Below are 115,343 nucleotides of genomic sequence, written 5' to 3'. Positions count from 1 at the left end.
TGACACCGTTCCACATCGTTTGCCCCTTCTCTCAAAACGCCGCGCCGAGCCGATGGCTCAGACGCGCCGAATATTACAAAAACCTTTCGGCATCGATTAGATAGAGGCGGATCGGGGAAATTCAATAGCTGCGGTGAACATCCACATTTCCGCTGAAATATAGGAGCAGAAGCCGCAGCCGATATCTGCCATCGCGGCTTCGAACGTTCGGCTCACGATTGCCCACCCTCGCGCACGGACTCCCGTGCGCAAGCCCCTACTAACGGTGGGCGGTTGCGAGGCGGATGCCCAGCCCGATAAAGGCGCTCCCGACCACCCGGTCAATCCAGCGGCGCAGCGAGGGTTTTTGGCCAATGCGACGCGTGACCGTGCCGGCGATCCACGCAACGAGGCTGTTCCAGATCGTGCTCATCAGCACAAACACGCCGCCCAGTACCAGGAAAGCGAGCGTCTTGTGGGCACTCCCGACACTGACAAACTGCGGGAAGAAAGATACGAAAAACAGCACCACCTTGGGATTGAGCACGTTGGTCCAGAAGCCCTGTACGAATAGCGCACGCAGTGGCCGCGGCGTCAGAGGACCGGTCGCCGGCAACGTTTTTTCCTGCGCGGCGCGCTTGATCAGCAACATCGCGCCAAGATAGATCAGATAAATCGCGCCCACCAGCTTGACTACCGTGAAGGCGGTCGCCGAAGCGGCCAGCAGGGCGGTCAAGCCAAACGCGCAGGCCAGCGAATGCACGCAGCAGCCGGCGGAAATGCCCAACGCCGAAACCAGACCCGCGCCGCGCCCCTGGGCGAGACTGCGGCCGACGATATATGCGGTGTCAGGCCCCGGCGTTGCGTTGAGCAACATCACGGCAACGAGGAAAAACCAGAATTGGGTAATACCGAACATCGACGGATCCTCAGCGCGCTGAGCCGCGCAATGGGTGAAATTTTTGCCGCGGCGCGCCAGTCAGAAGCCCGCGCCGGGCTTTGTCGATTCTAACGTGCCGGGCTGGATCGCGTCATCAGCATGACGCCGGGCCCTCGATTTTTTTGCTCCGGTTTTTGCTTGAGTTCGAGCCCTGCATTCGCAGTCTTTACGACCACGCGTTAGCTTGCCACCTCGAAGTAATGCCCGGCACTCAGTGCGAAACCAGCGACAAATTCTCGCGTAGTGAGCCGCTTTCCACCCGGTTTCTGCCATTGCGTGATACGCAGGGCGCCCTCACCGCATGCCACCGTCACACCTTCGGGCAACACTTCAACCACGGTCCCCGGCGGCACCGAAGGCGTGATCGCCAGCGGCTGCGCGAACCAGATTTTCAACGTCATGCCGGCCAAACTCGCCGAAGCCCCCGGAAAGGGATCGAACGCACGGATGCGTCGCGCCAGCACGTCGGCAGGCAAACGCCAATCGATATGCGCTTCGTCTTTGCTGATTTTTTCCGCGTAGGTCAGGCCTTCCGCAGGTTGCGGCGTCGCCGGCAAACTGCCCTGTTCAGCCAGACGCTGCAAGCTTCCCACCGCCAACTCGGCACCGGCGGCGGCCAATTTGTCGAGCAAGCTGGCGGAGGTTTCCTCGGCGGCTATCGGCACCACCACGCGGCTGATCATCGGCCCCGTGTCCAGGCCCGCCTCCATCTGCATCAGTGTGATGCCGGTTTCGCTGTCACCAGCTTCAATGGCCCGCTGTATCGGCGCCGCACCGCGCCAGCGCGGCAACAGCGATGCATGGATATTGATGCAGCCGTGCGGTGCAATGTCCAACACTTCCTGCGGCAACAGCAAGCCGTAAGCCGCCACCACCATCACGTCGTGCGGGGTTGCCTGCAACAGTTCGATCGCCTCGGCCGCCTGCTCCGGATACTTGCCGGCTCGGCGCAACGACGGCGGCTGCGCCACGAGCAAACCCTGATCGAGCGCGAATCGCTTCACCGGGCTAGGTGTGAGCTTCATGCCGCGGCCTGCAGGCCGATCCGGTTGCGTCAGCACCAGCGGCACCGTGAATCCGGCGGCGTGGATCGCGGCCAGCGCGTGCGCGGCGAACTGGGGCGTTCCGGCAAAAATGACACGCAAGGAATTCGACATGAGCAAGAGCACCCGCAGAGCTAATTGATTGAGCCCGATGGCTCGGGGTGGTGCGCGCAAACCGAGGTGGCCGCGCGCGGCGAGAAGCCGTTACATCGCCGTGGCGAGTTTTTTCATCTTGGTCTTGATACGCGTCTGCTTGAGCGGCGATAAGTATTCCACGAACACCTTGCCCAACAGATGATCCATCTCGTGCTGGATGCATACGGCGAGCAGCCCATCGGCGTCGAACTCGACCTTCTCGCCTTTTTCGTTCAAAGCCCGCACGCGTATGCGCTCGGCACGCTCGACGTTGTCGTAAATACCGGGAACCGATAGGCACCCCTCTTCCGAAAGCTCGCGTGCCTCGCTGGCCCAGACGATCTCTGGATTGATCAGCGCCATCAGTTCGTCATGCGTTTCGGAAATGTCGATCACGATGACGCACTCGTGTACATCGACTTGCGTGGCAGCCAAGCCTATACCCGGCGCTGCGTACATGGTTTCGCCCATATCCCGCACCAACTGGCGAATTCGTTCGTCGACCTGTGTCACCGGCTGCGCGACCTTATACAGGCGGCGATCGGGGTAGGTCAGTATGTTTAGTAATGCCATGGCAATCTTGGACCTTGATTTACGTTACCGAGTCACAGTTTTACGTGACCTTGCTGTGTCGGCTTGCTGTGCTTGCCGTGCTGGCTCGCTGTGCCAGCTCTGCGCACCGGCTTTTCTGCCGGCGCACGGCATGGGCGATTCGTCAGGCTTATCCGAACGGCATGGCCCTACCCGAACGGCTGACTGGCGGCCCGATGGCGCGCGATACACAATTCAACCGACATGCTTGCTGCGTCGGTTGCGGGCAGTACCGCCCCTGGCTGCACCCGGTAACCGCGACGATGTCTGCGGCGGTAGCCACTACTATCGCCGCGACTACCCAGGTGGCGTTCGGGATTTTGCACCGGACTCGTGCGCAAGACTCATGCGCCAAACCTATGCGCCGTTGCCAGCGACCGTTCGGAACCCGTCGTGCAAGGCGTGTAACCGAAATGAAATTTTAGCATAAGGGGCTTATTCGGCGAGGCTGCCTGCCCATGCGGCGCGCCCGTGCCCCCAATTTTCAAGGCCGCTTTATCTATGCATACCTTGCCGCTCGCGCACCCCGAATTGACCGCGTGGCTAAGACTGACCGCGACACAACACGTATCGCGCCGTGCGGCACGCGCGTGGCTGGCGGCCTTCGGTCTGCCTCAGCAGATTTTGGCCGCCGGCCATGCCGCGCTGGCAGAGGTAGCGGGGGCTGCCGCTGCGACGGCGTTGCTGAAGCAGCCCGGGTCAGAATTAGCCAAACAGCATGCGATGGTGCTCGACTGGCTTGCCCAGCCGGGCAATCAGGTGGTAACGCTAGCTGACCCCGCTTACCCGCGCACATTGCTCGAGGGGGGCGACCCACCGCTGCTGCTCTATGCAAAGGGCCGGCTCGATCTGCTGCACGCGCCCGCGCTGGCTATCGTAGGCAGTCGTCACGCGAGCCCGCAGGGGCTGGCCACCGCACGGGCATTCGCCAGCGAACTCGGGGCGGCGGGGCTGACGATCATTTCCGGCCTCGCGCTCGGTATCGACGCCGCGGCTCACGAGGGCGCGCTCGACACGTCCGGTGGCACGGTGGCCGTGATCGGCACGGGTGCCGATCTGGTTTACCCTGCACGCCATCATGCATTGGCCCAGCGGCTCGCGCAGCACGGTACGTTGATCTCGGAATGGCCGTTGGGCACGCCCGCGCGCAAAGCGCATTTCCCACAGCGCAACCGTTTGATCGCCGGCCTCGCACGCGGTGTATTCGTGGTCGAAGCCGCATCGCAATCCGGTTCGCTCATCACCGCGCGCTTGGCGGGCGAGATGGGCCGCGACGTATACGCGATGCCCGGGTCGATCCACTCGGCGTTGACCAAAGGGTGCCACCGGCTAATTAAAGATGGGGCAAAACTGGTCGAATCGGTCGCCGATATTCTTGAGGAGTTGGGGCCGCCCGTGCCAGTGTGCCAAAAAACCACCGCCCCTGCGGTTTTCAGCGGCGATGCCCTGGCGGCGCTGAGCGCTCTCGGCCACGACCGCGCAGCACCCGATTTGCTCGCCAAGCGCACCGGCTTGAGCGCATCGCGCCTGCAAGCGGCCCTGCTGGAGCTGGAATTAGGCGGCGCCATTGCACCTTTGCCATGCGGGCGAGTCGAACCGTTCGCAGGTGGAGTGCCGTGACATAAAGCGCTACCCTAGCACCAACAATTCGCCGCTATAACCACGCTCTCTAATTAGGAAGCGTGAGCCCGATAAAAGATTCGTGTTACATTCCCGCCGAATACAGCCGTCGATGCGATGCCTTTGCGAGACGGCCGCCGCAAGGATTTTTTGTGTATGCCCGCGCTTAATTTAGATACCGACGCAGCCGTTATTGCCACGCACTTGAGCCGACCCGATATGGCGTTGGTGGCCTGTCTGTGCGCGCAGTGGTGTGGTACTTGCCGCGATTACCAGATCGCATTCGATCAATTGGCCGATGTCCATCCCGAGAGTTGTTTTGTCTGGATCGATATCGAGACTCATGCCGACCAACTGGACGAATTCGATTTTGATGTCGAGAATTTTCCGACTATCTTGATCGAGGATCCCACGGCCCGGCGATTTTTTGGTACGGTTTTGCCGCAGGCGCGAATTGTCGAAAGAATGCTTAGCGACCTGACGATGTTGCCGGCCGCTCATGGCGCTCCACTGCTGCGCAAACAGCTGGCAGGCGTTGCCACTACTCCGGCTCAAGGGTAAGTCCGCGTTTTGCGAACTTACATATAGTTGAATAACCGCATTAAACCCAGGTCATCACCAGATCAACTCTCATGTCCAAAGCCCTGATCATCGCCGAAAAGCCATCCGTCGCGAATGACATCGTGCGCTCGCTCGGCGGCTTCACCAAGCATGACGAGTATTTCGAAAACGACGACTACATCGTCTCGTCGGCAGTGGGCCACCTGCTGGAAATCGCGGCGCCCGAAGAATACGACGTCAAGCGCGGCAAATGGAGCTTCGCCCATCTGCCTGTGATCCCGCCGCACTTCGACTTGAATCCGATCGCCAAGACCGAAACGCGGCTGCGGGTGCTGACGCGGCTGATCAAGCGCAAGGATGTCACGCAACTGATCAACGCCTGCGACGCCGGGCGCGAAGGCGAACTGATTTTTCGCTACATCGCGCAACATGCCAAGGCCAAGCAGCCGGTGCAGCGCCTGTGGCTGCAATCGATGACGCCGGCGGCTATTCGCGACGGCTTCGCCAAGCTGCGCAGCGACGAAGACATGCAACCGCTGGCCGATGCCGCGCGCTGCCGCTCCGAAGCCGATTGGCTGGTGGGCATCAACGGCACGCGCGCGATGACCGCGTTCAACAGCAAGGGCGGGGGCTTTTTCCTGACGACCGTCGGCCGCGTGCAAACGCCGACGTTGTCGATCGTGGTCGAGCGCGAAGAAAAAATTCGCCGCTTCGTGCCACGCGACTACTGGGAAGTGAAAGCCGATTTCGTTTGCGCCGCGGGATTCTACGAAGGCCGCTGGTACGATCCGGCATTCAAGAAAACCGACGTCGATGCCGAGCAACGCGATTCACGCCTGTGGAGCGTTGCCGCCGCCGAATCGGTGGTGGCTGCATGCCGCGGCAAGCCCGGCAACGTCACCGAAGAATCCAAGCCATCGTCGCAACTCTCGCCGCTACTGTTCGATTTGACCAGCCTGCAGCGCGAAGCGAACGGCCGCTTTGGCTTCTCCGCGAAAAACACGCTGGGCCTGGCTCAAGCGCTATATGAACGGCACAAGGTACTCACTTATCCGCGTACCGATTCGCGCGCTTTGCCGGAAGATTATCTCGATGCAGTGCGCGGTACGCTCGAGATGCTCAAGGAAAGCGACAACTACCTGCCGCACGCGAAGCAGGTTCTCGACAAGGGCTGGGTCAAGCCGAACAAACGCATCTTCGACAACTCGAAGATCAGCGATCACTTCGCTATCATCCCCACCCTGCAAGCGCCGAAGAACCTCTCGGAGCCCGAACAGAAACTGTATGACCTGGTGGTCAAGCGCTTCCTCGCCGTATTTTTCCCCGCGGCCGAATATCAGTTGACGACGCGCGTGACCGAGGTGGTCGGCCATCGCTTCAAGACCGAGGGCAAGGTTCTCGTCAATCCGGGCTGGCTGCAAGTGTATGGCCGCGAAGCCCAGGGCGAGGATGCCAACCTCGTGCCGGTCGACAAGAACGAAAAGGTCAAGACCGAAAGCATCGCAGCACACGGCCTCACGACCAAACCGCCCGCGCGCTACAACGAAGCGACGCTGCTGTCGGCGATGGAAGGCGCCGGCAAGCTGGTCGAAGACGAAGATTTGCGCGAAGCGATGGCCGGCAAAGGTTTGGGCACGCCAGCGACGCGCGCCGCCATCATCGAAGGGCTGCTCGCAGAGAAATACCTGCTGCGCGAAGGCCGCGAGATGATTCCGACTGCCAAGGCGTTTCAATTGATGACGCTGCTGCGCGGGTTGCGCGTGGAAGAACTGACCGCGCCCGAGCTGACGGGCGGTTGGGAACATAAGCTCGCCCAGATGGAGCGCGGCAATTTGGCGCGCGCTGACTTCATGCGCGAAATCGCGCAGATGACACAGACCATCGTCAAGCGCGCCAAGGAATACGATTCGGACACCATCCCCGGCGACTATGCGACGCTTGCCACGCCATGCCCGAATTGCGGCGGCCAGGTGAAGGAAAATTACCGCCGCTTTGCGTGCACGAAGTGCGACTTTTCTATCACCAAAATTCCGGGCAGCCGGCAATTTGAAATTCCGGAAGCCGAGGAGCTGCTTTCGCAGAAAACCATCGGCCCGCTGTCGGGGTTCCGCAGCAAGATGGGCCGGCCGTTCTCGGCCATTCTCAAACTGAGCTTCGATGACGAGATCAAGAATTACAAGCTCGAATTCGACTTCGGCCAGGATCAGAACGACGAAAACGGCGAGCCGCCCGATTTCTCCGATCAGGAATCGGTCGGGGCGTGTCCGAAATGCGGCGGCCGCGTGTATGAACACGGCATGAGCTATCTCTGCGAAAACTCCGTTGCCAACCCGAAGACCTGCGACTTCCGCTCCGGCAAGGTGATCTTGCAGCAGGAAATGACCCGCGAACAGATGAGCAAGCTGCTGACCGGAGGCCGCACCGATCTGCTGACCGGCTTCAAGTCGTCGCGCACCGGACGCAATTTCAAGGCGTTCCTGGTCAAGCAGCCCGATGGCAAGATCGGCTTCGAATTCGAGAAGAAAGAGCCGTCGGCTAAGTCGATCGCGGCGGCGGCGGCGAAGGCAGCCAAAGCAGGTGCCAAGGGTGAAGAAGGCGATGACGACGACGACGGCAACCAAGCGGCCGTAGCACGCTCAAGCGCCCGAGCACCGGCTAAGAAAGCGGCGCCTGTTGCCAAAGCAGCAGCCAAAAAAGCGCCCAAGCCAGCAGCCAAGAAAGTGGCGGCGAAAAAAGTCGCTGCCAAGAAGGTTGCCGCTAAGAAAACGGCGTCCGCCTGATCAATCGCGGCTGCTCAGCAGTCAAAAAAAATGCCCCGTTCACAAGACGGGGCATTTTATTTTTACCTTGGTGCGGGTTTCATCGCCTATCTCGCACCAAGTGGCAGACGCGCCTTACCGCTCGCCACTACGCGGGCGTCGCGGCCGCCCTGCGCAACCCCGTCACCGGCTTCTTGCCGGAGCGTACGGGCCCACTGACCAGCGACGACGGCATCGCGTCGAGCGCATCGACTGACAGTGCTCGCGGCGACTCATCCAACCCGTCGAAGGGCACCGGATACTCGAACGCGGCTGCTGCGGCCGCGGCAGCCGAAGCCGCAGCACGGTCACGAGGCGTAGCCAAATTGGCTTCTTCCACGGGTGCCGCGGCGACCGACGCACGCGTGCCATCCTTGAGCCATTGTTCACCCAGCATGCCGTTCGGAGTCTTGCTGAAATGCTCAACCAAGTGATCGATAAAAGTACGCACCTTGGCCGGCAAGTGACGGCGGCTCGGATAGGCGATGTTCACCTCGACCGGCGGCAACTGGAAATCCGGCAATAGGCGCACCAGCTTGCCGCGGGCCATGTCGCGCCCGATCAAATAACTCGGCAGTATCGAAATACCCGCGCCGTGCAGCGTCATTTGTCGCAGCATTTCGGTATTGTTGGCACGCATCAGGTTATGCAGGCGCACGCGCACCTCTCCTTGCGGACCGGCGAAAACGCGCTCGTCACCCCAGAACTCCGCCGGCAGGCTTAGGTGCGGGTGTTCCAGGAGCTGCTCGGGCACGAGCGGCGTGCCATGCTCCTCGAGGTAATCGGGGGTTGCGCACACCACCATGCAGCCCGTGGTCAGACGGCGCGACACGATGCTCGCGCTGCGCACGAAACGCGCAATCACGATGCCGACGTCGAAACCCTCTTCAACCAGATCCACCTCACGGTCAACCAGACTGACATCGGGCACCACCAGCGGATACTTCTTCATGTAGTCGTTGATCACGGGCGCCAAGTTATGCAACCCGAACACCACCGGCGCGGCGATGCGCAAGGTTCCCACGGGATCGTGGGTGCGCTCCAGCACCATCTGCTCGACATCCTCGAGCTCGTCGATAATGACGCGCACCTTCTCCAGGTACACCTGGCCCGATTCGGTCAGCGACAAACTGCGCGTTGTGCGGTTCATCAGCCGCGTACCCAGCCTGCTTTCGAGATCGGCGACATGGCGGGTGACTACGGCATTGGATATATCCAGTTGCGTTGCAGCCTTGGCGAAACTACCTAAATCGGCCACTTTGACGAACACGCGCATCGACTGTAAATGATCCATCTGGGAACTCCTCAAAACGTAGCGTCTTCTTTGCTAAGCTCAAATGCTGCAAAGAAGCAATAGTGAGATTCTCCTACGTTCAGCAAATTCCTGCTCGATGCGGCCCGATCCACGCCCTTTAGCCAACTATGGCCGATTTTATATTTCTGCTCATTACGTGGGCATCGAAAACCAATCAAAAATGCTGCTATGCGGCGTTTTTTCTGCAGATTATTGCCAAAAACAGAGCAAAAACCACTTTGTGAGTTAGTCCAATGTCAAGTCGACAAAAAAAACATGCCACCGCGATGGGTGGCATGTTTGCGTCTGGCATTCCCCTGAAATATTCTTGTAATCAAGGAGTTATAAAAATTTACACTTTCAGGCGCGCCTCCAGCCTGGATTTGACGTCGATCAGGGCCGTTGGCATACGATTTTTCAATTTTTCGAATAATTCTTCATGCAGCGTCAATTCGTCACGCCACGCGCTGTTATCGACGCTGATCACCTGGTCGAACTGCTGCTCGGTGAAATCGCTACCGGTCCAGTCGACGTCGGCATAGTGCGGCGACACGCCCGTCACGTGCTCTGAGCCACCCGCCCGGCCTTCGATACGGCCCAACATCCAGGCCAGCACGCGCATGTTGTCGCCGAAGCCGGGCCACACGAATTTGCCGTCGGCGCCTTTGCGGAACCAGTTAACGCAGAAGATCTTGGGCAGCACCGCGCCCGATTTTTGCAGCTTTTCACCCAATTTGAGCCAATGGTTGAAGTAATCGCTCATGTTGTAGCCGCAAAACGGCAGCATCGCGAATGGATCGCGCCGCACCACCCCCTGCTGCCCGGCGGCGGCGGCCGTGGTTTCGGAGCCCATCGTGGCCGCCATATAAACCCCTTCGACCCAATCGCGCGCCTCGGTCACCAGCGGCACGGTGGTCGAGCGGCGGCCGCCAAAAATAAACGCGTCGATCGGCACGCCGGCAGGGTTCTGCCAATCGGGGTCGATCGAAGGGCATTGAGCGGCCGGCGCGGTAAAGCGAGCGTTCGGATGCGCGGCCTTGGCGCCGGTTTCCCGGGCGATCTCCGGGGTCCAGTCATGCCCCTGCCAATCCTTCAGGTGAGCAGGCGGCGTATCGGTCATGCCCTCCCACCAGACATCGCCATCGTCGGTCAATGCCACGTTGGTGAAAATGACGTTCTCCTTCAACGAAGCCATCGCATTGAGGTTGGTCTTGTCGCTGGTACCCGGTGCGACACCGAAATAGCCGGCTTCGGGGTTGATCGCATACAGGCGACCGTCCTTGCCCGGCTTGATCCAGGCGATATCGTCGCCGATCGTGCTGACCTTCCAGCCCTGCATGCCTTGCGGCGGAATCAGCATGGCGAAGTTGGTCTTGCCGCAGGCCGACGGGAACGCCGCCGCCACGTGATACTTCTTGCCCTCGGGCGAGGTCACGCCCAGGATCAGCATGTGCTCTGCGAGCCAGCCTTCATCGCGTCCCATGTTGGAGGCGATACGCAGCGCAAAGCATTTCTTGCCTAGCAGCGCATTGCCGCCATAGCCGGAACCAAAACTCCAGATCTCGCGGGTTTCCGGGAAATGCACGATGTACTTGGTATCGTTGCATGGCCAACGAACGTCCTTCTGGCCGTCGGGCAATGGCGCACCCACCGAATGCACGCATGGCACGAACGGGCCATCTTCACCGAGCACGTCGTACACCGCGCGACCCATACGGGTCATGATGCGCATATTGGTAACCACATAAGGGCTATCGCTCAACTCGACACCGATGTGCGCAATCGGCGAGCCCAGCGGCCCCATCGAAAACGGCACTACGTAGAGTGTGCGGCCCTGCATTGAGCCTTCGAACAAACCGTTGAGCGTTTCACGCATCTGGTCCGGGGCGACCCAGTGGTTGGTCGGTCCGGCATCCTCGCGTTGCGCGGAGCAGATAAAGGTGCGGTCCTCCACCCGCGCCACATCGGACGGATCCGAACACGCCAAATAGGAATTAGGCCGCTTCGCAGGATTGAGCTTGATCAGCATGCCGGCCTTAACCATCTGTTCTGACAAGCGATCGTATTCCTCTTGCGAACCATCGCACCACTCCACCCGCGCTGGCCGGGTAAGCGTCACGATTCGAGCCACCCATTCGATCAAGCCTTTGTGCTTGACGTAGTCCGGGACATTGAGCTTGGCAAAACCCGTGATGTCAGATTGATTCACAATAGTCTCCACTTCAAGGAAAAAAATCTGTGCCGTCGCGGCACCCTTGCGAACTTGCCTGCTATTGCAGTTCGTCTTATGAATGCACACGATTGAAAAAAGCGTAAGACGACTGAACGCTTGAGGTCTTACAATCACTAAAGGATTTAGGATATCACTCAGACACCTGCGCGCCATTGTGCGGCGCAATACAAAGGCGACACCCAGCACACTATGAAAATAGCCGTTCTTGACGATTATCAAGACTTCGTACGCAAGTTGGATTGTTTCCCGATGCTCGCCGAGCACGAAGTCAAAGTCTTCAACAACTCCGTGCGTGGCATAGGTCAACTCGCCACCCGGCTTGCCGAAGTTGAAGCCCTGGTGCTGATCCGCGAACGCACCCGCATCACCGCCCAGTTGCTCGACAAGCTGCCGCGATTGAAACTCATCAGTCAGACCGGCAAGGCCGGCAGCCACATCGACATGGAGGCCTGCACCGCACGCGGCATTACGGTGCTGGAGGGGTCGGGCTCGCCGGTAGCGCCCGCTGAACTCACGTGGGCGATGATCATGGCGGCGCAGCGACGCATCCCGCAATACGTAGCACACCTCAAGCAAGGCGCTTGGCAGCAATCGGGTTTGAAAACCTCCGCCATGCCGCCCAACTTTGGGATGGGCGTGGTGTTGCGCGGGCAGACGCTGGGCATTTGGGGCTACGGTAAGATCGGTCGTCTCATTGCGGGCTACGGTCGCGCGTTCGGCATGAAGGTGCTGGTTTGGGGTCGCGAGATGTCGCGCGAGAGTGCGATCAAGGATGGCTTCGAAGTTGCCGAAAGCAAAGCCGCGCTTTTTGAACAGAGCGATGTGCTCACGCTGCACCTTCGCCTGCACGATGACACGCGCGCCGCCGTGCAGCTTGAGGACCTGCGCATGATGAAACCTAGCGCGCTACTGGTTAACACTAGTCGCGCGGAACTGGTCGCAGAGCACGCGCTGTTTACGGCGCTGAACGAGGGACGACCAGGCATGGTCGCCGTCGATGTGTTCGAGAGCGAACCGATCTTGCAAGGCCACGGTCTGCTGCGGCTGGAAAATGCGATTTGCACCCCACACATCGGTTATGTGGAGCGAGAAAGCTACGAGCTGTACTTCGGCACCGCGTTCCGCAACATCCTGGATTTTCTGGCGGGCAATACGGCAAGCGTGGCAAATTCAGCGGCTGCAGCGAAACGTTAGGCATCGGTTTTTAGGAACCGGTCCGCGCTTCAAACCGATTCGCGCTTCAATTTCGTAGGTCAGTGCATCAGTGCGTCAGTACGTCAGTACGTCGATGCGTGCGTCAATACGACGGCATATCAGCGCGTTCATTCTTGTCTCAGCAAATGTGGCAACGCTTCGACGAAACGCTTGCCATCTTCTATGCCGAGATCGTAGGCATGCTGCATCTGCCCCGGGCGCGTGTAGTCCCAACTTGAAATCGGCACCTTGCGCGACGGCTGCACGTAGACGCGTCGCTGCCCGGCGTGGTGCAGCACGAAACGCTGCGGTCGCGGATAAAGCCGCGTCACCATCACCAGCACGTCGCCGGGCGTCGTATCGAGCGCACCGACGGGGACGTTATCCACCATCCCGCCATCGAGTACCGGGCGTCCGTCACGGCGCAATACAGGCGTAAAAGGCGGAGTACACGAAGATTGCAAGATCAGGTCTGCCAATTGCTCCGGGGTCGCGCAATCGCCCGCTTTCATGAATTCCGAACGAAAACCCAATGCGCGTCCCAACGTCGGATGCAAGGTCTTGCGCCAATGTTTTTCGATGTTGTAAGCAATCAAGCCTGCCGCAACCGCGCTTCGAGCGCCCAACCAGCGCGGCACATGTGACACGCCGATTCGGATCTCAGGTGTTTTGCGGCGATCGGCCAGATCGGCGAAGCGCTCGCTGAAGATGTCGAGCAAAGCCTGGCGATAGATGCCGTAGTGAGGCAGGATCGGCTTGCGGCGCAGCAGATTGCCCCAATAGACATTGCGAACGTTGCCGCGCAGCGCTTCGCGGTAGTACTCCATGACCCATAGTGGCTCGCGGGTATAGAGCATGCAGGCCGTGGCCGCACCGGCCGAGATGCCGGTAATCACCTGCGGCTTGATCGCAAGCTCGGCCGCGGCGATTTGCCAGAACCCCGCTTGCCACCAACAGCGGTTGCCGCCACCGGCGAATACCACTTGGTCAAACATTGGCGGGGGACTCTTTGAGCAACGCGTACGTGGTGGTCGCGTGAGCCGCTAGTTTGCCCGCTGAATCGAACAATTCGACTTCGCCGAAGACCAGGTTCTGTCCGAGGCGCAGCACGCGCGCCGTGATTCGCATGTCGCCGGCTCGAACCGCTCGCAGAAAACTGGTGTTCAGCGATACCGTGGTCATGGGATGGAAACCGCCCAGCGCAGCGGAAATCGCGACGACCATGGCCGTATCGGCCGCAGCCATGAAAACTTGGCCGCAGATCACGCCACCGGCGTGGCGCAAGTGCTCGGAAAACGGCAGAGTCAGCGTGGCCTGGGTGCCGTGGACGTCGCCGGCGACGAGGCCCAGTTGTTTGACCCAAGGGGCCAGAACCTGGTCGAGCAGTCGATTGACGGCGAGTTCGTCCATGGAGATCCTATTGGGGGGCAAGCTGCTGCGAGGGGAGATGGAGATGCATTCCGTAGATGATACGGGGGCCGGCGGAACATGCCAAAGAGGCGATTAGAGGGCCCGGTCGAGGCAGGAATCAAGCCCTCGGGGGGCTGGCGAAAAGTGGAAATTTGCTGTTATAATCGCGCTCTTCGTGTGGGGGCGTTAGCTCAGCTGGTAGAGCAGCGGACTCTTAATCCGTAGGTCGACAGTTCGAATCTGTCACGCCCCACCAAAGAATTCCCTTAAGAATCAAGAGATCGCGCCGCTTCTTCAAGCGGCGTTTTTTCTTTCTGATCAACTCTCCTTCGCGCATGCCCGTGGCAACCACCACGATCGCCACGTCCCGCATCCACGGTAACGCACTGATACGTTCCCGCCTGTAGCAGATTCGCCGAGCGCATCCCCTCCCCGCGCATCTGTCCGGACAGTCCGTAGAAGATCACGATCCCCGCGACCACGCCGACGAAGCAATCGACCACGGGGCCCAGCCAGAAGAGGAAGCTGAATGCGAGTGCGGCCCAGCTTCAGAGCCGGACGCCACTGCGCCGTGGCCCTTTTGACCGGGGCAAACCCCATTGACAGTCGCAATCCCGTCATGCAATCATACAAACATAATGGTCCACTCGCGAGTTCTCATAGGAAAACGGAATGTCATCATCGCCTCACGCTGGCAGTCGCCAAGCCAACGTTAGCACCGCCGTAGAAAGTCAAGTGCACAGTACCGAAGCCATGTTCGATGTCCTCCCGGGAGGCCACGTCCCCGCCAAGGACTCGATCCTGATGGGGCTCCAGAACATCTTCGTGATGACCGGCATCTTTGTGTTTCCAGGCATTATGGGGAAGTCGTTCGGCCTTCCGATCGGAATGGTGGCGGACCTCTACGGTGCCACGTTCATCGGCTGCGGCCTGACGACGATTCTAATCGCAGGTTTCTTCGGCCGTGCGCCACTCGTGGTTGGCCCTTATGCCGGCGTCTTTGCCGCATTGATGTCATTCGGCCATATGCCTGGCAGCAGTCTCGGTGCCGGCTTCGGATCGCTCTGCGTCGCCTCGCTGATTTGGTGTGCGCTGTCGGTTCCGATACGCGGGAAGAGTGCGATCGCACTGCTCGCCCGCATAGTGCGCACCCCTGAGATCGCCGGCGTGATTGTGATGCTCGTGATGATGCAGATCGCCGATCTCGCTTTCCCGCACTGGCTCGGCAAATCCACCGACCCGACCTTCCCGCTGATCAACCTGGGTGCCGGGCTGGTGACGGCGGTAGTACTGATGGTACTGGCAATCTCAAAAATTCGCATCCTGCGCCGCCTTGCGCTTCTGATCGCGCTGATCGCAGGCGCGGTGACCTTCGAATGCTTCCACGCGATCGATTTCGGGATGGTGGCCAAGGCGCCCTGGGTGGTGCTGCCCCACTTCTTCGCCTTTGGCTTTTCGGTAAACCCCCAATATGTGCTGGTATTCTTCCTCGTCATCGTCGCGATCAACATCCAGACGATGACGCTGATGAGTGTCGTCGGCGAATGGACAGGCGAAGCCATGCCCACCGCGCGCCTTTCTTGGGGTGTGTTTGCGATGATGCTGGGCTCAGCGCTCGGGAGTTGCATCGGCGCGTTCAGCAACGTGCCCTACCCGGCCAATGTGGCACTGCTGCGATCGACGCGCGTCGCCTCACGGCAGGTGACGATGGCGACCGGCATTATCCTGGTCGTCATGGGCTTTTTCAACAAGCTTGACTACCTCTTCGTCGTACTGCCGGTGCCGATCCTGGCGGCCGCTGCGACCGTGCTGTTCGGTATGGTCTTCGTCCACGGCGTCGAGATGCTGGCCGAGGTCGAGTGGACCGAGCGGCGGCTCGCGATCACGGGCTTCTCGCTGATGCTCGGCTTCGGCAGTCTGTTCATCGACCCCGAGGTGTTCAAAGCCCTCCCGCTCGTCGTGAGCCTGTTGCTCAAGCAGCCGGTCATTGTCGGCGTCGCCTCGCTCATGATCTTTTCGGCGCTGTTGCCCGGACGGACCCGCGCGGTCCCATCCCCCCTCCCGTCCCCACGTCAGAGCTGAGACGTCGACTGCTATCTGGACCTGCGCTGGGCGGAGCATGTGCCCGCGCAATACCTTTTCCGGCGCCTCGGCGCCAATCCTGTTTCAAACTATGGGCCGCCATTCGGCCAAGGAGAGTGTGATGGACAATCTTTCGCCCGCCGCAACTGCCGCCGGTGATCCGCTGGGCGCCCCGCGCGACTTGCAGGAGCATATCGCCCGACTGGAAGCCAAGGGTCTGCTCACGCGCATCGACCGGCCGATCAACAAGGATACGGAGCTGCACCCGTTAGCGCGCTGGCAGTTCCAAGGCGGGCTAGACGAAGATCAGCGCCGCGCTTTCCTGTTCACCAACGTGGTCGACGGCGAAGGCCATACCTATGACATCCCGGTGCTGATCGGCGGCCTCGCCGCCTCGCCGGAGATCTACGCCACCGGCCTCGGCCTACCGGTCGAGCAGATCGGCAAGGTCTGGATGGAGGCGATTGCCAAGCCCATCCCGCCGGTGATGGTGGAGAAGGCGCCCTGTCAGGAGGTGGTGATCACCGGCGACGCGCTCAAGCACAAGGGCTTGTCCATCCTGCCGGTGCCGGTCTCCACGCCTGGCTTCGACGCGGCGCCCTATCTCACCGCGACGCTCTGCGTGACCCGGGATCCCGAGAGCGGCGTGCAGAACATGGGCACCTACCGCGCCGCCTTGAAGGCGGAGGACCGACTGGGCGTGCGCATGGCGAGTCGCCTGTCAGGGGCCGGCGGCTATCTCCACTGGGAGAAATATCGCGCCAAGGGCCAGCAAATGCCCTGCGCCATCGTGCTGGGCTGCGCGCCGGCCGTGCTGTTCACCGGGCCGCAGAAGCTCCAGATCGACCAGGACGAGATGGAGGTAGCAGGCGGCCTGATGCGCGCGGCAGTCGACGTGGTGCGCTGCAAGACCATCGATCTCCTCGTCCCTGCCGACGCCGAGATCGTGATTGAAGGCCTGATCGACACGGATGCACTGGAGCCCGAAGGCCCGTTCGGCGAGAGCCACGGCCATATCGCGCTCGAAGACTACAACATGTCGATGCACGTCACCGCGATCACGATGAAGAAGAAGCCTGTCTTCGTTTCGATCATCAGCCAGGTGACGCCCAGCGAAAGCTCTGTGATGAAGAAGGTGGCCTATGAGCCGCTGTTCCTCGAGCATCTGCAGAAGACGATGGGTGTACGCGGCGTCAAGCGGGTGGTGATGCATGAGCCGCTGACCAACCTGCGCAAGGTGATCTTCGTCCAGTTTGCACGCGGCACGCCACAGGCAGAAGTCTGGCGCGGCATGCAGGGGGTCGCGACGCTCCAGGCGCAGTGCGGCAAGATGGTCGTCGCCGTCTCCGAGGATATTGACCCGGAAAATGCCGATGCCGTCTTCTGGTCGCTGGCCTATCGCTCCGACTTCACGCATGACGTGCATGTGACGCCCTATCGCACCAGCGGGCATGGCCCGAAGTCCGGCCGTGCGCCACTCGAAAGTACGCTGCTGATCGACGCGACGCTCAAGCACGATATGCCGCCGCTGGCTCTGCCGACGGAGAAATACATGACCGCCGCGCGCAAGATCTGGGAAGAGTTGCAACTTCCCCACCTTACTCCGCGGTCGCCATGGCACGGCTATCATCTGGGCGACTGGGACAAGCGCTGGGATGAGTATGCAGAGGCGGCCACCTCTGGCGGTTGGCGCGAGACCGGCGAGCGCACCTTCGCTAACCGGCGCGGCGGCGTGAAGCCTGAAACGCCAGTGCGTGAAGCCTCGGGCGGCCATGACTGAGTAACCGTCTTCGCAGACAAGTTCGATGAAGCGTATCGTCCCAAGGCGTATTGGTCCTGACCATGGCATTAAGCATGGTCAGGCGCTTGCACATGCAGGCAACTAGCGCGACCTTGGGCAGGTTGCCAGCCTACACCGGCGCCACGACCGAGGTCGGGTAAAGAAGCGTGTCCGACACGCAGGTCTTTCTTGCGAACAATAATCTCTCGCCATCCAGAACGACGCGGTCGACATAGCGACCCGACATCACGATTTCCGTGCCCCGGTCAAGCATGGTCTGGACGACCAAGAAATTCGCCCCGATCTCATAGCCCCCCTCTACGACCTCGCGAACCGCGATGCCCGTCACGAAGTGCCGTAGCGATCGCGGTTGGGCAATGGTCGTTTCGACGGTCGTAAATGCACGGTCTTCGATCATCCCCTTTCCGTCGCAATAGATGATCGCGATGGGCAGGTTGCGGTCGTAGTTTTCCTTCGGCACGAGCCGGTAAACCGCATCGTCGGTAAAGAACGAGGCCCAGTCGCTGTAACGGCCTTCGTCGAGCGCGGCACTATAGGCGTCGTACAGGTCCATGATGCCAAAGCGCGTTTCGACGGAAATTGCCGGTGCGGCCAGATGAGCAAATGTGTTCATAGTCCCATGACCTTGCGATAGTGTTGATACAGGCCGCGAACGGCCACTTCGGTAATCGTGTGATCGTGGTCCTCGACGGTACGGCCTGCCATTTCGGCGATGCCCGCCCGCTCGTTGTAAGGCGTCGTGCCCTCTTGCGACATCACCATCACCTCGCTGTCGTCGACTGAAACAAAGCCTGCCGGGCCCATCAGGTTCGCCTGGCGAATCCGGTGCGCACGCATTTCCGGCGTGTCATCCGCGTAGCCGAAGAATGTCCAGTGCAGGTCATGTTGTCCCGGGCCATGCGGCACGATATGGCGCATCGCCAGCGTGTTCGACTGTTGCTGAAGAATCAGGTTGGGCCAAACGGTGCTCATGACCGCCGTCACATCGCCGGGAAACTCGCGAATCAGGTCCAGCACCCGCGTGTCCTTGAGCTTCATATCGCCGCGCAGGGTCTGGCTCATTTCGCGTGCGGCTTCAGCTTCCAGTACGCCCGCGCGTCGGTTGACCATTGCGCAATGCCGTCCGGTGTCGTCCATTTCGATCGCCGATTTCGCATCCATGCGGAACAGACCGAAGGTGACGAAGAACACATGCAGCAGGCTAGCGTGGTACGGGTCCTTGAGATTTTCGAACATCAGCTTCCAGTTGCCATCGATCCGTTGCCGCATATAGCCGAGCAATTCGAGCCGGCGGCCATCGAAGACACGGTCGAAATACTGGAGCATGTTAGGGCCCATGTAGTCCTCGAACGATTCGACGCTGGCGTCGAACGATGCGAAGACCGCCCCGTTGCGGATCGTGACGACAAGCGGGCGGGCGCGATGTTCGGTGACGTCGAAGTCTTTCGGCATGCCACCCTTGCCCTTGTAGCCACGCTTGAAAGGCAGCCCCGTGACGTTGCCCTTCAGGTCATAGCTCCAGTGGTGGTAAGGGCAGGTAAAAGACTTGGTGTTGCCAGAATCGCTCTGGCAGAACGCGACGCCACGATGCGCGCAACTGTTGGCGAAAGCATTGACGCTGCCGTCGGTGTCGCGCACGACGACGATCGGCATATCGCCGACAAAGCTGCGCTTGTAGTCGCCAGCGTTCGGGATCTCGCACTCGAGTGCCACGTACGACCAGTTCGGCCCCAGAAAGATTCGCTCCTTCTCGAGACGATAGACTTCCGGGTCGCTATAGACCCAGAATGGAATGCGCGAGTTTCCTTCCTCGGGCCAGGTGCGTTCGACGTTAGCCGGTGTGGCGCAAGGCGACGCGGGTCGGTCGACCTGTTTTATTTCAATCTGCATGCTTTATCTCCATTAATTTAGGATCACTTATTTATTACTACTTCGATATACGGCGAAACGGGATATCGATTGTCGAACGGGCGGTATCCGGACGTTCGACCGGCTTTCAGAGCGGGGCGCCGCGTGCGTCGATCGTCACGTCAAATCAGGTGGCAACCAGACTTTTCAATGGACGGGCAAGGTCGCCGAGCGCGCCGCAATCAACGATCTGCCGCGCATCCATGATCTGCCTGACGATACGACGCTCACGCCCCGCATTCATCAACACTGCGCCGTGTAGCCGGCCGCGGCGCACGAAGAACGCACACCACGACGGTGCAGCGGCATCGCCCCGCATCACGACCGCATCGTCCGGCTCGCAACCACCGAGGACCTGGATGTTCTGATCGTATTGATCGGTCCAGAACCAAGGGGCCGCGTCAGCGGTTACAGGTACACCGAGAATCGTGCGCGCCGCGGTCTGCGCCTGCAATTCCGCGTTTTCCCATGATTCGAGGCGAACGCCCATCAGAGACCACCGTTCACGCTGGCGAGCGACATCCCCGACCGCGTAAATTCCGTCTACCGAGGACCGTGTATGAGCATCGACCAGCACACCATCCGCGCATTCGACACCCGCCGCTCTCGCGAGCGCGTCGTTGGCGAGCGCCCCGACAGCGACCACGACGGTGTCTGCGGGTATCGTTGTGCCATCTTCAAGCATGATGGCGCTGACCGATCCCTGGCCTTCAATTGCCTTGATACGCGCATTCGTCTGGATATCGACGCCATGCGAACGGTGTAGCTTGGCGAGGCTCTCACCGAGAAATCCGCCGAGAATCCGGCCGAGCAGCACTGCTGCGCTCTCGACGACCGTCACCGCACATCCCCGCTTGACGGCTGCCGCGGCGATCTCCAGGCCCAGAAAACCGCCGCCGAGAACCACGATCCTCGCGTTCGGCGTCAGGCGCGCGCAGAGTCGTGTACTGTCCTGCGCCGTGCGCAGCGTCAGCACACCGTCTAGCTCCGCACCAGGGATATCGAGCCGTCGCGCCCGCACGCCCGTCGCCAGCACGAGTTGGTCATAGGCGAGCCGCGACGAATCTGCGAGCACGATCTGCTGCGAGGCCGGCTCGATCGCGCTGACGCGTGTGTCGACGCGCACATCGATGTCGTGTTCCGCGTAGTACTCCGATGGAAAAATGACGGTACCCGAAAGGGGTGCCCCGGCAAGGATATCCTTGGATAAAGGTGGCCGCTCGTAGGGCAGTTCGACTTCGTCGCCGATCAGTAAGATCTCGTCCGTACTTCCCTGCTTGCGAAGCGCCGCTGCCGTCCGGGCCCCGCTCTGGCCAGCACCGATGATAATGACTCGCTGTTTCATGCGCCGCACCTCCCGGGCCGATGAGGGTTCATGCCATGGATTGAATTCATGAGGCGTCAATCCATGTCCACGAGGACGTCGTCGCCTTCCACACGCACAGCGAAAGTCTTGACATTGGTATCGACCGGGCCCGAGACCGCGTTACCCGTGCGCACGTCGAATACGCCCTGGTGCAGGGGGCACTCGATCGTGCCGTCTTCAAGATATCCGTCCGACAGGCACGCATGCGCATGAGTGCAGATATCGTGGGTCGCGAAGAATTCGCCGTCGAGGTTGTACAGTGCCAGCGGAACGTTGTCGACCCGACAGGCTTTCACTGCGCCCGGTTCTACGTCGGTAACCCGGGCCATTGCTTTCCATGCCATCGTGTTGCTTCTCCAGATATTTTTGTGGAATGCACACGGCCTTCCGAAAACGCTCGACTGAGGTCAACGAGCCTGATGCAGATCGATGAAATTGTGTACTTGGTGGATAGGCGTGTGTCACTATTTCATTGAGCGAGCGTTCGCGATCGGCGAATTCATCGCGATAGCAATGATCTTGCATGGAACCGAGTAAGCGCTAAAGCGCCAACCCGAGTCGACAGGAAGCGGAGGCCTAGATGCGTTTCGATTTGACAGATCTACGATTGTTTGCGGCAGTGGCTGCCTGCGGCAACCTCACCAAGGCGGCGGAGAGTCTGCCGATCGCGGTTGCCGCGGCGAGTTCACGAATCAAGAGCCTCGAGGAGTCGGTAGACGCGCGACTATTCGTGCGCCGCAGCCGCGGTGTCGAACTCACGCCCGCGGGCGAAGTGTTTTTGACCAGGACGATCGCGATCCTGCGCGAGACAGCCAGGTTGCGGCAAGACTTGTCCCAGTTCGGCGAGGGGACGCGTGGGAACATTCGCCTGTTCGCCAACACCAACGCAATCCACGAATATCTGCCCTCGCTGCTGCCACACTTCCTGGTCGAACACCCGAAGATCAACGTGGAAATCGAGGAGCATACGAGCCCCGAAACCGTGCGGGCGGTCGACGAAGGTCTCGCCGACCTGGGGATCATCGTCGGGCTAGTGAACACGCGTAGCCTCGAGGTCGTGCCGTTTCGCGAAGACAGGCTCGTCGTGATCGTACCCAACGATCATCCACTGGCGCGCGCGAAAGCAGTGCGCTTCTATCAGGTCCTCGAATGGAATTACATCGGGCTTAACGAACGGTCATCCCATCAGCAATACGTTTCGAAGACCGCCCTGCTGCTTGGGCAAACCATCCAGTTTCGCATCCAGGTCGAGAGCTTCGAGGCCGTGTGCCATATGGTGGCAGCAGGTGTAGGCGTGTCGCTGGTGCCCGAATCCACGACCCGCCGGCTCAGTGGCGCGCTGGCGTTTTCGATCGTATCGCTCGACGAGGATTGGTCCAGGCGGAAGTTGCAACTCGTCTGCCGGTCTTCGCAAAGGCTGGCACCCCACGTCAGAAAACTTTTCGACGCACTGGAGCCGGTGCGCAACCCAGCGTAAAACGGTGTGTCAGAAGTGCATGCTCACGCATGCGGTATCACTCAACTTGCATGGAAATCCTCTTGAGAGCCATGGCTGAAAGAGTTGTAGGATTGTATAATCACTTACAGTACGCGCACCTGGTGATGCGCTGCCAATGTGAATGTATGACGAGAAATGGCCGACGAATGCCTGCCATCTAGATAATGAACAACGAAGGAAGGAATGGATACGAACCGACGAGTTGTCCGTCCGGCTGCGACGTTGCGTCAACAGGTAATTGAAGGGCTGCGCCTGTCCATCAGTGATCTGACGTTCAAGCCGGGCGACCGGCTGATCGAACGCGAACTGTGCGAAATGCTGGGCGTGAGCCGGACATTGGTCCGCGAGGCATTAAGTCAGTTAGTGGCCGAAGGTCTTGTGCAGATCATTCCGCACAAGGGGCCCATCGTCGCGGTCATCACCAAGGACGAAGCGAAGGGACTGTATGAAGTGCGCGCGGCGCTGGAAGCGCTGGCCGGGCGGCAATTCACTGAGCGCGCGACGCCCGATCAGCGGGCGGCGCTCGTCCAGGGGCTGAAGGAGCTTGCGGCGATCAAGGACATGAAGGCGGAGGACGTGACCCTGCTGTTCCTGAGGCAGAAGGCGCAGTTCTACGATGTGATACTCGACGGGGCAGGTAATCCAGTGCTCACGGAGATGCTGCGGCTCATCCATACGCGAGTAATGATGCTGCGTGCGACTACGCTGTCTCACACCGGGCGGCTCGAACAGAGCTACGCCGAAATTTCGGCGATCGTCGACGCGGTCATGCGCAATGATGCGACCGAAGCCGGGAACGCGTGCAAACGCCATGTCGAGCAGGCCGAGAAACTCGCGGTCGATGTGCTCGCGGATATTCACTGACGGCGGATCTCGCTGACGTGTCGGGCGGCGCCTGCCTGCAGGCGCCGCGGCATCGATGAATGGCGGCAGTTCGAGGCGCCCTGACTGCTTCGACCGCTGCCGCCCTGCGGTGCCCTCGATCAGACCACATCAAGAGGCCGCTTCACCCTGAAGCTGGCCGGCATTCCGTCCGCAACTATTGGGCGCGCCCCGTCGGCATTCCTGTCCGCCCACTGCATCCGCCGATTACGCAATCCCTTCGCCTATCACGTAAGCCTCTGCCTATCACCCAGCCAGATATCATACGTATTGCAATATCATTGTATTACGGAATATACTCTCGGCAACGGACGTTACCGTGCCGACATGTGCCAATGGAAATAGGCGTTTGATCGGAAGAAAAAGATCGGCAAGGAGACGGCAGCATGAGCAACTCGCAATACATACGCGCGGTGGCAACAATAACGGCGGGGACACCCGGTTTCCGTCTGTCGCGCTGCCAGTGGCTCACGCCTATTTCGGCCTTCAACGACGATAAGTGACATTCAATCAGGGCTGACCCGGCTTCGGTCGGGTACGCCTATTTAAAGATGCGATGTTCGTAGTGCAGGGGGTGATCTACCGGAATCAGTTCAAACCCGGGCTTGACAGTTTCTTTTTCATCGCTTGCAAATTTAGTAATCCATACCAAAACGATTCCGATTGAAGACAACGAAGCAATACGGAGGGGACGTGAAGAATAAGGTAAATAAAGATTTCCCGGCAACGGTCCACAAGTTCTCCATGAGCACGCTGTCCGTGCTGGCGGTACTGGGCCTTTGCACGGGTGCGGCGCATGCGCAAAGTTCCGTGACGCTGTACGGCTCGCTGGACGGCGGTTTGCGGAATTTGGTGAATGGCACCAAAGCCGGCGGTGCGGCGCTGACGATGGCGTCGAACGGGGTTTTCGAATCGAATCGATGGGGTTTGCAAGGCGTTGAAGACCTGGGCGACGGTCTGAAGGCGGTGTTCAACCTGGAATCGGGTTATGTCCTTTCCACGGGGGCTAACAACAACACCACCAACATCGAGTTCCAGCGGCGGGCGACGGTCGGTCTGGCAGGCGCATGGGGCCGGGTCGACGTAGGCCATCAATTCACGCTGCAGCATTACCTGATCGATGACTTCGAGCCGTTCAACTTCAAGTACCTGAGCATTACCGAAGCGACGGCGCTGACCGACGGCAATACCGGCCGGGACGACAACGATATCTACTACACGGGCAATTTCGGTCCGATGATATTGCGCGCGGAACTTGCGCTGGGCGGCAATGCCGGCAGTGTCAACGACGGTTCGACCCGTGCAGTGGGGTTCAACTATCGGACGCCGACGTTGAAATTCGGTGTCGGTTACACGCACAAGGCAAATCAGCTTGTTACGGGTACGGGTCCTTTTTATGGTGACGACCAATACACTGCGGGCGGCACTTATACACTGGGGCCCGTGACCGTGCTGGGCGGTTGGGTGAACAACATTCAGACCGCGCCGAACTCCTTCAGCTCGGTGAGAAACCAATACCTGTGGGGCGGCGCCCGCTATCAGGTCAATCCGTTCACCCAGATCGTAGCCGCCTATTACGACAACGCGAATGTGACTTCGGGGGTCAGCGGCAGGAAGGACGTCGCCATCCTCAGTGTGACTTACGCCCTCTCGAAGCAAACCACTTTGTATACGGACGTCGACTATACGAAGTTCAAGGGCGGTGAGATCACCAACGTGGTGCTGAACCCATCCACCCGTCCCAGCCAGACTGGCGTGTCTGTCGGTATCAATCACTTCTTCTAAACCTCGGGGCCCCGCGCCGCATGTCCGCGGCGCGCGCGTAATCCGAAACGTTTTGACACAAAAGGTGAAAGCGGTGGATAGAAAGAAAACGCAAATGGGCGGTCCCAGCCGGCGAGGCTTCATCAAAGGCGCATTGGCCGCGGGCGCGGCCGGCGTAGCCGGGGCCACTAGCGCCGCCACTATCGTCGGCGCATCGGCCGAGGACAAACCGGCCGCCGCGGCACCGATTGAGCCGTCGTCGAGAACGATCGCCGCCGAAACCATGGGCACGCTTGCCGATGAAGTTCCGAAAGGGCACGTACGCAATCCGGGTTCGGACTTCATGGTCGATGTGATGCGCAGCGCGGGCATCGAGTATGTGTCGATGATGACCTCCTCGGCACTGCGCGGCCTGCAGGAATCGATCATCAATTATGGCGGCAACAAGGCGCCGGAAATGATCGTCTGCTGCCACGAGGAAGGGGCGGTAGGGATGGCGCATGGCTACGCCAAGATGGCGGGCAAGCCGATGGCGAGCATGGTTCACGGCGTGGTCGGCCTGCAGCATGCGTCGATGGCGATTTACAACGCCTGGTGCGACCGCGTGCCGGTGATCGTGCTGGCGGGTAATACGGCGGATGCGGCGAAGCGTTTGCCTGGGGTCGACTGGATCCACACCGCCGTCGATGAAGGCTCGATTGTGCGCGACTTCGTCAAATGGGACGACGCCCCCGCATCGCTGCAGCACTATGCGGAAAGCTTCATGCGCGCCCGAATGGTGGCGACGACTGCGCCGCGCGAGCCGGTGCTGATCGTCACCGATGGCGAGCTGCAGGAGAACCCGATCGAAACAGCGCAGCAGCTGCGCATCCCCAAACTGGTCGACGTCGCGCCCCCTGTAGGGGACGCGACCGCGCTGGCGCTGGCGGCCAAATGGCTGGTAGCCGCGCAGAATCCTGTCATCGTGGTCGACCGCGCTGTGCATTCACAGGACGGCGTGTTGCAACTGACGCAGCTCGCCGAGTCGTTGAACGCACCGGTCATCGATCTGTACGGCCGGATGAATTTCCCCACGACCCATTACTTGAATCACACAGCGCGGCGCAGGGCCCTGATCGACGAGGCGGACGTCATCCTTGCGCTCGAAGTGGGCGACCTGTGGGGCCTGACGAATACGGTCTCCGATACGCCCGGGCGCGCGGCGAAACGGCTGATCCAGCCGGACGCCAAGGTGATCAGCATCAGCGACGCCTATATGTATTCCAAGTCGAGCTATGGCGACGTACAGCGCTATCTCGCGGCTGACCTGCCGATCGGCGGGGACGCACAGGCGACGGTACCCCCACTGATCGAAGCGATTCGCCGCGCGGGACAACCGAGCGGTTTCGACGCGCGCAAGCAGGCCATGCAGGCGGCGCACCTGAAGATGCGCGAGACTGCGCGAAACGCCGCCGCTGTGGGATGGGACGCCACGCCGATCAGCACCGCGCGGCTGTGCCAGGAAATCTGGGCACGGATCCGGCACGAGAAGTGGTCGCTGGTTTCGCAGCCGCAATTTGAAAGCTATTGGCCTCAACGGCTCTGGGATTTCACCGAGTACGAGCAGTTCATGGGCGGCTCGGGGGGTTACGGCATCGGCTATGGCTTTCCGGCCGCGGCCGGTGCGGCGCTCGCGTGCAAAGGCACCGGGCGCATTGCGGTCAATATCCAACCGGACGGCGATCTGCTGATGGTGCCCTCGATGTTATGGACCCTGGCGCATCACCAGATTCCGCTACTGACGATCATGCATAACAACCGCGCGTGGCATCAGGAAACCATGCACATCCAGCGGATGGCGACGCGGCGCGATCGCAACCCTGAGAGCTGGCGCTTGGGGACACTGATCGAGAAGCCTTACGTCGATTTCGCTACCGTCGCGAAGGGCATGGGCGTTTGGGCGGAAGGGCCGGTCACCGATCCCTCCGCGCTAGGTCCGGCAATCGACCGCGCACTGGCTGTCGTCAAGAGCGGCCATCCGGCGCTGATCGATGTCGTCACGCAACCGCGTTAGGGGAACCGCTTTGAACGTTTTCAAGAGGACTGTTTCGCTGGCGCTCGCACTTACCGCGTCGTGCGCCCTGCTGACGCCGGCGCTTGCGCAAACGTCCGACACCATTCAGCGCGGCCACGAGCATTTCCTGAAAGATGGCTGCTACCTGTGCCACGGCACGGTCGGGCAAGGCGGAGTGGGGCCGGCCATTGCGGTCAATCTGTATCCCTACCAGGCGTTTGCCTATTATGTGCGCACGCCCTCCGGAGCAATGCCGCCGTTCTCAGAAAAGATCCTGAGCGACGCGGATCTAAGCGACATCCATGCGTATCTGGATTCGCTGCCGAAGCCGCCGGCGGCAGATAGCATCAAGCTGCTGCCGAAGCCGGAAAAGTAAAGCCCGAACCGGGCATCGTATGAGCGACTGCGAATCGATGCTTACCGACTCAACGCTTGATCAGCGAACGCGACGGCCGGTCACCGGGTCGGACAGGAATACGGATTCTGAAGTGCTGTGCGTGATCAGCAAGACGGTCTTCTCCGACTCCAGCTCGCGCGGACAATCCAGTGCTTATTCGCCGGCTTGGACTGACCTGATGAGATTGTTCCGCAGCGTCACGATCGCCTTCTGCACTTTCGTGAACTCGTCCGGCGCGAGGCCAGTCGCCCCGGCGAGATCCCTGTTAAAGGCTTTTTCGCGCAGCTTTCGACCGTTCTCCGTGAGACTAACCCGCACTTGGCGCTCGTCTTCGGGATCGCGCTGCCTTTCCAGATAACCCATCGCTTCGAGTTTCTTCAGCATCGGCGTGAGCGTGTTGGATTCGAGAAACAGCTTCTCGCCCAGACCGCCGACGGTCTGGTTGTCTTCCTCCCACAACGCAATGATCGCGACGTATTGCGTATAAGTGAGCCCAAGCTCCTCGAGGATAGGCTTGTATGCCTTGCCGAACGCCAGGTTCGCGGAATAGACCGCAAAGCACAGGTAGCCTGTGAGCATCCGGTTTGCGGGTGTCGTTTGATCCGTGGATTTCATCTGCATCCTCTTTCGCTAAAGACTGCTGTTTCACAAGGAAAGGCGTATATCGCGATGTTACGAATGCTGCGCTACCGCGGCTTGGGCCACCGCGGCATTCGAGTCAGGCCGGCATGCGATACAGGGCGCCGATTTTGTTGCCATCTGGATCGCGCAGATAGGCGAGATACAGGCTGCCGGACGGGACCTCGCGCACTCCGGGCGGGGCCTCGACCGATAGACCGCCATGGGCGACCCCGGCGGCATGCCAGTGATCAACTTGGCCGCTCGACTGGCAGGTAAAGCCGACCGTTCCGCCATTGGCATGGGTAGCCGGCTGGCCATCGAGCGGCTGGGTGATGATGAAAAGCCCCGTGTCGGCGCGATAGACATAACGCCGGCGCCGATCGTTGTCGTCGCTGAGACCTTCGGCATAGCCGAGTGCGCCCAGCACGGCATCGTAGAAACGCTTTGCTTTTTTCAGGTCGTTGGTACCGAGCACTACATGACTGAACATTGCTTCTTCCTTCCTTAGTAAATAAACCATGACCCGCTCGATGCCGTGACCGTCGCGCATGAGGAACAGAGATGCGCGACGACCCAGCATCACACCGTGACGATGTTCGTGCTGATCTCGATGTTGCCGCGCACAGACTTCGAGTACGGGCAGATCTGATGGGCCAGGTGCGCGATTTTCTCGACAACTTCCGTTGGCAGACCCGGCACGCGGACGTTGAACTGAGCGCCGAGGAACCACGCGGGGCCGGTCTGCCCAATGTTTACCTGGATGTCCACGGAAAAGTCAGGCGGCAGCGTGACCTTCTTCAGCTCGGCCGCCTTCCCGAATACTGTGGTGTAACAGGCCGACCAAGCACCCGCGAACAACTGCTCGGCTGTCGGGTGCGGTTCGGTAGCGGTGAACTCGATGCTTTCAACGCCGGGCGCTGTCAGCTTGAGGTCGAACACGCCAAACTCCCCGCTCTGAAGAGAGGGGTCGCGATTGACCGTGGCGTGGGAGTTGCCTGAGGCGAGTACTTTTTCGATCTTTTCCATGATGGATTCCTTCGTAAATAAAAGTGTTAAGCGGCTTTAAATTGCAGACGACGTGATCGCACGCGTTGCGTGATGGGCGTAGATGCAGCGATATCAATCGGATAAGATCTCATCGCATACGTGTTAATTGGGTCTGGATGACAATCTTGCGTTGACCTATCACACGGTGACGACGTTCAGGCCGACCTCGATGTTGCCGTGCACAGCCTTCGAGTACGGGCAGATTTCATGGGCCAAGTGCGCGATTGCCTCGACCACTTCCGTTGCCAGACCGGGCGCGCGGATGGTGAACTGGGCGCCGAGGCAGTGCCCGGCACCGACCGACCCAATGCTGACCTGGATGTCTACGGAATAGTCGAGCGGCAGTGTGACCTTCTTCATCGAGGCCGCGATCTCGAACGCGCTGATGTAACAGGCCGACCACGCGCCCGAAAACAACTGCTCGGCTCTCGGGTGCAGTCCGGTGCCGATGAACTCGCGGCTGTCACCGCCGGGTGCTGACAGCTCGAGGTCGAGGGCGCCGTACTCACCGCGCGGGACATTGGGGTCGTGATTGACCGTGGCGTGGCTGTTGCCTGAGAAGAGGACTTGTTCGATCTTGGTCATGCTGGATTCCTTCGATGTCTGAATAAGAGCCTCAACTATATAACTATGAAAATCATACTGTCAAGCGCGTCGTAGATTTATTTACGACTGCGCGACGCGAACGCAAGGTCGCGTGCACCTCGCACCTGCGCTACAAGGTGATAGGGTGCTACAATAAATATGATTATCATATTTAAAAGGCATTTTGATTCCGAGGGAGGTTCGAATGGCCGCATTGCCCGATGTGAATGACACGCTGTGCCCGGTCGCACGTTCTCAGGCTGTGATGGGTGACCGCTGGGCTGTCCTGCTCGTGCGAGAACTGTTCATGGGCAATCGACGGTTCGATAGCCTGTTGGCGCAGTCACAGGCGACACCGCAGATGCTCTCGACTCGCCTCAAACGGCTTGAAGCGGACGGCATGATTCAGCGCAACCGCTACATGGATAAGCCGCCCCGCTACGAGTACGAACTCACGGAGATGGGGCGCGCGTTCTACCCTGTCATTCTGGCGCTGCGGGAATGGGGTGAGACGTGGTGCAAGTCACCGGACGAGGACGTTGCGGTGCGCTATATCCATCTCACCTGTGGCCACGATACCGGGATCGGTACCGTCTGCGAGGCTTGTGGTGAACCATTGAGACGCGAAGAGCTGAAGCCCGAATTGAGCCGCTCCTACGCGCAGGAGCGCGCTGCGCGCCAGGACGCAGCGAAGGCTCTGAAGTCGGCCTGAGGCAGGTTTTCCGCCCCCTCTGAAGCAGGTTTTCCGCCCCCTTATTCATCCGGCTCGGCGCCATAGAATTGCGTCACCAATTCTTCGACCAAATAGCGCTGATGCGGCGCGAGCGACTGGATCTTTTCCGCGAGCGTCAGCGTTTCAGTCGAAACCGGGTACTGATGCTGCTTCTGTCTGGCCTCTTTTTCGGCCTTTTCAATGACATGAGTCGGCGCTGGCCCATAGTGCAACCAGTGCGCGCTGACATTTAGCCATGTGGCAAGCGTATCGATCTTGTCGCTGGTAGGAATGGATCGTCCGGACAACCACTTGTGAGCGGTCTGAGGCGACACTGGGGCACCAAGGCGGTGCCGCAAGTTGAAGCGCAACGCCAATTCCGTAGCGCCCTTCACGGGGTCAGCGTTACGATTGAGTGCGAAGCGCAGGCGCTTGGCGAAAGCCGCTTTTTCGAGATCTGTAGGCATGCGCCGATTTTGCAGTGCGTGTTACATGGGGCCAGCAACCGAAAAAGATATTTATATCTCGCTTGGTTTACTTATTAGTCCATCCAAGTTAAGATCGATTTCGAACATGCAGTGCACCGCGACTTCCTGATAGCAGTAAATTGCTGTGGCTTCTCAGAAATGGGAGCGCCACCGGCGAAGTTCTCGGGATTCGAAAAACAACCATACAAGTTAAACCTCGACAACAGTCAGGTCGGTCACGGAGCAAGAAGAATCTCGATTTCTATCTCAAATATATAGGATAACGAACAAAAAAAGAATCTAATTAGATCTAGAGTGCTAATGCTTCAACTGCGGCCAGAAGCATACCGGCCTGCGACCAGCCGTAGCAGCACAAGCACCCGTATCATCGATGCATTACAATCCACGCTGCCAGGGGCTCCCTTCTGGCAGCGTTTTTTTTCTTAATTGCATGCCCCATGTGGGCGATGTCCTCCGTGATCGCAGACCGAGACCCGATTGCCGCTATTGCCACTGCTCCCGGCCGGGGCGGTATCGGCGTAGTGCGCGTTTCATTCGGCGCCGCGCCGGTCGCCGCGCTGCTCGATGTGATCCAGTCTCTATGCGGACAAGCGCTGGCGCCACGCCAAGCCGTCTACACCGCGTTTCTCGATGCGCGTGGCGAAACACTCGATCGTGGCATTGCACTCTATTTTCCGGGACCGAATTCCTACACCGGTGAGCATGTGCTCGAACTTCAGGGGCATGGCGGCCCGGTAGTGATGCAATTGCTGCTGCAAAGCTGCTTGGAAGCCGGCCGCGGCTTGGGTGTCCGGCTCGCGGAGCCCGGTGAATTTACGCGCCGCGCTTTCTTGAATGACAAGCTGGATCTGGCGCAAGCCGAAGCCGTCGCCGATCTGATCGAAGCCAGCACTGAAGCCGCAGCGCGCTCGGCCGGTCGTTCGCTGGACGGTGCTTTTTCGCGCGCGATCCACGCGCTGGTGGAAGCGCTCGTTACGTTGCGCATGCTCGTCGAGGCCACGCTCGACTTTCCCGAGGAGGAAATCGACTTCCTCGAAGCCGCCGACGCACGGGGCAAGTTGGCATCCATACGTGCCGATCTCGCCCGGGTGCAAAGCGATGCGCGCCACGGCGCATTGCTGCGCGAAGGCCTTTCGGTCGTTCTGGCCGGGCAGCCCAACGTCGGCAAATCGTCGCTGCTCAACGCGCTAGCCGGCGCGGAGCTGGCAATCGTGACGCCGATTGCAGGCACTACGCGTGACAAGGTCGCGCAGACCATCCAGATCGAAGGCATCCCGCTGCACATCATCGATACGGCCGGGCTGCGTGATACCGAAGACGAAGTCGAGCGGCTCGGCATCGCGCGCACGTGGCAGGAAATCGAGCGGGCCGATGTGATTTTGCATTTGCTCGACGCGCGTATCGGCCAGACTACCGGCGACCCGGAAATAGCGGCTAGGTTCGCCGCCGGCGTGCCCGTGGTGCGAGTGTTGAACAAAACGGATTTGCTAGGCGCTGAGCCGGCCATCCATCATGCGGCCGATGGCGCTTCGGAGGTCAGACTTTCAGCGAAGCTCGGCTCCGGGATCGACTTGCTGCGTGAAGAGTTACTCAGATTGGCGGGATGGCAGACGGGAACGGAGAGTCTCTATCTGGCACGTGAGCGCCATTTGATTGCGTTGCGCGCGGCGAGTGAACATCTCGCCACGGCCGCCGCATTAGCGCAGCAGAACGCACAGGCACTGGATTTATTCGCCGAAGAGTTGCGACTCGCGCAAACGCAGCTCAATACGATTACAGGGGAATTCAGTTCCGACGATTTGTTGGGCGTGATTTTTAGTCGGTTCTGTATCGGAAAATAGCGAGTCGCTTAGCAACGGCCACAAGCAGCCCATAAACCGCCATCAGCATGGCCCGCTCAGTTGTCATCTGTCTGTAGGGTAGCTCGTGTAACATCGCCCACTCCACCCGCTAACAGGACACACCATGAAACACGCCTTGCTCGCTCTCGTAACCGTCGCCGTAACCTTCGGCATGATCGCATCGGCTTCCGCCGACGAACACCATCGCGTCTGCCACAAAGTCAAAGTCCACGGACATTGGCAAAATCGCTGCAAGTAAGCTGCTTTCGCGAGATGTGCCCCGGCTTAAGGTCGCACGCTCGGCCGCGGGTTCATGGAGCGTGTTCACGCAGCGGGTTCAAGCCACACGTCTAAACCGCGTGGTAACGCCCCGTTGCTGGCGCGCCCGGGTGTGTTCTACGGCGCCGACCGCCGTGTGACGTCGCCAGCAACGAATACGCACCCGCATTATCGGCGCATGATTGCACGCCTTCATGCGGACTTTCCCTCCTTGACGATAAAGCCGCTTTCAGTTTTGACAGCGGCGTAACGCTTGTCTGTACGCCAACGCAATGAACATGCGTTGTTTGTCGTCAAGCAGTGCTAGCGCACCCGCCCGAGTCCAATGCAAAGCAAGCGAACCTGAACGCGACCAGCCGACCGAAGGACGAATAAGCTCACTCCTCGAAGCTGAGCTTTTTAGGCACCTCGTATTGGGTTCCATCGTATTGAAGCGTGAAATCCGCGCGCACCGCCGGCACGTCCCGGCTCACACATTGCCCCCCGCTCATCTTTGCATCACTGCTGCCGCTTTTTTGACTCACGCGCAGCACGGCGTAGCCATTGGCCTGATTGGGATCGATCGAAATGACCCGATTGACGGTAGAAAAGGTTCCGGCGCAATTCCCGTCCCAATCGCCGGTTTCGACGCGCGTTTCCAGGTTGCTCAGCACGCGCTTGAGCGTATGCCCTTGCATGACGTACAGATCAAGCACCGAGTTGCCAAACGGATTCACGCGTGACGAACCTTGATGATCGATGCGTACGCCAAACGCGCGCGTATCGGGCGCCAGCTGATAGCGCGCGGTATCGAGGCCGACGCTTTCTATCGTGACCGCATCTTCGTTTAGCGCGGCGGTTCGATACAAATGCGCGAGTACTTCTCCGGTATCGCTTTTGGCGACCAGCACGTCGACATCGTAAGTCGCCGCATCCGGATCAGTGGCTTTCTGCTTGAACGCGAGCACGGCCAGCGTCAGTGTAGGGTCGGCCGACCACACCTTGCAGGCGGAATCGGCGGCGGTGATTGCGCGCCCCGGGTGCAAGGCCTGCGCCCACGTGGACAGGCGGTCCTCACAGCCGGCATGAGCCAATATCGGAATAGACAATAGCGCCGCAGCCCAAAATTTGAACATGAGATCCTTTGTTGATTAAGATGGCCCAATGAGGTGATCCAACAGCGCAGCGCCAGTCGCGAGCGGTTTGTGTCGACTAGCGCCGATAGGCGATCAGGTCGTCCATTACGGGCACCGCAGCCAACAGCAGCAGGATCGCCGCCAACGGTATCGTCGAAACGAAGCCGACATGTTTGAAGCCGAGCGCACCGACCACGCCGCCCACGAAGAACATAGCAAACAGCGACGCAAGCAATTTCAGCTTCGGCTTATCGACCTTGACCGACGCTGCACCCGACGCAGGAAGCACGGCGTTCCAGTACAACATCTTGCCCAGCTCGATGCCGATATCGGTAACGAGACCGGTGACATGGGTCGTGCGAATTTCTGCCTTCGAGATTTTGGTGATCATGGCGTTCTGAAGGCCCATCACGAAGCACAGCAGTATCACTGTCGCCGGGACGTACAGCAGCCGATGATTCTCCAGATTCGAGCCCAGCAGGCCGAAACATAGCAGAAGCCCAGCCTCCAATACAAGAGGGACCGCGTATTCGCTTTGGGCATTTCGCCGACGCCCCCAATTGATCAGAATGGCCGAGGTGGCCGCACCGGCGACGAATGCTACGAGCGAGCTGAGCGCCGACATCAGCAGTCCGATTTCGCCCAAGGCGAGATTGTCGGCCATCGATGAAACGATGCCGGACATATGCGATGTGTATTGTCCGACGGCAAGAAAGCCGCCGGCATTCGCCGCACCTGCGACAAAGGCCAGCGAGCACCCCAGGCGTTTATTGGCCCGAGTGGTGCGCTGCGGGCTGGTGAAGCCGCGGAGATAGTTAATAGGCATGGGCTAGCCAAAAACGGGCCGGCGTTGCGGAGATCCGGACAACGCACCGGGAATTGTCGCATCAAATACGTCGAAATTCGCGGTAATTGCGCTGACGGCTAACTATCCTAACTCTTCGTCGCTGGTTTTTTCGGCGCAGGCTTTTTCGTTGGCGCGGGCCGTTTGTCTTTGATGGAGTTTGTGCGGGGGTTTGCGTCCGGGCTGTCGTGCGGATCGCCGATCTCGTCGCCGATGTACTCCGTCTGCTCCGGTGGAAACTCGAGCGAACACGATTCCACATCGCCATGCGACAAGCACGCGATAAAGTCACTTGCCGTCATCTCGTCCTCGAACGTCAACCGCTCGTTGTTGACGTCGACCACGTTGGGGCCACTACGCCGGATGGTCATACACTTGCTCCGTGAAGAAGGACCACGATATGGGCGCACCAGTTCATGGGCCTATTCCACCAAACGCAGCGGCCCATCCCACGGGAGAAACTGGAAATTCAATTGAGCTTCCGGCTGATCAAGTTCCTTTGCACTGTATAAGCTCGTAGCGCTAGCCAGTGCCTGCGCAATCGCAATCCTGCATAGGGTTTCGTCGCTGATACCCGAGTCCAATGGCGCATCGTCAACGCGAAAGGACATCTGCCGCGCGTTCTCGCGCTGTCCGGTGACCACCGTGACGCGCTTGAGCCCTTCGAATTCGGCGGTGCCCACCTGCGCATCCCGAGCGCTGCCGTCGTGGGTAAGATCGGCTTCGAAATCGAACATCATGATGCACCCCTTTTATTTTTCATGATGCTTGGGCTTCTCGTGCGGTGCCGGCGCGGCTTTGCGCACGACGCTGTCGCCAGAAACCGACAGCGGGTCGCTGGCCGGAAACGACTCGTCCAAACCTTCGTCCAACCTGTCTTCGAGACGCTCCTCCGCTGACGTCGGCGTTTTCTTGGGCGTTTGCATAGATTTCTCCGCAGTAATGGACGGCGACCCCGTGCTAATGGGTTTCCATCCGGGTCGGCGCGCGGTGCCGTCGTGCTCGCGTCGCGGCTCGCCTGCGGTTCAACACCAAACCACAGAGTGCGGCTCCCACTATGAATATGACAACGGTGACCAACATCGGTTCGGCATCAAAGCGCATGGCGGCGCCACACGTGACAAAACCGAATAGACAGGCAATCACGATATTTTTTTGCATATCTCCCCCACCCAGCGCAGTCAAAGGTCGTGGTCGTAGCGATCTTCCTCGCTCACGTATTAGACACTAGCAAATCTGACAGCAGTAAGTCGGACATCAGCAAATAGGATTCCCGCCATAATTCAGCGAACTGCGGCGCGGGCGCAGGATCTCTGCATATTATTTGTGCAATTCGGGTTGTGCAGCTCGGCCCGTGCAAGCTATCGAATCAGATCGAAGTGGTAGGTAACCAGCGCCGTGCCGGCAGTCGCATCGCCGCCCATGCTGGGGTGGTACGGCGTGCACGATGCGGCACGGGCCGAATCCAGTGCGGCCTGATCCAGCAGCGGATAACCGGAAGATTGGACGAGATACAAGCTTTTCGCTGAACCGGTTTCTGAAACACCGATGCGCACCTTGACGGTCCCGTGCGCGCCTTGCGCTTTTGCCGCCTCGGAATACACCACTCTTGGGGTCGAGCATTCCAGTTGAGGGGCTGAGGCACAGCCGGCGAGGGCCGCGACGGCGGTCAGCGAGGTGAGGATCTTGGCGTTCAAGGGTTCTTTCCTGTAAAGGGATGGTGGGTGCCGAACCGCACGCAATGGCAACTGGCTCGGCGTTGCTGCCAGCCGCCATTCGACCGCGTTCCAAGCCGCAAATTCCCCGGCTTTCCCGGCAAATGCCTACGCCCCCTTCAACTAGCGGGATTATCGTCGTCCGGTTGAGTCGGAGTGCCTTCGTCGGCCCCGCCGATAATGGTGATCTGGAAAATGGGCGTGGCCGCCAGCGAGCTCAAAGCCGGGTCTTCGGGAATATCTTTTAGTAAAGGCATGATCACCGAGCCGCCGATCACCGCGCGCCGACTATCGTCCGCGGGCCGCAAGCCCCAGATATCCTGGTACACCACAGCTACGGCATGCCCGCCGCGAGAGGTATTGCCAAGGTACAGCATGACGTGGCCGCCGATATAAATGAGCGTGCGATACGGTTGACCGTGGCTGACCAGGTAATCGAGGCGCTGTGCGGGCGTGTCGGACGAGAGATCGACCATGCGACCGGCACTCATCTGAGTCGACGAGTGCCGTGGCAACCACACGCCAAAGGTGGCGAAGATGCTTTGAAGTTCGGATGAACAGTCGTTGTAGAAACCGGTATTGCCCCAGCCATATGGGCGCCCGATCAAGGTCTTGATCAGCATGGCCAGATGGCGCGGCGTGGCGCTCAGCGGCACCCGTGCGATCTGCTCACGGCCAAGTTGCGCGGTGCGAATTTCGGCTCGGCCGTTCGCATTGCTGGCTGGAACCAAAATGGTACGGGTCGAGGTGCCTGATGTGGCCACAAGCGTGGGCACAAGCGCAGACATAGCCACCGGCCCAGACGCGGACTCAGAGGCAGAGACAGACTCGGACTCAGAAGCAGGCGCAGCCGCGAGCACAGGCAGCAGCGTGCCGGCCGGCGCATCGAAGCGAAATGCGCCTTGGTCATCGCGGACCGGCGCCGAAGCCACGGTCACCGCGCCCAGGGCCTGCCGCGCGGCCGCTCGCCAGGTGGCGACGAAGGCCTCGTCCACCAGGCCTACCCCCGTGCTACGGACCCAGCCTTGCACATCGGGCGTTTGCACGTAGCGCCAGCCTCCGTCGGCGCTGCTGCCCAGCACGTAAAGCGGCGTGCCTGGCCGCACGGCCGAGATCTGGAGGTTGTCGAACGGGTACCCTTCTCCGGCCAGGCGGCGGTCATAAAACGAGGGGTCCAGCGTCGGGAGCTCTCGCACCAATAGGTTGTCAGTTGCAATCGCACGATCTGCCGGCCGATACAGCGCATCGTGTTCGAATTGCGCCACGTTCATGTTGCTCGCAATGGCCGCGATCCAGGCCGATGTGTGCGGCAGGAAGTTCTGGCCAAAACCGATATGCCTGCCGGTCTTGTCCTCGTTGTCGTACGAGGCTATGCGGCGTCGCTGTAAAGCAGCAATATCGCCGCCATTCTGGCGATACACGCGCGCCTGCACGAACGAGCGATTCCACGGCGACGGATCGCTCTCGCCAACCCCGAAATAACGCGCGTACAACGCTTCGAAATGCGCGTGCTGTTCGGCAGGCGACAGGAACGGTTGGTCATAACTCGCGCTGCCGGGATCTATCCAATGGTCGACGGTCTGATCGTACGCCGCCATCGGGAAAATGCCGACCGGGTCGACAGCGGCGCGCGGCGTCGGGGCGCTAACGCAGCCGGTGAGCGCGATGCACAGCGCCGCCGCGGCCGGAATCGACATCCAAGTACTCACGCGCCGGCGCGATGCCGCTTTATCGGAAATCACAGATCGAGGTGATGCAGCAGGGCGAAAATCGACAGTGGGCATGGGCTGAGCCGCGAGTAGGCAAGCCTGGATAATACGACGCGACACCGGGTCTACGCATGTCGACCGACTGGATCGGCTAAACTTCTCGCTTGCAATGAGGAACAGTATGAAAAATATAGCTGTGTTTTTGCTCGCGGCGCTGGCCGCTACGTCAGCCTTCGCAGCAACCCCTGACGGGGGGGATTGGGTGCCCGTAGGCAAGAGCGAGTCGGAAACCGTGTACCTGCAACGCACGGCCGCGACGATCTACGCCAATGGCGAGCGTCACGCTCTCGTGAAGTCTGAGTTCGTCAGCCCTCGCGAAGTCAGCGGTAATTTTTTCAAGACCATGATGGCCCAAGTGGTGTTTGATTGCGACCGCAATCAGTCAAAGATCACACAGACCGATTTTCTCGATGCCGATGGCAAGGTCGTGTACTCCGACCCCCAGCCAGATGCTACGTTTGCGCCTATCGCCGCAGATTCCGAAACTGCGTTTATCCAGGGTTTCGTCTGTATTCATAAAAAACCCGGTCCGGCCAAGTAGATGATCAATGTCGCGCGTACGCCGGTTCGGGTACGCCGATTGCTGGTATTGCTCTGCCAAATCGCTTTCGCGATCGCACTTAAAGCAACTACTCAGGAGATCATCATGCGTAATCTCAGACTTTCGGCCATTGTGGCTGCGGCAGCGCTGCTCGTCTCGGGCGCCGCGTTCGCCCAAAACACACCGGGCAACCCCGGCCCCGGCTCGCCGGTTCCCAACGATCAAACCAATTACCCGAATAAGGCCGGGACGCCCAACTCTGCAATGAAGAAGTCAGCGATGAATACTTCGACGGGCGTCAATACGACCACCAACAACGTATCGGGAAATTCGGCACACGAAGTTTCCAAACCCAAAACTCAAGGTCCGGAAACGTCGCAAGGGCCCCATTAACCCCGAGACGCGAGTTTTAAATCGATGCTTAGCACAGCCCTTTTGCATCGACATTCCGCGCGCAAAACGCGCTGCCGCAATCTGGCTCCGACGCCGCGGCAGCGCATCTGCACCGTTCCGTACGTTAGCGCACACTGGATGCCCTTCGTAATTGGGACGATTTTCTTAACTTTCGCCCCTTCGGAGCGAAATCCTTTCGTTCACGTCCCCTTGTAAAAAGGTGCGCCCTTTTAAAAGGCACGGCCATCTGTTTTATATCTCCGTAATCCCGTGTAAAAAAAAGTAAGAAAATTGTAATCGGCACCCCGGAAAGAACCGGTTAAAGTCCCACCATGCCCGGACCCAATCAGGCAGTTGAGCTCACCGGGCTCCCGTTCGTGGAACCGCCACTTAAAAATGATATTGGGCAAGGTGCGACATGAATCTGGAAGAATTTGAGCAGGCGCTTAAAGAGCTCGACTGGACGCACGACGACTTTTGTCGCATGGCAGAAGTGAACAAAAACTTGCTAGGCCGTTGGAAGAAAGGCACGGTAGCGATTCCCGAGTGGGTTCGCGGATTTCTGACGACAGCTCGTGATATTAAAAATCTCTCCGGCGTGATCGACGCCAACAATAGTGGTCGCCAAAGCGTGCGCTGAGTGAATCGGTCAGTTGCCCCAATTTCTCAGTGGCTCAGTTGCTCAGGCGACCCGATACCTTTATCCGGTTATTTGCGTTTAAACAAATTTAGAAATCTCGTGCCGTCAGATGAACCGCGCGGGAGCCATTGGTCGCGAGTTGTTCGCGCGTCGCCGCGTGAATTCGCTCACGTCCGCTTTCGAATGCCTGCTTGATCTCGGTGCTCGCCTCGGAGGCTGCGCCAAAATGCTCGATCAGCGCCTGGAATGTGATATCGCTCAAGAAGCGTCGGCCATCGACGATCACCGGAAAACTAATGATATTGACGACCTTCGCGCCCTCCAGCGAACTTGCGATATCGGGCGGTACTTTGGGGAACTCGATTTTCATGGTGACGGTTGAATCCTTATACGATGAATCACAGAACGCCCTGCGCGAATCAAACGATGAGTTTGGAGCGGTCGACGAGCGGCCTGGAGTAGGGACGGCGGCGCGAGTAGATGACGCGCTTACATATTGATCGCGTGGACGCACGGGAGTTCCGGGATAAAACCGGCCTAGCGAGGCTTTTCTCAAAAATAAACGGGCCGTGCGCCACGGGTGCCCGCACCGTTAGCGGTGTGCGCGAACTTTGCAAATACGCTGAGGAAACCGCGGGGAGGGCACAGGCGAAGACAGCCGCTCAATCGGGTAAAGAGGTTTTATCCGACTAGCAGCGTGGTGTTGGTGAAGTCTTATTCAAACAGCCTTGACGAGCAGTGTTTCCCACTCATTTGGGTTGGACGGCAGCGTTTGACGATCGCCCGATGGGGTGAATCCGAGCCGCTGGTAAAACTGCATGGCGTTGACGTTTGCGTCCGTCACCCAGGCGTAGACCAGCGTCGAATCGTGTTCGATCAACCAGCGGGTAGCTGCGCTGACCAGTAGTTCGCCACCGCGTAGATGGCGCACCGCCGGTGCGACCCATAGCGCGCGAAGGAAGCTTCGGTGCTCAGGCGCGTCTTCGAAATAAGCACCCACCAGTCCGGCAGGCTGCCCTTCGGTGTAGAGCACGAAGCCGGCGCGTTGATCGGATTGCGCTAGTTGCTGCACCAAAGCGTCGAGCGTTTCCTCGTCTTCGGCGAGCGCTTCCGAAAGCGTCGTGCCAAAAGCGTAAGGCGCTTCGCGTAAAGCGGCGATACGCAACTCGCGATACAGCGCAGCTTGCTCCCCTGCGAGTCGGCGAACCGTAAGCGATGTGTTCATATCTGGCCCGACGTGAAAGTTGGACGATGTGACTTAGCGTAGCGATTATGAATCGCTCGCGAACACGCGACAGGACTCCAGTTCAAGCGTAATTACCCCACGCGTAATATCACATGTCGAATATCAAGATCCAAACGGATTTTTTCAGCTTATGCGTGCCCAAAAAATGGAAACTTGATATTTGTGAAAGGTGAAAAAATTACCGTAAAAAAACGACAAACCCGGAATATGAACGTGCTTATTGTGCCGCTAGTGTATGCCAGTCGCAACTGTATGCTAAGCCGCATCTCGCCACCGTATCAACTTAACGTCAGTAGCAGCGCCTTCCTTGACGTGCCGCCCGCCATGCGGCAAGTCAGGGTGCCTGGGTGCCAGGGTGCATTCGGCAGATAATCGACTTTGACCAGATTGCCTAACGACGCGCCTACAATACCGAATATGCGTCGCCTGGCATCAGTGGCAGTACCCATAGCGGCAGAGCGGCAGAGCGGCAGAGCGGCAGAGCGGCAGAGCGGCCAGGATAGGGGACACTACTCTGAACAGCATCGGTCATGGCCTGTCTCCCCGATTTTTTTTAGTCGGCGTAGTACGCGCCTCGCGCATGTCTGCTACAAGTTGGGTGCGTGTTTGAGGTTCCGTATCAGCGAGCTGATTGTAAGATATCTGAATGATTCGTCAATGTATTGCAGGTTTGCGCTCGGGTGTTCCGGGTTGCCCTACCATCGCCTAGCTCAGAGCCACTCGGAACAATTTCGATTTTTGGATTCTTTTATTAGCGCCCCGATGACTTTTGCTGTTGAACCCACCGCTTCGGCGCACTCAAATGCGCGCATCGTCGCCGCTTTCGATTTCGACGGCACCATCACTACCTGCGATAGTCTGCAGCGCTTTTTATCCGGCGCGCTGGGTTGGCCGCGTTTCGCGCTGGGCGCGCTGTGCGCGCTGCCCTGGTTGGCGGCCTGTGCGCTGCATCTGACCGATCGCCATCATGCCAAAGAACGTCTGCTGCGCGCGACGCTCGGTGGCCGTCCGGCCGCGCAAGTCGAACAGTGGGCGGCCGATTTTGTCGAGCATGACCTGGCGCAATGGCTGCGCCCCGAGATGTTGGCCCGGCTTGCCTGGCATCAGGCGCAAGGGCATCAGACCGTGTTGGTGAGCGCTTCGCCGTCGCTGTACCTGCGGTTGTGGGCGAACAAAATGGGTTTTGCCACGGCCCTGTGCACTGAGCTTGAAGTCAGCGCGGGCCGTTACACCGGTCGACTAGCCTCGCGCAATTGCTGGGGACCGGAAAAAGTGCGACGCCTCGAGGCATGGTGGCAGGAAGACGCACCCACCCTGCTCTACGCCTACGGCGATAGTCGAGGCGACACCGAAATGCTGGCGCGCGCCAATGTGCGCTGCTATCGCGGCGTCGAGCAGTCACCTAACCTGCCCGATCACCTGAACCCGAGTCACCGCCCCGTCGCATGAAAACACCCTTCGTCCTTAACCTCGACACGCGCAAAGCCTTGTTATTTGCGCTCGCGGCCGAGCGTCTCTCCACCTTCTACGAACATGGTCAGTGGATGACCGACGCACAGGGCGCAACGCTGGCCGCTTTGTGGTTGTCCCGCTCGAAGGTGCAACTGGCGCTTGCCGAGCGCCGCCTGCTTTCCAGTCTGAGCGACCAGTTTGCCCGCGAACTCGCGGCCACTTTGTCGCGTGAAGCGGGCTTATATACCGCCCATGAAATGATGGAAGCGCTCGATCCCAACCATCAATCCGGACTGGCGCTCGACCTGCTGGATGAATGCGAACGCCTGCTGCGCGAAAACGGCCTGGACGAAAACACACCCACAGCGCCTTAGCATTTCGCGTGACATCGCCGGCTTCTGCCCGCGCGATGATTACACTCAGCGTAATAGATAATTGCAAATTTCGTACTAATGGTACGAGGCAGGTTCCAGTATTTTGCCCAATCCCCTTTGGATCAAGGCGTTTGGGCGAGTCGCGCTTGAATTGTTGCTGAAATTGAAATTATCAGTTTAAGCAAGCGCCGTTAATTGGGGCGGAACAAGGGTATACACTGATTCTTGTCGACACACTAACCGGCAAGTCCGGTGCAAGCGTCCCCCATCAACGATATTGGAGAAATACCATGAAAAACAAACTCTTCGCAGCTCTGTTGGTCTCGGCCGCAGTTGTCGCTTCGGCTCCCGCTTTCGCCGGTAACGCAAATGTCGGCGATGACGTCTCGACATGGGCGGGAGTCAGCACCAAGACTCGCGCTGAAGTTCGTCAAGAACTGATTCAAGCGCAGCAACAAGGTTTCATCCAAGCGAACGACGACACCTATTACCCGTCGGTCGCAACTACCGGCCCGTCGAAATCGCGCGCCGAAGTGAAGCGCGAATTGGCCGCAACGCCTAACCGTCAACTCGCCGCCGGCGAAAACGAAAACACGATGTACCCGACGCGTGCCGACGTGGCAACGTCGTACAGCGCACCCGCAGTTGCATTGTCGCAAGGCAACGGTCAAGCGGCGGCTAACAACGAATAAGCGGTTCTCGTTGGCCGGGCACCGCTCGGCGCAATGCGGTGAAGTAATGAAAAGCCTATGACGATTTATGTCATGGGCTTTTTTGTTTGCCTGGCGCGACGTGGTTGGTGGCGTGGTGAGCGGGCCGGTTGGGTGAGACGATTGAATCGCGCGGTTGAATGATGCGGCAGTGCTCAGGCAGGCCGAAATCGCGGGCTGAAATACATTTAGCCTTAAAATAGGCGATTGGGCGCGCAGCCGATTGCTTCCAAATCGGGGCACTGAAGAAACCGCGCGTTGTCAGGGGAGGGCTAGCCATGGAGCACCATATCGTCAGCGAATCGCGCTCGCCGCGCGAGGTCGACATTGCACATGCGAGCGGTCTGCTCGCGAGCTTAGGCAACGCCGCCTTGCGTCCGTTTGCTGCCCAAGTGCTGCGCACAGCGCGAGCCTTCTTGCCGATCGAGCAATGCACGCTGTTTGCCTATGAATTCGGCAATCGCCCTCGCACCGTAGCGGCCGCCGATCAACGCGATGGTCGCGAACTGGACCGGATCGCCAGCCTTTACGCCCGTCTTTATTACGCTCAGGATGGTAATCAGGCCGTGCTGTTCGGGCCGCAAAGCCGCGCGAGACGTTCGGACGCCATCGTTTTGCATCGCCAGCAGCGCGATGAAGTTGCCAGCAATGCCTATCGCGCTACCTGTTATGACCGCCCTGGCGTGCAAGATCGAGTCGCGCTGTTATTGCACGTTGATGATGACGTCAGCCTGTCGCTGAATCTTTATCGCAGCATGGCGCACGGCCGCTTTAGCGCGAATGAACTGGAAATTCTCGAAACGCTCGCGCCGCTGCTCGGTGCGGCGGCACGTCAACACTACACGTTGCTTAGCCGCGCCGAGACGTTACCCGAGCAAATGCTCAGGCGGCTCGCGAGCCTGTGCCCGGCGCTAACCAAACGCGAGACCGATGTCGTGCGTGGTGTGCTCAGCGGTGCAAGCGCGACAGCAATCGGCGAGCGCATGGGCATCGCCGTCTCAAGCGTGGTGACTTATCAAAAGCGTGCCTATCGACGTTTGGGCATCGGCAGCCAGCGCGAACTGTTTGCGCTTGCGGCGGGCAGCGCGCACTAAGCTGAGTAGCAGCCGCGCCGTCAGTCGCTTGCCTCGTTGTTTGCCTGGACGCCTGCCTTATTGCCCGCCTAATCGCTCGATCAGGCACCTATCCCGCACGACCGCCCCCAGGCGACGTTTGTCCCCAAAATGAGGACAAGCAGCGACGCAACAGCCGCTAAGATGTGCTCACACGCTCCGCTCAGACGGGTCGAAATTCGCGCCGCCATCGCGTCAGGAGACATATGCATCAGCCCACCGCCACCGCGCACTCTTCGCTGTACTACGACTACCAGGTGCATCCGTATGCGCCGCCACCCGAGAAGCAAGGCTCGCGCACGCGTCACCGCGTCGTGATCGTCGGCGCCGGTCCGATCGGTCTGGCGACGGCGCTCGACTTGGCGCGCTATGGCATTGCCAGTGTCGTGCTCGAGTCCGAATTGCAAGTGGTCGAAGGGAGCCGCGCCATCGTATTTACACGCCGTTCGATGGAAATTCTGCAGCAGGTCGGTGTCGCCGCCGCGGTAACGGCAAAAGGCTTGCCCTGGCGCTACGGCAATTCGTTCTACCGCGGCGAGCGCGTGTTTCGCATGGAAGCGCCACACCCGCAAGACGATCGTTTCGGGCCGCTGATCAACCTGCAGCAACAATACCTGGAAGGCTTTTGCGTCGCGCAGATCGAGCGCGAACCGTTGATCGACTTGCGCTGGGGCAACCACGTCACCGACATTGTTCATAACGACGGTGACCACGCAACGCTCAGCGTCGACACGCCCGATGGCGGCTACGAGATCGACAGCGAATGGGTGATTGCCACCGACGGCGCCCGCTCCGGCCTGCGACAGAAGCTCGGCCTGAAGATGCAGGGCGACGCCTACGAAGGCCGCTTTGTGATCGCCGACATCCGCATCAAACTCGACCTGCCTACCGAGCGGCTGGCATTTTTCGACCCCGTCTGGAACCCGGGCAACACAGTGCTGATGCATCGCGAGCCCGACGACATGTGGCGCATCGACTATCAACTGCCGCCCGGCGAAGCGCCCGAGCAAGCGCTGCAGCTCGACTCGCTGACGGCGCGCATCAATGCTCAACTGGAAATGATCGGTGCGGGCGGCACGCCGTGGGAGCTCGATTGGTACTCGGTGTATTCGGCACGTGCGATGACCTTGTCCGATTATGTGTGCAAGCGGGTAATCTTCGCGGGAGACGCGGCCCACATGCTGCCGATCTTCGGCGTGCGCGGCGCCAATACCGGCTTGCAGGACGGCCACAATCTCGCGTGGAAGCTGGCCTTCGTGTTGCGCGGCTGGGGCTCGCCGCGCCTGCTCGATACCTACAGCGAAGAACGCGTGGCGGCCGCGCGAGAGATCGTGGGCGAGGCGGGCAAGAGCACGCGCTTCATGACGCCGCCTACACGCGGCTTCCGCTTGCTGCGCGACGCCACGCTCTCGTTGTCGCTGCAACATGAATTCGTCCGGCCGCTGTTTCACTGGCGCACCTCGCGACCGCACGAATATGTGTCCTCCAGCCTGAATTATTCGAGCGCTGCGGGGCCGCACGGCGCGCCGGGTTCGCTCGACGGTGTGCTGAACGGCGCACCCATACCCAACGTGTGCCTGGGTCCGGATGACTATCTGTTCGATCATCTGGGCGCATCGTTCTACCTTTTCTACTACACCGCCGAGCCCGAACTACCGGAAGCGCTGCGTGACGCGGTCACGGAGATTCAACAGCGCGGATTTCCTTTCGAGGTAGTGGCGATCGTTCCGGCCGGGCGTCGTGCAGCACCACCCGTGCTCGGTGCTGCGCAGACATTCAGCGACGAGGGTGGCCGCTTCGCCGCGCTTTATGGTTTTGCACCAGAGGGTGCGCAGGCTTATCTCGTGCGTCCGGATCAACATACCAGCGCCCATTGGCGTGCCGATAGTCGGCAAGATAATCAGAAAATAAGCGCCACGAGCCTCAAGGCCGCGTTGCATAGCGCGCTGGGCCTAGCGAACGGAGCATGATCAACATGAGCGAAACTTCTTTAGCCGATCTCGAACAAATCTATGACGCGCTGGCACAGGCGATCGATCGCGCAGGGCCCGCAAAATCGGAGCTGCTGCTGGTCAAATTCGCGTTGCTGTTGGGCCAGGCCATGAATGATCGTGCCGGCTTCGAGCGCCTGCTCGAAGCCGCCTTGCAGGATTTGTGAACCCTATCTGCCGCTTTTTATCTGGCGTTTTCCCCCTAGAACTGCGCGACAGGCCCAAAATACGCCTGCGGGCGTCCTGTCCGGTTGCCTTAATGCCGTCTTAGCCACATTGTGAGTGCCATGTTTGCCTGTCTTCAATCCCATCCCGTGCCTTGCGCGCGAACCGTCGACCCTGCTGTTCTCGCTGGAGCCGCACGATGACCGAGCTGCCGATGCTGCATTGGGACGAAGCCGATCAACCCCGCTCGGCGCTCTGGCGCTCCGAGAGCGGCCTGCCGCCGCCCAAGCGCGTCATGGTGGTCGACGATAGGCTCACCGCCGATTCCGCATTTCGGCTCGCCAGTGAAGGCACCGCATTGTTGTGGCGCGGCGATTTCCAGAATGCACGCCAACTCTTGGAGGCGCTCGCGCGTCGCATCGAGCGCCGGCCGCGCAAGGAGCCGGCAACCTTGCTGGACGCCTTCAACCAGCATCGCCAGGCGCAATCGCAGCGGGCTCGCACGCTGGCGATGGTGTTGCTGCCGCTCGATGCCGAATACAAGATTGCACTGCGACGCGCGCCCGACGTGCACGAGGCCTGCTTGGAAGCGTACGGCGCGCCCCAAACCGAATCGGTGGTGTCGCTGCGTGAGGTGCTTGGGCTCGTGGGCGCCCACGAGTGGCGCAAGAAAGGCGTCGAGATCGACGTGCTCGGTGAGCGCATCCATCCCCACTACGGCGTGTTCTCCCCGGTTCGCGGCGAATACCTGAAGCTGGTCGCCGATGCGGTGTTGCCTGCGCGCACGCTCGCGTTCGATATCGGCACGGGCACGGGCGTGCTTGCGGCACTGCTGGCCAAACGCGGCGTGGCCCGCGTGGTCGCCACCGATCTGGATGCGCGGGCGCTGGCCTGCGCTCGCGAGAACCTGACGCGGCTGGGCTACGGCGCACAAGTCGAGGTGCTCGAAGCCGATCTGTTTCCTGCCGGCCGCGCCCCGCTCGTGGTGTGCAACCCTCCGTGGGTGCCCGCACGACCCAGCTCGTCGTTGGAACAGGCGATATTCGACCCCGAAAGCCGGATGCTGCGTGGCTTTCTGAATGGCTTGAAGGATCACCTCGAACCACGCGGCGAAGGCTGGTTGATCCTGTCGGATTTTGCCGAGCATCTCGGTTTGCGCAGCCGTGAACAACTGCTGACGCTGATAGAGACAGCGGGGTTGAAAGTGCTCGGGCGCACCGACATCAAACCGCATCATCCGCGCGCGGCCGACAAGAGCGATCCACTGCATGCCGCGCGTGCTGCGGAAGTGACGTCGCTGTGGCGGCTAGCGGTGCGTTAGGCCCAGATAAGCCAACGCTCCCTGCCCGGCCAAGCGTCCGCTGGCCAGGCAGGCCGTGAGCAGATAGCCGCCGGTCGGCGCCTCCCAGTCCAGCATCTCGCCCGCGCAAAACACGCCGGGCATCCTCGTCAGCATCAAACTGTCGTCGAGCGCCTCCAGTGCCACGCCGCCCGCCGTGCTGATCGCCTCAGCGATCGGCCGCGGCCGCAGCAAACGCAGCGGTAACGCTTTGAGCGCGTGTGCAACGCGTGCCGTGTCTGTAAAAGCATCCTTGCTCAGGCATTCGTGCAGCAGCCCCGCCTTCACCCCGGTGATACCCACTCGGCTTTGCAAATGGCTACTCAGCGAACGAGCGCCACGCGGACGTGTGACCTCGGCCAGCACGCGCTCGAGCGGCAAAGCGGGCAGCAAATCGAGCATGACGTTGGCTTCGCCTTGCGCGAGCCACTGCTCGCGGATCGGCGCCGACAAAGCGTAGACCAGACTACCTTCGATGCCGGTTTCGGTGATCAAGCATTCGCCGGCACGGGAGATCTCGCGTCCGTCGGCGTCTCTCAGCGAGAGCGCCACCGACTTCAGCGGCTGTCCGGCAAACCGGTCCTTGAAGTGCGCGCTCCATGTCGTATCGAAGCCGCAATTGGCGGGCAATAGCGGTTGAACAGGCACGCCTTGTTGCACGAACGTCGTCACCCAGGCGGCGTCAGATCCCAGACGCGGCCAGCTCGCGCCGCCCAACGCGATGACCACAGTGTCGGCCGCGATCAGCTTCTCGCCTTCCGGCGTAGCAAACCTTAACCGAGACATGTTGGCGGCAGCGGTCGCACCTTTCGCGCCGTCGCGGTTCGAAGCCGCAAGCGCACCCTGCGCTGCGCCACCGGTCGAAGTCAAAGTCGCAGTCGCGCCGTCAGCCACATCGCCCAACGCATCCCCAGACACGCCATCGCCCCATCCCAGCCAGCGATGCCGCATGTGAAATTGCACCCCGCTCGCACGCAGTCTATGCAGCCAAGCACGCAATAGCGGAGCCGCCTTCATGTCGGTGGGAAACACTCGCCCGGAGCTGCCGACGAACGTGTCGATGCCCAACTCGTACACCCAAGCGCGCAGCGCGTCCGGACCGAACGCCTCCAGCCACGGCGCGACCCGTTCACGACGCGCGCCATACCGACTGAGAAAAAGCTCCGCCCGCTCGGAATGCGTGAGGTTCATCCCGCCTTTGCCGGCCAGCAAGAACTTGCGGCCGACCGAAGGCATCGCGTCGTACAAGTCGACGCGCAGCCCGTGGCCAGCCAGCGCTTCGGCGGCCATCAGCCCGGCGGGGCCGCCGCCGATCACGGCGACTGAGAGGGAAGTGGAACCCGGCATGCAAGACGCTTCTTAAAAGAGAAAAGAACCCGTGGAACAGCAGAGGAAAGAACCGGTGAATGCCGAGAGTTTACTGGGTTGCGGCCGCGCACGGCGGCTTAAAACGCGCGGCCGTGCTTTAGATTCCTGTATTTATGCAAACCTGCCACTCGCAGCAACGATAAAATCGGCGTTCCTGTTCACGTTCACGTTACGAGACTCGACACGACCATGCTGACAAGAAAGACAACGCTGCAGAATCTGGCCTCGCTGGCCTTGCCGGCTCTGACCGCGCTGAGCGTCCTTGGGACTAGCGGCGCCGCCCACGCACAGGTGACATTGCTCAACGTTTCCTACGACGTCACCCGCGAGCTATACAAAGATATCGACACTGCCTTTATCGCCAGCTACAAACAAAAAACCGGCGAAACCGTGGCCGTCAGGCAATCGCACGGCGGCTCCAGCCCGCAGGCGCTAGCGGTAACGCAAGGCCTGCCGGCCGACGTCGTGACGATGAACCAAGCCAGCGATATCGACTTGCTGCACGAACGCGGCGATCTGGTGCCGGCCGACTGGCGCACGCGCCTCCCCTATAACAGCAGCCCCTACACCACCACGATGGTGTTCCTGGTACGCAAAGGCAACCCGAAACACATCAAGGATTGGGATGACCTGATCAAGCCGGGCGTCGCCGTCGTGATCCCCAATCCGAAAACATCCGGCAACGGCCGCTACAGTTATCTGGCCGCCTGGGGCTGGCGCCTGCAGCATGGCGGCAACGATGCGCAAGCCAAGGATTTCGTCACCAAGCTTTTCCATAACGTGCCGGTGCTCGATACCGGTGGCCGAGGCGCCACCACCACCTTCACGCAGCGCGAGATCGGCGATGTGCTGGTGACGTTCGAAGACGAAGTCGCCCTGATCGATCGCGAAGTCGGTGCCGGGAAATTCGAAGCGGTCTATCCGACCTCCAGCCTGTTGGCCGAACCGCCCGTGGCGCTTGTCGATAAAGTGGTGGACAAGCGCGGCACGCGCAAGGAAGCGCAGGCCTATCTGGACTTCTTGTTCGCACCGGAAGGCCAGGAAATCATCGCCAAGCATTATTTGCGTCCGCGCGATCCGGCCGTGCTCAAGCGCTATGCCGCGCAGTTCACGCCGATCAAGACGTTTACGGTCGAGCAGGTGTTCGGTAGTTGGGACAAAGCCCAAGCGATTCACTTCAACGATGGCGGCACCTTCGACCAGATCATCGTCGATGCAAAGCGCGACGGCAGCTAATTAGCCAGTTTCGCATCCGACGCTCGTTCCTCATTTCAATCCGAGGCGCTTCGCGAGCCGATTCAGGTTGGCGCGGTCCAAGCCCAGTTCGCGCGCCACGGAAGCCCAATTGTGGCGATGTCGCGCGAGCGTCTGCCCAATCAAATCGCGTTCGAACGCCGTGACGGCACTACGATAATCTTCCCCGGGCGTATCGGCGGCCACGCCGGTCGTCGGCGCCGCGAGGCCTGCAGCGAGGCCCGCATCAAGCTTGGGCGTATTCGTCAAATCGAGGTCCCGCTGCGTGAGAGTCAGGATCCGCGGACGCTCGCGATGGCTGGCGAGCGCCTTGAGGGAACTGCGCCCGATCAGATGTTCCAGCTCACGAATGTTCCCGGGCCACGTATAAGCGACGAGCGCCGCTTGCGCTTCCACGCTCAGGCGCAAGCTTTGCAGGCCCAGCCGCGAACGATTTTCCTCGAGAAAGGAACCCGCCAGTAGCAGCGTATCGCGCCCGCGTTCGCGCAACGGCGGCACCCGCAGCGGGTACACGCTAAGTCGATGGTAAAGATCGGCGCGAAACCGGCCTGCTCGGACCTCTTCCGCGAGATCGCGGTTGGTCGCGGCAATCAGCCGCACGTCGACCTTGTGGTCAAGGTCCGAACCGATGCGCTGCAACTGTCCGTTTTGCACGACCCGCAGCAGCTTCGCCTGAACGCTGGGCGACAACTCCCCAACTTCGTCGAGGAAAAGCGTGCCGCCGTCGGCCAGCTCGAACTTGCCGCGCCGGTCGGCCGATGCGCCCGAGAACGAGCCGCGCACGTGACCGAACAGCTCGCTTTCGACAAGCGTATCGGGCAAAGCGGCGCAGTTCAGCACAATCAACGGTTTGCCCACTCGCGGCGAAAGCGCATGGATACCGTTCGCAACCAGTTCCTTGCCGACCCCGGTCTCGCCCAGGATCAGCACGGTGAGATCGCTATCGGCGGCGATGCGCATCTCTGCGACCAAACGCTTATGCGCAACGCTGCTGCCTATCATTTCGCGGCGGCTCTGCCCGCTCGCTTGGCGGTAAGCCTCGGCGCGCTGCCGCTCCTGTTCGGTGTTACGCGCGAGCGTATCCATGCGCTCGACCACGCTGACTGTGGCAGCCGCCAGACTCAAGAACGTCTGCAATGACGGCAGGTCGAGCGTATCGAACCGCGCGGGATCGAGCGCGTCGAGCGTGAGCAAGCCCCAGGCGCGCCCACCGATATGCAGTGGACAACCGAGGCAATCGTGAACTTCCAGCTCGCCGACCATGCCGTGCACGAGTCCATCGTAAGGGTCGGGCAAATCGGAATCTGCAGGGAAGCGTGTCGGCCCGTGCTCGGCGAGCAATTTAAGAAAACGCGGATGCTCGCTCACACGAAACCGGCGTCCGAGCGTATCGCTGCTCAAGCCGTCGATCGCGACCGGAATCAGGAAATCGCCTTCGAGCCTTAACAACGCGGCCGCATCGCTCGGGAACAGGCTGCGTGAAGTCTCCAGCAAACGGCGGTAGCGTTCGGCGTCAGGCAGGTCGCGGGACAGGTCTTCCATGAGCGGCAGCAATGCATCCAGAACCGCTCGCGTAGTCATTTTGACCGCTGCTGCAGTCTTATCGACTCGTGTCATATTAACTGCCTTGATTTATATCTCTATGATTTTAAAGCATTTAACAGCTGGCATGGAAAGTGGATAGAGTAAGTGCTTTCACGAATCTGGCGTTGCCCGGTTCAGCAGCATCAATCTACTTTTTCCAAGGCAAGCGATCATGTTATCCATCGAACACCGCACCATCGTCAAGGCAACCATTCCGCTGCTCGAAAGCGGCGGCGAAGCACTCATCAGCCACTTCTACAAAACACTGCTCGAAGAGAACCCGCAAGTGCGGCCGCTTTTCAACCAGGCCCATCAAGCGAACGGTGCGCAAGCGCGCGCGCTGGCCAACGGCGTGCTGATGTACGCGCGGCATATCGACCAGCTTGAACAACTGGGTGGCCTCGTCGGGCAGATCATCAACAAGCACGTCGCGTTGCAGATTCTTCCCGAACACTATCCCATCGTCGGCGGCTGCTTGCTGCGCGCGATTCGCACGGTACTCGGAGCGGAGATCGCGACCGATGCCGTCATCGAAGCGTGGGGCGCAGCCTATCAGCAACTCGCTGACCTGTTGATCGGGCTGGAAGAAAAAGTCTATGCAGAGAAAGAACACGCCAAGGGTGGCTGGCGCGGTGCGCGCGCGTTCCGCGTGGCGCGCAAGGTCCGCGAGAGCGACGAAATCACGTCCTTCCACCTGCGCCCCGCCGACGGTGGCGACGTGCTCGCATTCCAACCGGGTCAGTACATCGGGCTGCGCGTGGTCGTGAAGGGCGAGGAAGTGCGTCGTAATTATTCGCTGTCCTGCGTATCAAACGAGCACGAGTACCGCATCAGCGTAAAGCGTGAACCGGGCGGCAAGGTGTCCAACTATCTGCACGACGAGATCCACGAAAACGACACGTTGGAACTGTTCGCGCCGTCCGGCGATTTCACGCTCGAACCGAATACACGTCCGCTCGTGCTGATCAGTGGCGGCGTCGGCATTACGCCCACGCTCGCGATGTTGCAAGCCGCGTTGAAAACGCTGCGGCCGATCCATTTCATCCATTCAGCGCGCCACGGGGGAGTGCACGCGTTTCGCGGCTGGATCGATGAATTGGCCCATGGCCATCCGCAGCTCAAGCGCTTCTATAGTTACGACCAACATCGCGAAGGCGACACGCAGCCGAACGCGATCGGCCTTCTCGATGAACAACGTCTGAAGGAGTGGCTGCCGGAAACGCGCGACGTGGACGTCTATTTCCTGGGACCGACCGGGTTCATGAGGGCAATCAAGAAGCACTTGAAAGCACTGGGTGTTCCCGAGAAGCAAATCCGCTATGAGTTTTTTGGACCGGCTGCGGCGCTCGAATGAGCTTGTACGACTGCTAATGGCGGCGCCCCGCTACAGGTCCGTGCGCCATTAGCTTGTGCGATGCGCCAAGGGTAGCGTCGCGCCAGACTCAGTCCGCTGCGCCCCGCACCCGCAGCGGCACAACGCCTTCTTCGTTGTTCGCTTCCACGAGCCGTACCAACTGCAGCATAAACAAGTCTCGCTGCGCCGGTTCAAGATGCTCCAACGTGCGATCGTGTGCACGTTGTACAGCCGGCGCCATCTTGCTCACGAGTCGCTTGCCCTGGCGGGTCAGCTTTACCAGCTTGATCCGCTTGTCGGTCGGCGATTGACTCCTATCGATCAAACCCCGTAATTGCAGACGCGGAATCACTTCGGCGACGCTCGATCGTTCGAGGCCGATCTCCAGCGCCAGTGTGTTCTGGTCGATCTCGCCCATTTCCGAAAGCGTCGTCAACAAACTGTACTGCACCGGCGTGATGTTGAACGCGCTGGTTTCCTCGGCGAATAACCAACCGTGGATCTGATGCATGCGGCGAATCAAAAAGCCCGGGCGCGTGAATAACAACGATCTGGCCTGACGACGGGCAAGTTCGGCACGCACCGCATTAGGCTCAATGTCGAGCTCCACCGCGGACTCGGTCTGTTCTTCGGTCATGATCGGTACGATCATCTACGGCTCCCCTGGATGGTAGCAATGCTGCGTGGACAAACGTTACCAACACCACGCAGCAATCGCCACGCAACAATCGCGCCATTCTACCTCTCAACCCTGGCCTTTCGCCAGATATGTGGTACACCCCGTAATTCACCAAAAACGAGCAGGGCGCACGGGCTTGGTGCGCGCCGTGCACCGACACTTTTTCTTTGGTGCGGAAAATTATGAGGTATGGCCCGTATCTCGTCGCCAAAAAAAGCCAAGGTCCTTATTTCATAGGCATGAACCTCGAATTCCAAGCGACCCGCAAAACCGGCACAGAATTTGCGGTACACCACACATCTTCCTCAAGTCGGCTGATGCAAAAATGACAAAAATGTTGCTCAAGGGCGGGCGCGTGATCGATCCCGCGGCGAAACGCGATGGCGTATTTGACGTGCTGGTTACTGACGCCACCGTCACCGCTATCGGCGCAGATCTGTCTGCCCAATCGGCAGACGCGGAAGTCATCGATTGCCGCGGGCAACTGGTGCTGCCGGGCCTGATCGACACACACGGTCATGTCTTCCAGTACGTGACCGGCCGCTTCGGCCTCAATGCCGATATGTGCGGCGTACATTCCGGCGTCACCACACTGATCGACCAGGGCGGCCCCAGTTGCATCACCTTGCCGGGCTTTCGGCATTTTGTGGCCGAACCGGCCGCTACCCGAGTGTTTGCGTTCCTGTCCGCGTATCTGGTCGGAGGACTCGAAGGACATTACTACCCTGATCTGTACCGCCCGGATTGCCTCGATGGCGCCGCGACCGTCAAAGCGGCGCTGGCCAATCTGGATCTGGTCAAGGGCATCAAGGCACACGCCGAAATCGGCGGGTTCGCGCGCTGGGGTCTCGACGTGATGAAGATCGCAGCGCAAATCGGGCGCGACGCGCAATTGCCGCTCTACATCCACTTCGGACAGCTATGGCCCAAGCCGTCGCAGGGCGGCCGCGAAGTCGAGGCCGATTCGATTTTCAACCAAGTGGTCGAAACGCTGAAGGCTGGCGATATTCTTGCGCATCCATTCAGCCGGCATCCCGGCGGCTTTGTCGAGCTCGATGGCTCGCTGCATCCCTTGGTGCATGAAGCGGTGGCGCGCGGGCTGAAGATCGACGTGGGCTACGGCTCGCATTTCAGTTTCAAGACTGCGCGCATCGTGCTCGATGGCGGCGTGATGCCCGATACGCTGGGTGCGGACATGCACGGCTATAACACCACCGTGCCGCAGCCTGCGGGCACGCCCGACTCGCACCCGGACGAGGAAGAACACTCGTTCGTCGGACGTACCCGGTTCAGCCTTGTCGGGGCCATGACCAGCATGCTGGCTCTGGGCCTGCCGCTCGAACAGGTCGTGGCGATGGTGACCGACAACGCCGCGAAAATGATAGGGATGCAGGGCGAGCTCGGCACGCTCAAGGTCGGCGGTGTCGCCGATATCAGCGTGCTGGACGACCAGCGCGGACGCTGGGTGCTGCAGGATAACGAAGGCACGCAGATCGTCACGGACCGCATGCTGTCGCCGTTGTTCTGTCTGCGCGCCGGTCAACGCTTTGCCGCCGACGCATCGATTTTGCCGCTCGCGCATGCTGCCTGATTCAGGAGCCGAGATGAACCCGCTAGAACATGCCAGCAGGCCGCAAGGCATAGGCGCACCGCTTACCCGCAAGGAAGACGACCGTTTCATGCGCGGGCGCGGCGAGTACGTCGGCAATATCCGCATGGTCGGCATGCTGGATGTGGCGTTCGTGCGCAGCCCGATTGCACATGGTCACATCATCGGCATCGAAAAGCCGGCCGGCCTGGAGCACGCCGTCTACACGATGGCCGATCTGCCCGGCGTGCTGCCTATCGTCGCCAATTCGTCGTTGCCCGGGTTCAAATCCTCAGAGCAACCGGTGCTGGCGAGCGGCAAGGTACGGCAAGTGGGCGAGACGATCGCGATGTGCGTGGCCGAAACGCGCGCCGCTGCCGAAGATATCGCAGCCCAGGTGTTTGTCGATTTCGAAGAACTGCCCGCGGTCACCGACATGCTGGCGGCACGCCTGCCCGAATCGGCACTGGTACACGAACACTGGGGCGATAACGTATTCCTCGAAACGAGTATCAACACTGAGCCTAACGCGGCTTTCGATGCAATCCGGAACAGTGCCCCGATCAAAGTGCAGCGCAAGCTGCGCACCGCACGCCAAAGCATGGCACCGATGGAAGGCCGCGGTGTCGTCGCGCATTGGGACAAACGGCTCTCGCAACTGATCGTTCACACCTCTGCGCAGATGGTTCATGTCACGCGCACCGGTCTTGCGCAGTGCCTGGGCCTCGACGAAGGCCAAGTGCGCGTGATCTCGCCCGACGTGGGCGGCGGCTTTGGCTACAAGGGCATCCTGCTGCCCGAGGAAGTCTGCCTGGGTTGGTTGGCGATGCGCCTGGGACGTCCGGTGCGCTGGATCGAAGACCGGCGCGAGCAACTCACGGCCAACGCGAACTGCCGCGAGCACGACTACGACATCACCGCCTATGCCGATCACGATGGCCGGCTATTGGCCGTCGATTGCGAAGCCAGTGTCGATTCGGGCGCGTATTCGTCGTATCCGTTTTCGGCGTGTCTGGAAGCGGCGCAGGTCGGCAGCATCCTGCCCGGACCGTACAAGATGGAGCGCTATCGCTGTCATACGTGGTCGGTAGCGACCAACAAGCCGCCTATCCTGCCGTATCGCGGCGTGGCGCGCACGGGGGTTTGCTACGCGATCGAAACAGTAATGGACGCGATCGCGGTTGCCGCCGGACTCGAACCGTACGAAGTGCGGCTGCGTAATCTGGTGGGCCCGCATGAAATGCCGTACGACAACATCACCAACAAACACTTCGACAGCGGCGACTACCCCGAAGCGGTGCGTCGCGCCATCGCGGCCATCGACTTACCCGCGGTACGCGCGCGTCAGCGTCGGGGCGAACCGGACGGTCGCCGTATCGGATTCGGCTTGGCCGTGTTTTGCGAGCAGGGCGCGCACGGCACCTCGGTGTATCACGGCTGGGGTATTCCGATGGTGCCGGGCTTCGAGCCTGTGGTGATGCGGCTGACACCCGACGGCGTGCTGGAGCTACGTGCCGGCGTTCATTCGCACGGGCAAAGCATGGAGACCACGCTGGCGCAAATTGCGCACGAAGTGCTCGGCATCGATACCGATAGAGTGCGCACGGTGCTCGGCGATACGGGCGTTACACCTTATTCGACCGGAACCTGGGGCTCGCGCTCGATCGTGATGGCCGGTGGTGCAGTGGGCAAGGCGGCCAAGGAGCTCAAGGAACGGCTGATGAAAATCGGCGCGTGGTTGCTGCAGGAACCGATCGAACAAATTACTTGGGAAGCGGGTGCAGCGGTTGGTGCGAGCGGTCGCCGCAGCATCGCCGAGATCGCTCACGTCTGGCACCTGAAGCCGCAATTGTTGCCGCCCGATGTGGATCCGCGCGGCCTCGAAGTGGCCACCAGCTATCAAGCCCGGCGCGACACCGGCACGTTCAGTTATGCGTGTCATGCGGTGGTGCTGGCCGTCGACACGGATCTCGGCAAGGTCGAACTGCTCGACTATGTGATCGTCGAAGATGGCGGTGTGCTGATCAATCCGATGGTGGTCGATGGACAAGTGTATGGTGGCGCCGCGCAAGGCATAGGCACCGCGCTTTACGAGGCGATGCCCTATAGCGAGGATGGTCAACCGCTCGCCTCGACCCTGGCCGATTATCTGCTGCCCGGTGCGACGGAAGTGCCGGCGATCCGCATCGAGCATATGGAGACGCCGTCGCCCTATACGGAATTCGGGCAGAAAGGCATAGGCGAGAGCGGCGCGATCGGTTCGCCCGCGGCGATTTCGAATGCGGTGAACGATGCGCTGCGCCCGCTTGGTGCTGAGGTCAGTCAATTGCCGATTACACCGCGTGTCATTCTCGAAGCGCTCGCTGTGGCTGCGCGCGAGTCTACGCCGTTAGCGGGAGTCGCCGCATGAAAGCCGCGCGCTTCGATTATTTCAAACCCGCCGATCGCGCTGAGGCCGTTCGCCTCGTCGCCGCGAGCGACGGCATGGGTAAGTTCGTATCGGGCAATCAGTCCTTGGGGCCGATGATGAATTTGCGTCTGGCTCAACCCGAGTTGCTAGTCGATGTGCGTGGCATCGCCGCATTGCGCGAATGTCGGCATGAAGACCACTACTTCGTGATCGGCGCCGGTATCACGCATGCCGAGATCGAAGACTGCCGCATTGAGGACGTGACGCAGGGCTTGTTACCTTTCGTCGCGGCGGGTATCGCATACCGCGCGGTGCGCAATCGCGGAACCGTAGGCGGCAGCCTTGCGCACGCGGACCCCGCAGCGGACTGGATCAACGTGATGCGGCTACTCGATGCGCAGTTCCTCGTGAGCGGCCCCACCGGTGAGCGCGTGGTCGCGAGCGACGCCTGGATGGCCGGTGCCTTCACCACTGCGCTCGAACCCGACGAACTCCTCACGGCGGTGCGCATACAGCGCTTGGCACCGACCGCGCGCTGGAGCTATTACAAGTTCAACCGCAAGCCGGGCGAATTCGCCGAGGCGATCGCCGCTTTCTACGACGATGCCGCTAGTGGCGTGTGCCGCGCCGTGATCGGCGCCATCGACGCGCCGCCCTTCCTGATAGCTAACGCCAGCCCGCTACTCGAGCGAGACGACCCCGCGTTGCTCGCGCAACATCTCGAACACGCTGGCCTGGAACCGGGCAGCTATTCCTATCAGGTTCATCGCGTGGCGCTCGAACGCGCGGCGCGCATGGCCCGCGAATATCGCAGGACCCCACAATGAGCGACACCATCAAGAAGCCTATCGAGTTGGTCATCAATCGCGTCAAGGTTGCGGCCTTCGTCGAGCCGCGTACCCACCTCGCCGATTTTCTGCGCGAGCAGCAGTTGTTGTGCGGCACCAATATCGGCTGCGAGCAGGGCGTGTGCGGTGCTTGCACGCTGCTGGTCGATGGCGTGCCCACACGCTCCTGCATTACCCCCGCGATTGCCTGTGCCGGTGCGCAGGTGCAGAGCATCGAAGGCTTCGACGAAGATCCGCTGATGGCGCAACTGCGCTCGGCATTCAGCGCCGAACATGCGCTGCAGTGCGGGTATTGCACGCCGGGCATGTTGATGACGGCGCGCGATATCGTGAGCCGGTTGCCCGATGCCGATGACGCGCGGGTACGCCTGGAATTGTCGGGCAATCTATGTCGCTGTACCGGGTACGTGGGCCTTGTGCGTGCGATTCGGCGCGTGCTCGATGCACGCCGCGACGTCGGCGTCGTGCGGCAGCCGGACGCCGTGACGGCTTGAGTGCGCTTGCGCTGAATCCTGCAGCTAAGCGTTGGGTCATTCCGGCTTTGTCGGAGCGCCCGATCTAGCCACCTCATTTAACGTGTCATCTAACGTGTATTAGGCCGAGCCACACTATGGAAATTACACAGCGTTTTACCGTACCTTATCCGCGCGATGCAGTGTGGGCCTGCTTTCACGATACGGCCGCGATTGTCGCCTGCCTGCCGGGCGCGGCGTTGAGCGCCGAACCGCAAGAGGGTCAGTTAAAGTTGGCGATGACCATCAAGCTCGGCCCGATTGTCGCGACCTTCGCCGGCGATGGGTTGATGACACTGGACGAGGCGGCGTATCGCGGCAGTGTCAGCGGCACCGGCATCGATCGCAAGAGCGCGTCGCGGGTTAAGGGCGAGGCCGCGTTCGCGCTGGACGCGAGCGTACCGGGTGAGACCGGCGTCGATGTGAAGGTCGACTATACGATCGCGGGCGCACTGGCGCAGTTTTCACGCGGCGGGATAGTGATCGAACTGGCAACGCGGTTGACTGAGGCGTTTGCCGGCAATTTGAAAAAGCGACTCGATGAGCAGGCGTCTTTGAGCGCGGTTGGCAGCGACAATGTTGTGGTCGATGTGGTGGCAAATCAAAGTCCGGTGCCGAGCGAGGGTGGTACATCGGATCATCAAGTTATGGCAAACGACGACGCTGCGTTGATTGCGTCGAATGCAATGCGCGGCGACGCGACCGAGGCCGCAGCGACGCAAGCCATGTCTGCCCCCGAGTCTGCTTCGGCTGCTTCGGCTGCTTCGGCTCCGGCTGCTTCGTCTCCTCGCCCGACAGTACCGCCGCCCGTCGCCCCGTTGGATCTCGGCAATCTGTTTTGGAAGATGCTCTGGGATCGTGTACGTAACCTGTTCGGCTTCGGTCGCAAAGCGTCATAAGTTGGCGGTCATGACCCCCACTAACCCACTCCCTCAGACGACCGACACCCCGCGTGCGCGTGCCAACCATGCCGCACTGGCACGCTTGTACGCTACGCGCCCGCAGTGGCGCAGCGTAAGTTGCGCGCGCGATGCAGTCGGTCTACCCGATCACACGCTGCTGCATGCCGGAGCGCCTTACGCCGATCCTCGGCAACCCTCCGCACCCGTGCTCTCGTCTGCGGTGTTGTGTTGTCTATACGAAGGCTGGGCTCGCACCGAATCCGAAGCGGAACTGTTGATCGCGAACGGTACGGTCAAATTGGTACCGGCTCAATCCTATGGCGTGGTGACACCACTGGCCGCAGTGATATCGCCTACCACCTCGCTAGTCGAAGTCAGCGATGCCGCCGCGCCCGATCAAACAGCGCGGCGCGCCTGGTCCCTGCTCGGCAGCGGCGCGGGCGCACAGATACGCTTCGGCAGCCGCGACCTGGCCATCCTGGCTCGCCTTGCGTGGCGCGACACGGTGCTCGCGCCGTGCCTGAGCGAGGCGTTGGCCACGCAGCCCATCGATTTGCTGGCACTCGCAGCGGCGGGACTCGCCGCCGGCGACGACCTGCATGCCCGCACTACCACCGCCACACAACTACTCAGCGCTCAGTTGTCGCCCCGGCTCGCAGCGTGCCAGCGGCCCGAGCACGGTGCGGCGGTCGAAGCCATGTTGCAGCAGACGCCACTATTTTTCCTGACGCTCTGGATGGCCGCCTGCCACTTGATGCTCGATGCCGCGTCGGCGGGCGGCCAGGACGCAGCCTCGACGCTCGTCGTCGCACTCGCCGGCAACGGGCAAACGTGTGGCATCCGGCTAGCCGGCGCGCCTGATCGCTGGTGGACTTGCACAACCGGCAGCCCGCTCGGACCACGCATGAATCCCGCATCGACCGACGCGATAGCCGCGCTCACGGGCGACAGCGGTGTGATCGACAGCGCAGGCTTCGGCGCCCAAGCGCTTGCAGTCGCGCCGGAAATCGAACAAGTGTTTGCCCCCTGGTTGCCAAGCGATAGTCGCAAGCAGCAAGCCAACCTACTAGTCGGCGTGCACCCTTATTTTGCCCACACACCGCATACTGCCGCGCTTCGCTGTGGCCTGGACGCCGCCGCCGTCGCCACCAGCGGCGTCAGCGGCACTCCGCCGCTGGCAGCGATTGCGATGATCGCAGCGGACGGCCGCACCGGGTTGCTCGGACGCGGCTTGTATAGCGCACCTGCCGAACTGTTCGCCACCGCCGTCGCCGAGCTTGGCAACAGATAGGCTTACTATCTCCCTGACTATCCCTACCCGAGACGCCTTGCCGATGCAGATCAACGACCCCGCCGCGCTTGCCGAAGTGAGCGACGCTTTCGACGCCTACGAACTCGCCTTAACGAGCAATCAAGTAGAAACGCTGGACACCCTGTTCTGGAATAGCGAACACACGCTACGCTACGGCGCCGCCGAAAATTTACAGGGTTACGCGCAGATCCAGGCGTATCGGGCACAACGCCCCTCGCGTGGCTTGATGCGCACGATCGTCTCGCGTTCTATCACGACGTTCGGCGCCGACTTTGCCGTCGCGAACATTACCTTCACACGCGAGGGTGAGCCGCGCGTAGGTCGTCAGTCGCAGAGCTGGGTGCGTTTCCCCGCCGGCTGGCAGGTGGTCGCCGCTCATGTCAGCTGGATGGATGCGTAGTCAACTGGGGTCAGCCGGCCTCACGCTCCTTCGCTCGCGTAACCGGTGTACGGCTCGACTCATTACCTGCTTCGACCAGCAACTGCAGATGCTGCATGAATTGCTCACGCGCGGCCGGCGGTAATTTTTCAATCGTGCGCTGGTGCGCGCGTGCGACGCCCACTTCAAGCCGGGCCAACAGCGCGCGTCCCACCTCGGTCAGTTCGGCCACTTTCTTACGTTTGTCGCTACGCGCAACCTTGCGTTGAATAAAGCGCCGCTCGACAAGTCGCGTAATCACATCCGCCGTATTGGCGCGATCCAGACCGACCGCGCGCGACAACGCGATCTGTTCGGAAGGTCCCAGTTGTTCGAGCGCAGTCAGGATGCTGTACTGCACCGGCGTAATCCCCTCCGGCGCACACTCTTCGAAAAACAGCGCGACGTGAATCTGGTGCAGCCGGCGAATCAGAAAGCCAGGCCGAGACTCCAGCGAAGTGCCACGCCAATCAGTCGTCGCTTGATCAGCAGACTCTGCCGACTCGGCAATCGGCAAATCGGTCATCGCCTGCGTACCGGATTCAGCGACCGACAGCTCGTTCCGTGCCCGCGCACTGGATACAGCGACCGGCGGTTTGGTCGCCGCTCGCGCAACGCGCCGCCGCGGAACAACGGGCAATTTAGCGCTCGCCATCTTGATCACTTTGCGAGGCAGGCCAAACGCTGACGTGTATCGGCGTCGGCTTAAAGCCCGACGAAGGATTATTCTGCTGCGGGCAATTGGACAGCACGGCAAGTACCGGCATTTCCGCCCGCAACTCGACATAGTCGCCGGCCTTCGATGAACTAGGCTCGATCGCGACCTGCCCCTGCGCATCGAAAGCAACACGCATGAAAAAATTGATGTTCGACACGATTTCCGAAGGCGCCAACGCCCATTTCGATAACTCGGCCACGAAATTGCTGCGGCAACTCTGCGTCTTGACTACGCCGTAGCGCAACTCGTCCATCTCGTTGCTGCAGCAACCGGCCAGCGTGTCGTGGAATCCGCAGGTGTCTTCGATCACGGTAAAGAGCGTCTTCGCGTGATCCGAGTAGAGCTTGTTGCCTTTGGTCACGTACAGCGAGCGATTCAGTTTGATGGTGTTGGGCACATTGAGACGGTCCAGCGGCAAGCTCGCCGAGTAGCAAAGGAAGTCGACCGCCTGTTGCCCTTCGAGGTCGACAATGCGCAAACGCTCGCCCGCCTCCAGGCGCCGCGACCAGCGCCCGCCTGCCTCGATGGTCTCGCTCGCGATCGGCTCAAGCTCGCGACTCGAATGTTGTTGTGGCTCCTGCATGCCGCTCTCCTTTTTCTCAGCGGGATCGATACCCGGTACATGGTAGTCCCGCACCATGACGCAAGAACCGCGCCGCCTCACGCATATCGTCAGCATACATCCTATCTTGAAACGGCTGATACTTGAACTACCCCGCCGGGAAATATGCCTGAGCTAAATGTCGTCCTACGAAAGGCGTTCTCCAGACCCCTGCAGTGCGAGCCAAAGCGGTGCGTCATGCACCGCCGTACAAGCATTCGGCGCGCAATTCATGCACCGGCACAGTGCTTATTTCGAGCCGCGAAACGCGCCGGATTCCGTCTGGCCTTTTGCGCGTTCGCTGGCCCATTACTGGCATGAGCCTTGCATGGTTATGCACAATTCGTCAGTACCCGTACTAATTGTGCGAGTGCAGCGAACTCCACCCGACCGCGGACGACGTGCATCGCACGTGGAGACGGTCTCAACAGCGAAAAGGGAAAATCCATGTCGTCTCTCGTATCACGCGCCTTCGGTCAGCCACGCCGCGCATCCGACCGTCCGCAACGCGCCGGCATGCGCCGCGCCGCGGCACTCGCCATCTTCACGCTCGCAGCCACCTTGGGCGTGAGCGCCACCGCAAGCGCCCAAACCGCAGACGCGATCAAGGCACGCGGGTCCATGACCGTTGCGACCGAAGATGATTTCAAGCCGTTCGAATTCGTCGACAACGGCGTGCCCACCGGCTACGACACCGAAATGCTGGCCTTGGTCAAAAAGAAACTCGGCCTCGACATCAAGCAGCAAATCATGCCGTGGTCAGGCATCTTGCCTGGCGTCACGACGGGCAAATACGACATGGCGGTAACAGCCGTGCTGGTCACCCCCGAACGCAAAGCAGTATTCGATTTCACTTCGCCGCTTGCGCAGTCCACCACGTTCTACGCGGTTAAAAAAGGCTCGAGCATCACCTCGGCTAATGATCTGGTCGGCAAGGTAGTCGGCGTCCAGACAGGCAGCGCAATGCTGGCCGATCTGAAAACGTTCGACGAAGCGATGAAGAAGAAAACCGGCAAAGGGCTCAAGCAAATCGTCGAGTACCAGTCCTACCCCGAGATCTATCAGGACCTGGCGCTTGGGCGTGTAGACGCTGTCGCCAACACGCAGATCAACCTGAACTCATTGATCCAGACTCGCCCCGACACGTTCGTGATCGGCCAACCGATTGGCAACCCGGTCTATATCGCATGGGCGGTCAAGAAGGGCAATCCGGGAGCCCTGGCGCTCGTGGACGGCGCGTTGAGCGATTTGCGCAAGAGCGGCGAAATGTACGCACTGCAAAAGAAGTGGCTCGGTGCGAGCTTCGAAGCAATGCCGCAATCGATTAATTGATTTGCCGCGAGCCCGTCGATGACCGCATACGATTACTGGAGCATCACGCGCGGCGCGCTGGCGACGATCTCGCTGTCGCTCGTGAGCATCGTGCTTGGGGTCCCGCTCGGGCTGGCGTTGGCATTGATACGCTGGGCCCGCGTTCCGGTGCTCAGCCGGCTGGTGTATGGCTACGTCAGCGTGATCCGGTCATGCCCGACCGTCACGCTGACCTTGCTCGTGTATTTCGCGCTGCCCCAACTCGGTTTGTCGCTCGAGCCGACCGGGGCGGCCATACTCGCACTGACCGTCAGTACCTCGGCGTTCAACTGCGAGATCTGGCGTAGCGCGTTGATCGAGTTTCCGCGCGACCAATACGATGCGGCGCGCGCGTTTGCGATGTCGCGCTGGGTGCGCCTCAAATTGATCGTGTTTCCGCAAATCTGGCGGGCGAGCCTGCCCGGGCTCGTCAACGAAATGACGCTGCAAATCAAGTCGACGCCGGCCGTCGCCGTAATCGGTATCGTCGACATTACGCGCGCAGCGTTGCGCGTAGGCGCGAATACCTACCAACCACTGCCGCCGTTTATCTTCGCGCTGCTGCTATACGGCTTGATCGTGTTCGCCTTGTTGCGCGTGCAGCGTGCGCTCGAACGCCGTCAACGCGCCAGCGGGGCGATGGCATGAGCGATTTCCTGGTTATCTGGGGGCAGCGCGACGTCGTACTGGCAGGTCTGCTCAACACCGTGATCCTGCTCGTGATCGCCGCAATCGCTTCGATCGTGCTCGGCGCAGTGCTGGCAGCCCTGTTGATGTCGAAGCAAAAGGCAGTGGCGAAAAGCGCCGCGCTGTATGTCGATGCGATGCGCTGTTCGCCGTTCCTGCTGTTCGTTTATCTGATCTATTTCGGCTTGCCGACCTTGGGCATCAGCTTGTCGAACTGGGTATCTGGCGCGATCGCGCTGATACTCTACAACACCGCCTACATGGCGGAACTGATGCGCGGCGCGTGGCTGGAGCTGCCAGCCACGATGATCGAATCGGGCAAGGCCTTCGGCTTTCGCGGCGTGTCCTTGCTGCGCTATATCATCCTGCCGCCTGTGCTGCTGCGTGCAATGCCGATGATCAGCAGCCAGTTGATCCAGATCGTCAAGGACAGCGCGTTTCTCACCGTGATCGCCGTATCGGAACTCACGCATGAGATGACCAGCATCCAGGCGACCTACTTTATTCCGTTCGCGGCCTTCGTCACGGCAGTCGTTCTGTATTGGGGCATCTGCCTTGCGATCGAAGCCGCCAACGGCATGCTCGACAAGTATGCAGAACAACGCAGGTCGTGACCCCTACTCAACGGCAAGCTCAATGAATTCGATCCCTGTCAGCGCCCCAGACGCGCATAAGCCCGATGGATCCAACGCAGGCACCCCAGCGGCCGCGGTGGACGACATTGCGCTGAATGTGCTCCTCCTGAACGGCATTTCCAAATCCTTCGGCAGCAATCAGGTTCTGCGCGATGTCTCCTTGAAAGTGGCCAAGGGCGAGACGGTTTGCCTGCTCGGCCCCTCGGGCTGCGGCAAGTCGACTTTGCTGCGCTGTATCAACTGGCTCGAGATTCCCGATGCCGGCAGCATTCATGTATCGGGCAACCGCATGGGTGTGCGCGGCAACACCAGCTTGAAGATGAGCGACGCCGACCTGGCGCAGGTGCGCGCCAAAATCGGCATGGTGTTCCAGCATTTTGCTTTGTGGCCGCATTTGAGCGTGATTGAAAACGTGATGGCGGCGCCCTTGCATGTGCTCAAGCGCAACCGTGCCGATGTCCGGGCGGAGGCGGAGCAACTACTGGCGCGAGTCGGGCTTGCCGAGAAGTGCGACCAGTTTCCGTCGCAACTCTCGGGCGGTCAGAAACAGCGCGTCGGCATCGCCCGCGCCCTCGCGATGAAACCCGACGTACTGCTATTCGATGAGCCGACCAGCGCGCTCGATCCGATGCTGGTCGGTGAAGTGCTCAGCGTGATGCAGGCGCTGGCAAGCGAAGGCGCGACGATGGTCATCGTTACGCACGAGATGGAGTTCGCGCGGCAAGTTGCGAACCGGGTGGTGTTCATGGATGCGGGGCAAGTGGTGGAAACCGCGCCGCCCGCGCAGTTCTTCAGCGCGCCCGAATCGGCACGGGCTCGGCAATTTTTGGCGCGCTTTCACGGACAGGGCACGGTAGCGTGAGAACGGCCTGCTAGGGAAAACGCGAGGCCGTGCGAATGAGCACCTCCGTCAAGCGGGCAAGCTTGCACGAAGGCACCCTCGGTTCAATCAAGTTTTCTGCTTGGTCTTCAACGACTCGACGAGCGCGAGTAGTTTCGCCATTTCGGTTTCGAGGAGCTCGGTCAGATTACGCAGCGCTTCCTCTTTGGAAGTCCCGCTCGCGCTGTATTGCCTCAAAACCTGGGCATGGTCGGCCGACAACGCTGCCAGATCCAGGAAAATTTCGTCGCCTTGGCGGCTCGGCGCAGTGGCGCAGTAGCCACCGCGTTGTGCACCCCCTGTAGCCGCCTGGGTCGAGGTTCCCGGGCTTGCATCCCTCTGCGCGGGTTTCGCCGCTGCCGCACCTCCAGGAAGAAAGCCCGCACCCAGCAGGCTGCGCCCGCGTTTATGGTCCTTGTACATGTTGCCTCCCGCCCACCTTTAAGAATCGCAAAGATCCCAGAGCTTGCGATCCGGGAATGGAGTTCAGTATTTGGGATTCAATACGCGGGCGGTAGTTCCCTCAGTACGGGAACGCACCTCGAGGAATTTTTGCGGAACGCCCGAGCGCGATGGGCGCTCGGGGTATCAAGGACAACGATGCGGACGTTCTAACGCGCGGTATCAGCGGCCATCATATTTTTGCCGACTGCCGCTGCGGGCTTACGGTCCGGCAGCAGAAAGGCGATCAGTGCAGCGAGGAACGCGGCGATTGCAAGCACCACTAGCGCCATCGAGAAGTTGCCGGTGAAGTCCTTGATGATGCCGACGACCCACGGGCCGGCCAGACCGCCAAACTGCCCGATGGTGTTGATCAGCGCAATGCCGATTGCCGCTGCCGCACCGCCAAGGAACTCACCCGTCAACGTCCAGAATACAGCCAGGCAACCCCAGATACCGGCAGCGGCGATGCAAAGCAGCACGAGTCCGATGACAGGCTGCGATACAAACGCGCAAGCGAGCAAGGCCACGCCGCCAACGACCATGCAGATGGCGATGTGCAGCTTGCGCTCGGCCACTTTATCGGAATGACGCGAGACGAGGCTCATCGACAGCGCCGCGCAGCAAAACGGCAATGCGGTCAGGAAGCCCACTTCGAGGTCGCTCGACGTGCCCATGCTCTTGATGATCTGCGGCAGCCACAGCAGCACGCCGTAGAAGGCCGTCAGAAAGCACACGAACAAGGCAGACAAGCTCCACACGCGCGGCATCACGGCGATCTTCAGGAACGGCAAGTCGGCGGTCTTCTCCAGCTTGGCGGCTTCGCTGGCCAGTTCGTTCACCAGCCATTTCTTTTGGTCCGGCGCGAGCCACTTGGCGCGCTCGGGCCGGTCGGTCAGCCAGACCAGCACGAACAGGCCCAGCACCACAGCGGGCACAGCCTCGAACAACAGCATCCAGCGCCAGCCGGAGATCCCATTAATGCCGTCCATCGTATGCATCAACAAACCGGAGACCGGCGAGCCGATCGCCGAGGCAATCGCGGTCGCCATGATCACGCCGGCGTTGGCGCGCGAGCGGTAACGAACGGGAAACCAATAGGCCAGATAAGCGACTACGCCCGGAATAAAGCCCGCTTCGGCAACGCCCAGCAAGAAGCGCAGCACATAGAACGAGGTCTGCGTATGCACGAAGGCCAGCATGCCCGACACCAACCCCCACGTCACCATGATGCGGGCGATCCAAAGCCGCGCACCGACTTTATGCAGCATGATGTTGCTGGGGACTTCGAACACCGCATAGCCAATGAAGAAAATGCCGGCTCCGAGACCGAATACCGATGCGCTAAAGCCCAGCTCATGATTCATGCGCAGGGCGGCAAAGCCGATGTTGACGCGGTCCAGGTAGTTGATGATGAGCAACACGAACAGGAACGGAATCAGGCGCCAGTACACGCGCTTGATCGTCAGCGATTCTAGTGAATTCTCCACTACGGTCTCCTTGTGGAAGCCACTTGCCGAAGGGCTTGCGGCCAGTTTGGTTTTTGCTTTTCTTATGGTTGAGCGAGATGCGCGTCGATGCGATGGTTTCAACGCGCGGCGTGTTCGGTCCAGGCTTCCGGATTCAGCAAATTGATGGGCCGGCCGGCACGCCATGCGATCAATTGCTCGATGGCGATGCCGAAGTAATGCTCGTAGGTGTCTTTCTCGACATAGCCGATGTGCGGCGTGGCCAGCACGTTATCGAACCGCAGCAGCGGATGATCGGCGTTGTAGATCGGCTCGCGCTCGTACACGTCGACGGCAGCGAAACCAGGGCGACCGGCCGTCAGTGCCGCTTCGAGCGCACCATCGGCCACGACTTCGCTGCGACTTGTGTTGACGAACAGCGCGGTCGGCTTCATCGCCAGCAGGTCGTCGCGCGTGATCGAGCCGCGCGTGGCCGGCAACAGACGCAAATGGCAGCAGACCACATCCGCCTGGCTAAAGAATTTTTTCCGGTCGGTCTCGGTTTCCACGCCGTCCTTGGCCGCGGCCTCGATCGACGTCACGTGGTCGCCCAGCGCGACTACCCGCATTCCGAAGGCGCGGCCATATCCCGCCACCACGCTGCCGATCTTGCCGTAACCGGCGATACCGAGCGTGCGGCCTTGCAAACCGGTACCGAGGTGGCCTTGCCATAGACCGGCCTTGAAGCGCGTTGCTTCGAGATGAACCTTGCGCATCGACGTCATCACGAGCGCCCAAGTCAACTCGGCAGCCGCAGTCGTGGCCGAGCCCTCGGAGCACACGGGAATGCCGCGCGCCGTGCAGGCTTTGAGGTCGACGTGGTTGGCGGCCCGCCCGGTCTGGCTGATGAATTTCAGGTTCGGCAGCCGCGCGAGCAACTCGGCGCTGATCGGCGTGCGTTCGCGAATCAGCAGCAACGCGTCAGCAGAGGCGAAGCGCCGGGCTTGTTCGTCGATCGAAGTCACGGTGTCCTGATGGATTTCGACTTCGAAATCACGCGCCAGCGACGCATAGCAGTCGAGCGTCTTCACGCAGTCCTGGTAGTCGTCGGAGATGATCACTTTCATAGTTTTCTCGGGTTTTCTCGCGAACAGCCGCTTAGATTTTCGACCAGGGGGCCGACATCAGGAGCTGGTTTTCCTGGTTGTGGATGAAGCGGCCTTCCGCTGTTTTCTGCTTGTACGCCGTCCACTCCGGATCGTTCTCCATCGCGGCGCGCTTGCGCTGGCGATCGGCGAAATCCTCGTAGCCCCACAAATGCACGACTTGGTTGAGCTGCCCCACTTCGGTGATGAAATAGCCGAGCGGGTCGCCGAGATGTCGGCGCTGCACCGGCAAACCCTGCGCTTCGTAGATGGCGAGATACGGCTTGAGCTGGCCGGGCACGATCGTGTACCGGCGAAGATCGACCAACATGTGAGTTTCCTCGTAAAGACTGGCGCTCAGTGTAGGGCGACGTGCTTCCCTAGTACAATCGATTAAAACTACGCTATTCACGAGAAAAATTGATGAATGAAGATCGGTCCACACGGCGCCTCTCGGTGCGGCATGTACGTGCGTTTGTCGCCGTGGCCCAGCATCGCAGCTTGACCCGAGCCGCGGAGGCGCTGTTCGTGACCCAGTCGGCGCTGAGCCTGACGATCCAGCATCTGGAGCAAGATCTTGGCGTGTCGTTGTTCAATCGGACCACGCGCCGGCTCGACCTGACCGAGGCCGGCGAGGAATTCCTGCCATCTGCCAAACGTTTGCTGCATGAGTTCGATTCGACCATCGGCGACATGCGAGCGCTGGGCAAATGCGAACGGGGCCGGGTCGGGGTGGCGGCGGTGCCGTCGGTCATGGCGCTGTTGCTGCCGGAGGCGGTGGCGACGTATATCGACGCGTTTCCCGGCATCGATGTGTATCTGCGCGAGGACAATTCCGAAAGCGTGCAGCAGCGCATCATCAACGGCGACGTCGACTTCGGCATCTGCAGCCCGTGGGAAGCGGATCCGGAGCTGGTGTTCGAACCGCTGCTCGAGGATTCATTCGGCGTGGTGTTCGCGCCGCATCATGCGCTGGCTGAAAGTACCGGCGAAATCTCGTGGGATGAGATCGGCGAATACCGGATCATCGGCTTCAGTCCGGACCTGGGGATGCAGCATCAATTGAGCAACACGCCAGGCTTGAGCGAGGAAGTGCGCCAGCCGCGCTATCGCGTGTCGAACACAGCGACGATAGAGACTTTATTGATGCGGGGGCTCGGTGTGTCGGTGATGTCGGCGCTGGCGGCACAGCGTACGCCGCTGAATCGGCTCAACTTGAGGCTGCTGTCCCAGCCGGTGCTCACACGTAGCGTGGGCGTGGTGCGTCGCGAGGGCAAGGCCTTCTCGCCCGCCGCAACGGCGATGCTTGCGCACATTCGCAAGGCCGTGCCGCAACTGGCCCGCTTTCCGGGAGTGAGGGTGTTAGCGCAATGACGCCCATGAAAAAGCCGCCTGGTCTGACAAGACACAGGCGGCTTTTCGGGGCGAATTACGCGTTGGCTTCGGGTTAAACCCCGCGCCCGCTTATCAGGCCGCTTTCTTCTTACCCATCATGCGCGTGATGTAATACTGCTGCGTAATCGACAGCACGTTGTTCACCACGTAGTACAGCACCAGGCCGGCCGGGAAGAAGAAGAACATGACCGAGAACGCCAGCGGCATAAACATCATCATCTTGGCTTGCATCGGATCCGGCGGCGTCGGGTTAAGACGCGTTTGCAGGAACATGGAAGCTGCCATCAGCACCGGCAAGATGTAAAACGGATCGGGCTGCGACAAATCGTGCAACCACAGCGCCCACGGTGCACCGCGCATTTCCACCGACGACAGCAGCACCCAATACAGCGAGATGAACACCGGGATCTGGATCACCACCGGCAAACAACCGCCGAACGGGTTGACCTTCTCGGTCTTGTACAACTCCATGAGCGCCGCATTCATCTTCTGCGGCTCGCCCTTGAAGCGTTCGCGTAGCGCGGTCATCCGCGGCGTGATCGCCTTCATACGCGCCATCGAGCGATAGCTTGCTGCCGACAGCGGGAAGAACACGGCCTTGATCAGCACCGTCAGCGCGATGATGGACCAGCCCCAGTTGCCGAGCACGCCATGGATCTTGTCGAGCAGCCAGAACAGCGGCTTGGCGATGATCGTGACCCAGCCGTAATCCTTGACCAGATCGAGCCCCGGAGCGATCGAAGCGAGCATGCTCTCTTCCTCGGGACCAGCGAACAAGCGCGCCGAGATATCGACCGATTGTCCCGGTGCCAAGGTTTGCAGCGGCTCTTTCATACCCACGCGATACAGCGTCGGATCGATCTTCTGCACGTAGATATCGCGCTTCACGCCTTGCTGCGGAATCCATGCCGTGGCGAAGTAATGCTGCACCATGGCAACCCAGCCGTTATCGGCTTGCGGTGCGTATTCCTCTTTGTTCTTGTCGATATCTTCGAACGTCATTTTCTGGAAATGATGTTCGTTGGTATAGACAGCCGGGCCGATGAAGGTATGCGAGAAACGTGGCGTTTCAACCGCCTGGTCGTCGCGCACCAGCTCCATATACAGCGTAGGCGTAACCGGTACAGTACCGGTATTGGTCACCTGATTCGACACCCCGATCACATAGCTGCCGCGCGTGAACGTATAGGTCTTTACAACCTTCACGCCATCCTTGACCGGCGACTCGAACTTGACCGCCAGCGTGTCGCTGCCCGGGGCCATCGTGGTCGGACCCGGCACCAGCGTGAATACGTCGCTGTGGTTCGGGAAGTTGCCGCCCGTCAAGCCGGTACGCGCCAGATAGGTATGCGTCGGCGTCTGGTCGAACAGCGTGATGTAGTCGTCTTTCTTCTCGTCGCCATCCTGCAGCAACGAGAGCTTGCTCATCGTCGCGCCCTGCGTATCGATCACGCCTTTAAAGACGTCGGTCTGGAACTCGACTTTCTGGCTCGGCACGGCAGCAGCTTGCGTGCCACCGGGCAAGGTTGCGGAATTCTGAGCGGTCACGCTGCCGGGCTGATCCGACTTCGCGCCTGGCGTCGCGTCGGACGCGGCCTGCGTGGAGACCGGGCTCGGGAAAAACATCGATGGGTGACCGTGCGAGCGCTGCCAGTTATCGAATAGGATAAGCAGCGACACAAAGAAGATAGCCCACAGAATGTTGCGTTTTGTGATAACCATGCGGCGTCTCGATATCTGGGAGGGCAGCGCTTCAGCGCTTGGAGTTGAAAGATCGTTCGGGGACGGCGTCTATCCCGCCAGCCGAAAAAGGATGGCAGCGGCATACCCGCTTTATCGCGAGATACGTGCCCTCTGCAGGGCCATGACGCTGGATCGCTTCGCGTGCGTAATCGGAACACGAAGGATAGAAACGGCACCGGTCGCCAAGGAACGGGCTGATCGCCAGTTTATAAAAGCGCAGCAGTGCTAGCAGCAGGGTTTTCATCCCGCATTATTCCGATTCGACCGGCGGCGTCACTGGAGGTGTCGCGTTTGCCGCCCGGCGCGACGCATTATGCACCGCGTTTGTGACGAGTGTCGCAATTTCCGCCTGACAAATAGCCTTCAAAGCCGGCGAAGCGGCTCCGGGTAAGGCTTTCTTGTCGAAACGTTTATGCAGGCGCATCAAAATATCCCAGCCTTGCAGCTCGGCACGATGCCGCCGGAACGCCTCACGCGCCAAACGGCGCACCAGGTTGCGGGTAACCGCGCGCGGTGCGAATTTCTTGCCGATCACGAGCCCTAGCCGCGCAGGGGCGCCACTTGCGCGCCCATACAGGACAAAATGCTCGGTACGCGCCCACGGGCGCAAACGAAAAACGGATGAGAACTCATCCGTTTTCAAAAGCCTCGCGGCTTTCGGGAAGCTGGCTGCGCGCGCGATCAATGTAAATTCCATTGAACGCTCACGCCGCTCGCGACTTGCATCGCACGGGCACAGGCACGAGCGATGCAGGCGCGATCACTGCCGGCCTCAGACTGCCAGACGTTTGCGGCCTTTTGCACGGCGCGCGTTGATGACTTTACGGCCACCGGCGGTCTTCATGCGAACCCGGAAACCGTGGGTCCGTTTGCGACGCGTTACTGACGGTTGGTATGTACGTTTCATGTTGCTCTCACTCGCGGTTAACAATAACCAAGCTGCTTGGTTATCGCTTAATTAATGCTTACTAAGCCGGCCGTTGCGCCCTTGCAGTACCGCGGCGGGCATCGTGCAACGACTACGGGTTCACTATTCGGTTTTGCGGAACCCGCTATTTAAGCCGTTTTTCCGTTTAGTGTCAAGAATTTAGAGCCCGATACTACGCGCGTTGCGGGACATCGAATGCAAAACTGGGCGCGAACCGCAGCGGCAAGCCTGCGCGCGCATCCTGCATCGCAGCCTGTGGATAACTCGCCCGGGATGTGAGTTTGGCGGTAAAATCATGGACAATTCGAAATTACCCACATCATCTGATTTACGCCTGCGCTGCACGCTTGAGCACCGCACTCGCCGCCCCGCGCACCTTTGCCGGCGAGCGGGTTGCGCTCTATCGTGCCGCGCTGCACGTGACCCTTAAGTGACGCTCCGGCAGCACGTAAGGCAAACGCAGCATTAGTAGAGCGCGCACGAAATCCGATGGTGAGCATTGCATCAATTCAGACGGATACATGAACGATTTTTGGGCACACTGCTCCGCGCATCTCGAACGCGAACTCACGCCGCAGCAATTCCAGACGTGGATCAAGCCGCTCGGGCCCGTCGCCTTCGACGAAGGCGCCAAGACGCTCAGCATCGCCGCGCCTAACCGTTTCAAACTCGACTGGGTGAAAAACCAGTTTTCCGGACGCATTTCCGACCTCGCTCGCGATTTTTGGAGCTCGCCGATCGAAGTGCATTTCGTGCTCGATCAAAAGGCCGGTCAAGGCCGTGCTCAAGGCAAGCCGGCTCAAGCACCGTCTTCGGGCCCGACTGAAAATGGCGACGCCGTTTCACGCGGCAGCAGCGCCCTGATCACGCAGAGCACGTCGGCTGATAACGCCGCCGGCGAAGTCGACCTGCCCAGCCTCGACGCGCACGAAACGGCCGCCGGTCAACGTACGTGGCGCCCGGGCGCCGGAAACCGCATAGGCAGCGACAGCGGCACCACCTACGAACGCTCCAAGCTCAACCCGGTGCTGACCTTCGACAATTTCGTAACGGGTAAAGCCAACCAGTTGGCGCGCGCCGCTGCGATCCAGGTCGCGGACAACCCCGGCGTGTCGTACAACCCGCTATTCCTGTACGGTGGCGTGGGCCTGGGCAAGACCCACTTGATCCATGCGATCGGCAATCAATTGCTGAACGAAAAAGGCAGCGCGCGGATCCGCTACATCCATGCCGAGCAATACGTCTCGGACGTGGTCAAAGCCTATCAGCGAAAAGCGTTCGACGAGTTCAAGCGCTACTACCATTCGCTCGACTTGCTGCTGATCGACGATATTCAGTTTTTCTCCGGCAAATCGCGCACCCAGGAAGAATTCTTCTACGCCTTCGAGGCACTGGTGGCGAACAAGGCGCAGGTGATCATCACCAGCGATACCTATCCGAAGGAAATCTCGGGCATCGACGACCGCCTGATCTCGCGCTTCGACTCCGGCCTGACGGTGGCGATCGAGCCGCCCGAACTGGAAATGCGCGTGGCGATCTTGATGCGCAAGGCGCTGATCGAAGGCGTGTCGGTTTCCGAGGACGTTTCGTTCTTCGTCGCAAAGCACCTGCGCTCCAACGTGCGCGAGCTGGAAGGCGCGCTGCGCAAGATCCTCGCGTATTCGAAATTCCATGGCCGCGAAATTACCATCGAGCTGACCAAGGAAGCGCTGAAAGACTTGCTCACGGTGCAGAACCGCCAGATTTCGGTGGAAAACATCCAGAAGACTGCGGCGGACTTCTACAACATCAAAGTTGCAGATATGTATTCGAAGAAGCGGCCCGCCAATATCGCGCGGCCGCGCCAGATCGCGATGTACCTGGCCAAGGAATTGACGCAGAAAAGCCTGCCGGAAATCGGCGAACTGTTCGGCGGGCGCGATCACACCACGGTGCTCCATGCGGTGCGCAAAATATCCGACGAGCGCACCAAGGATGCCCAGCTTAATCACGAACTCCACGTGCTAGAGCAGACGCTCAAGGGGTAAGTGGATAGTCGGCGCGAGGGGTAAGCATAAGTTAAGCCCGACTTATGTGGACCCAGCGCTCAACCCATCGTGATTTTAGGGAATAAGCTGTTTTTGAGGCACAATATGGGTTTGCTCTGTCGACCGCTTTGACGTACAGGAAGCGGCAACAGCGCAAATCGGGGCGCAATCGGGGCCAGATCAAACGAGCCAGCGATTCAGACCTGAAAACCGGTAAAAACCAGTCGGGCCGTTCAATTTTCGAAGGAAATCTATGCAATTGGTCAAGACCGAACGAGACAATCTTCTGCGGCCACTGCAAACAGTCAGCGGCATCGTCGAACGCCGCCATACGTTGCCGATACTCGCGAACCTGCTGATCACCAAAACGGGGGCGGACGTTTCATTCCTGTCCACCGACCTTGAACTGCAAATCACGACGCATGCCGGCTTCGGCGTCGGTAGCGACCAAGTTGCCACTACGGTTGCTGCGCGCAAATTGCTCGACATCCTGCGCGCGATGCCCAATGGCGAAGTCAGCCTGACGCTGTCAGACAAGCGCTTGACCGTGCAATCGGGCAAGAGCCGTTTTGCGCTGCAAACGCTGTCCGCCGAGGAATTCCCGACGGTCGCGCAAGCCAAGGATTACGGCGCGAGCCTAAGCGTGCCGCAAAAGACCTTCCGCCAGTTGCTCGGCATGGTCCACTTCGCGATGGCGCAACAGGACATCCGCTATTACCTGAACGGCATGCTGCTGGTGGTCGACGGCAACCAGTTGATGGCGATTGCCACCGACGGTCACCGGCTCGCCTACGCGTCGATGGAAACCGACGCATCGTTCGCGCGCCAGGAAGTGATCATCCCGCGCAAGACGATATTGGAATTGCAGCGCCTGCTCGAAGACCTCGACGATGTGTTGAAAATCGATATCGCGCCGACGCAGGTGAAATTCACCTTCGGCCAGGTCGAGCTCGTGTCGAAGCTGGTCGAAGGCAAATTCCCCGATTTCCAGCGCGTGATCCCGAAGGGTTATAAAAACCACTTCATGATCGGGCGTGAAGAACTGCAGCGTTCGCTGCAGCGCGCCGCCATTTTGACGTCGGACAAGTTCAAAGGCGTGCGTTGCCTGATCGAGCCGGGCCAGCTCAAGATCCTGTCGACTAACGCCGACCAGGAAGAAGCCCAGGAAGAGCTCGAAATTGCCTACGACGGCGACTCGATCGACATCGGCTTCAACGTCACCTATCTGCTTGATGTGCTCGCCAACCTCAAGGTCGAGTTCCTGCAAGTCAGCTTGGGCGACTCCAACTCCAGCGCATTGATCACCGTACCCGAAAACGACAACTTCAAGTACGTGGTCATGCCCATGCGCATTTGACGTAAATTCGCGCAACCATCACCAAGGGGCTCAGGTTTAAGACCGGCCCCTTTGGGGTTTTTAGCATCGCAGTGTTTAGCAGTCTGCAGACCGGAAGAAACTATGAGTGATACGCAAGCCACGCAACCCGACACCAGCTACGGCGCTTCATCGATCCAGATCCTGGAAGGCCTGGAGGCCGTACGCAAGCGACCCGGCATGTACATCGGCGACACCTCTGACGGCACCGGCCTGCACCATCTGGTATTCGAAGTGCTGGACAACGCGATCGACGAAGCGCTTGCCGGGCACTGTAATGATATTCAGGTGACTATTCATCCGGATAACTCGATCTCGGTGACTGACAACGGTCGCGGTATTCCGACCGGGATCAAGCTTGATGACAAGCATGAGCCCAAGCGTAGTGCGGCTGAGATCGTGATGACCGAGTTGCATGCGGGTGGCAAGTTCGACCAGAACAGCTACAAAGTATCGGGCGGATTGCACGGTGTGGGTGTGTCGTGCGTGAACGGGCTGTCGGAATGGCTGCGCTTGACGGTGCGCCGCGATGGTAAGAAACACTTCATGGAATTCCATCAGGGCGTTCCGCAGAACCGTATTGTCGAGGATATGAATGGCGATAAGGTGTCGCCTATTCTGGTGACCGGCACGACGGAACATCGCGGCACTGAGGTGCATTTTCTGGCCGATATTTCGATCTTCGGCAATATCGAATACCACTACGATATTCTCGCCAAGCGGATGCGTGAGTTGTCGTTCTTGAATAATGGCGTGCGGATTCGGTTGAACGATTTGCGCACGGGTAAGGAAGATGATTTTGCGTTTGTGGGTGGCGTGAAGGGCTTTGTTGAATACATTAATAAAGCGAAGTCGGTACTGCATCCGAACATCTTTCATGTCTCCGGCATGAAGGATGGGATCAACGTCGAAGTGGCGATGCAGTGGAACGATAGCTACAACGAGAACGTGTTGTGCTTTACCAATAACATTCCGCAGCGGGATGGGGGCTCTCACTTGACCGGGTTGCGCGCGGCCATGACGCGGGTGCTCAATAAGTACATCGAAAGCCACGAGATCGCGAAGAAGGCGAAAGTGGAGACCGGCGGCGATGATATGCGCGAGGGGTTGTCGTGCGTGTTGTCGGTGAAGGTGCCTGAGCCTAAGTTCAGTGCGCAGACCAAGGATAAGTTGGTGTCGTCGGAAGTGCGGGCGCCGGTGGAAGAAGTGGTGGCGAAGGCGCTGGAGGATTTTCTGGCTGAGACGCCGATCGATGCGAAGATTATCTGCGGGAAGATCGTGGATGCGGCGCGCGCGCGTGATGCGGCCAGGCGTGCTCGGGAGATGACGCGGCGTAAGGGTGTGCTTGATGGTGTTGGGCTGCCCGGTAAGCTGGCGGATTGCCAGGAGAAGGATCCGGCTAAGTCGGAAATTTATATCGTCGAGGGCGACTCCGCAGGTGGGTCGGCTAAGCAAGGTCGGGATCGGAAGTTTCAGGCGATCTTGCCGCTGCGCGGGAAGGTGCTTAACGTTGAGAAGGCACGGTACGATAAGTTGCTGCAGTCGGAGCAGATCGTTACGTTGATTACGGCGCTGGGCTGTGGGATCGGGAGCGAAGATTACAAGCCGGAGAAGTTGCGTTATCACCGGATCATTATCATGACCGATGCTGACGTGGACGGTGCGCACATTCGGACGCTGTTGTTGACGTTCTTCTATCGGCAGATGCCGCAGTTGATCGACAATGGTTATATCTATATCGCTCAACCGCCGCTTTATAAGATCAAGCATGGCAAGGAAGAGCGGTATTTGAAGGATACGCATGAGTTGAATCAGCATATGTTGAAGTTGGCGTTGCAGGGTGCTGCGCTTACGCCGGCTGAGAATGCTGAGCCGATTGCGGGTGATGCATTGGGTGAGTTGGCGCGTAGTTATTTGCTGGCTGAGGCGGTTGTAGATCGGTTGAGTCGGTTGATTGATTCGAGTGCGCTTGAGGCGGTGATGGATGGGGTTGCGCTTGATTTGAGTTCGGAGGAAACGACTCAGGTTAGTGCGGCTGCGTTACAGGCTGCGTTGCAGGCGGATCCGTTGAAGCCGGAAGTTACGGTGCGTGCGGTTTATGACGAGATTCGGGAACTGCGAGCGCTGAGGATTGAGCGTAGGCATCACGGCAATATTAAGGTTAGTGTGCTTGATGAGGAGTTTCTGCTAACGGCGGACTTCCAGCAGCTGATGCATACGGCGGCGACGTTTAAGGGTTTGATTGGGCCCGGGGCTGTGATCAAGCGTGGTGAGCGGAATATGCTGGTGACGGGGTTCAAGGGCGCGATGCGGTGGTTGCTGGCGGATGCGGAGCGCAATGTTTCCAAACAGCGCTATAAGGGCCTCGGCGAGATGAATCCTGGGCAGTTGTGGGAAACGACGATGGATCCGGGTGTGAGGCGCTTGTTGCGTGTGCAGATCGAGGATGCGATTGCGGCGGATGGGATTTTTACTACCTTGATGGGGGATGAGGTGGAGCCGCGGAGAGCGTTTATTGAGTCTAATGCGTTAAGGGCGGGGAATATTGATGTTTGAGGTTTTGTGCAGTTGTATGGCGCCAGAGTAAGTACGACTGGCGCCACAGTTTTGCGACTGTGAGACAAAGTTACTGCGGCCGGCCTGGACGTATCCGAATCTCTGTGTGTGAGGCGGTTGTGAATCTCATAGCGCGATAGTGAAACGCTCCGGGTAAAGCAATGCAAATTGGGTCATGGCGCCTTTCCAATCATGTCGGGTGCCGGTCCATTTGGCAATGATGTTGCGCAATGCCAGCCAGATCAGTTTGAGGGCCCCCTCGTCGGTTGGGAAGTGTCCGCGTGCCTTGATGACCTTGCGCAACTGCATGTGCAGCGACTCAATCGCGTTTGTCGTGTACATAATCTTGCGCACGTCCGGGTGAAACGCGAAGAACGGAATGACCTGTTCCCAGACCCGGCGCCACAGGGCTGCAATCGGTGGGTGTTGCGGCCCCATGGACCTGCATCGAAGTCCTCCAGCGCTTGTGCGGCAGCCTCAGCCGTTGGCGCTCGATAGACTTCCTTCAGTGCTGCGGCAACTTGCCTGCGGTCCTTCCAGCTCGCAAAGTCCAGCGAATTGCGGATCAGATGAACGATACAGGTTTGCACGGTCGTCTCCGGGAACACGGCATTGATCGCTTCTGGAAAGCCTTTGAGTCCGTCCACAACTGCGATCAGGATATCCTGCACGCCACGGATCTTGAGGTCATTGACCACGCGTAGCCAGAACTTGGCGCCCTCGCTGTGTTCGATCCAGATTCCCAGAACATCCCGTGTGCCATCGCGGCGCATGCCCAAGGCCAGGTAGATCGCCTTGTTGCGCACGGTACCTTCGTCGCGAATCTTGACACGCAACGCATCGAAAAAGACCACCGGATACATGGCATCGAGCGGGCGTTGCTGCCACTCCCGCACTTCCTCGACCACCGCATCGGTGACCGTGCTGATGAAATCTGGCGACACCTCGATGCCGTACATCTCCAATAGAAAACCCTGAATCTCGCGCACCGTCATGCCACGGGCATACATGGCGATAATCTTGTCGTCAAAGCCCTTGAACCGGCGCTCGCCCTTGGCGATCAAAACCGGGTCAAATGTGCCTTCGCGATCTCTGGGGATTTCTAATTCGACGGTGTCGTCGTCGGTCGTGACGCGCTTGCGGCTGCTGCCGTTGCGGTAATTGGCCAGCTCGGCCGGCTTGGCCTCGCCCTTGTTGTAGCCGAGGTGATGACTCATCTCGGCGCCCAGCGCGCGCTCGAATATCGCCTTCTTGAGCGCGCGCAGCTGTACCTCCAGTGTCGAGCGATCCAACATTCCAGGCACCAGCTGCTTGATCAATTCCGGGTCCAGATTGAGTCCCTGACCCGGCTCGATCATCACGTCTTCCTTCTGTTTGCGTGGCATAACAGGCCTCCTTACGTTGCCAGTTTATGCCTCACACACAAAGAAACGGATAGGCTCGCCGGCCTACATTTCACGAATGCCGTCTCTGCGTTTTTGGCCTACGGACTCTTAATCCGTAGGTCTCCGCGCTCCGGAAATCAAGCACCGCTCCGCAAAAAACGCTCCAACCATGGTTGGAGCGCTATCTCACCAGCATCAATCGCTGAACTTAGACTTAAAGAACACTCCAGCGCCCATACCCACGACGGCCGCTGTCAGCTTAACTTTAAGTACCAACCACAACTGCTCTGACGACACACCATACCGCACGTCCTCGAAGTATCGCGACGAGTCACCAAACGACTCATGCAGAAGATCCCATCCCTGCGTGACAAGAAGACAGCCAATCAACAAGACCATCAGCATTGCAGCCGCGGTCCAGAACGGCCAGTAGAAATAATCCGCCACAAAAACCGCCAACATATACCCGCCAGCGAACACCGCCACCATCGCCACGAACGTCGGCAGGCTCGACAGAATAATTCCAGCTTCATCAAAAAATCCCATGCTGGGCGCCTCACATAAAAAACGTTCACAAATAAGGATCCCAAAACCGATCCGCCCCACTCGCAACCATCATAGAGCAGCTTGGCATTAAGGGGCAAATCATCTCAGTCTCCTATTTCCCACACTATTTCGTCGATCCCACTTTGTCACCCTTTCGCTCACGAGCGTAGTGCTCTGTCATCATCAGCGATGCATGCCCCGGCCAAGGCTTCCGGCAAGTTGATCACGCCGACCACGACGTTCGAAACACCGCCCGTCGACTGCTCCAAGATGCATTGAGCCTCCCCCGTGGTGTACGGTCGACCGCTTTTCTGCGATATACCGCTACGCGTATTGATCTCAAGGGTCGTAAGTTTTTGACGCGTTCTGGCTAGCGACCGGCGCTACCGATCCGCGATACGGCCACATCGCACCGAAAGACGAGGGATTTCCCATACATGGTGCTGAGCAGCCGTCGAGCACACGCTACTTCAAAGAAATGCTTTTGGAGCGTAAAGCGGCCGAAGAGGCGACCAGCAGATGGCTGGGAAATTGATGCACTAGACACTTCCGAACGGTTGTATATCGCTAGCGGCAACGTCTTACGCTCGATAGGCACAATCAGTGAACAAGACACAGCGGGACTAAAGGCCTGCCGCGAACGGAGGCACCTTGCAGAACGTCTGAGAGACGCTGAGATCGCGGTTCATGAAGACATGCCGACACTAGAACTACGACGAAACCGCGACAGTCTTAATTCGTTTAAAACGGTCGCTCAGCGACGATCGCCGAAAAATCGATCCAAATGAAATCAAAGCCGAATACGATACAGTTCAACGGAACATACACAGAATCGACGAACAAATGGCTCGTCACAAACACGTCCAAGCAATTCTCCACGCCGAAAAACCTCTATAGCCGAAGCGACTAAACCATCGATCACCATCCAAAACGAAAAACGACGACAGTCCTATATTCTTCGACGACATTGATCGTAATTCAGAGCTTCGCATCTGTATGCTGCACGCGAGTTCAATATGAACGACTCACACCAGAAGGAGAAACTCCGAGATGCCTTTAAAACGGCCGATGCCATTTTTCAGCTAGAAGGCTATGACTCGGACGCTTTCGAACAACAGCAAAAAGAACGAGTCGTACGGAGTGAAATAACAACCGAAGAATTAATTCAGATCATGCGCGAATATTTTCGGAGGCGCTAATTCGCGCGAACAAACCGTAAAATACCCTTTGAGATCAAACCTACGATAATCTCCACTGCGCACTTCAAATATCCAAAACTCTCCAATTTTATAATCGGCGCTGCTGCAGTTTCACTCCTTCGGAGCCTGCTAGAGTTAAACAATTCTCAAGCAATTTAACTTTTTTTTGCCCCGCAAATTTCCTAATGTTCTACAATGCTTTTTCCGATGAGCACCGAGGAAATTCAGCTGCCGCAGAATAATACTCTGCCGCGAACATGGGTGAATTGCCTCGGATAGCTCGCCGATCAAATCACACAGAGAAGAAATTCAAATGGCCGCGAGCATCCAACTCACATTAGACGGTGGACTGCTATACGGTCCCCATAGCGTAACGGTTCGCACGTTAAGCCGGTCTATGACCAGCATTCAGGCAACAGTGGATAGAGCGTATTTGGACATTCGCTTTGGGCAAGTGTTTAAGCATGCGAGGTTGCGAGTCGCCGACTATACCAACGCGGACTTCATCGTCGGTGAAGCGTATGAAGGCAGCTTTGTAATTGATTTTCTGTCTGACCATGGTGGCCCAATAGTCCGGCGCATGATACAAGCAATCAAAGATCCGTATGAGCAAGCTGTCGCAGGCGCCGATCAAGAAATATACGCTATAGCGCACCAAATCGAGGGTGTAAAAGGTCAACTACTGAACACCATCGTTCAGCCCCAAGACTACGAAGACTTCCTCAACGCACCCGATCCTCAAGCGACGCGGGCCTACGGTGATCGGTCGATAACGAAGAATATTGATCACATGCTTACGCCAGTACGGAAAATCGAAGATGCAAATCTAAAGCTTGCATTAAAAGCAGACGAAATCGAGGGCACACAAACCTTCGAATTCGACTCAGTTATAGCCAGCAATTTTTCCCGCATCGTGGGTCACAGAAGGCTCGGAGCACCGGTAACGATAAGAGGAAGTTTAAGGGCGCTAGATCGTGGGCATCAAAAATCAAATTTCAAAGGAAAATTTACAAACTTTATCAATAACAAAGACATGATCATCCACATTCAATCAGAGGCTGATTTGATAGAATTGGTGCCGTATCTGAACGAAGAGGAGATGACTATCGTCGCATGTCCAATAATTGAATACGATGCATTCGATCCAAATGCAGGTGACATTCAGTTTCTCAGCATCATTCCATGACCGAAAAAGCGGCTGACAAAATCAAGGAGCAATGTCTAGAGACGATATTGAGCATCGTCCCAATGGGTCAATTTGTCTTCGTTATTGCAACGGCGGTGATTCTTTTTCGGATGGACAACAACTCAGCATCCTCGCCAATCGTCGCTCTTAAGGACGTCGGAATCAAGGGTCTCGTAGGCTTCGACACTGGCCAATTTTGGCTCGTCGGCGCACTATATATTCTTCCTGCCTTTTTTCTCGCACTACTGAACGACTATCTCTTCAAGTCGGGCCTAAAGCGATCGTATGGCGTGAGCAAGGTCCTCTCCAAAATCGACGGCTGGATGGAGCGATCGATCACCGCAATGGACCTCGCGGACAAGGATTTAAGAACGTCTGTCCATGACGCGATCTCAAAAGAGCTAGATAAACGCATTTCTCGTTATCGCTCTAAACGGCTTATCTGCGAGATGTCAATCTCGTTTGCGTTGGCGATCATTTATGCATCTGCATACCTGTGCTGGCGAAACACAGCCGCACTCAGTCAAATACACTTCTCATCGATCGATTTTTCCGCGGCTCTATTTCTTTCGCTCGTAGGGTGGTCTTACCACCGCGCCTCGGTCCGCTACGCAATACAAAAAATAATTCCGCTACAGGTTTACCTAAGCGCCTCTACCGGTGAGTTAGCCTTTTTTATCGATATCGAGTGACGGCGCTGAGACTGGCGCTCCTTGTATCCTTTAGGTTCAAAGGCTGACGAGCGCGAACCGACGTCCTACGCCCCCATGCCCTCGACGGCATCAATAATTCCAGACAAGCGTCAGGGAGCAGCAACGTGAAAAAATCTGAATTGCGAAGTGACCTAGTGGAGTTGCGCGAACTCGTTCGCCAGTTTGTTGGCGAGCGCGACTGGGACAAATTCCACACTCCTAAGAATCTGGCGACAGCGCTCAGCGTGGAGGCGAGCGAGTTACTAGAGCCTTTTCAATGGCTTGTTTCGGGTAACAAGAGCGAGCTTAACGAAGCGAGCCTAACAGCGATCCGTCATGAGATGGCCGACGTTTTAGTCTATCTGGTTCAGCTCGCCGATAAGATGGAAGTTGATCTCTTCCAGGCTGTGCTGGAAAAAATGGCTCTCAACCGGTTAAAGTATCCAGCCTACAAAGTGCGGGGTGACTCGCGAAAATACTCTGAGTACGAAGACTAAGAACAATAAGTCCATACGGCATGCGGTTTGTCGGTAAAAAGCAAGCGACAGCGGGCTTGGAAGCCAATTAGGCCACCAGCGCATTGAGAGTACCCTTTATTTGCTCCCAAGACTTTGTTAGATCGATCGTTGCGATCCTGAGGTTTCGTCCTTTGATTTGATAACTGACGTCGATATGATGCGACGCCGCGGGATACAAAAGAATGCCCTCTGGAACGGGGCGACCGGAGATGACGTTGGGGCCCGCTTGCTGTTCCACATAAGTTAATATCTGATACAGGTGTTCGGAGCGCAGCGAGCTCTTTTTAAAATATTTTTTGAATAATTCAGCTGTATATTTTGTGTCGAGAATTATATGACGCGTATCGCTCACCAACGTAACGTCGGTGCGCATGCGGGGAAGTAAGTACGCGTCAATATTTGGCGGCGTGTCCCATTTGATATGCGAGCTTGTTACCTTGTAGTGTTTCGCTTCAATTCTGAAATAATTAAATACGAAGTCCTGAAAAACACGCCACATCTTTTTCTCATCCCTGAAATAATCGATAGCTCGATATCCAACTCCTCCTGGCTCTGGCACCAAATGATCGAACGCCAATCGGCACACTTCCAATATGAATGCATAGATCCCTGTGGGACAGAGTTTTCGAGCTCGATTAAGGACGTTATGATCGATCACGATCGAAGAGATTGACGCTAGTTTAGGCTGAAATTTCAAAAGTCTAGTGCGAAGCTTTGCGTCTACGGAGTGGCAGTGTACAAAATTGCCCAATGTCGTTTTGATTATTTGGTTATATAGGATGTTTTCAGACAAATCGTCATAAGTGCAACGCGCCATCCCGCGTTCGAAAAGCATACGCTGTATGGACTCCCCGGGCTCGACCCGACCTCGAAGCGTTGACATGTCGTCTGTACGCTCCACATATTCGCTATGTAGTCCACGTTTAAGTAGCGATGCGACGCCGTCAGCAAGCATGAGGCAGAGAAGATTTTCTAGATTGTCAACTTCCAATCCACCTGTTTTGATATCCTTTAACGAATCTAACTTATCCCATGCATAGCAAAGCATAAGATACATATTTTGTATCGGGATCATTGGAAAAGATCATCAACAATTGACTCTATATCTGACGGATTTTTATCAAACCAGTACTCGTTGAGCAAGGGCCTAATTTCAGCATCTATAATCTGAAAATAATAATCTTCATCGGAGAGCGACGAGGGCTTTGACGTGCAAAAATAGCTATGACCAAGACAAAATCCTTCGCGAAGCTCCAAATCATCAACTATTTTTTGGTTTAATGCCTCGAAACGGTCAACGATATGCTTCGCGTAAGCCTCGGACCATCCGAGTTCTTGCAAGAAAACAGGAAATTTATCGTGCCCGAAGCCTGGGACTATAGGAATAAATGCGAATCGTCGACGCAAGGCGTAATCAATTGCTGTAAGTGATCGATCGGCCGTATTCATTAACCCGATTATGAAAATATTTTCAGGGACGTAGAATTTGTCGTCATGTTCATCGGCATAGGCAAGTTGCAAAGCCCATTCTGAGCTACGCTTATCGGCCTCGATAAGCATGAGGAGTTCACCGAAAATTTTGCCAAGATTTCCACGGTTTATTTCATCGATGATAAAAACAAATTTTTCATCTGGGTTATCTCGCGCCTTTTCGCAAAATCGATAAAAAACCCCATCTCGTATGGCAAAGCCGCTGCCGTCGCGCTTGGGCCGGAAACCTTGAATGAAATCCTCGTACGAGTATGCCTGGTGAAACTGAACCGTCTCTACTCGGTCCGCGGCTTTGAATCCAATCGTCGCATATGCAAGTCGTTTTGCAACGAATGTTTTTCCGACTCCGGGGGCACCCTGCAAGATTACGTTTTTCTTGATCGACAGGAGTCGCTGCGCCTTCTCGAAAACCGGTTTGTCGATAAATAGGTTGGCCAGGGCGTCATCGATTGAATATGGCTCAACGGGAGGAGCTTCGATTTCCTCCTGCCCGAACCGCGCAAACCCGAAGGCATTTTGATTTAACAAGCTCGATGGCTTTGACCACGGCTCTACCGCCGAGAAAGCGCTGATAGCTAGTGGCGGTTCCAACTCGTCGATTTTTCGGACCAACAGCCAAGTCTTAAATATTTCACTCTGTTTGGGCCCCGCGCGCCGAAGTCCACGCTGCCCCGGCGGGGTGTGTTCGGTCCAGGGACTGATGAGTCCCTCAAGTCCGGGCGAACTGACATACCTATCGCATTGCAAACGATGTGTAATTCGTCCGTACCCCGCGTTAATGTACAAAAAGAAAGTGGCACCGAGGTCTCGACCCACGGCCTCTGGGATTTTAAAGCTCCACCACGAAGCGAACGCGCCTGTTTCCTCGATCAGCTTCTGTGCAGCCAAAAGCCAGTGATGCTCTTTTGATGTTCCAATTAAACATAGCTGATCCGCGGTGGAGTGCGAAGAATAGCCCTCGAGTACGCAGTTGAACCCGAGTTTCTCGAACACATGTTTCGCCTGTACGTCCGTATAGACTGCATCGTTGGTTACTCCGGGAAGCAGCGCAAATACCGCGCCAACGACCTTTGGTGCATCGCCAATTCGAATCACCCAGTAGGCATCCCTATCGGTCAGGGGCGGCAACAGCGTTTCACTTTTCTCATAGGCTTTCCTGACGTCGGATGCGTTCAGCCGTAGCGTTAAATTCCCGACGTGAAACTCTTGTCGGGTGTCCTTCACACCCTCAAGGATCGCCTCGTATAATTCCGCCGATAGCGGTTTTATCGCGTGTTGGACGTTATAGCCTGCTTGCTTCGTCAATCGTACGCTCAGATCCGCGGGCAGTGGCCGCGCTGGGGATACCCCTGACCAGTCTATATATTTGGCTTCGAAGTATTTGTGCGCGGGCGACTCGCCCGAGCTAGGATCTCGCGTCGTCGCGGGACCCAGTCGCCCGAAGCCAAAAATTTCAGCGCCATTCTTTGACTTACGATCAACGATTACCCACGCGCCGCCGAGCAATTTTTTGTGATTCGGGACATTCGTCCCAAATCGATAGGTATTTCCCTCCAAATCACCCCAGTGCGTATCCGCGTTTGAGCGAATGAGGAAATAGTTGGTGGGTGCGGACGTGGCTGGATTCGATTCCCGGTTCCCGATTTCGATCGAGGACTCGGGTCGATTTAACAGCATCGTATGCACGAATTCGTCGAGAGAATCAAACTCAGACAGTATTTTTGAGTGGTTGTCGTCACCAACACGTGCAAAGCCAAAAAACTGTTTAGGAAGATAGGCGTTGAGCACAGAAAGAGGTATTTCGATGGGTATCGGCCTCGAAAGAAAGAACATATATTGCCAAGTCTTGCCGTCGTCTGTTTGCCCCCACAGCGCTCGAGCTAAATTAATGCTATCCACTTTGTATACGACCTTTGCCACAAAGCGATATTTGGCGCCGAACACGCACAACATCCAGTCCCCAACTTCAAGTGCTGGGTAGTAACTATTGTTCATCTTGCCGGGAACCGCTCCCCAGGCATAAAGCCCCTCGTCCCGACTAATTTTTTCAAGCACCTCCAAATGTTCCGGCCCAACATTCTCGCGCACGGTCGTGGCGTCTATAGGCCGCGTGATTGAGACGTCGAGATGTTTTCTGGCTTCCGGATCGCCAGCAGTAAAAACGAAAATGTTTTGTGTCACGCCCCTCTCCATATTGTCCAATCGACTACAGGATGCCACAGCAAGACTCGTTCGGGCATTAGAGGCGCACAAACGAGGGCATTTTGGATTCGGAGTCTGTAAAATAGAACGTAGCCGATAGATTACGAGGCAACAAAAGTCGGCGCAAAAATCGCTGAGCTTTATATTTTTTTAGCATCCCGCTACTCTTTCGGTAAGCGGTTGTACTGCCGATTGCCACTCGGCAGAGCCCACTCACCAAAATACAACGCGAAGAGTCGACTTAAGTGGGCGGAGCCAAGTGATCTCGACACCCAGAATAAAGTGGCATGCATTCAAAAATACCAAGAAGCAAATTCAGTGCGGCGAACCGTAAGAAAGTTTCAGCTTGAGCTAATTGCCAATGGAGGTGCCGCTATGGATACGAAAAAAATGTGATTGAGTTTTAAAAAGCTAGCCGTTGGCGCAACAAATGAGCATGGTGATTCGCCCAGTATTTTCGTTTTCCGGAGCCCGCCTATCTTAGCGGTGTCACCTCATCAGGGATAACCACGACTCAACGCCGATCGCGTAATCCACCTAAAAGGGGGATCAAACGCTACACTACGTTTGCGAAGCAGTGTTTGCTTAGAAAAATACTTATTAATGGGGAGGCGGCGCTCTGCCGCGCAATGATCGCCATCCACACCCACCTTACAAAGCTGCTGGATCCATACGATTTAAAAGCGCGGTTGTTTCCGGCATTGCTGGTGCTTATTCCAGCCATCGCATTTGTGATACTTACATGGGGTTCGCAGCACCCTGTTGTTGTCAGTTTGTCGTCGTTGTTGATGTTCTGCGGCGGCCCCTACGCCCTAGCTTCGATCGTTCGAACATGGGGCCAACGTGCGCAGGTCCGTCTATACAAAAGGTGGGAAGCGCAGCCAACAACGCTGCTGCTTCGCCACCGTGACTTACGCCTCGCGAATCAAACCAAGTTGCGGTATCACGATTTGGTCCGCACGAAATTGCTTCTGACAATCCCGAGCGCTATGGAAGAAGCTGAAGATGCTGCCTCAGCCGACGGCGCTTACGAGGCTGCCGCTAATGCGCTCAGGCCACTCACCAACAACACTACGAAGTTTCCGCTCCTCTTCAAAGAGTTGACCGCGTACGGCTACAACCGCAATGCATACGGTTCGCGTTGGTTCGGACTTGCAACCTGCTTGCTTGCGGCGCTGGCGGCACTGGGCAAGTCTGGCGTGCTTTCGATGCATCGCCCAATCGTTGAGCTCACGCGGATGGAAGACGTGCCGCTGTCCGAGGGACTCGTTTTATTACTGTCGCTAGGATTCGCCACACTGTGGCTGTTCCACTTCACGCCACGGACGGTACAGCAGGCAGGGGTTTCCTACGCACTCCGGTTGTATGAAGCGCTGCTCGTCATCCCGAAACAGAAGAACACGCCTCCGGCCGCCGCCGCCGAATCGTGAGCTGCTACGACCCATTCTGAGGAGCCGATTCGTGAAATGACGAAGGCTTCTCCGGTGATAAGACAATCGGTTGAGTGTGCAGTGAGCACGCTTAACCCATTTAAGCATCCACGACCCTGGTCGGCCACGGATTCTGGCGCTTCCTCACAATCGTGGAAGCCTTCGCAGTGACTAAAGAAAAGGATTAACGTGGCGGACTTCTTCGAAATCGATTTTCTGGACGTTGAAACATCCAAGAGCGGCGATGCAATCACAATACGATATTCACAAGACAACGTTACTCGAATTCATGTCGTCGACGGCGGCTACATCGAAACGGGCGAAAAACTCGTTCTGCATATGGCCACGCACTATGCATCTACAACTGTTGATCACGTGGTACTGACACATCCCGATCAGGACCATGCGAACGGTTTGCGCAAAGTGCTGGAAGACTGCGTCGTCGGAACTCTCTGGATGAATCGTCCGTGGCTCTACGCGGAAGAACTGATCCATCGTTTCGAGACATACACCTCGGTAGACGCGCTTCGTAAAAAACTGCGGTCGACCTACGCAGCTTCTGCGATGCTCGAAGACATAGCGCTTGAGAAAGGAATCCCAATAGAGGATCCAATGCAGGGCGCAAAAATTGGCGCATTCACCGTTCTTGCACCGACCAAAGCTCGTTACCTCGATCTTATCGTCGCGTCCGAAAAAACGCCCGAGGCAGTGAAGGAGAGTGCGGCGACGTCAGTGCTTGATGGTTTGTTCAAGGTGCTCAAAGCCGTAACGACCTTTATCAAATCGGCTTGGGGCGACGAGTACTTTCCGGCCGACGGGACCAGTAGCGAAAACGAAATGAGCGTCATTCAGTACGCGAACCTCAGTGGCAAGCGGATCCTTCTGACAGGGGACGCTGGCCGAGATGCTCTTGCTGAGGCTGCGAACTTCGCGCCCGCTGTCGGTCTCACTCTTCCAGGCATTGGCTATTTCCAGGTGCCCCACCACGGTGGACGACATAACGTCAATACCGAACTCCTTGATCGCTGGCTGGGCGAGCGACTGCCGAGCATGCCACGAACAACAACATGGAGCGCGGTATGTAGTTCAGCGAAAGCTGACGAGGATCACCCGCGAAAGTCCGTCGTCCGGGCAATGCTTCATCGCGGCGCGCACTTTGCGGCGACCGAAGGCCGAAACGTATGCCTCTCTCACGGCATCTCCCGCACGGGATGGGTCACAATTCCGCAGGAAACTTACCCGGACGAGCAGGAGAATTGACCAAAAGTCGGTACGGCGATGCCTCGCGACTAGCCGTGCAGGGTCACTGATCCGCGCAGCGTCCAAACGTTGCCATGAAATATCCTCAAAGGCGGGCCAGAAGAAACGGGTGGTCTCGAATTCCTTCCAAGTGATGCGAACGTGTTTCCGTGTAGACGAGATCTGATATGTCGGCATCAGGTCTCGCAGACCATCCCTGACCGAAAGCGTGACTCCAAAAGCCTAAAGACTGGCCATCACGCTGCCCGCGGGCTCGCCGTCCAGGGACATGCGTCGCTGAAGCACCGAAATTGAAGCCCTTTGCTCAGCAATGACGATGGCCTTAGCCTTGTCCGGCAGACGCGGCGAGCAGGCGGTGCCGGGCATGTTGATGCCTAGGCGGCTACATTGACGTAGCCGCCCCCCGGAAGCGCTGATCGTCGCGAATGGATTGCAATAGGGGATTGTGCACGGATAAGCGCGCTGCTTACCGCGTTTTGTGAAACCTCATGTCGTGTTGAGCGAGTGTATCTGCTTGTGATCTGCTAGCTAGCAGACGAATCAATGTGCTGGTTCGGACGGAGCGGCCTTCTAGCCAATGTCGAAGTCACTGAGGTCCGCAATGCCGTTCGCGCTTGTTATCCGGGTGAGTATTGCTGCAGCGGACACTTCATGGTTTAGAAACCGGGAGAAGGCTTGGAACAGATCAATGGTTGACACTAAAGACACCCCAAATTGCTTCGCCCTCTCTATAACATTGGCGGGAAATACGGGCTTGTCTTTTGTGTCCCTCTCACACGGCGGCAGGTCACGCCAAGCATTTCCGAACAGAATTCCCTTCCCGGGCGTGAGCTCGTCTTCCTCATACTTGAGCACGTAGTCCTGAACTTGCCGAAGATGCTGCAGAGAGATGCTCTTCGAGACGCCCTTACATTCTGCCAGGAACACAGCGTCATCCACCTCCATGACAAACTCTTCTTGAGAATAGCGTGCCGGCTTGATCGTCGCACCCAGAAGCGTTAGGCACTCGGCTACCAGCTCTTCAAGTTCGAAGCTCGAAACGTGTAGCAACCGCTTAAAGCGCTCCATTTTTGCTTTCTCGGCTAGTTGCTGCTCGACTTGAGTACCGAGTGTGGCTATCTCTTGCCGAAGTCTGGCTAGACGCGCATCGATCGGGGACACTGACGCCATCGAAATAGATGATAGCCAGTCCGGGGCGCTCTCCGATTGAGGTTTACCTAAAAGATCCACCAACGTCGTCGCGACGATCAAATGCGGTTCGTCATTTGGAAAGTGCGGTAATACTGTTACCGACCCGGGCCAATCGTGCCGTTCGCCCCGGATTGGCGTGTAATACGTGTATTGCGCGGCCAATATCCCCTTCGCACGATTCAACGCGTATGGTCGGTACTCAAACGCCAGTTGTGCAAGCCCTTGTGACAAGATCATCGCCAAAACTTGACCGGGGTTATTCGGATGCAATCGATACACACAGTCCCATGACTTGAGTCGGCTGAGGAGCCCATCAAAATCGTCGCTGATTTTCTCGATCGTGTCGCCTTTTTGGGCCAACGACACGATTGGCACCGGACACCATAACCATTGCGCATCTTCGTTGGCGTCATTAGAAAGGGGCGGGGCTCCCAGAACGACAAGTTCGCCGTCCGATTTCAAAAAATGCGAAAAGGTATGCTGCAACTCAAATAGCGTCTGTCTTCCGATATTAGAAATCGTCTTACTGTCTAGGCTTGGCAAAAAAAGAACCACAGTGTCGAAGTCTAAGACGTTCACAGAGGTCAAATTCGGCCATAGCACCGCTGTCGCATGATCGTGCCGCAGAGACCCTACAACCAGTGTTTTCTTCTCATCCATGGGAATGGGATCTTGTGACGCAGGATTGGAAACGCGAACACTCTTTTCAGTGAGGTCCCCCCTAAATACATTTATGCCCGAGCCAAAGCTTTAGATTGAGGAGTTTTGAGCCCTAGAAGAGCTCTACGAGCCCATCCAATATAGTTATTTCACTGGAACCGGGAATTCGATGTTGATGCTACAAATTGAATAAAAAATCCAGCTTGTTCGACGTTATGGTGTCGATAGTAACCGCCTCTATCTTACGACCTTTTTTATCGCTCTGGCACGGAAGTCCTGTAGCGATCACGGCCAATTGTGTCGCGACGGATGACCCATCAAATTTCATTTCGTCGGACACTCGAAACACCTAAGGTGCGGGGCACTAAACGTCTCCTTGATGCACGGATTCAATCGGTCGGTCGCGGCCATCTCAGTTCTAGGCTCGACGGCGGAACGATATCGGTTAAACCTACACTTTATTCGCTATCACGAGCCCTCCACATTATGATAACTGTTCCACTCATGCACTTGTCCAAAGCGCTAAGCGAGGCAGATACTTGACTGACGTCTACGGATGGTGAATTTCGTCAGATACCCTCGCCAGCATCGACAAGTTCCTACAAGAAGTTCATCACGGATGATGGTATTTCTTGGCGATCATCGCACTCGCCTTTTTATCAGCGGCGTCATAACTCACCCCTTGTCAATCAAACTTAGGTTGATATCTTGAAAATCCTTGTAAATGGCCACATTTTTTGTGTCACGACATGAGCTGGATCAGCCACAGATATTGCTCACATTTTTTCCGTCGTCCCATACTAAATGTTTGAGATTCGGCCTTAGGAGGTATGCGCAGCTTCTCGAAACATTGCACCCCGCGATTGCGTTATGTCGGTAACCCCTCGGCGTGCTACTACTTTGCCATCAGTCACTTGATTTGAAACTTGGCGAAGGTCTTCATGTTCAGCCAGCCCTCAGGTTTTGGTCTGGGTCTAATGTGTCCAGAGCGGCGGACCAGCTTCGAAGTCGCGACGTAGTAAACATACCAAAACTATCATGGCAAAGTAGAGCGTCACTGGGGACGACCCTTGGCCCCCGAAGCCGCCGTTGATGTGATGCTAGCTTCTCAATGTCCGAAGCGTGTCGTACAGCGACATCCGCCTTCGGCATTAGCCGACTGCCATCAGACGGCGCGGATTTTCTCGTTCGGATGTTCCAGACACGCTGAAAGCGGACATTCGTCGAAGGATGCCGCCGACGGCTGCTCGGCCGTTAGGATCGGTCGAAATGAGCAGGAGCCCCTTCCACTGTGTTTCAACTCGGGTTGGCCAAATTGCAATCAGGCGAAGCTGAAAATCAACACCAGATCATCAAAGCGCCCAATTCGACTGCGTCAGAGCGCAAACCTCGCCCCTACCGAGGCAACGTCTTCGCTACATCCGTCACCGCAATAAACTTCCTCATCACCGCAAGCGGATCAGCGCCGAGCGCAACCGTGATCTCAAGAAATTCCACAAGATCCAGGCGCCTGGCCCCGCTCTCGTATTTCGAGACGAACGCCTGTGGCCGACCGATTTTTTCGGCGACATCCTGTTGCAGCAAACCATGCTGTTTGCGCAGGTCGCCAAGCACTTTGGCTAGGATTTGGTAACGGGGATCATGTAGAGGGTGGGCCATGTTGTGGATTCTATGGTCCGAGTGTTAATATTCCATATACGCATATAGAATATATGCACACAATAGCTCGACACCCAGAGGACAGCCATCATGAGCCAGCAACTTGATTTCGCCGAAAACTTCGCCCACGCCACCCAAATCCCCGTCAACGGCCCGCTCTATATCCGTACCACACCCGCCGGCGCCTTAGAAATCCTCTGCTACCAGGAGCTAGGCCACACAGCCATTTCTACGGTAGTCCAATTCCACCCCGACGCCGCAGGCCAATTGGTCTACGATCTCAGCGAAAGCGTCAAGAGCGGTGCCATACAGCTCTCCATCACCAAAGAAGCCCCTGCCGTTCAGTGACTCGCGCGACGTTAAGCTCCCAATGTTCCACCTTACCGCGTGGAAGCCACATCCTTTTCCAACGGCAATTGAGTCGCGTCCCACCCGCCCCCCAATGCTTCGATCAACTGCACGCTGCTGGTCATCTGCTGGACCCGCAGCGTCACCATGGATTGCTGGTCAGAAAACAGCGCAGTCTGCGCCACGTACACGTTCAGATACGTATCCACGCCAGTCCTATAGCGCACCGCCGCAAGATCGTAATAGTGCTGAGCCGCGGCCACCACATCGCGTTGCTGCTCTAACTGCGTAGCAAGAATCCGTTGCGCGGCCAGATAATCCTCAGTCTGCTGGAAAGCCGTCAGCACAGCCTGACGATACGCCGCCACATCACCCTCATATAGCGCCTTGTACTGCGCAACCGTCGCGGTACGCAATCCCCCATCGAACAACGTTTCGGACGCTGACGGCCCGATAGAAAAAAACCTCGCCGGCCACGCAAACCAGTTTGCAAGCGTCGGGCTTTCAAAGCCAGCGGACAACGAAATGCTAATAGTCGGATAAAACGCCGCCGTCTCCACCCCGACCAACGCATTAGCTTCAGACATAGTGCGCTCAGCCGCCGCAATATCCGGGCGCCGCTGCAAAAGCTCCGACGGCACACCAACCGGAATCACCGGCACAGCCGTAGTCAGCGGCCGCGCCGGTAACGAAAACGACGAAGCCGGCTGCCCAACCAGCAACGCAATCGCATGTTCATACTGAGCACGCGCAATGCCAAGATTAGTAGCAGACGCCTCCGCAGTCTTCAGATTGAGCTGCGCTTGCGCCACCGACTGCGCGCTATCTATCCCCGTCCTTCCCAGCACCTGCGTAAGCTGAAGACTTTTCCTATACGCCTCGATAGTCCGCTCATTCAGCGCGATCAATTCATCCTGCCCGCGCAACTGGAAGTAATCCTGCGCAAGGCTCGCCTGCTGGCTAAGTCTTTCGTTAGCAAGATCCGCCGCGCTAACCTGCGCGGCGTTGGCAAACTCCTTCACCGTATTGCGTATACGCCCCCACAGATCCGGCTCCCACGAAACATCAAGCGGAAAGTCGTAGTTATTGCTGGTAGTCCTGAGCCCAGCCAGCGACGTCGCGGAGCCAAACAGGCTCGTGGCGCCCCCGCTCGACACAAGCGGTGACCCAGAGCGAGTGAACGACGGTTGAACCGTCGCGGTCGGCGCATAACTCGCACGCGCCGCGCTGACCTGCGCCCTCGCCGCCATATAGTTCTGATAAGCCTGCGCTATATTTTGATTCGAGCTGTTTAGCTGGTCCTCAAGCGCATCGAGTTCCGGCTCCTTATAGATCTTCCACCACGCTCCACGCAGCGCAGCATCTTGCGGTCTCGCTGGCGCCCAGATCGTTCCGTCAGGCGCTACCGCAACCGCCGCCTCCTTGAACGTTGCGGGCGTAGCAACCGAAGGACGAACATACGCCGGCCCCACCGTGCAGCCTTGTGCCAGCATCAATGCCAAGAGCACGGAGGCCCCGCACCGGAAGCGTGCGATGCCGCCGTTCCATTCCACTCGCTTGTTCATGATGTGCAGTGCCATATAAGTCATAAAAACCACAAAGCCATGAGCTACTGTTGCGCCGGATATCGGCTAGCTACGCCACGCCTGCGCCCTCGCCAGCGATGGAACCACTGGCTCATCCGATCGAAATAAAGATAAATCACGGGCGTGGTGTAAAGCGTAAGAATCTGGCTAAAGATCAACCCGCCAACAATCGCGATACCCAGCGGACGCCTAAGCTCCGACCCAGCACCATGTCCTATTGCGAGCGGCAACGCGCCCAACGCCGCAGCCACGGTCGTCATCAAGATAGGCCGAAACCGCATCATGCAAGCTTCAAAGATCGCTTCCTCAGTGCTCTTGCCTTCGAGCCGTTCCGCCTGCAACGCAAAGTCGATCATCAGAATCGCATTCTTCTTAACGATTCCAATCAACAAAAAGATACCGATCAACGAGATAACATCGAGTTCACTATGGAACAGGATCAACGCGATCATCGCCCCGACACTCGCCGATGGCAGCGTAGTCAAAATGGTGATCGGATGAATCAAGCTTTCATAAAGTACGCCCAACACGATATAAATAGTGAGGATCGCACCCAGCACAAGAAACGGTTCGCTCGCCAGAGAGCTCTGGAACGCTTGCGCGGTCCCTGCGAACTGCGTCACGATATTCGCGGGCGTACCAAGCCGCCGCTGCATCTGAGTAATCAGCGCCGTTGCCTGCCCCAGCGACACACCGGGCGCGAGATTGAAGGAAATCGTCACCGAAGGAAAGAACGACGAGTGGTTGACCGACAGCGGCGAAACCGACGGCTTCGCGGTAGTAAACGCACTCAGCGGCACAGCACCGGTGCCCGACGCATGCACGTAAGTCGAGTTCAGCGTAGACGGCGAACGCAACAGCGGAGGGCTCGCTTCCATCACCACGTAATACTGATTGAGCGACGTATAAATGGTCGACACCTGCGATTCGCCGAACTCGTAGTAGAGCGCGTTATCGATCAGTTGGGGAGTAATGCCGAACCGCGCCGCCGAGACCCGGTCGTAATTAAGCAGTATCTGCAGGCCGCTGTTCTGCTGATCGGTCGTGACGTCCTTGATCTGCGGCATCTTCTGCATCTCGTGATAGAGCGTGGGAGCCCATACGCTCAATGCATCGACCGTATCCGCCGAAAGCTGGTACTGATACTGCGCGTTGCTTTGCCGGCCGCCCACGCCTATATCCTGCGCCGCTTGCAGAAACGTCGATGCCCCAGCGAGCGCGTTAAGTTTGGGACGCAGCCTGTCCACGACTTCAGTGGCCGTAACATCCCGCTCGGCCCGGGGCTTGAGCGTGAGGAACAGGAAGCCCGAGTTGCTCGCGCCACCGCCCGCGCCACCCTGTCCGCCCGTAAACCCCGCTACGTTCTCGACCGCCGGATCTTGCTGCGCCACGCTCTGGATTGCCATCAACGACCGGTTCATCGATTGGAAAGAAGCGTCCTGCGAACCCTGGAAGCCGCCGAAAATGGTGCCCGTGTCTTGTTGCGGAAAAAGCCCCTTGTTCACTTTTCCGGCGAGGACCACATTGAGCACGAGCGTCAACACCAGGCTCATGACCACGATCAGCGGATGCCTGATAGCCCATCCGAGCGTGGTGCGGTAACCCGAAAGAATAGCGTCGAACCCGGCTTCGCTTACCCGATACAACCGGCCATGCGCTTCTTCTCGGGTCGGCTTGAGGAGGAATGCGCACATGGCTGGAGTAACCGTGAGCGAGACCACCATCGAGATGATGACCGACGTAGCCAGCGTGTACGCGAATTCATGGAACAAGCGGCCCGGAACCCCGCCCATAAACAAAATGGGCACGAACACCGCAATCAGCGACAAGCTCATGGCAATGACGGTGAACGCCACTTCCTGAGTCCCACGCAGCGCGGCGCGAAAACTCGGCACGCCCTGTTCGATCAGCCGCGTGATGTTCTCCATGACCACGATGGCATCGTCGACCACAAAACCAGTCGATACCGTCAGCGCCATCAGCGATAGATTGTCGAGCGTATAACCTGCCAGGTACATAACAGCAAACGTGCCGATCAGCGACACCCCCACCGCCACGCCCGGAATCAGCGTGGCGCCCGGGCTGCGAAGGAACACGAACACCACCGCAATCACCAGCAATACCGAAAGCGCAAGCGTGCGTTCCACGTCGTTGACCGAGGAGCGGATCGTGGTGGTCGTGTCCAGCATCAATTGCAGGTGATCGGTTGCGGGAAGCGACGCGCGTATGGCCGGCAGTTGCGTCTTGATCCGGTCCACTGTCTCGATCACGTTCGCGTTCGGCAGCCGGAAAACCAGCAAGATCACCGACGGCTTGCCGTTCACATAGCCCGCCGAGCGCAGCGTTTGCACCGAGTCGTACACGTGCGCGACATCGCTCAGGTGTATCACCCGGCCGTTGCTCGTGCCCACGACCACCGGCGCAAAATCCTTCGCTTTGGAAATCTGGTCGTTTGCCGTGATGTCCGCGGTGGTCATGCCGTCACTGAACTGCCCCTTGGGACGGTTCGAGTTCTGCACCGACAAAGCCTGCGCCACGTTTTGCGTACCTATGCCATAGCTGTTGAGCTGCGTAGGATTAAGGTCCACACGCACAGCCGGCAGCGAGCTACCCACCACCTGCACCTGGCCCACGCCTGGGAGCTGCGCGATTTTTTGCTCTATGACAGACGAAGCGATGTCGTACAACGTGCCCCGGTCGGTCGTATCCGAGGTCAGGTTCAGGATCATGATCGGCGCGATGGACGAATTGATCTTCCTGTACGTTGGGTTGGATGGCAAGTTGGCCGGCAAGTTCGTGCGCGCCGCGTTGATCGCCGCTTCCACGTCTCGGGCGGCGCCATCCACGTCACGACTGAGATCGAATTGCAGCGTCACCGATGTCACGCCCAGGGTGCTCGAAGACGTCATCTGCGTCACCCCTGCAATGTGACCGAACTGGCGCTCGAGCGGCGTTGCAATGGAAGATGCCATGACCTCGGGACTGGCGCCCGGCAGCTGCGCGGCTACCGTGATGGTCGCGAAGTCTATTTGCGGGAGCGAAGCGACCGGCAACTGCTTGAACGCAATAGCGCCCGCAATGACAATGGCGAGCGCCAGCAGGGTCGTCGCCACCGGACGCTTGATGAAGGGCGACGAGATATTGATCACGTTTCATCGACCGGTTGCTGTCCGAACGAACGCGCGCCGCGTGGGCGGAAGCGCTTCGCTAGGGCATCGAAGAAAACGTAGATCACCGGCGTGGTATAGAGGGTCAGCGCCTGGCTCAGCAGCAGGCCGCCGACCATCGCGATCCCGAGCGGCCGGCGCAATTCCGCACCAATACCCGTGCCGAAGGCGAGCGGCAATCCGGCAAAAAGCGCGCACAGCGTGGTCATCAGGATCGGCCGGAAGCGCAGTTGCGACGCCTCGAAAACTGCCTCGACCGCGCTCAATCCACGCGTGCGTTGTGCGTCGAGGGCAAAGTCGACCAGCATGATGCCGTTCTTCTTCACAATGCCGATCAGCAAGATGATGCCGATCGCCGCGATGATGCCCAGATCCTCGTGGAAAAGCCGCAGCGCAAGCAACGCCCCCACACCAGCGGAAGGCAAGGTGGACAGAATCGTGACCGGATGAATGAAGCTCTCGTAGAGGATCCCCAGGACAATGTAGACCGCAACGAGCGCGGCGAAGATCAATAGCGCCTCGTTCCCGCCAAAGGTTTCGTAGGCCGCCGCTGTACCCTGGAAACTCGACTGCACGCTCGCCGGCATGTTGATTTCGCCCTGTGCTTTCTGGATCGCCGTGACGGCCTGGCCTAGCGACGCGCCGGGGGCTACGTTGAACGAGATCGTCACCACCGGAAACTGGCCCTGATGAGAAATGCTCAAAGGCGACGCATGGATGACGAAGTGGCTGAACGCGCCCAGCGGAACCGGAGTGGGCGCCGACGTCGAATTATTCGAGGAGCCGCCTGACGAGCTGCCTGACGAGCCGCTGGATGAGCTGCTGGACGAACCGCCGGATGAGCCACCTGAGGACCCGTTTGACGAACCGCTCGAGCCAGAAGAAGACGAGCGCGGCGATAACACCGTCGCGGGTGTCGCCGCCGAGAGGCTCTGCGCGGTCGAGGCGACCAGCGTCGAGACCGTCCCGACCGAACTCAGCGAGGTCCGCCCCGATGTGCTCTGCGCGGCGCCTGCACTGCCGGAACCCGTGCTTCCCTGAATATAGATACGGTTGAGTTGAGATGGATTGCTCTGGAACTCGGGCAGGGCTTCCAAGATCACGTGGTACTGATTCGACTGCGTGTACAACGTGCTGATCTGGCGCTGGCCGAATGCATCGTAGAGGGTGGAATCGATTTGATCAGGCGTGATGCCCAGGCGCGATGCCGTCGCCCGGTCAAAGGTCAGGGCCGCGCTCACGCCGTTGTTCTGCTGGTCGGTCACCACATCGGCCAATTGCGGCAAGGTCCGCAGTTTGGCGACCACACGCCCGGTCCATTCATTGAGCTCGGCCATATCCGGGTCTTCGAGCGTGTACTGATACTGCGTGCGGCTCACCCGGTCATCAACTGTCAGGTCCTGCACAGGCTGCATGAACAAGCGGATGCCCGGCACATTGCCCAGCCTTTTTTGCAGGCGATCGATCACCTCGCCGGCGCTCACGTTGCGTTCGGCATACGGCTTCAGGTTGATCTGGACGCGGCCACTATTGAGCGTGGTATTGATCCCGTCCTGTCCGATGAACGATGACAAGCTCGCCACCGCCGGGTCCTTCAGTATCTCGGCCGTCAACTGCTGTTGCTTGCGCGCCATGGCCTCGAACGATATGGATTCCGGTGCTTGCGACACGCCCTGGATGATTCCGCTGTCTTGCACCGGGAAGAAACCCTTCGGGATCTCGATGTACTGGAATACGGTCAGGATCAACGTGGCCAGGACCACCAGGAGCGTCGCGCGTTCGTGATCCAGCACCCAGCGCAGGCTGCGACCATACGCGGCAATGATGCGGTTGTAGCGGTCCTCGCTCCATCGGTAGAACCGGCTTTGCTCTTCAGGCGGCTTGTGACGCAGCAGACGCGAACTCATCATCGGCGTCAGCGTGAGCGACACCACCCCGGAGATGAGCACCGTCACGCTTAGCGTCACCGCGAATTCGCGAAAGAGCCGGCCGACTATCTCGCCCATGAACAGCAGCGGAATCAGCACCGCGATCAGCGAGATGGTTAGCGAAACGATCGTGAAGCCAATCTGGCGCGATCCTTCCAGCGCCGCTTCCATGGGCGACATGCCCTTTTCAAGGAAGCGCGATATGTTCTCGATCATCACAATGGCATCGTCGACCACGAAGCCGGTGGCAATCGTGAATGCCATCATGGTCAGGTTGTTGATGCTATAGCCCAGCACATGCATGACAGCCAGCGTGCCTACCAGCGACAGTGGCACGGCGACGGTCGGAATAAGGGTCGCCGCTACGCTCCTGAGGAACACGAAGATCACCAGGATGACCAGGCAGATCGTGAGGAGTAGTTCGAACTGGACGTTCTTGACCGACGCGCGGATCGTGGTTGTGCGATCCGTGAGCACGGTGGTTTCCACCGATGCAGGCAGCGTGGCCTTCAACTTGGGCAATAGCGCTTCGATCTCGTTGACCACGGCGATCGTATTGGCACCCGGTTGCCGCTGGATATTGACGAGGATCGCCGGCGTGTCGTTCTTCCACGCTGCGAGCTTCGCGTTTTCGATACCGTCGGTAATGCGGGCCACGTCGCTGAGCATGACGGGCGCGCCGTTCTTGTAGGCAACCACGACATCGCGAAAACCCGCCGCCGAAAGCAACTGGTCGTTGGCATTGATCTGGAACGCCTGCGCAGGGCCGTCAAACGTACCCTTTGCCAAATTGACCGTCGTGCTGGTGAGGGCAGTGCGCAGGTCTTCGAGGTTCAGGCCGTACGAGGCGAGCGCGACGGGATTGGCTTGGATGCGCACCGCCGGCTTGTTGCCGCCGCTGATCGTGACCAGGCCCACGCCGCTCAACTGGGAAATCTTGGGCGCGAGGCGCGTGTCGACCAGGTCTTCTATGGCCGATAAGGGCATCGCCTTCGAAGTCAGCGCCAGCGTGATGATGGGGGCATCGGCGGGATTCGATTTGCTGTAGACCGGCGGAGTAGGGAGGTCGGTCGGCAGGTAGCTGTTGGCCGCGTTGATGGCGGCCTGCACCTCCTGCTCCGCCACGTCGATATTGAGCGAGAGCGCGAATTGCAACACGATCACCGAGCTTCCGTCGGAACTCGTGGACGTCATTTGCGACAGACCTGCAACCTGGCCGAACTGGCGTTCAAGCGGCGCGGTCACGGCCGAAGCCATCACGTCCGGGCTCGCGCCCGGGTAGAAGGTCTTCACCTGGATGGTCGGGTAATCCGCTTCGGGCAACGCCGAAATCGGCAGGCCCGGCATGGACGCGAGCCCGATCACCAGGATGGCGATCATCAGCAGCGCCGTAGCAACCGGCCTGACGATAAAGAGTCGGGACGGACTCATGACTTCGAGCCGGCCTCTATGCTCGCGGCCGAACTGGCGGGCCCAGCAGGCTGCGGCCCCGCTGCCTGCTGCACGGTGACCTTGGAGCCATCCTGGAGCTTGTCGAAGCTGGTCGCCGACACCACATCGCCATCGACAACGCCGGTTAAGGCGGCCATATCGTTTTCCGTGGACAGCTCCGTCACGTTACGCATCTTCACGGTATTGCCGCTCACTACGTAGACGAACGCCTGGGTGCCATTGCGCTGCACCGCCGCCGTGGGCAGCAGGACCACGTTCGTCAGGGTCTTGACCAGCAGGCGAGCGTTGACGAACTGATTGGGATAGAGGTTCAGCCGGGCGTTGTCGAACTGGCCGCGAAAACGCACCGTGCCCGTGGAGGTATCGATCTGATTGTCGAGCGTCAGCAGCTTGCCTGTCGCAATCTTCGTTTGCTGTGAGCGATCGAAGATATCGACAGGAAGCGACGCCCGCTGCAAGATTTCATCGTGGACCTGTTCGAGGTTGTCTTCCGCCACGTTGAACACGACCGTAATCGGCTGCAATTGCGTAATGACGGCGATCGATGTGGAGCCACCCGCGAACATCACGTTGCCTGGGTCCACAAGGCGCAAACCGATCCGCCCTGAAATGGGCGCGGTTATATGACAGTAGGCCAGCTGGACCTCTGCATAGGCCACTTGCCCTTCGTCGTTCTTCACCGTCCCGCGAGACTGCTCGACCGCCTGGACCTGGTCGTCGTAGGTCTGGCGCGCGATGGCTTGCTGATCCGACGCTTCCTTGTATCGGGCCAGGTCCATCACAGCCTGCGCCAGCACGGCGCGGTCGTGCTGCAAGGTGCCTTGCGCCTCCTGCAACTGCGCCCGGTAGCTGCGGGGGTCGATGTCGATCAGCGGGTCGCCACGGCGCACCATCTGCCCTTCCGCGTAATGAACCGCTTCCACCGTGCCGTTGACCTGACTGAAAATATTGACTGTCGCAACCGGAGTGACGGTACCGAGCGCCTCGACGTACAAGCCCATGTTGCCCAGACGCGCCGTCGCCGTACGGATGGTGACGGGCTGAGGTTGATCCGCTGCATCGCCGGCACCGGTCTTCGGCTTTCGGGTGACAACCAGCGCCACGACAATGACCAGCAAAATCGCGATGCAGATCAGCACCCAGTGCCGACGGCGCACAGGTGCGCGCTGTCCCGCGTTGACCTCAGGATCGACTTCATTCATGTTTGCTTGCACCTTTTTGGAGTTTCGCGCTTATCCGGCGGAATAATTGCCATGCCACGAGCGAAGAAGACGGCGTATCCATCGATCAACTTGTCGATCTCCGCTTGTCCCATCTGCAGCAGTTCGCGATGCACGAAGCCCAGTTGAAAAATGAGGCTCAGCAGTAGCTCGGTCATCACGTCCATATCGAGCCGCGGATCAGCGATGCCGGCCTCTACACACCGCAATAGCCGTTCCTTGAGGGCTTTCTGGACATGTGGACGCGTCGATATCCGTTGTAAATCCGACTGGAACGTACGGTCCAGCAATAGGCGCGAGAAGACGATGCGAAGTCTCTCCGAGCGTTCGGCTATGACTGAAATGCCATGCTGCAGCACCTCGCGCGCCTCCTGCTCCATGGACGAGCACAGCGGCCGTCCGAAAAACTGGTCTCGACGCTCGCTGTCTTGCTGCTTGAGGACAGCAAGAAGCAGCCCTTCCTTGCCGTTGAAGTAGCGCTGGATCAAGCCCTCCGAACAGCCGGCCGCCTCGGCAATGCTTCGGGTCGTGGCCTTTTCATAACCTCGTTCGGCAAACGCGACGGCCGCAGCCGCAACCAGTTCATCTTCGGTGGCCTGCCTGTCGCGCTGCCGGATTTTGGTCGCTGACGCGAGTTGCGCTGGAGGTGCTTTCACAGGGAATTCGTTTGTATGTGTTTGATCACATACATTATGGGAAGAGGGTGTTTCAATGTCAAATTGCGTCGCGGTAGCCACACTCACTGGGCTGCGCAGTCAAGCGAAGCGCACACGTTCGGCCCGATGGCCACAACCCTACATCAAACCCTACATCCAACCCTACACTTTTGTTTACATTTCTATATAAATCAATCGATTAATGTGTAAACTAAAAAACATTTAACCCTACATTAAGCCTAAACGCCTCCATGACAACAACCGCTTCGTTCGAGCCGCTATTTCCCGAAGATCGCGTGCTTGAACCGCTGCTCGAACGCGCGGCTGAACTGGTCAGTTCATCGCAAAAACTGTTTGCTGTGCAGGAAACGCCGCTTGCGCAGGCGCTGACACCGCAGTTACGGGCGATGAATTCGTATTACACGAACAAGATCGAAGGTCAGCACACCACGCCCGCCAAGATCGAGGCAGCCCTTAAGCGAGATTACTCAGCCGACGTCGCCGAGCGTAAGAAACAATACCTCGCCATCGCGCACATCAAGATGGAATGCGAGCTTGAGCAAACGTGGGGGGTGCTCCCGGTGACCGCCCTGTTCGAGCCGGCGCGAATTTCGAGCCTTCATGAACAATTTTTTTCTTATCTGTCTCCCGACGACCGGTTCACCAGCGAAGGCGAACCCATCGTGCCGGGCGAGATTCGCACCGTCGATGTCACGGTCGGGCGCCATCACGCGCCAGAGCCCGAGATGATTCAACCGTTGTTGGATGCATGGGCCACGCGATACGCGCGCATCAAGCCTAAGGAGTACCAGTTGATCGGCATCGCTTGCTCGCACCATAGGCTGGCCTGGATTCACCCATTCGTGGACGGAAACGGCAGAGTGGCACGCTTGCATTCGCATCTCGCATTGCATGCCGCCGGTTTGACCCAAGGTTTATGGTCGCCGCTTCGTGGCCTAGCTAGGGAACACGAGCGCTATTACGCAACGCTAAGCGCAGCAGACCAACGGCGACGCAACGATCTGGACGGCCGGGGCAATCTCTCTCAGGAGGGACTGGTGCAGTTTTGCACGTTCTTCCTCGACTGCTGTCTAGATCAGGTCAACTTCATGGTCCGCGTGACTGCGTTCGAGGGTTTTGCCGATCGCTTGCGGGATCTTTTGCGCTACTTGGATTCGAATCCGTGGACAATCGGCTCCGAGAAATCTGTCATCAAACCGGAAGAAGCCGCACTGGCGATGGAATTCGTGGCGCTGCGGCGTGCCGTCTCGCGCGCGGAGTTCGTCCAGATGCTAGGTGTTAGCGAAGTAGCAGCACGCCGGATTACACGCTCTCTACTTGACTTCGGCTTGTTGCACTCGTCCTCGCATCGAGGTGAGCTTTCTCTCGGGTTACCGCTGAAAAGCCTTAGGTTGCTGTTTCCGCGCCTCTGGCCTGAAGTCGACCAGGAGTGAAGCACAGCAAGTGGGTACGGCTGTACGGGTTGAACTGGCAATATTAAATTTTCCTCGATAGTGTAATGGGAGGCGCGGACAGAACGACTAAGCACGGTAAGCCGCCGGCAAAAATTCTGCTCAAGGCCGAACCTGGAAAGCCTATCCGTGAATATCAATTTCGAATGCACGACTTGCGGCAAATGCTGCCACGACTTGCGCCTGCCTCTCTGCGTGGATGAAGCCCTCACCTGGCTGGATCGCGGCGGCGACGTTCAAATCATCTGCGAGGCAGTGCCTTGGCCGGAAGAACCGCCGTCCGAGGATCTGCAGGCTGCGGCCAAACATCGGCGCTCATTTCCCGCCATAAGCGGTACATTGCCTACACGCATCATGGTGATATTGGCTGGCGTGTTCACGGGGGCATGCCCCAATCTCCAGCCCGATATGCGCTGCGGTATCTACGAGGAACGGCCGCTCGTTTGCCGAATCTACCCGGCTGAAATAAGTCCGTTTATCGAATTGGTACCGACGCGAAAAGCCTGTCCGCCGGAAGCCTGGACTACGGCTAGAGCTCCTTTAATGCGGGAAGGAAAACTGGTTGATAGCGCGATAGCGAGTATCGCGCAACGATTCCGGGTTGTCGATGAGGCAGACGTCAAAACAAAGCAATGGCTGTGCTCCTATCTTCAAATCGATGCGGCGGCATGGTCCAACGAAGGCTACGTTCTATATTCTCCGGAGCGAAAACTCCTACGGATGATGTTGCAACAAGCCAAGCGGGCAAGCGAGCCACCGCCTCCTTCCACGAATTGGCGTTACGTCTCGAATCGCCGCTCTACGGTGGAGATGTTTCTATCGGTGGATGCCGATAGCGTATTGGCGGAAGAAATAGCCTCTGAGTCATTTGAGTATTTAGGGTTATTCGGGGCGACATCCTGACTTTTGTCTCCCCAGGTGGGGGCTAAACTGAAGATAACTTATCAGGCAGTTTCTTCTGATAAAGTATCTTCAACAATAGGTAATACAAGATTCTGATATGGCGAAACTGACAACCGAAGATCTAACAAGCGAGCGCTCACCCGGGCGGCTCTTGCGTCGCATCCACAAATTGCTGGTAACACGCGTGGATTCGCTCTTCGATGACGAACAGTTGAGCATCACCCAGTGGACCGCGTTAAAGCTGATCCGTGACGGCTTGGTCACGACTGCAGGAGAGTTGGCCCGGTCGCTTGGCATCGCGACGGGCGCCACGACTCGACTGATCGATAGCCTCGAAGAGATCGGTTACATAAAGCGTGACCTGGGTTCTTCCGATCGGCGAGTGGTCCGTCTGGTGCTCACGAAATCCGGAGAGGCAAAGCACGCGGAAAGGGTGCCGGTCATGGTCGCGAGTTGGAATGAGATTCTTGCCGACTTCAAAAAACAGGAAGCAGAGCAATTAATCCATCTTCTTACGAAGCTCCATGACTCCATGGAACGCGTTGTCGCGGCAAGCAGCCGCGAGGATGAATAAGGCACCGATTGATATCACAGCGTTTCCGGTACCATCCGGCACTAATCCGCTGCCGCAACGTGCTTCGCCGGCGCAGGCCTGCGGGTGAGCCAGACCACTAGCACCATCGCCATCGCCAGCCAGCCGCTGGCGTAGAAGATGTCCATCGACGACAACATGTAAGCCTGATTGATCGTCTGTCGCATAATGGTTCCAGCAGCCTGCAAGGGATCCATGCCTTGAGCCTGAAGTTGCTCGGTGGCTTGCCGGTAGATAGGCGAGAAGCTGGTGCTTGATTCGACCAGCCTGCTCTGATGCAAGGCCTCGCGCCGATCCCAAAACGTCGTGATCAGCGATGCGGCAAAGCCCCCCGACGTGATGCGGACAAAGTTCGAGATGCCGGTCGCAGACGGGACGCGCTCAGGCGGTATTCCGTCGAGCATGATATTCAGAAGCGGCACAAAGAACATACTCAGGGCAAAGCCTTGCAGGAACAGGGGCATGGCGAGCGTCCAGAAAGGGGCATCAGGCGTGTAGTGAGAACGCAAGAAGAAGCCTGCCGCGTACGCTACGAAGGAGCCGGTTGCCATCCAGCGCGGATCCACCTTCATCCGCCCAACCGGCGTCGTCATCAACACTGCTACCAGACCGCTCGGAGCCGCAACGCACCCTGCCCACGTTGCCGTATATCCCATCTGCTGCTGCAGCCAAAGTGGCAGCAACACATTGTTGGAGAACATCAACGCATAGCCCAGGCAAGTTGCCAGAACACCAAAGCAGAAATTGCGCCGCTTGAACAACGTCAAGTCCACCGCGGGTTTGCTCTCGGTGAGCTCCCAGATCACCCAGGCGACAAAGCCGAACGCGGCACAGATCGCGAGGACAACAATCAGCGTGTTGTTGAACCAGTCACGGTCTTTGCCCAGATCGAAGAATGTTTGCAGGCTGAACACCCAGAACACGAGCAGTCCCAAACCCACTTTATCGATGGGTAGCTTGCGCAACGGTGTCTCACGCTTCCCAAGGAATTTCCATGTGACCAGGCCGGACACCAATCCCACGGGCAAGTTGATCAAGAAGATCCATCCCCAGTGAAAATTGTCAGAGATGTATCCGCCTACGACTGGGCCGAGAACAGGAGCGGACATCGCTGTCATCGACCAGATGCCAAGCGCCGTTGCCCGCTTGTGCGGAGGAAAGATTGCAATCAGCAACGCCTGGCTGCCTGGAACCATCGGGCCCGACATCGCGCCCTGCAAAATACGGAACACAATCAGCGACGGCAGACTCCAGGCGATACCGCAAAGGAACGATGCGAGAGTGAACGCGAGTACCGCCGCGGTGAAAGTCCTGACAACGCCAAAGCGCCCCATCAACCAACCCGTCAGCGGCACAGTGACGCCATTGGCGACAGCGAACGAGGTGATCACCCAGGTACCGCTATCGGTACTCACGCCAAGATTCCCGGCGATAGTCGGGAGCGATACGTTGGCGATGGTCGAGTCGAGAACCTGCATGAAACTGCCGAGTGCAAGTGCAACGGACGTCAAACCCAATGCAATGCCTGCGAGCGGCGCAAGTTGCCCGCCGGTGCCGGTGCCCAGGCTCGTGCCCGCACTCATGGTTTGCGCCCCGCGTTCTCCTCGATGATTTCGCGGATGCGGTCTTCGAGCTTCGGGCCGCCGTCGAGGCTTGCCATTTCGCCTCCAGCCGGCGGCGCACTGTTAGCCACAAAAGAGCCAGACCGATCTGCGGTTTCGACTTCCACGTCGACCGACAAGCCCACTCTCAGCGGCTTCTTTTCCAGCTCGGCGGGGTCAAGTGCAATTCTCACAGGCACACGTTGAACAATCTTGATCCAGTTGCCAGTCGCATTCTGCGGCGGCAACAGAGAGAAAGCATTGCCGCTGCCAGCGCCCAGGCCTGCAACATGACCATGGAACACGACCTTCCCGCCATAGACATCCGTAGTGATAGTGGCAGGCTGCCCCACACGAAGATCCTCAAGCTGAGTCTCGCGAAAATTTGCGTCGACCCATACGCTGTCCAGCGGCACCACCGCCATCAGTGGCGTACCCGCCGCGACCTTTTGACCCAACTGCACGGTGCGTTGCGCGACCTCCCCGGACAAAGGGGCCACGATCTGCATGTAGCTGGCGTCGATAGCCGCCCTTCGTACTTCGGCAATCGCGCTCAGCACTTGCGGGTTGGTTTCGATCGTCGTCCCGGACAACGTGCTGGTGGCCTGCGCTTGCCGCGCCCTTGCCAGCTTGAGTGCCGCGCGAGTCGTTGTCACTGCGTCGGCCGCATGGCTCAGGTCTTCACCTGAAATTGCGCCTGCCGCCGCTGCCGCCTTGCGCCTCGTGTAATCGTTCTCCGCCTTCGACAGGTCTGCTTCGGCCTGCACGATTTCAGCGCCCGTCTCGTCTACCTGCGCGGAATTGACGCGAACCGCACGAACGGCCCGCCCAAGCGCTGCCTCGGCCGCATCAAGTTGCACATTGGCCATGGCTGGGTCGAGTTCAATCAACGGTTGTCCGCGAAGCACACGCTGCGTGTTGTCGGCGTGGAGTGCGAGAACCGTACCCGCTTCACGCGCGGTCACCGCCACGATATTGCCGCCCACGTAGGCGTCGTCTGTCTCCTCGGAGGGCGGCGCAAACCAACGCGTGCCGAGATAAGCGATGGCTGCAATACCCGCAAAGACAGCGAGAGCCATGAACAGCCGCCGCCGGGTTCGAAGCCTGGTGCCGTCACCGGGCTGTTTGACGCCAGGTGCGAAGTTGGGTTGGGCCGTGCCGACCGCCAGCGTTTTTTCAGTCATTGTGATTTACCCGACGAGGAAGTCGTCGCGGTCGTAGGGTTAGAGATAAATCCGCCGCCAAGTGCAGCGATCAGTTGTACGCGCCGGCTCAACCCCTCTGCCTGCAAATTGACCCGTTCCTGTTCAGCTTCAAGAAGACGAAATCCGCTATCAATGGCGTCCAGTTTTGACCCGAGTCCCGTCGACGTGCGTACCGCGTCCAAACGTACGGTGTCGCGCAGCCCCGCCACGATCCGGTCCTGCTGAGCGAGGTCGGAATCGTTCGACCGGACTTTGGTCAATGCATCGGCTGATTCGCGCACGGCCCGAAGAACGGAGTCGTTGTAGTTCGCGACAGCGGCGTCGAGATCCGCGCTGGCGCGGCGATATTGCGCGCGCAACCTGCCGCCCTCGAAAATCGGCACATGTATGGCAACCCCACCGCCATACGTCGTGGCGCCTGCGCTCAAGAAGTTTCCGAAGCCGACCGACGCGAGTCCTGCTAGCGCCATAAGATCGACATCCGGCAAGAAATCCGCTCGCGCCACCTTCTCACCCGACACCGCCGCATCGATGCGTGCCTGGCCGGCTAGAAGATCCGGTCTTCGGCCGAGCAGGTCGGCGGGCAGCGTGTCAGGAACCCGAGGCCGTTTATTGAGCGCGAGGGTCGGCGCGCTGAGGGTTGGATAAAAATCGGCTCCGCGCCCAACTAGCGCTGCGAGCGCATGGATCAACAGATCCCGTTGCTCGGTCGCCCTCAACTCAGCCTGCTGCGCCTGTGCGAGCAAGGTTTCGGCGGTGCGTTCGTCGAACTCGCTGGCCAACGAATATCTGGCCTTGCTTCGTGTCAATGCCAGGGCATCCTCACGTGTTTTCACAAAGCCATGAGTGACCGTTATCAATTGTTGCGTTCTTGCCAGCCCGATATAAGTCTGCGCGATACTTGTGGAAATGATCAGCCGCGCTTCTGCGGCGTCCAACCCCGCCGCTTCGGCATCTGAACGGGCCATCGCCACGACCGCCCTCTGCCGGCCAAACAGATCGAGATCCCAATCGAGGTTGGACTGAACCGTCGGGACCCATCGCGTGGTGCCGGCGTAGGGTGGTGGGATTAGGCCCTCTCTACTAAAGCGCTGATCGAGGACCTGTCCATCCGCCGACACCTGAGGTAGTTCGGCGGCCCGCTGAACGCTGACTGTCGCGTCAGCCACACGTACCCTTGCCAGTGCCGCCTCAAGGTTCGGATTGCCCTTCATCCCTTCATCGATCAATCGGCCGAGTTGAGGATCGTCGAACGACTCCCACCAGCGCTCACCGATTGCGGCGCTCTGTGCGGCTAGACCCAGTTGATTGGCGCGGGACTGCACAACCTGCTGAGGGGCATCAGGCGCAGAAATACACGCGCTTAGCAGCAGCATGGCAAGCGCCGAAACCGCAACGGTCCTGGACTTCATGGTTTCCTCGATGCAATGATGCCGCGGTCAAGGCCGACGAAGGGCCTCTGAATTCGCGATTTGAGCAATGCATTGATACGCCGGAGAAGTCTTCCCGGAGAGCGCTCTCCGGTTACATCGTCGATAGAAAGGACGGCCATGCGACCTGGGGCTCCCGTTTGATCCATACGTGCACGGCAGCTCTTCCACCGTACATCTCCAAATGAAGATACTTAATTTGGAGCAAGTAATCAAGAGTTTTTCTCTATTTGGAGATTTTTGGGCGTTGATGAGCATTTCGGAACGATCTCTGCTCTATCGGTTATCGGAACCGTCTAAACGTTAGCGGGGCAACCAAAGCGTTGGTCGATTGGGTCAGGGAGATCGTTCAGCTAGCTGACTTCAGCCGAGATGCCGAACCGCCAGGTAGGCGGACACGGCAGCGACGACGAGCGACACTGCCAGGAAGATCAACGCAATTCGCACACAACGTTGTGTCCAATCTGCGAACACATCGGACGAGGACAGGCTCACCGTCACCACCATAGGGGCGCCAACGACACCCCATCGCGCCGTAATCGCGCCACGCGCCGCGCCAGGATCAATGACGCGTGCCAACCGAAGCGCAAATTGCTCGCCGAGCCGTTGCACAGCGCTGTCACTTATCGGCGAGCGGTCTTCGCGTTCCCGCGTTCGAAGTAGTTCGGTGCCGTCGCGCAGCGATACCTGCACCACAGTCCGATCGCCATTTTGAACATCTAGAATAAGCTCGGAGAAATCGTTGAGATTGACGGTCGCAATAACCACGCCATCGAATTTCCGATCGGTAGTCCATATGGATCGAGAAAACGTGACCAGTCGAGTAATCCGATCACCAGCGAGATATGGGTGCCCTATAAGCAGTTGGTTCGCTGCACTCCGCTCTCGCGCCACCAGAAATGCCTGACGCAAAGGAGGATCCCGTTTTTTCTCTGAGTCCAAAGAATGCGCGACCAGGGTACCGTTGGCGTCAAATACCGAAACGTTGCGAATATAGCGAGCAGCCGCTGCTCGCGAAAACAGCGCTTGGTCACGTAGCGCTGGCGACAGGCCCATCAAATCGGGTTGCTCGACGCCATCGACAACGGCTTCTATGGACAGGTCGATCAGATCCACATTGCGTGATATCTCGCGCTCCACCACCAGCGCCAAGCGATCCGCATCGTCGCGCGCATGCGAATCGATATCCTTGTGCTCGCCTGCAAGAAGAGCGAGCAAGGCAACCGCCAACAACAAGATAACGAGGAAGCCGATCGACAACGCTACGGCCGGGCCGAGCACTGAACGTTTCATCATTAGCCTCCCCGCTACAGGGTAGAACCATGCGAGCTTCCGACGGCCAGACCGTTCGAAAGCGGTCTCCGCACACAACACCGCCCACGGATAATTCTAAAGGCTAAGACAAGAACGCCACTTGCACAACCTTCACGACGACCAGACCCACAGCAACGATCAAATATCCTCGCAAGACCCCCATCCAAATGCGTTTTGTCAGGGTCAAGTTTGGCGCTGCCAATTGGTCGAGATGCGGCATCCGCCAGGAATCGCGGTCTTCCTTCGAATACTTCGGTTCCGCCGGTTCGCTGGCCTGTGCTACCTCGTTCACCGTGTCCTTGCGCGAGCGACGAATTACCGATGCCGCAACGTAGCCCACGACGGCGAATACGCTGCCACCAGC

At 58.8% G+C, this 115,343-nt stretch carries 104 protein-coding genes, 1 tRNA gene and 2 pseudogenes (2 of these 107 cut by a window edge); 51 read left to right on the top strand and 56 right to left on the bottom strand.

Annotated elements, in window-relative coordinates; all coding sequences use genetic code 11:
• The 4 genes from htpX to def form a co-directional block, all read right to left on the bottom strand.
• Nucleotides 1–16 carry the 5' end (the start) of a zinc metalloprotease HtpX gene (htpX, locus tag GSQ77_RS05570; protein ID WP_158899879.1) on the bottom strand. The gene continues 827 nt to the left of window position 1, outside the view, so 16 of the gene's 843 nt are visible here — the first part of the coding sequence; it begins with the start codon at nt 14–16; the stop codon falls past the left edge of the window.
• A gap of 243 nt (nt 17–259) precedes the next feature.
• Nucleotides 260–898 carry a LysE family translocator gene (locus GSQ77_RS05565; RefSeq protein WP_158899877.1) on the bottom strand — a complete coding sequence of 213 codons (639 nt, stop codon included), beginning with the start codon at nt 896–898 and terminating at the stop codon, nt 260–262.
• Nucleotides 899–1,098: 200 nt separating this feature from the next.
• A complete protein-coding gene (gene fmt / locus GSQ77_RS05560; protein ID WP_158899875.1) occupies nt 1,099–2,076 on the bottom strand; it encodes a methionyl-tRNA formyltransferase in 978 nt (325 codons plus the stop codon).
• 90 nt (nt 2,077–2,166) lie between these two features.
• Nucleotides 2,167–2,670 (bottom strand): peptide deformylase, encoded by a 504-nt coding sequence (gene def, locus GSQ77_RS05555; RefSeq protein WP_158899873.1) that lies wholly within the window; start codon nt 2,668–2,670, stop codon nt 2,167–2,169.
• A gap of 519 nt (nt 2,671–3,189) precedes the next feature.
• Here def and dprA point away from each other — a divergent pair.
• The 3 genes from dprA to GSQ77_RS05540 all read left to right on the top strand — a co-directional run bounded on the left by dprA (nt 3,190) and on the right by GSQ77_RS05540 (nt 7,649).
• Nucleotides 3,190–4,308, top strand: coding sequence for a DNA-processing protein DprA (dprA, locus tag GSQ77_RS05550; protein WP_158900474.1), 1,119 nt, complete (start codon nt 3,190–3,192; stop codon nt 4,306–4,308).
• A gap of 156 nt (nt 4,309–4,464) precedes the next feature.
• Complete coding sequence (locus GSQ77_RS05545) at nt 4,465–4,869, top strand: thioredoxin domain-containing protein (RefSeq protein WP_158899871.1); 405 nt, start codon at nt 4,465–4,467, stop codon at nt 4,867–4,869.
• Nucleotides 4,870–4,940: 71 nt separating this feature from the next.
• Nucleotides 4,941–7,649, top strand: a complete 2,709-nt coding sequence (locus tag GSQ77_RS05540) for a DNA topoisomerase III (RefSeq protein ID WP_158899869.1) — start codon at nt 4,941–4,943, stop codon at nt 7,647–7,649.
• A 127-nt stretch (nt 7,650–7,776) separates the two neighbouring features.
• Here GSQ77_RS05540 and GSQ77_RS05535 read toward each other — a convergent pair whose 3' ends face one another.
• Together GSQ77_RS05535 and GSQ77_RS05530 are read right to left on the bottom strand one after the other, a co-directional pair.
• On the bottom strand, nt 7,777–8,961 hold the full coding sequence (locus GSQ77_RS05535) for a LysR family transcriptional regulator (protein WP_158899867.1): 1,185 nt from the start codon (nt 8,959–8,961) through the stop codon (nt 7,777–7,779).
• Between the two features lie 352 nt (nt 8,962–9,313).
• Complete coding sequence (locus GSQ77_RS05530; protein ID WP_158899865.1) at nt 9,314–11,170, bottom strand: phosphoenolpyruvate carboxykinase (GTP); 1,857 nt, start codon at nt 11,168–11,170, stop codon at nt 9,314–9,316.
• A 213-nt stretch (nt 11,171–11,383) separates the two neighbouring features.
• On the opposite strand from GSQ77_RS05530, the gene GSQ77_RS05525 reads away from it, so the two are divergent.
• Nucleotides 11,384–12,388, top strand: a complete 1,005-nt coding sequence (locus GSQ77_RS05525) for a D-2-hydroxyacid dehydrogenase family protein (protein WP_158899863.1) — start codon at nt 11,384–11,386, stop codon at nt 12,386–12,388.
• A gap of 128 nt (nt 12,389–12,516) precedes the next feature.
• Here the strand turns inward: GSQ77_RS05525 and GSQ77_RS05520 are convergent, their stop codons facing one another.
• Together GSQ77_RS05520 and GSQ77_RS05515 are read right to left on the bottom strand one after the other, a co-directional pair.
• Complete coding sequence (locus tag GSQ77_RS05520) at nt 12,517–13,383, bottom strand: patatin-like phospholipase family protein (protein ID WP_158899861.1); 867 nt, start codon at nt 13,381–13,383, stop codon at nt 12,517–12,519.
• A complete protein-coding gene (locus GSQ77_RS05515; protein ID WP_158899859.1) occupies nt 13,376–13,798 on the bottom strand; it encodes a PaaI family thioesterase in 423 nt (140 codons plus the stop codon). Before GSQ77_RS05515 ends, GSQ77_RS05520 begins: the two co-directional genes overlap by 8 nt.
• Nucleotides 13,799–13,978: 180 nt before the next feature.
• Between GSQ77_RS05515 and GSQ77_RS05510 the strand changes: the two genes are divergently transcribed.
• The 3 genes from GSQ77_RS05510 (at nt 13,979) to GSQ77_RS05500 (ending at nt 17,660) form a co-directional block, all read left to right on the top strand.
• Nucleotides 13,979–14,054 (top strand) — tRNA-Lys (locus tag GSQ77_RS05510).
• A 479-nt stretch (nt 14,055–14,533) separates the two neighbouring features.
• A complete protein-coding gene (locus GSQ77_RS05505; protein ID WP_158899857.1) occupies nt 14,534–15,880 on the top strand; it encodes a solute carrier family 23 protein in 1,347 nt (448 codons plus the stop codon).
• A gap of 121 nt (nt 15,881–16,001) precedes the next feature.
• Complete coding sequence (locus GSQ77_RS05500; RefSeq protein ID WP_158899855.1) at nt 16,002–17,660, top strand: UbiD family decarboxylase; 1,659 nt, start codon at nt 16,002–16,004, stop codon at nt 17,658–17,660.
• 22 nt (nt 17,661–17,682) lie between these two features.
• On the opposite strand, the pseudogene GSQ77_RS05495 reads toward GSQ77_RS05500, so the two are convergent.
• The 5 genes and pseudogenes from GSQ77_RS05495 to GSQ77_RS05475 all read right to left on the bottom strand — a co-directional run.
• Nucleotides 17,683–17,790: pseudogene (locus tag GSQ77_RS05495) on the bottom strand (IS110 family transposase); the annotation flags it as partial.
• Nucleotides 17,791–18,294: an aromatic-ring-hydroxylating dioxygenase subunit beta gene (locus tag GSQ77_RS05490; protein WP_158899853.1), complete on the bottom strand. Its 504-nt coding sequence runs from the start codon at nt 18,292–18,294 to the stop codon at nt 17,791–17,793. It abuts the pseudogene before it with no gap.
• Nucleotides 18,291–19,571 (bottom strand): aromatic ring-hydroxylating dioxygenase subunit alpha, encoded by a 1,281-nt coding sequence (locus GSQ77_RS05485; protein WP_158899851.1) that lies wholly within the window; start codon nt 19,569–19,571, stop codon nt 18,291–18,293. The genes GSQ77_RS05490 and GSQ77_RS05485 overlap by 4 nt, the downstream gene beginning before the upstream one ends.
• Nucleotides 19,572–19,716: 145 nt before the next feature.
• Nucleotides 19,717–20,934 (bottom strand): NAD(P)/FAD-dependent oxidoreductase, encoded by a 1,218-nt coding sequence (locus tag GSQ77_RS05480; protein WP_158899849.1) that lies wholly within the window; start codon nt 20,932–20,934, stop codon nt 19,717–19,719.
• A 56-nt stretch (nt 20,935–20,990) separates the two neighbouring features.
• Nucleotides 20,991–21,299, bottom strand: coding sequence for a non-heme iron oxygenase ferredoxin subunit (locus GSQ77_RS05475; RefSeq protein WP_158899847.1), 309 nt, complete (start codon nt 21,297–21,299; stop codon nt 20,991–20,993).
• A gap of 236 nt (nt 21,300–21,535) precedes the next feature.
• On the opposite strand from GSQ77_RS05475, the gene GSQ77_RS05470 reads away from it, so the two are divergent.
• From GSQ77_RS05470 to GSQ77_RS05450, 5 genes are all read left to right on the top strand, one after another.
• The gene (locus GSQ77_RS05470; protein ID WP_158899845.1) at nt 21,536–22,432 is read left to right on the top strand and encodes a LysR family transcriptional regulator; all 897 of its coding nucleotides are present in this window, start codon (nt 21,536–21,538) and stop codon (nt 22,430–22,432) included.
• Between the two features lie 204 nt (nt 22,433–22,636).
• Nucleotides 22,637–23,317 (top strand): GntR family transcriptional regulator, encoded by a 681-nt coding sequence (locus GSQ77_RS05465; RefSeq protein WP_158899843.1) that lies wholly within the window; start codon nt 22,637–22,639, stop codon nt 23,315–23,317.
• A 711-nt stretch (nt 23,318–24,028) separates the two neighbouring features.
• A complete protein-coding gene (locus GSQ77_RS05460) occupies nt 24,029–25,120 on the top strand; it encodes a porin (protein ID WP_254067457.1) in 1,092 nt (363 codons plus the stop codon).
• 73 nt (nt 25,121–25,193) lie between these two features.
• Nucleotides 25,194–27,152 carry a thiamine pyrophosphate-binding protein gene (locus tag GSQ77_RS05455; RefSeq protein WP_254067456.1) on the top strand — a complete coding sequence of 653 codons (1,959 nt, stop codon included), beginning with the start codon at nt 25,194–25,196 and terminating at the stop codon, nt 27,150–27,152.
• 10 nt (nt 27,153–27,162) lie between these two features.
• Nucleotides 27,163–27,528, top strand: a complete 366-nt coding sequence (locus GSQ77_RS05450) for a cytochrome c (protein ID WP_158899841.1) — start codon at nt 27,163–27,165, stop codon at nt 27,526–27,528.
• 174 nt (nt 27,529–27,702) lie between these two features.
• Here the strand turns inward: GSQ77_RS05450 and GSQ77_RS05445 are convergent, their stop codons facing one another.
• From GSQ77_RS05445 to GSQ77_RS05430, 4 genes are all read right to left on the bottom strand, one after another.
• Entirely contained in the window at nt 27,703–28,164 is a 462-nt protein-coding gene (locus GSQ77_RS05445; protein WP_158899839.1) for a MarR family winged helix-turn-helix transcriptional regulator, read from the bottom strand.
• Nucleotides 28,165–28,267: 103 nt separating this feature from the next.
• A complete protein-coding gene (locus GSQ77_RS05440) occupies nt 28,268–28,660 on the bottom strand; it encodes a VOC family protein (protein WP_158900468.1) in 393 nt (130 codons plus the stop codon).
• A gap of 89 nt (nt 28,661–28,749) precedes the next feature.
• Nucleotides 28,750–29,196 carry an OsmC family protein gene (locus GSQ77_RS05435; protein ID WP_158899837.1) on the bottom strand — a complete coding sequence of 149 codons (447 nt, stop codon included), beginning with the start codon at nt 29,194–29,196 and terminating at the stop codon, nt 28,750–28,752.
• 159 nt (nt 29,197–29,355) lie between these two features.
• Nucleotides 29,356–29,802 (bottom strand): OsmC family protein, encoded by a 447-nt coding sequence (locus GSQ77_RS05430; protein WP_158899835.1) that lies wholly within the window; start codon nt 29,800–29,802, stop codon nt 29,356–29,358.
• Between the two features lie 205 nt (nt 29,803–30,007).
• Between GSQ77_RS05430 and GSQ77_RS05425 the strand changes: the two genes are divergently transcribed.
• On the top strand, nt 30,008–30,514 hold the full coding sequence (locus tag GSQ77_RS05425) for a helix-turn-helix domain-containing protein (RefSeq protein ID WP_158899833.1): 507 nt from the start codon (nt 30,008–30,010) through the stop codon (nt 30,512–30,514).
• A 41-nt stretch (nt 30,515–30,555) separates the two neighbouring features.
• Here GSQ77_RS05425 and GSQ77_RS05420 read toward each other — a convergent pair whose 3' ends face one another.
• Nucleotides 30,556–30,981 carry a transcriptional regulator gene (locus GSQ77_RS05420; protein ID WP_158899831.1) on the bottom strand — a complete coding sequence of 142 codons (426 nt, stop codon included), beginning with the start codon at nt 30,979–30,981 and terminating at the stop codon, nt 30,556–30,558.
• Nucleotides 30,982–31,448: 467 nt separating this feature from the next.
• Here GSQ77_RS05420 and mnmE point away from each other — a divergent pair, with 467 nt between their 5' ends.
• Nucleotides 31,449–32,843 (top strand): tRNA uridine-5-carboxymethylaminomethyl(34) synthesis GTPase MnmE, encoded by a 1,395-nt coding sequence (gene mnmE / locus GSQ77_RS05415; RefSeq protein ID WP_158899829.1) that lies wholly within the window; start codon nt 31,449–31,451, stop codon nt 32,841–32,843.
• Nucleotides 32,844–33,499: 656 nt separating this feature from the next.
• Here the strand turns inward: mnmE and GSQ77_RS05410 are convergent.
• From GSQ77_RS05410 to GSQ77_RS05380, 7 genes are all read right to left on the bottom strand, one after another.
• Nucleotides 33,500–34,237 (bottom strand): hypothetical protein, encoded by a 738-nt coding sequence (locus GSQ77_RS05410; RefSeq protein ID WP_158899827.1) that lies wholly within the window; start codon nt 34,235–34,237, stop codon nt 33,500–33,502.
• Between the two features lie 76 nt (nt 34,238–34,313).
• On the bottom strand, nt 34,314–35,063 hold the full coding sequence (locus tag GSQ77_RS05405) for a YoaK family protein (RefSeq protein ID WP_158899825.1): 750 nt from the start codon (nt 35,061–35,063) through the stop codon (nt 34,314–34,316).
• A 107-nt stretch (nt 35,064–35,170) separates the two neighbouring features.
• Nucleotides 35,171–35,452, bottom strand: a complete 282-nt coding sequence (locus GSQ77_RS05400; protein ID WP_158899823.1) for a hypothetical protein — start codon at nt 35,450–35,452, stop codon at nt 35,171–35,173.
• 51 nt (nt 35,453–35,503) lie between these two features.
• Entirely contained in the window at nt 35,504–35,821 is a 318-nt protein-coding gene (locus tag GSQ77_RS05395; RefSeq protein WP_158899821.1) for a hypothetical protein, read from the bottom strand.
• Nucleotides 35,822–35,833: 12 nt separating this feature from the next.
• Nucleotides 35,834–36,007, bottom strand: a complete 174-nt coding sequence (locus GSQ77_RS05390; RefSeq protein WP_254067455.1) for a hypothetical protein — start codon at nt 36,005–36,007, stop codon at nt 35,834–35,836.
• 435 nt (nt 36,008–36,442) lie between these two features.
• Complete coding sequence (locus GSQ77_RS05385) at nt 36,443–36,778, bottom strand: energy transducer TonB (RefSeq protein ID WP_158899819.1); 336 nt, start codon at nt 36,776–36,778, stop codon at nt 36,443–36,445.
• 137 nt (nt 36,779–36,915) lie between these two features.
• Nucleotides 36,916–38,493: an SH3 domain-containing C40 family peptidase gene (locus tag GSQ77_RS05380; protein ID WP_254067454.1), complete on the bottom strand. Its 1,578-nt coding sequence runs from the start codon at nt 38,491–38,493 to the stop codon at nt 36,916–36,918.
• Nucleotides 38,494–38,686: 193 nt separating this feature from the next.
• Here GSQ77_RS05380 and GSQ77_RS05375 point away from each other — a divergent pair, with 193 nt between their 5' ends.
• From GSQ77_RS05375 to GSQ77_RS05365, 3 genes are all read left to right on the top strand, one after another.
• The gene (locus GSQ77_RS05375) at nt 38,687–39,106 is read left to right on the top strand and encodes a surface-adhesin E family protein (RefSeq protein WP_158899815.1); all 420 of its coding nucleotides are present in this window, start codon (nt 38,687–38,689) and stop codon (nt 39,104–39,106) included.
• Nucleotides 39,107–39,211: 105 nt separating this feature from the next.
• A complete protein-coding gene (locus GSQ77_RS05370; protein ID WP_158899813.1) occupies nt 39,212–39,499 on the top strand; it encodes a hypothetical protein in 288 nt (95 codons plus the stop codon).
• 418 nt (nt 39,500–39,917) lie between these two features.
• On the top strand, nt 39,918–40,139 hold the full coding sequence (locus GSQ77_RS05365; RefSeq protein ID WP_158899811.1) for a hypothetical protein: 222 nt from the start codon (nt 39,918–39,920) through the stop codon (nt 40,137–40,139).
• An 88-nt stretch (nt 40,140–40,227) separates the two neighbouring features.
• Here the strand turns inward: GSQ77_RS05365 and GSQ77_RS05360 are convergent, their stop codons facing one another.
• Nucleotides 40,228–40,509, bottom strand: coding sequence for a DUF1488 family protein (locus tag GSQ77_RS05360; protein ID WP_158899809.1), 282 nt, complete (start codon nt 40,507–40,509; stop codon nt 40,228–40,230).
• Nucleotides 40,510–40,857: 348 nt separating this feature from the next.
• A complete protein-coding gene (locus GSQ77_RS05355) occupies nt 40,858–41,364 on the bottom strand; it encodes a GNAT family N-acetyltransferase (protein WP_158899807.1) in 507 nt (168 codons plus the stop codon).
• 783 nt (nt 41,365–42,147) lie between these two features.
• Between GSQ77_RS05355 and GSQ77_RS05350 the strand changes: the two genes are divergently transcribed.
• From GSQ77_RS05350 to GSQ77_RS05320, 7 genes are all read left to right on the top strand, one after another.
• Nucleotides 42,148–42,834, top strand: a complete 687-nt coding sequence (locus GSQ77_RS05350; RefSeq protein WP_158899805.1) for an HAD family hydrolase — start codon at nt 42,148–42,150, stop codon at nt 42,832–42,834.
• Nucleotides 42,831–43,211: a hypothetical protein gene (locus GSQ77_RS05345; protein WP_158899803.1), complete on the top strand. Its 381-nt coding sequence runs from the start codon at nt 42,831–42,833 to the stop codon at nt 43,209–43,211. The genes GSQ77_RS05350 and GSQ77_RS05345 overlap by 4 nt, the downstream gene beginning before the upstream one ends.
• 290 nt (nt 43,212–43,501) lie before the next feature.
• Entirely contained in the window at nt 43,502–43,903 is a 402-nt protein-coding gene (locus tag GSQ77_RS05340) for a DUF4148 domain-containing protein (protein ID WP_158899801.1), read from the top strand.
• A gap of 296 nt (nt 43,904–44,199) precedes the next feature.
• Nucleotides 44,200–45,015 (top strand): helix-turn-helix transcriptional regulator, encoded by an 816-nt coding sequence (locus GSQ77_RS05335; RefSeq protein ID WP_158899799.1) that lies wholly within the window; start codon nt 44,200–44,202, stop codon nt 45,013–45,015.
• Between the two features lie 224 nt (nt 45,016–45,239).
• Nucleotides 45,240–47,003 carry an FAD-dependent monooxygenase gene (locus GSQ77_RS05330; RefSeq protein ID WP_158899797.1) on the top strand — a complete coding sequence of 588 codons (1,764 nt, stop codon included), beginning with the start codon at nt 45,240–45,242 and terminating at the stop codon, nt 47,001–47,003.
• A 5-nt stretch (nt 47,004–47,008) separates the two neighbouring features.
• A complete protein-coding gene (locus GSQ77_RS05325) occupies nt 47,009–47,191 on the top strand; it encodes a DUF2783 domain-containing protein (RefSeq protein WP_174246392.1) in 183 nt (60 codons plus the stop codon).
• Nucleotides 47,192–47,388: 197 nt separating this feature from the next.
• On the top strand, nt 47,389–48,510 hold the full coding sequence (locus GSQ77_RS05320; RefSeq protein ID WP_158899793.1) for a class I SAM-dependent methyltransferase: 1,122 nt from the start codon (nt 47,389–47,391) through the stop codon (nt 48,508–48,510).
• Here GSQ77_RS05320 and GSQ77_RS05315 read toward each other — a convergent pair.
• Nucleotides 48,496–49,875, bottom strand: a complete 1,380-nt coding sequence (locus tag GSQ77_RS05315; RefSeq protein WP_158899791.1) for a TIGR03862 family flavoprotein — start codon at nt 49,873–49,875, stop codon at nt 48,496–48,498. The two genes, GSQ77_RS05320 and GSQ77_RS05315, sit on opposite strands and share 15 nt — an antisense overlap.
• 210 nt (nt 49,876–50,085) lie before the next feature.
• Between GSQ77_RS05315 and GSQ77_RS05310 the strand changes: the two genes are divergently transcribed.
• Nucleotides 50,086–51,132 carry a sulfate ABC transporter substrate-binding protein gene (locus GSQ77_RS05310; RefSeq protein WP_158899789.1) on the top strand — a complete coding sequence of 349 codons (1,047 nt, stop codon included), beginning with the start codon at nt 50,086–50,088 and terminating at the stop codon, nt 51,130–51,132.
• 30 nt (nt 51,133–51,162) lie between these two features.
• Here the strand turns inward: GSQ77_RS05310 and norR are convergent, their stop codons facing one another.
• Nucleotides 51,163–52,767 carry a nitric oxide reductase transcriptional regulator NorR gene (norR, locus tag GSQ77_RS05305; protein WP_158899787.1) on the bottom strand — a complete coding sequence of 535 codons (1,605 nt, stop codon included), beginning with the start codon at nt 52,765–52,767 and terminating at the stop codon, nt 51,163–51,165.
• A 139-nt stretch (nt 52,768–52,906) separates the two neighbouring features.
• On the opposite strand from norR, the gene hmpA reads away from it, so the two are divergent.
• Complete coding sequence (gene hmpA / locus GSQ77_RS05300) at nt 52,907–54,088, top strand: NO-inducible flavohemoprotein (RefSeq protein ID WP_158899785.1); 1,182 nt, start codon at nt 52,907–52,909, stop codon at nt 54,086–54,088.
• Nucleotides 54,089–54,176: 88 nt separating this feature from the next.
• On the opposite strand, the gene GSQ77_RS05295 is transcribed toward hmpA, so the two are convergent.
• Nucleotides 54,177–54,740, bottom strand: coding sequence for a MarR family winged helix-turn-helix transcriptional regulator (locus GSQ77_RS05295; RefSeq protein WP_254067452.1), 564 nt, complete (start codon nt 54,738–54,740; stop codon nt 54,177–54,179).
• A gap of 352 nt (nt 54,741–55,092) precedes the next feature.
• On the opposite strand from GSQ77_RS05295, the gene GSQ77_RS05290 reads away from it, so the two are divergent.
• From GSQ77_RS05290 to hpxZ, 7 genes are all read left to right on the top strand, one after another.
• The gene (locus GSQ77_RS05290) at nt 55,093–56,358 is read left to right on the top strand and encodes an amidohydrolase/deacetylase family metallohydrolase (RefSeq protein ID WP_158899783.1); all 1,266 of its coding nucleotides are present in this window, start codon (nt 55,093–55,095) and stop codon (nt 56,356–56,358) included.
• Nucleotides 56,359–56,371: 13 nt separating this feature from the next.
• Nucleotides 56,372–58,765, top strand: a complete 2,394-nt coding sequence (locus GSQ77_RS05285) for a xanthine dehydrogenase family protein molybdopterin-binding subunit (protein ID WP_158899781.1) — start codon at nt 56,372–56,374, stop codon at nt 58,763–58,765.
• The gene (locus tag GSQ77_RS05280; RefSeq protein WP_158899779.1) at nt 58,762–59,592 is read left to right on the top strand and encodes a xanthine dehydrogenase family protein subunit M; all 831 of its coding nucleotides are present in this window, start codon (nt 58,762–58,764) and stop codon (nt 59,590–59,592) included. The genes GSQ77_RS05285 and GSQ77_RS05280 overlap by 4 nt, the downstream gene beginning before the upstream one ends.
• Nucleotides 59,589–60,107: a (2Fe-2S)-binding protein gene (locus GSQ77_RS05275; protein WP_158899777.1), complete on the top strand. Its 519-nt coding sequence runs from the start codon at nt 59,589–59,591 to the stop codon at nt 60,105–60,107. The genes GSQ77_RS05280 and GSQ77_RS05275 overlap by 4 nt, the downstream gene beginning before the upstream one ends.
• A 116-nt stretch (nt 60,108–60,223) precedes the next feature.
• Nucleotides 60,224–61,024, top strand: a complete 801-nt coding sequence (locus tag GSQ77_RS05270; protein WP_158899775.1) for an SRPBCC family protein — start codon at nt 60,224–60,226, stop codon at nt 61,022–61,024.
• Between the two features lie 10 nt (nt 61,025–61,034).
• A complete protein-coding gene (locus GSQ77_RS05265) occupies nt 61,035–62,318 on the top strand; it encodes a DUF1116 domain-containing protein (protein ID WP_158899773.1) in 1,284 nt (427 codons plus the stop codon).
• A 43-nt stretch (nt 62,319–62,361) separates the two neighbouring features.
• A complete protein-coding gene (gene hpxZ, locus GSQ77_RS05260) occupies nt 62,362–62,739 on the top strand; it encodes an oxalurate catabolism protein HpxZ (protein WP_158900462.1) in 378 nt (125 codons plus the stop codon).
• 10 nt (nt 62,740–62,749) lie between these two features.
• Here hpxZ and GSQ77_RS05255 read toward each other — a convergent pair whose 3' ends face one another.
• Both GSQ77_RS05255 and GSQ77_RS05250 read right to left on the bottom strand, forming a co-directional pair.
• Complete coding sequence (locus GSQ77_RS05255) at nt 62,750–63,412, bottom strand: MarR family winged helix-turn-helix transcriptional regulator (RefSeq protein ID WP_254067450.1); 663 nt, start codon at nt 63,410–63,412, stop codon at nt 62,750–62,752.
• Nucleotides 63,399–64,058 (bottom strand): DUF1989 domain-containing protein, encoded by a 660-nt coding sequence (locus GSQ77_RS05250; RefSeq protein WP_158899771.1) that lies wholly within the window; start codon nt 64,056–64,058, stop codon nt 63,399–63,401. The genes GSQ77_RS05255 and GSQ77_RS05250 overlap by 14 nt, the downstream gene beginning before the upstream one ends.
• Nucleotides 64,059–64,523: 465 nt before the next feature.
• Here GSQ77_RS05250 and GSQ77_RS05245 point away from each other — a divergent pair, with 465 nt between their 5' ends.
• Genes GSQ77_RS05245 through GSQ77_RS05230 form a run of 4 tightly spaced genes read left to right on the top strand, consistent with a single transcriptional unit; the run spans nt 64,524 to nt 67,610 of the window.
• Complete coding sequence (locus GSQ77_RS05245; protein ID WP_158899768.1) at nt 64,524–65,408, top strand: transporter substrate-binding domain-containing protein; 885 nt, start codon at nt 64,524–64,526, stop codon at nt 65,406–65,408.
• Nucleotides 65,409–65,426: 18 nt separating this feature from the next.
• Complete coding sequence (locus GSQ77_RS05240; RefSeq protein ID WP_158899766.1) at nt 65,427–66,074, top strand: amino acid ABC transporter permease; 648 nt, start codon at nt 65,427–65,429, stop codon at nt 66,072–66,074.
• On the top strand, nt 66,071–66,727 hold the full coding sequence (locus tag GSQ77_RS05235) for an amino acid ABC transporter permease (protein WP_158899764.1): 657 nt from the start codon (nt 66,071–66,073) through the stop codon (nt 66,725–66,727). The genes GSQ77_RS05240 and GSQ77_RS05235 overlap by 4 nt, the downstream gene beginning before the upstream one ends.
• Nucleotides 66,728–66,749: 22 nt before the next feature.
• Nucleotides 66,750–67,610 (top strand): amino acid ABC transporter ATP-binding protein, encoded by an 861-nt coding sequence (locus tag GSQ77_RS05230; RefSeq protein WP_158899762.1) that lies wholly within the window; start codon nt 66,750–66,752, stop codon nt 67,608–67,610.
• An 87-nt stretch (nt 67,611–67,697) separates the two neighbouring features.
• On the opposite strand, the gene GSQ77_RS05225 is transcribed toward GSQ77_RS05230, so the two are convergent.
• The 4 genes from GSQ77_RS05225 to GSQ77_RS05210 form a co-directional block, all read right to left on the bottom strand.
• Nucleotides 67,698–68,051 carry a hypothetical protein gene (locus GSQ77_RS05225; protein ID WP_158899760.1) on the bottom strand — a complete coding sequence of 118 codons (354 nt, stop codon included), beginning with the start codon at nt 68,049–68,051 and terminating at the stop codon, nt 67,698–67,700.
• A gap of 188 nt (nt 68,052–68,239) precedes the next feature.
• Nucleotides 68,240–69,559, bottom strand: coding sequence for an MFS transporter (locus tag GSQ77_RS05220; RefSeq protein WP_158899758.1), 1,320 nt, complete (start codon nt 69,557–69,559; stop codon nt 68,240–68,242).
• A 98-nt stretch (nt 69,560–69,657) separates the two neighbouring features.
• Nucleotides 69,658–70,644 (bottom strand): D-2-hydroxyacid dehydrogenase family protein, encoded by a 987-nt coding sequence (locus GSQ77_RS05215; RefSeq protein ID WP_158899756.1) that lies wholly within the window; start codon nt 70,642–70,644, stop codon nt 69,658–69,660.
• 31 nt (nt 70,645–70,675) lie between these two features.
• The gene (locus GSQ77_RS05210; RefSeq protein WP_158899754.1) at nt 70,676–70,993 is read right to left on the bottom strand and encodes an NIPSNAP family protein; all 318 of its coding nucleotides are present in this window, start codon (nt 70,991–70,993) and stop codon (nt 70,676–70,678) included.
• Between the two features lie 92 nt (nt 70,994–71,085).
• On the opposite strand from GSQ77_RS05210, the gene GSQ77_RS05205 reads away from it, so the two are divergent.
• The gene (locus GSQ77_RS05205; protein ID WP_158899752.1) at nt 71,086–72,036 is read left to right on the top strand and encodes a LysR family transcriptional regulator; all 951 of its coding nucleotides are present in this window, start codon (nt 71,086–71,088) and stop codon (nt 72,034–72,036) included.
• 93 nt (nt 72,037–72,129) lie between these two features.
• On the opposite strand, the gene yidC is transcribed toward GSQ77_RS05205, so the two are convergent.
• The 4 genes from yidC to rpmH all read right to left on the bottom strand — a co-directional run bounded on the left by yidC (nt 72,130) and on the right by rpmH (nt 74,707).
• A complete protein-coding gene (gene yidC / locus GSQ77_RS05200) occupies nt 72,130–73,779 on the bottom strand; it encodes a membrane protein insertase YidC (RefSeq protein ID WP_158899750.1) in 1,650 nt (549 codons plus the stop codon).
• Nucleotides 73,780–73,810: 31 nt separating this feature from the next.
• Nucleotides 73,811–74,044: a membrane protein insertion efficiency factor YidD gene (gene yidD, locus GSQ77_RS05195; protein ID WP_158899748.1), complete on the bottom strand. Its 234-nt coding sequence runs from the start codon at nt 74,042–74,044 to the stop codon at nt 73,811–73,813.
• Between the two features lie 6 nt (nt 74,045–74,050).
• Complete coding sequence (gene rnpA / locus GSQ77_RS05190; protein ID WP_158899746.1) at nt 74,051–74,497, bottom strand: ribonuclease P protein component; 447 nt, start codon at nt 74,495–74,497, stop codon at nt 74,051–74,053.
• A 75-nt stretch (nt 74,498–74,572) separates the two neighbouring features.
• Nucleotides 74,573–74,707: a 50S ribosomal protein L34 gene (gene rpmH / locus GSQ77_RS05185; protein WP_006998755.1), complete on the bottom strand. Its 135-nt coding sequence runs from the start codon at nt 74,705–74,707 to the stop codon at nt 74,573–74,575.
• Nucleotides 74,708–75,249: 542 nt separating this feature from the next.
• Here rpmH and dnaA point away from each other — a divergent pair.
• From dnaA to gyrB, 3 genes are all read left to right on the top strand, one after another.
• Complete coding sequence (gene dnaA / locus GSQ77_RS05180; protein WP_158899744.1) at nt 75,250–76,755, top strand: chromosomal replication initiator protein DnaA; 1,506 nt, start codon at nt 75,250–75,252, stop codon at nt 76,753–76,755.
• 253 nt (nt 76,756–77,008) lie between these two features.
• A complete protein-coding gene (gene dnaN / locus GSQ77_RS05175; protein WP_158899742.1) occupies nt 77,009–78,112 on the top strand; it encodes a DNA polymerase III subunit beta in 1,104 nt (367 codons plus the stop codon).
• Nucleotides 78,113–78,214: 102 nt separating this feature from the next.
• Nucleotides 78,215–80,686, top strand: a complete 2,472-nt coding sequence (gene gyrB / locus GSQ77_RS05170; protein ID WP_158899740.1) for a DNA topoisomerase (ATP-hydrolyzing) subunit B — start codon at nt 78,215–78,217, stop codon at nt 80,684–80,686.
• A 126-nt stretch (nt 80,687–80,812) separates the two neighbouring features.
• On the opposite strand, the pseudogene GSQ77_RS05165 reads toward gyrB, so the two are convergent.
• Nucleotides 80,813–82,071, bottom strand: a pseudogene (locus GSQ77_RS05165) (IS256 family transposase).
• 195 nt (nt 82,072–82,266) lie between these two features.
• Nucleotides 82,267–82,617, bottom strand: a complete 351-nt coding sequence (locus tag GSQ77_RS05160) for a hypothetical protein (protein WP_158899738.1) — start codon at nt 82,615–82,617, stop codon at nt 82,267–82,269.
• Between the two features lie 1,016 nt (nt 82,618–83,633).
• Between GSQ77_RS05160 and GSQ77_RS29380 the strand changes: the two genes are divergently transcribed.
• The 4 genes from GSQ77_RS29380 to GSQ77_RS05145 all read left to right on the top strand — a co-directional run bounded on the left by GSQ77_RS29380 (nt 83,634) and on the right by GSQ77_RS05145 (nt 86,191).
• Nucleotides 83,634–83,816: an antitoxin VbhA family protein gene (locus tag GSQ77_RS29380; protein WP_254067449.1), complete on the top strand. Its 183-nt coding sequence runs from the start codon at nt 83,634–83,636 to the stop codon at nt 83,814–83,816.
• Between the two features lie 397 nt (nt 83,817–84,213).
• Nucleotides 84,214–85,002, top strand: a complete 789-nt coding sequence (locus GSQ77_RS05155; protein ID WP_254067447.1) for a hypothetical protein — start codon at nt 84,214–84,216, stop codon at nt 85,000–85,002.
• Complete coding sequence (locus GSQ77_RS05150; RefSeq protein ID WP_158899734.1) at nt 84,999–85,694, top strand: hypothetical protein; 696 nt, start codon at nt 84,999–85,001, stop codon at nt 85,692–85,694. The genes GSQ77_RS05155 and GSQ77_RS05150 overlap by 4 nt, the downstream gene beginning before the upstream one ends.
• A gap of 125 nt (nt 85,695–85,819) precedes the next feature.
• Nucleotides 85,820–86,191 (top strand): nucleotide pyrophosphohydrolase, encoded by a 372-nt coding sequence (locus GSQ77_RS05145; RefSeq protein ID WP_158899732.1) that lies wholly within the window; start codon nt 85,820–85,822, stop codon nt 86,189–86,191.
• 67 nt (nt 86,192–86,258) lie between these two features.
• Here the strand turns inward: GSQ77_RS05145 and GSQ77_RS05140 are convergent, their stop codons facing one another.
• Both GSQ77_RS05140 and GSQ77_RS05135 read right to left on the bottom strand, forming a co-directional pair.
• Nucleotides 86,259–87,287: a hypothetical protein gene (locus GSQ77_RS05140; protein ID WP_158899730.1), complete on the bottom strand. Its 1,029-nt coding sequence runs from the start codon at nt 87,285–87,287 to the stop codon at nt 86,259–86,261.
• Nucleotides 87,284–89,884, bottom strand: a complete 2,601-nt coding sequence (locus GSQ77_RS05135; RefSeq protein ID WP_158899728.1) for an AAA family ATPase — start codon at nt 89,882–89,884, stop codon at nt 87,284–87,286. The genes GSQ77_RS05140 and GSQ77_RS05135 overlap by 4 nt, the downstream gene beginning before the upstream one ends.
• Nucleotides 89,885–90,534: 650 nt before the next feature.
• Between GSQ77_RS05135 and GSQ77_RS05130 the strand changes: the two genes are divergently transcribed.
• On the top strand, nt 90,535–91,335 hold the full coding sequence (locus tag GSQ77_RS05130) for a hypothetical protein (protein ID WP_158899726.1): 801 nt from the start codon (nt 90,535–90,537) through the stop codon (nt 91,333–91,335).
• A gap of 189 nt (nt 91,336–91,524) precedes the next feature.
• Nucleotides 91,525–92,595 (top strand): ComEC/Rec2 family competence protein, encoded by a 1,071-nt coding sequence (locus GSQ77_RS05125; protein WP_158899724.1) that lies wholly within the window; start codon nt 91,525–91,527, stop codon nt 92,593–92,595.
• A 570-nt stretch (nt 92,596–93,165) separates the two neighbouring features.
• On the opposite strand, the gene GSQ77_RS05120 is transcribed toward GSQ77_RS05125, so the two are convergent.
• Together GSQ77_RS05120 and GSQ77_RS05115 are read right to left on the bottom strand one after the other, a co-directional pair.
• Complete coding sequence (locus GSQ77_RS05120; protein ID WP_158899722.1) at nt 93,166–94,446, bottom strand: hypothetical protein; 1,281 nt, start codon at nt 94,444–94,446, stop codon at nt 93,166–93,168.
• Nucleotides 94,447–95,841: 1,395 nt separating this feature from the next.
• Entirely contained in the window at nt 95,842–96,105 is a 264-nt protein-coding gene (locus GSQ77_RS05115) for a helix-turn-helix domain-containing protein (RefSeq protein ID WP_158899720.1), read from the bottom strand.
• A gap of 90 nt (nt 96,106–96,195) precedes the next feature.
• Between GSQ77_RS05115 and GSQ77_RS05110 the strand changes: the two genes are divergently transcribed.
• Entirely contained in the window at nt 96,196–96,453 is a 258-nt protein-coding gene (locus GSQ77_RS05110; RefSeq protein WP_158899718.1) for a hypothetical protein, read from the top strand.
• 32 nt (nt 96,454–96,485) lie between these two features.
• On the opposite strand, the gene GSQ77_RS05105 is transcribed toward GSQ77_RS05110, so the two are convergent.
• The 5 genes from GSQ77_RS05105 to GSQ77_RS05085 are packed head-to-tail and all read right to left on the bottom strand — an operon-like array spanning nt 96,486 to nt 106,543.
• Nucleotides 96,486–98,018, bottom strand: coding sequence for an efflux transporter outer membrane subunit (locus tag GSQ77_RS05105; RefSeq protein ID WP_158899716.1), 1,533 nt, complete (start codon nt 98,016–98,018; stop codon nt 96,486–96,488).
• Nucleotides 98,019–98,062: 44 nt separating this feature from the next.
• On the bottom strand, nt 98,063–101,188 hold the full coding sequence (locus tag GSQ77_RS05100) for an efflux RND transporter permease subunit (protein WP_301951139.1): 3,126 nt from the start codon (nt 101,186–101,188) through the stop codon (nt 98,063–98,065).
• A complete protein-coding gene (locus GSQ77_RS05095) occupies nt 101,185–104,565 on the bottom strand; it encodes an efflux RND transporter permease subunit (protein WP_158899714.1) in 3,381 nt (1,126 codons plus the stop codon). The genes GSQ77_RS05100 and GSQ77_RS05095 overlap by 4 nt, the downstream gene beginning before the upstream one ends.
• A complete protein-coding gene (locus GSQ77_RS05090) occupies nt 104,562–105,788 on the bottom strand; it encodes an efflux RND transporter periplasmic adaptor subunit (protein WP_158899712.1) in 1,227 nt (408 codons plus the stop codon). Before GSQ77_RS05090 ends, GSQ77_RS05095 begins: the two co-directional genes overlap by 4 nt.
• Nucleotides 105,785–106,543, bottom strand: a complete 759-nt coding sequence (locus GSQ77_RS05085) for a TetR/AcrR family transcriptional regulator (RefSeq protein ID WP_216854856.1) — start codon at nt 106,541–106,543, stop codon at nt 105,785–105,787. Before GSQ77_RS05085 ends, GSQ77_RS05090 begins: the two co-directional genes overlap by 4 nt.
• A 170-nt stretch (nt 106,544–106,713) precedes the next feature.
• Here GSQ77_RS05085 and GSQ77_RS05080 point away from each other — a divergent pair, with 170 nt between their 5' ends.
• From GSQ77_RS05080 to GSQ77_RS05070, 3 genes are all read left to right on the top strand, one after another.
• Complete coding sequence (locus GSQ77_RS05080) at nt 106,714–107,916, top strand: Fic family protein (RefSeq protein ID WP_158899710.1); 1,203 nt, start codon at nt 106,714–106,716, stop codon at nt 107,914–107,916.
• Between the two features lie 147 nt (nt 107,917–108,063).
• Nucleotides 108,064–108,837: a YkgJ family cysteine cluster protein gene (locus tag GSQ77_RS05075; protein WP_158899708.1), complete on the top strand. Its 774-nt coding sequence runs from the start codon at nt 108,064–108,066 to the stop codon at nt 108,835–108,837.
• 97 nt (nt 108,838–108,934) lie between these two features.
• Nucleotides 108,935–109,411, top strand: a complete 477-nt coding sequence (locus GSQ77_RS05070) for a MarR family winged helix-turn-helix transcriptional regulator (RefSeq protein WP_158899706.1) — start codon at nt 108,935–108,937, stop codon at nt 109,409–109,411.
• A gap of 41 nt (nt 109,412–109,452) precedes the next feature.
• On the opposite strand, the gene GSQ77_RS05065 is transcribed toward GSQ77_RS05070, so the two are convergent.
• The 5 genes from GSQ77_RS05065 to GSQ77_RS05045 form a co-directional block, all read right to left on the bottom strand.
• Nucleotides 109,453–111,012 (bottom strand): DHA2 family efflux MFS transporter permease subunit, encoded by a 1,560-nt coding sequence (locus GSQ77_RS05065; protein ID WP_158899704.1) that lies wholly within the window; start codon nt 111,010–111,012, stop codon nt 109,453–109,455.
• Complete coding sequence (locus GSQ77_RS05060) at nt 111,009–112,214, bottom strand: efflux RND transporter periplasmic adaptor subunit (protein ID WP_158899702.1); 1,206 nt, start codon at nt 112,212–112,214, stop codon at nt 111,009–111,011. The genes GSQ77_RS05065 and GSQ77_RS05060 overlap by 4 nt, the downstream gene beginning before the upstream one ends.
• Nucleotides 112,211–113,647 (bottom strand): efflux transporter outer membrane subunit, encoded by a 1,437-nt coding sequence (locus GSQ77_RS05055; protein ID WP_158899700.1) that lies wholly within the window; start codon nt 113,645–113,647, stop codon nt 112,211–112,213. The genes GSQ77_RS05060 and GSQ77_RS05055 overlap by 4 nt, the downstream gene beginning before the upstream one ends.
• 381 nt (nt 113,648–114,028) lie before the next feature.
• On the bottom strand, nt 114,029–114,961 hold the full coding sequence (locus GSQ77_RS05050) for a cache domain-containing protein (protein ID WP_216854855.1): 933 nt from the start codon (nt 114,959–114,961) through the stop codon (nt 114,029–114,031).
• Between the two features lie 100 nt (nt 114,962–115,061).
• On the bottom strand, nt 115,062–115,343 hold the 3' portion of the coding sequence (locus tag GSQ77_RS05045) for an NRAMP family divalent metal transporter (protein WP_158899696.1). The gene runs 1,386 nt beyond the window's last position; 282 of the gene's 1,668 nt are visible here — the last part of the coding sequence; its start codon lies beyond the right edge, outside the window; the stop codon is at nt 115,062–115,064.

The sequence above is a fragment of the Burkholderia sp. L27(2015) genome, assembly GCF_009765705.1.
Classification (GTDB): Bacteria; Pseudomonadota; Gammaproteobacteria; order Burkholderiales; family Burkholderiaceae; genus LMUX01.
Note: the sequence above shows the minus strand (reverse complement) of the source record. Positions and strands in the feature narration are given on the sequence as shown.

Bases quoted from the DNA above. Each gene is read 5' to 3' on its own strand.
- GSQ77_RS05545 (WP_158899871.1), top strand. From the start codon at position 4,465: ATGCCCGCGCTTAATTTAGATACCGACGCAGCCGTTATTGCCACGCAC.
- GSQ77_RS05295 (WP_254067452.1), bottom strand. From the start codon at position 54,740: ATGATCGTACCGATCATGACCGAAGAACAGACCGAGTCCGCGGTGGAG.
- GSQ77_RS05465 (WP_158899843.1), top strand. From the start codon at position 22,637: ATGGATACGAACCGACGAGTTGTCCGTCCGGCTGCGACGTTGCGTCAA.
- GSQ77_RS05345 (WP_158899803.1), top strand. From the start codon at position 42,831: ATGAAAACACCCTTCGTCCTTAACCTCGACACGCGCAAAGCCTTGTTA.
- GSQ77_RS05245 (WP_158899768.1), top strand. From the start codon at position 64,524: ATGTCGTCTCTCGTATCACGCGCCTTCGGTCAGCCACGCCGCGCATCC.
- GSQ77_RS05380 (WP_254067454.1), bottom strand. From the start codon at position 38,493: ATGTCGATTCCGGCCGCGGCGGCGCTGTGCATCGCGCTCACCGGCTGC.
- GSQ77_RS05500 (WP_158899855.1), top strand. From the start codon at position 16,002: ATGGACAATCTTTCGCCCGCCGCAACTGCCGCCGGTGATCCGCTGGGC.
- def (WP_158899873.1), bottom strand. From the start codon at position 2,670: ATGGCATTACTAAACATACTGACCTACCCCGATCGCCGCCTGTATAAG.
- GSQ77_RS05320 (WP_158899793.1), top strand. From the start codon at position 47,389: ATGACCGAGCTGCCGATGCTGCATTGGGACGAAGCCGATCAACCCCGC.
- GSQ77_RS05060 (WP_158899702.1), bottom strand. From the start codon at position 112,214: ATGACTGAAAAAACGCTGGCGGTCGGCACGGCCCAACCCAACTTCGCA.
- fmt (WP_158899875.1), bottom strand. From the start codon at position 2,076: ATGTCGAATTCCTTGCGTGTCATTTTTGCCGGAACGCCCCAGTTCGCC.
- GSQ77_RS05240 (WP_158899766.1), top strand. From the start codon at position 65,427: ATGACCGCATACGATTACTGGAGCATCACGCGCGGCGCGCTGGCGACG.
- GSQ77_RS05110 (WP_158899718.1), top strand. From the start codon at position 96,196: ATGAGCCAGCAACTTGATTTCGCCGAAAACTTCGCCCACGCCACCCAA.
- hpxZ (WP_158900462.1), top strand. From the start codon at position 62,362: ATGCAGATCAACGACCCCGCCGCGCTTGCCGAAGTGAGCGACGCTTTC.
- yidC (WP_158899750.1), bottom strand. From the start codon at position 73,779: ATGGTTATCACAAAACGCAACATTCTGTGGGCTATCTTCTTTGTGTCG.
- GSQ77_RS05565 (WP_158899877.1), bottom strand. From the start codon at position 898: ATGTTCGGTATTACCCAATTCTGGTTTTTCCTCGTTGCCGTGATGTTG.
- yidD (WP_158899748.1), bottom strand. From the start codon at position 74,044: ATGAAAACCCTGCTGCTAGCACTGCTGCGCTTTTATAAACTGGCGATC.
- GSQ77_RS05270 (WP_158899775.1), top strand. From the start codon at position 60,224: ATGGAAATTACACAGCGTTTTACCGTACCTTATCCGCGCGATGCAGTG.
- GSQ77_RS05070 (WP_158899706.1), top strand. From the start codon at position 108,935: ATGGCGAAACTGACAACCGAAGATCTAACAAGCGAGCGCTCACCCGGG.
- GSQ77_RS05225 (WP_158899760.1), bottom strand. From the start codon at position 68,051: ATGTACAAGGACCATAAACGCGGGCGCAGCCTGCTGGGTGCGGGCTTT.
- GSQ77_RS29380 (WP_254067449.1), top strand. From the start codon at position 83,634: ATGAACGACTCACACCAGAAGGAGAAACTCCGAGATGCCTTTAAAACG.
- GSQ77_RS05275 (WP_158899777.1), top strand. From the start codon at position 59,589: ATGAGCGACACCATCAAGAAGCCTATCGAGTTGGTCATCAATCGCGTC.
- GSQ77_RS05055 (WP_158899700.1), bottom strand. From the start codon at position 113,647: ATGAAGTCCAGGACCGTTGCGGTTTCGGCGCTTGCCATGCTGCTGCTA.
- norR (WP_158899787.1), bottom strand. From the start codon at position 52,767: ATGACACGAGTCGATAAGACTGCAGCAGCGGTCAAAATGACTACGCGA.
- GSQ77_RS05405 (WP_158899825.1), bottom strand. From the start codon at position 35,063: ATGCCTATTAACTATCTCCGCGGCTTCACCAGCCCGCAGCGCACCACT.
- GSQ77_RS05525 (WP_158899863.1), top strand. From the start codon at position 11,384: ATGAAAATAGCCGTTCTTGACGATTATCAAGACTTCGTACGCAAGTTG.
- dnaN (WP_158899742.1), top strand. From the start codon at position 77,009: ATGCAATTGGTCAAGACCGAACGAGACAATCTTCTGCGGCCACTGCAA.
- GSQ77_RS05265 (WP_158899773.1), top strand. From the start codon at position 61,035: ATGACCCCCACTAACCCACTCCCTCAGACGACCGACACCCCGCGTGCG.
- GSQ77_RS05445 (WP_158899839.1), bottom strand. From the start codon at position 28,164: ATGAAATCCACGGATCAAACGACACCCGCAAACCGGATGCTCACAGGC.
- GSQ77_RS05425 (WP_158899833.1), top strand. From the start codon at position 30,008: ATGGCCGCATTGCCCGATGTGAATGACACGCTGTGCCCGGTCGCACGT.
- GSQ77_RS05205 (WP_158899752.1), top strand. From the start codon at position 71,086: ATGAATGAAGATCGGTCCACACGGCGCCTCTCGGTGCGGCATGTACGT.
- GSQ77_RS05120 (WP_158899722.1), bottom strand. From the start codon at position 94,446: ATGGATGAGAAGAAAACACTGGTTGTAGGGTCTCTGCGGCACGATCAT.
- GSQ77_RS05080 (WP_158899710.1), top strand. From the start codon at position 106,714: ATGACAACAACCGCTTCGTTCGAGCCGCTATTTCCCGAAGATCGCGTG.
- dnaA (WP_158899744.1), top strand. From the start codon at position 75,250: ATGAACGATTTTTGGGCACACTGCTCCGCGCATCTCGAACGCGAACTC.
- GSQ77_RS05340 (WP_158899801.1), top strand. From the start codon at position 43,502: ATGAAAAACAAACTCTTCGCAGCTCTGTTGGTCTCGGCCGCAGTTGTC.
- GSQ77_RS05480 (WP_158899849.1), bottom strand. From the start codon at position 20,934: ATGAAACAGCGAGTCATTATCATCGGTGCTGGCCAGAGCGGGGCCCGG.
- GSQ77_RS05420 (WP_158899831.1), bottom strand. From the start codon at position 30,981: ATGCCTACAGATCTCGAAAAAGCGGCTTTCGCCAAGCGCCTGCGCTTC.
- GSQ77_RS05160 (WP_158899738.1), bottom strand. From the start codon at position 82,617: ATGGGATTTTTTGATGAAGCTGGAATTATTCTGTCGAGCCTGCCGACG.
- GSQ77_RS05410 (WP_158899827.1), bottom strand. From the start codon at position 34,237: ATGTTCAAATTTTGGGCTGCGGCGCTATTGTCTATTCCGATATTGGCT.
- GSQ77_RS05365 (WP_158899811.1), top strand. From the start codon at position 39,918: ATGAATCTGGAAGAATTTGAGCAGGCGCTTAAAGAGCTCGACTGGACG.
- GSQ77_RS05150 (WP_158899734.1), top strand. From the start codon at position 84,999: ATGACCGAAAAAGCGGCTGACAAAATCAAGGAGCAATGTCTAGAGACG.
- GSQ77_RS05485 (WP_158899851.1), bottom strand. From the start codon at position 19,571: ATGCAGATTGAAATAAAACAGGTCGACCGACCCGCGTCGCCTTGCGCC.
- GSQ77_RS05370 (WP_158899813.1), top strand. From the start codon at position 39,212: ATGCGTAATCTCAGACTTTCGGCCATTGTGGCTGCGGCAGCGCTGCTC.
- GSQ77_RS05400 (WP_158899823.1), bottom strand. From the start codon at position 35,452: ATGACCATCCGGCGTAGTGGCCCCAACGTGGTCGACGTCAACAACGAG.
- GSQ77_RS05330 (WP_158899797.1), top strand. From the start codon at position 45,240: ATGCATCAGCCCACCGCCACCGCGCACTCTTCGCTGTACTACGACTAC.
- GSQ77_RS05115 (WP_158899720.1), bottom strand. From the start codon at position 96,105: ATGGCCCACCCTCTACATGATCCCCGTTACCAAATCCTAGCCAAAGTG.
- GSQ77_RS05310 (WP_158899789.1), top strand. From the start codon at position 50,086: ATGCTGACAAGAAAGACAACGCTGCAGAATCTGGCCTCGCTGGCCTTG.
- GSQ77_RS05540 (WP_158899869.1), top strand. From the start codon at position 4,941: ATGTCCAAAGCCCTGATCATCGCCGAAAAGCCATCCGTCGCGAATGAC.
- GSQ77_RS05315 (WP_158899791.1), bottom strand. From the start codon at position 49,875: ATGCCGGGTTCCACTTCCCTCTCAGTCGCCGTGATCGGCGGCGGCCCC.
- GSQ77_RS05090 (WP_158899712.1), bottom strand. From the start codon at position 105,788: ATGAATGAAGTCGATCCTGAGGTCAACGCGGGACAGCGCGCACCTGTG.
- GSQ77_RS05325 (WP_174246392.1), top strand. From the start codon at position 47,009: ATGAGCGAAACTTCTTTAGCCGATCTCGAACAAATCTATGACGCGCTG.
- GSQ77_RS05390 (WP_254067455.1), bottom strand. From the start codon at position 36,007: ATGCAAACGCCCAAGAAAACGCCGACGTCAGCGGAGGAGCGTCTCGAA.
- GSQ77_RS05285 (WP_158899781.1), top strand. From the start codon at position 56,372: ATGAACCCGCTAGAACATGCCAGCAGGCCGCAAGGCATAGGCGCACCG.
- GSQ77_RS05535 (WP_158899867.1), bottom strand. From the start codon at position 8,961: ATGGATCATTTACAGTCGATGCGCGTGTTCGTCAAAGTGGCCGATTTA.
- GSQ77_RS05440 (WP_158900468.1), bottom strand. From the start codon at position 28,660: ATGTTCAGTCATGTAGTGCTCGGTACCAACGACCTGAAAAAAGCAAAG.
- GSQ77_RS05290 (WP_158899783.1), top strand. From the start codon at position 55,093: ATGACAAAAATGTTGCTCAAGGGCGGGCGCGTGATCGATCCCGCGGCG.
- GSQ77_RS05065 (WP_158899704.1), bottom strand. From the start codon at position 111,012: ATGAGTGCGGGCACGAGCCTGGGCACCGGCACCGGCGGGCAACTTGCG.
- gyrB (WP_158899740.1), top strand. From the start codon at position 78,215: ATGAGTGATACGCAAGCCACGCAACCCGACACCAGCTACGGCGCTTCA.
- GSQ77_RS05140 (WP_158899730.1), bottom strand. From the start codon at position 87,287: ATGATCCCGATACAAAATATGTATCTTATGCTTTGCTATGCATGGGAT.
- GSQ77_RS05395 (WP_158899821.1), bottom strand. From the start codon at position 35,821: ATGATGTTCGATTTCGAAGCCGATCTTACCCACGACGGCAGCGCTCGG.
- GSQ77_RS05155 (WP_254067447.1), top strand. From the start codon at position 84,214: ATGACCAGCATTCAGGCAACAGTGGATAGAGCGTATTTGGACATTCGC.
- GSQ77_RS05050 (WP_216854855.1), bottom strand. From the start codon at position 114,961: ATGATGAAACGTTCAGTGCTCGGCCCGGCCGTAGCGTTGTCGATCGGC.
- dprA (WP_158900474.1), top strand. From the start codon at position 3,190: ATGCATACCTTGCCGCTCGCGCACCCCGAATTGACCGCGTGGCTAAGA.
- GSQ77_RS05435 (WP_158899837.1), bottom strand. From the start codon at position 29,196: ATGGAAAAGATCGAAAAAGTACTCGCCTCAGGCAACTCCCACGCCACG.
- GSQ77_RS05430 (WP_158899835.1), bottom strand. From the start codon at position 29,802: ATGACCAAGATCGAACAAGTCCTCTTCTCAGGCAACAGCCACGCCACG.
- GSQ77_RS05490 (WP_158899853.1), bottom strand. From the start codon at position 18,294: ATGAACACATTTGCTCATCTGGCCGCACCGGCAATTTCCGTCGAAACG.
- rpmH (WP_006998755.1), bottom strand. From the start codon at position 74,707: ATGAAACGTACATACCAACCGTCAGTAACGCGTCGCAAACGGACCCAC.
- GSQ77_RS05250 (WP_158899771.1), bottom strand. From the start codon at position 64,058: ATGCAGGAGCCACAACAACATTCGAGTCGCGAGCTTGAGCCGATCGCG.
- GSQ77_RS05360 (WP_158899809.1), bottom strand. From the start codon at position 40,509: ATGAAAATCGAGTTCCCCAAAGTACCGCCCGATATCGCAAGTTCGCTG.
- GSQ77_RS05520 (WP_158899861.1), bottom strand. From the start codon at position 13,383: ATGTTTGACCAAGTGGTATTCGCCGGTGGCGGCAACCGCTGTTGGTGG.
- GSQ77_RS05235 (WP_158899764.1), top strand. From the start codon at position 66,071: ATGAGCGATTTCCTGGTTATCTGGGGGCAGCGCGACGTCGTACTGGCA.
- GSQ77_RS05515 (WP_158899859.1), bottom strand. From the start codon at position 13,798: ATGGACGAACTCGCCGTCAATCGACTGCTCGACCAGGTTCTGGCCCCT.
- GSQ77_RS05335 (WP_158899799.1), top strand. From the start codon at position 44,200: ATGGAGCACCATATCGTCAGCGAATCGCGCTCGCCGCGCGAGGTCGAC.
- GSQ77_RS05130 (WP_158899726.1), top strand. From the start codon at position 90,535: ATGATCGCCATCCACACCCACCTTACAAAGCTGCTGGATCCATACGAT.
- GSQ77_RS05210 (WP_158899754.1), bottom strand. From the start codon at position 70,993: ATGTTGGTCGATCTTCGCCGGTACACGATCGTGCCCGGCCAGCTCAAG.
- GSQ77_RS05355 (WP_158899807.1), bottom strand. From the start codon at position 41,364: ATGAACACATCGCTTACGGTTCGCCGACTCGCAGGGGAGCAAGCTGCG.
- GSQ77_RS05095 (WP_158899714.1), bottom strand. From the start codon at position 104,565: ATGAGTCCGTCCCGACTCTTTATCGTCAGGCCGGTTGCTACGGCGCTG.
- rnpA (WP_158899746.1), bottom strand. From the start codon at position 74,497: ATGGAATTTACATTGATCGCGCGCGCAGCCAGCTTCCCGAAAGCCGCG.
- GSQ77_RS05215 (WP_158899756.1), bottom strand. From the start codon at position 70,644: ATGAAAGTGATCATCTCCGACGACTACCAGGACTGCGTGAAGACGCTC.
- mnmE (WP_158899829.1), top strand. From the start codon at position 31,449: ATGTCCTCCGTGATCGCAGACCGAGACCCGATTGCCGCTATTGCCACT.
- GSQ77_RS05350 (WP_158899805.1), top strand. From the start codon at position 42,148: ATGACTTTTGCTGTTGAACCCACCGCTTCGGCGCACTCAAATGCGCGC.
- GSQ77_RS05375 (WP_158899815.1), top strand. From the start codon at position 38,687: ATGAAAAATATAGCTGTGTTTTTGCTCGCGGCGCTGGCCGCTACGTCA.
- hmpA (WP_158899785.1), top strand. From the start codon at position 52,907: ATGTTATCCATCGAACACCGCACCATCGTCAAGGCAACCATTCCGCTG.
- GSQ77_RS05105 (WP_158899716.1), bottom strand. From the start codon at position 98,018: ATGAACAAGCGAGTGGAATGGAACGGCGGCATCGCACGCTTCCGGTGC.
- GSQ77_RS05280 (WP_158899779.1), top strand. From the start codon at position 58,762: ATGAAAGCCGCGCGCTTCGATTATTTCAAACCCGCCGATCGCGCTGAG.
- GSQ77_RS05230 (WP_158899762.1), top strand. From the start codon at position 66,750: ATGAATTCGATCCCTGTCAGCGCCCCAGACGCGCATAAGCCCGATGGA.
- GSQ77_RS05475 (WP_158899847.1), bottom strand. From the start codon at position 21,299: ATGGCATGGAAAGCAATGGCCCGGGTTACCGACGTAGAACCGGGCGCA.
- GSQ77_RS05255 (WP_254067450.1), bottom strand. From the start codon at position 63,412: ATGGCGAGCGCTAAATTGCCCGTTGTTCCGCGGCGGCGCGTTGCGCGA.
- GSQ77_RS05470 (WP_158899845.1), top strand. From the start codon at position 21,536: ATGCGTTTCGATTTGACAGATCTACGATTGTTTGCGGCAGTGGCTGCC.